At 44.8% G+C, this 115,343-nt stretch carries 97 protein-coding genes and 2 pseudogenes (2 of these 99 only partly in view); 77 read left to right on the forward strand and 22 right to left on the reverse strand.

The window, feature by feature from the left end; genetic code table 11:
* A protein-coding gene (gene galE, locus RKD52_RS02015) for a UDP-glucose 4-epimerase GalE (RefSeq protein WP_454098456.1) crosses the window boundary here: on the forward strand, positions 1 to 150 show its end. It extends 831 nt beyond the left edge of the window; the window shows 150 of its 981 coding nt (coding positions 832-981); its start codon lies beyond the left edge, outside the window; the stop codon is at positions 148 to 150.
* Between the two features lie 228 nt (positions 151 to 378).
* On the opposite strand, the gene RKD52_RS02020 is transcribed toward galE, so the two are convergent.
* The 7 genes from RKD52_RS02020 to RKD52_RS02050 form a co-directional block, all read right to left on the reverse strand.
* Entirely contained in the window at positions 379 to 1,578 is a 1,200-nt protein-coding gene (locus RKD52_RS02020) for a BCCT family transporter (protein ID WP_454098457.1), read from the reverse strand.
* 13 nt (positions 1,579 to 1,591) lie between these two features.
* Positions 1,592 to 1,933, reverse strand: a complete 342-nt coding sequence (locus tag RKD52_RS02025) for a BCCT family transporter (protein WP_454098458.1) — start codon at positions 1,931 to 1,933, stop codon at positions 1,592 to 1,594.
* Between the two features lie 114 nt (positions 1,934 to 2,047).
* Complete coding sequence (locus tag RKD52_RS02030) at positions 2,048 to 2,767, reverse strand: MurR/RpiR family transcriptional regulator (protein ID WP_454098459.1); 720 nt, start codon at positions 2,765 to 2,767, stop codon at positions 2,048 to 2,050.
* 189 nt (positions 2,768 to 2,956) lie between these two features.
* Entirely contained in the window at positions 2,957 to 4,249 is a 1,293-nt protein-coding gene (locus RKD52_RS02035; RefSeq protein WP_454098460.1) for an MFS transporter, read from the reverse strand.
* A gap of 16 nt (positions 4,250 to 4,265) precedes the next feature.
* Positions 4,266 to 5,699 carry an FGGY-family carbohydrate kinase gene (locus RKD52_RS02040; RefSeq protein WP_454098461.1) on the reverse strand — a complete coding sequence of 478 codons (1,434 nt, stop codon included), beginning with the start codon at positions 5,697 to 5,699 and terminating at the stop codon, positions 4,266 to 4,268.
* Positions 5,700 to 5,712: 13 nt separating this feature from the next.
* A complete protein-coding gene (locus RKD52_RS02045; RefSeq protein WP_454098462.1) occupies positions 5,713 to 7,188 on the reverse strand; it encodes an FAD-binding oxidoreductase in 1,476 nt (491 codons plus the stop codon).
* A 45-nt stretch (positions 7,189 to 7,233) separates the two neighbouring features.
* Positions 7,234 to 8,028 carry an SDR family oxidoreductase gene (locus RKD52_RS02050; protein WP_454098463.1) on the reverse strand — a complete coding sequence of 265 codons (795 nt, stop codon included), beginning with the start codon at positions 8,026 to 8,028 and terminating at the stop codon, positions 7,234 to 7,236.
* A 258-nt stretch (positions 8,029 to 8,286) separates the two neighbouring features.
* Between RKD52_RS02050 and RKD52_RS02055 the strand changes: the two genes are divergently transcribed.
* The gene (locus RKD52_RS02055; protein ID WP_454098464.1) at positions 8,287 to 9,804 is read left to right on the forward strand and encodes a bifunctional metallophosphatase/5'-nucleotidase; all 1,518 of its coding nucleotides are present in this window, start codon (positions 8,287 to 8,289) and stop codon (positions 9,802 to 9,804) included.
* A 177-nt stretch (positions 9,805 to 9,981) separates the two neighbouring features.
* Here the strand turns inward: RKD52_RS02055 and RKD52_RS02060 are convergent, their stop codons facing one another.
* Positions 9,982 to 10,173, reverse strand: a complete 192-nt coding sequence (locus tag RKD52_RS02060) for a DUF6933 domain-containing protein (RefSeq protein ID WP_454098465.1) — start codon at positions 10,171 to 10,173, stop codon at positions 9,982 to 9,984.
* Here RKD52_RS02060 and RKD52_RS02065 point away from each other — a divergent pair.
* Complete coding sequence (locus RKD52_RS02065) at positions 10,139 to 10,522, forward strand: DUF6933 domain-containing protein (protein WP_454098466.1); 384 nt, start codon at positions 10,139 to 10,141, stop codon at positions 10,520 to 10,522. The two genes, RKD52_RS02060 and RKD52_RS02065, sit on opposite strands and share 35 nt — an antisense overlap.
* Positions 10,523 to 10,701: 179 nt before the next feature.
* Here RKD52_RS02065 and mnmH read toward each other — a convergent pair whose 3' ends face one another.
* Complete coding sequence (gene mnmH / locus RKD52_RS02070; RefSeq protein ID WP_454101121.1) at positions 10,702 to 11,742, reverse strand: tRNA 2-selenouridine(34) synthase MnmH; 1,041 nt, start codon at positions 11,740 to 11,742, stop codon at positions 10,702 to 10,704.
* A gap of 21 nt (positions 11,743 to 11,763) precedes the next feature.
* Complete coding sequence (gene selD, locus RKD52_RS02075) at positions 11,764 to 12,816, reverse strand: selenide, water dikinase SelD (protein ID WP_454098467.1); 1,053 nt, start codon at positions 12,814 to 12,816, stop codon at positions 11,764 to 11,766.
* A gap of 130 nt (positions 12,817 to 12,946) precedes the next feature.
* Here selD and RKD52_RS02080 point away from each other — a divergent pair, with 130 nt between their 5' ends.
* Positions 12,947 to 14,017, forward strand: a complete 1,071-nt coding sequence (locus RKD52_RS02080; RefSeq protein WP_454098468.1) for a permease — start codon at positions 12,947 to 12,949, stop codon at positions 14,015 to 14,017.
* A gap of 418 nt (positions 14,018 to 14,435) precedes the next feature.
* Here the strand turns inward: RKD52_RS02080 and RKD52_RS02085 are convergent, their stop codons facing one another.
* Both RKD52_RS02085 and RKD52_RS02090 read right to left on the reverse strand, forming a co-directional pair.
* On the reverse strand, positions 14,436 to 14,945 hold the full coding sequence (locus RKD52_RS02085) for an ankyrin repeat domain-containing protein (RefSeq protein ID WP_454098469.1): 510 nt from the start codon (positions 14,943 to 14,945) through the stop codon (positions 14,436 to 14,438).
* A 23-nt stretch (positions 14,946 to 14,968) separates the two neighbouring features.
* Positions 14,969 to 16,996, reverse strand: coding sequence for a T7SS effector LXG polymorphic toxin (locus RKD52_RS02090; protein ID WP_454098470.1), 2,028 nt, complete (start codon positions 16,994 to 16,996; stop codon positions 14,969 to 14,971).
* Between the two features lie 450 nt (positions 16,997 to 17,446).
* Here RKD52_RS02090 and RKD52_RS02095 point away from each other — a divergent pair, with 450 nt between their 5' ends.
* Positions 17,447 to 18,583 carry a S1C family serine protease gene (locus RKD52_RS02095; RefSeq protein ID WP_454098471.1) on the forward strand — a complete coding sequence of 379 codons (1,137 nt, stop codon included), beginning with the start codon at positions 17,447 to 17,449 and terminating at the stop codon, positions 18,581 to 18,583.
* A gap of 87 nt (positions 18,584 to 18,670) precedes the next feature.
* Here the strand turns inward: RKD52_RS02095 and RKD52_RS02100 are convergent, their stop codons facing one another.
* Both RKD52_RS02100 and RKD52_RS02105 read right to left on the reverse strand, forming a co-directional pair.
* Positions 18,671 to 19,423 (reverse strand): HAAS domain-containing protein, encoded by a 753-nt coding sequence (locus tag RKD52_RS02100; RefSeq protein WP_454098472.1) that lies wholly within the window; start codon positions 19,421 to 19,423, stop codon positions 18,671 to 18,673.
* A 4-nt stretch (positions 19,424 to 19,427) separates the two neighbouring features.
* Positions 19,428 to 19,760, reverse strand: a complete 333-nt coding sequence (locus RKD52_RS02105; protein ID WP_454098473.1) for a PadR family transcriptional regulator — start codon at positions 19,758 to 19,760, stop codon at positions 19,428 to 19,430.
* 198 nt (positions 19,761 to 19,958) lie between these two features.
* Here RKD52_RS02105 and RKD52_RS02110 point away from each other — a divergent pair, with 198 nt between their 5' ends.
* From RKD52_RS02110 to RKD52_RS02190, 17 genes are all read left to right on the forward strand, one after another.
* A complete protein-coding gene (locus RKD52_RS02110) occupies positions 19,959 to 20,531 on the forward strand; it encodes a hypothetical protein (protein ID WP_454098474.1) in 573 nt (190 codons plus the stop codon).
* 296 nt (positions 20,532 to 20,827) lie between these two features.
* Entirely contained in the window at positions 20,828 to 21,544 is a 717-nt protein-coding gene (locus tag RKD52_RS02115) for an alpha/beta hydrolase (RefSeq protein ID WP_454098475.1), read from the forward strand.
* A gap of 4 nt (positions 21,545 to 21,548) precedes the next feature.
* Entirely contained in the window at positions 21,549 to 22,850 is a 1,302-nt protein-coding gene (locus RKD52_RS02120; RefSeq protein ID WP_454098476.1) for an ABC transporter substrate-binding protein, read from the forward strand.
* A gap of 71 nt (positions 22,851 to 22,921) precedes the next feature.
* Positions 22,922 to 23,656: an N-acetylmannosamine-6-phosphate 2-epimerase gene (locus RKD52_RS02125; RefSeq protein ID WP_454098477.1), complete on the forward strand. Its 735-nt coding sequence runs from the start codon at positions 22,922 to 22,924 to the stop codon at positions 23,654 to 23,656.
* Positions 23,610 to 24,461: a MurR/RpiR family transcriptional regulator gene (locus RKD52_RS02130; protein WP_035319428.1), complete on the forward strand. Its 852-nt coding sequence runs from the start codon at positions 23,610 to 23,612 to the stop codon at positions 24,459 to 24,461. The genes RKD52_RS02125 and RKD52_RS02130 overlap by 47 nt, the downstream gene beginning before the upstream one ends.
* A 27-nt stretch (positions 24,462 to 24,488) precedes the next feature.
* Positions 24,489 to 25,379 carry an ROK family protein gene (locus tag RKD52_RS02135; protein ID WP_454098478.1) on the forward strand — a complete coding sequence of 297 codons (891 nt, stop codon included), beginning with the start codon at positions 24,489 to 24,491 and terminating at the stop codon, positions 25,377 to 25,379.
* Entirely contained in the window at positions 25,376 to 26,251 is an 876-nt protein-coding gene (locus RKD52_RS02140) for a carbohydrate ABC transporter permease (RefSeq protein WP_454098479.1), read from the forward strand. The genes RKD52_RS02135 and RKD52_RS02140 overlap by 4 nt, the downstream gene beginning before the upstream one ends.
* Before the next feature lie 4 nt (positions 26,252 to 26,255).
* Positions 26,256 to 27,146 (forward strand): carbohydrate ABC transporter permease, encoded by an 891-nt coding sequence (locus RKD52_RS02145; protein WP_454098480.1) that lies wholly within the window; start codon positions 26,256 to 26,258, stop codon positions 27,144 to 27,146.
* Positions 27,147 to 27,196: 50 nt separating this feature from the next.
* Positions 27,197 to 28,621, forward strand: coding sequence for a DUF4127 family protein (locus RKD52_RS02150; RefSeq protein ID WP_454098481.1), 1,425 nt, complete (start codon positions 27,197 to 27,199; stop codon positions 28,619 to 28,621).
* 141 nt (positions 28,622 to 28,762) lie between these two features.
* A complete protein-coding gene (locus tag RKD52_RS02155) occupies positions 28,763 to 31,063 on the forward strand; it encodes a glycoside hydrolase family 10 protein (RefSeq protein ID WP_454098482.1) in 2,301 nt (766 codons plus the stop codon).
* Between the two features lie 55 nt (positions 31,064 to 31,118).
* Positions 31,119 to 32,678, forward strand: coding sequence for an FAD-dependent oxidoreductase (locus RKD52_RS02160; protein ID WP_454098483.1), 1,560 nt, complete (start codon positions 31,119 to 31,121; stop codon positions 32,676 to 32,678).
* A 122-nt stretch (positions 32,679 to 32,800) separates the two neighbouring features.
* Positions 32,801 to 33,067, forward strand: a complete 267-nt coding sequence (locus RKD52_RS02165; protein WP_454098484.1) for an excalibur calcium-binding domain-containing protein — start codon at positions 32,801 to 32,803, stop codon at positions 33,065 to 33,067.
* Positions 33,068 to 33,685: 618 nt separating this feature from the next.
* A complete protein-coding gene (locus tag RKD52_RS02170) occupies positions 33,686 to 34,138 on the forward strand; it encodes a hypothetical protein (RefSeq protein WP_454098485.1) in 453 nt (150 codons plus the stop codon).
* A gap of 153 nt (positions 34,139 to 34,291) precedes the next feature.
* A complete protein-coding gene (locus RKD52_RS02175) occupies positions 34,292 to 34,813 on the forward strand; it encodes a competence protein ComK (RefSeq protein ID WP_454098486.1) in 522 nt (173 codons plus the stop codon).
* A 100-nt stretch (positions 34,814 to 34,913) separates the two neighbouring features.
* Positions 34,914 to 35,705, forward strand: coding sequence for a metallophosphoesterase (locus RKD52_RS02180; protein ID WP_454098487.1), 792 nt, complete (start codon positions 34,914 to 34,916; stop codon positions 35,703 to 35,705).
* A gap of 52 nt (positions 35,706 to 35,757) precedes the next feature.
* On the forward strand, positions 35,758 to 36,021 hold the full coding sequence (locus RKD52_RS02185; RefSeq protein ID WP_029567011.1) for a hypothetical protein: 264 nt from the start codon (positions 35,758 to 35,760) through the stop codon (positions 36,019 to 36,021).
* Between the two features lie 293 nt (positions 36,022 to 36,314).
* Positions 36,315 to 38,117, forward strand: coding sequence for an SEC-C metal-binding domain-containing protein (locus RKD52_RS02190; protein WP_454098488.1), 1,803 nt, complete (start codon positions 36,315 to 36,317; stop codon positions 38,115 to 38,117).
* A 348-nt stretch (positions 38,118 to 38,465) separates the two neighbouring features.
* Here the strand turns inward: RKD52_RS02190 and RKD52_RS02195 are convergent, their stop codons facing one another.
* Together RKD52_RS02195 and tagU are read right to left on the reverse strand one after the other, a co-directional pair.
* Positions 38,466 to 41,786: a cell wall-binding repeat-containing protein gene (locus RKD52_RS02195; RefSeq protein ID WP_454098489.1), complete on the reverse strand. Its 3,321-nt coding sequence runs from the start codon at positions 41,784 to 41,786 to the stop codon at positions 38,466 to 38,468.
* 264 nt (positions 41,787 to 42,050) lie between these two features.
* Complete coding sequence (gene tagU, locus RKD52_RS02200) at positions 42,051 to 42,995, reverse strand: polyisoprenyl-teichoic acid--peptidoglycan teichoic acid transferase TagU (protein ID WP_454098490.1); 945 nt, start codon at positions 42,993 to 42,995, stop codon at positions 42,051 to 42,053.
* A 232-nt stretch (positions 42,996 to 43,227) separates the two neighbouring features.
* On the opposite strand from tagU, the gene RKD52_RS02205 reads away from it, so the two are divergent.
* The 8 genes from RKD52_RS02205 (at position 43,228) to RKD52_RS02240 (ending at position 62,038) form a co-directional block, all read left to right on the forward strand.
* A complete protein-coding gene (locus tag RKD52_RS02205) occupies positions 43,228 to 47,226 on the forward strand; it encodes a fibronectin type III domain-containing protein (protein ID WP_454098491.1) in 3,999 nt (1,332 codons plus the stop codon).
* 143 nt (positions 47,227 to 47,369) lie between these two features.
* Positions 47,370 to 48,695 carry a cell wall-binding repeat-containing protein gene (locus tag RKD52_RS02210; protein ID WP_454098492.1) on the forward strand — a complete coding sequence of 442 codons (1,326 nt, stop codon included), beginning with the start codon at positions 47,370 to 47,372 and terminating at the stop codon, positions 48,693 to 48,695.
* A 148-nt stretch (positions 48,696 to 48,843) separates the two neighbouring features.
* Entirely contained in the window at positions 48,844 to 49,632 is a 789-nt protein-coding gene (locus RKD52_RS02215) for an SGNH/GDSL hydrolase family protein (RefSeq protein ID WP_454098493.1), read from the forward strand.
* Between the two features lie 101 nt (positions 49,633 to 49,733).
* Positions 49,734 to 51,602, forward strand: coding sequence for a cell wall-binding repeat-containing protein (locus RKD52_RS02220; protein ID WP_454098494.1), 1,869 nt, complete (start codon positions 49,734 to 49,736; stop codon positions 51,600 to 51,602).
* A 396-nt stretch (positions 51,603 to 51,998) separates the two neighbouring features.
* On the forward strand, positions 51,999 to 56,633 hold the full coding sequence (locus RKD52_RS02225; protein ID WP_454098495.1) for a cell wall-binding repeat-containing protein: 4,635 nt from the start codon (positions 51,999 to 52,001) through the stop codon (positions 56,631 to 56,633).
* Between the two features lie 189 nt (positions 56,634 to 56,822).
* Entirely contained in the window at positions 56,823 to 58,931 is a 2,109-nt protein-coding gene (locus RKD52_RS02230) for a cell wall-binding repeat-containing protein (RefSeq protein WP_454098496.1), read from the forward strand.
* A gap of 62 nt (positions 58,932 to 58,993) precedes the next feature.
* Positions 58,994 to 59,755, forward strand: coding sequence for a hypothetical protein (locus RKD52_RS02235; protein ID WP_454098497.1), 762 nt, complete (start codon positions 58,994 to 58,996; stop codon positions 59,753 to 59,755).
* Positions 59,756 to 59,803: 48 nt separating this feature from the next.
* A complete protein-coding gene (locus RKD52_RS02240) occupies positions 59,804 to 62,038 on the forward strand; it encodes a SpoIID/LytB domain-containing protein (RefSeq protein ID WP_454098498.1) in 2,235 nt (744 codons plus the stop codon).
* Between the two features lie 880 nt (positions 62,039 to 62,918).
* Here RKD52_RS02240 and RKD52_RS02245 read toward each other — a convergent pair.
* Positions 62,919 to 63,098, reverse strand: coding sequence for a hypothetical protein (locus RKD52_RS02245; protein WP_454098499.1), 180 nt, complete (start codon positions 63,096 to 63,098; stop codon positions 62,919 to 62,921).
* A 204-nt stretch (positions 63,099 to 63,302) separates the two neighbouring features.
* On the opposite strand from RKD52_RS02245, the gene galU reads away from it, so the two are divergent.
* The 7 genes and pseudogenes from galU to RKD52_RS02280 all read left to right on the forward strand — a co-directional run bounded on the left by galU (position 63,303) and on the right by RKD52_RS02280 (position 74,254).
* The gene (gene galU, locus RKD52_RS02250; protein ID WP_454098500.1) at positions 63,303 to 64,178 is read left to right on the forward strand and encodes a UTP--glucose-1-phosphate uridylyltransferase GalU; all 876 of its coding nucleotides are present in this window, start codon (positions 63,303 to 63,305) and stop codon (positions 64,176 to 64,178) included.
* A gap of 15 nt (positions 64,179 to 64,193) precedes the next feature.
* Positions 64,194 to 65,502, forward strand: a pseudogene (locus RKD52_RS02255) (UDP-glucose dehydrogenase family protein).
* Between the two features lie 130 nt (positions 65,503 to 65,632).
* On the forward strand, positions 65,633 to 67,381 hold the full coding sequence (locus tag RKD52_RS02260) for an N-acetylmuramoyl-L-alanine amidase (RefSeq protein WP_454098501.1): 1,749 nt from the start codon (positions 65,633 to 65,635) through the stop codon (positions 67,379 to 67,381).
* A gap of 177 nt (positions 67,382 to 67,558) precedes the next feature.
* The gene (locus RKD52_RS02265) at positions 67,559 to 68,557 is read left to right on the forward strand and encodes a methyltransferase domain-containing protein (RefSeq protein WP_454098502.1); all 999 of its coding nucleotides are present in this window, start codon (positions 67,559 to 67,561) and stop codon (positions 68,555 to 68,557) included.
* A complete protein-coding gene (locus RKD52_RS02270; protein ID WP_454098503.1) occupies positions 68,557 to 71,235 on the forward strand; it encodes a glycosyltransferase family 2 protein in 2,679 nt (892 codons plus the stop codon). Before RKD52_RS02265 ends, RKD52_RS02270 begins: the two co-directional genes overlap by 1 nt.
* Before the next feature lie 40 nt (positions 71,236 to 71,275).
* A complete protein-coding gene (locus RKD52_RS02275; RefSeq protein WP_454098504.1) occupies positions 71,276 to 72,916 on the forward strand; it encodes a glycosyltransferase family 4 protein in 1,641 nt (546 codons plus the stop codon).
* Positions 72,917 to 72,994: 78 nt separating this feature from the next.
* Positions 72,995 to 74,254 (forward strand): nucleotide sugar dehydrogenase, encoded by a 1,260-nt coding sequence (locus RKD52_RS02280; protein ID WP_454098505.1) that lies wholly within the window; start codon positions 72,995 to 72,997, stop codon positions 74,252 to 74,254.
* A gap of 245 nt (positions 74,255 to 74,499) precedes the next feature.
* On the opposite strand, the gene RKD52_RS02285 is transcribed toward RKD52_RS02280, so the two are convergent.
* Positions 74,500 to 74,721 (reverse strand): hypothetical protein, encoded by a 222-nt coding sequence (locus RKD52_RS02285; protein WP_454098506.1) that lies wholly within the window; start codon positions 74,719 to 74,721, stop codon positions 74,500 to 74,502.
* A gap of 269 nt (positions 74,722 to 74,990) precedes the next feature.
* Here RKD52_RS02285 and RKD52_RS02290 point away from each other — a divergent pair, with 269 nt between their 5' ends.
* From RKD52_RS02290 to wecB, 4 genes are all read left to right on the forward strand, one after another.
* Positions 74,991 to 75,770, forward strand: coding sequence for an ABC transporter permease (locus RKD52_RS02290; protein ID WP_369735691.1), 780 nt, complete (start codon positions 74,991 to 74,993; stop codon positions 75,768 to 75,770).
* Positions 75,771 to 76,502, forward strand: coding sequence for an ABC transporter ATP-binding protein (locus RKD52_RS02295; protein ID WP_203289066.1), 732 nt, complete (start codon positions 75,771 to 75,773; stop codon positions 76,500 to 76,502).
* On the forward strand, positions 76,502 to 77,716 hold the full coding sequence (locus RKD52_RS02300; protein ID WP_454098507.1) for a glycosyltransferase: 1,215 nt from the start codon (positions 76,502 to 76,504) through the stop codon (positions 77,714 to 77,716). The genes RKD52_RS02295 and RKD52_RS02300 overlap by 1 nt, the downstream gene beginning before the upstream one ends.
* A 134-nt stretch (positions 77,717 to 77,850) precedes the next feature.
* Positions 77,851 to 78,996: a non-hydrolyzing UDP-N-acetylglucosamine 2-epimerase gene (gene wecB / locus RKD52_RS02305; RefSeq protein WP_369735694.1), complete on the forward strand. Its 1,146-nt coding sequence runs from the start codon at positions 77,851 to 77,853 to the stop codon at positions 78,994 to 78,996.
* Between the two features lie 185 nt (positions 78,997 to 79,181).
* On the opposite strand, the gene RKD52_RS02310 is transcribed toward wecB, so the two are convergent.
* Positions 79,182 to 80,375: a glycosyltransferase family 4 protein gene (locus RKD52_RS02310; protein WP_454098508.1), complete on the reverse strand. Its 1,194-nt coding sequence runs from the start codon at positions 80,373 to 80,375 to the stop codon at positions 79,182 to 79,184.
* A gap of 100 nt (positions 80,376 to 80,475) precedes the next feature.
* Here RKD52_RS02310 and RKD52_RS02315 point away from each other — a divergent pair, with 100 nt between their 5' ends.
* A complete protein-coding gene (locus tag RKD52_RS02315; protein ID WP_454098509.1) occupies positions 80,476 to 81,594 on the forward strand; it encodes a glycosyltransferase family 4 protein in 1,119 nt (372 codons plus the stop codon).
* A gap of 131 nt (positions 81,595 to 81,725) precedes the next feature.
* Positions 81,726 to 82,802, forward strand: coding sequence for a glycosyltransferase family 4 protein (locus RKD52_RS02320; RefSeq protein ID WP_369735699.1), 1,077 nt, complete (start codon positions 81,726 to 81,728; stop codon positions 82,800 to 82,802).
* Positions 82,803 to 82,878: 76 nt separating this feature from the next.
* Here the strand turns inward: RKD52_RS02320 and RKD52_RS02325 are convergent, their stop codons facing one another.
* On the reverse strand, positions 82,879 to 83,883 hold the full coding sequence (locus RKD52_RS02325) for an LCP family protein (protein ID WP_454098510.1): 1,005 nt from the start codon (positions 83,881 to 83,883) through the stop codon (positions 82,879 to 82,881).
* A gap of 19 nt (positions 83,884 to 83,902) precedes the next feature.
* Positions 83,903 to 84,538 (reverse strand): YigZ family protein, encoded by a 636-nt coding sequence (locus tag RKD52_RS02330; protein WP_369735701.1) that lies wholly within the window; start codon positions 84,536 to 84,538, stop codon positions 83,903 to 83,905.
* A gap of 282 nt (positions 84,539 to 84,820) precedes the next feature.
* Between RKD52_RS02330 and RKD52_RS02335 the strand changes: the two genes are divergently transcribed.
* The 17 genes and pseudogenes from RKD52_RS02335 to RKD52_RS02415 form a co-directional block, all read left to right on the forward strand.
* Positions 84,821 to 85,978, forward strand: coding sequence for a sensor histidine kinase (locus tag RKD52_RS02335; protein ID WP_029284757.1), 1,158 nt, complete (start codon positions 84,821 to 84,823; stop codon positions 85,976 to 85,978).
* A 71-nt stretch (positions 85,979 to 86,049) separates the two neighbouring features.
* Positions 86,050 to 86,733: a response regulator gene (locus RKD52_RS02340; protein ID WP_029284755.1), complete on the forward strand. Its 684-nt coding sequence runs from the start codon at positions 86,050 to 86,052 to the stop codon at positions 86,731 to 86,733.
* Positions 86,734 to 87,064: 331 nt separating this feature from the next.
* Positions 87,065 to 87,907, forward strand: a complete 843-nt coding sequence (locus RKD52_RS02345) for a DegV family protein (RefSeq protein WP_454098511.1) — start codon at positions 87,065 to 87,067, stop codon at positions 87,905 to 87,907.
* 371 nt (positions 87,908 to 88,278) lie between these two features.
* The gene (locus RKD52_RS02350) at positions 88,279 to 88,464 is read left to right on the forward strand and encodes a hypothetical protein (RefSeq protein WP_369735703.1); all 186 of its coding nucleotides are present in this window, start codon (positions 88,279 to 88,281) and stop codon (positions 88,462 to 88,464) included.
* A 338-nt stretch (positions 88,465 to 88,802) separates the two neighbouring features.
* Positions 88,803 to 89,915 (forward strand): DEAD/DEAH box helicase, encoded by a 1,113-nt coding sequence (locus RKD52_RS02355; protein WP_454098512.1) that lies wholly within the window; start codon positions 88,803 to 88,805, stop codon positions 89,913 to 89,915.
* An 80-nt stretch (positions 89,916 to 89,995) separates the two neighbouring features.
* Positions 89,996 to 90,280, forward strand: coding sequence for a late competence development ComFB family protein (locus tag RKD52_RS02360; protein ID WP_320154753.1), 285 nt, complete (start codon positions 89,996 to 89,998; stop codon positions 90,278 to 90,280).
* Positions 90,277 to 90,966 carry a phosphoribosyltransferase family protein gene (locus tag RKD52_RS02365; protein ID WP_454098513.1) on the forward strand — a complete coding sequence of 230 codons (690 nt, stop codon included), beginning with the start codon at positions 90,277 to 90,279 and terminating at the stop codon, positions 90,964 to 90,966. Before RKD52_RS02360 ends, RKD52_RS02365 begins: the two co-directional genes overlap by 4 nt.
* A gap of 56 nt (positions 90,967 to 91,022) precedes the next feature.
* Complete coding sequence (locus RKD52_RS02370; RefSeq protein ID WP_369735722.1) at positions 91,023 to 91,436, forward strand: TIGR03826 family flagellar region protein; 414 nt, start codon at positions 91,023 to 91,025, stop codon at positions 91,434 to 91,436.
* Between the two features lie 68 nt (positions 91,437 to 91,504).
* On the forward strand, positions 91,505 to 91,762 hold the full coding sequence (gene flgM, locus RKD52_RS02375; protein WP_029566978.1) for a flagellar biosynthesis anti-sigma factor FlgM: 258 nt from the start codon (positions 91,505 to 91,507) through the stop codon (positions 91,760 to 91,762).
* Positions 91,763 to 91,779: 17 nt separating this feature from the next.
* Complete coding sequence (locus tag RKD52_RS02380; RefSeq protein WP_454098514.1) at positions 91,780 to 92,262, forward strand: flagellar protein FlgN; 483 nt, start codon at positions 91,780 to 91,782, stop codon at positions 92,260 to 92,262.
* Between the two features lie 18 nt (positions 92,263 to 92,280).
* Entirely contained in the window at positions 92,281 to 93,801 is a 1,521-nt protein-coding gene (gene flgK, locus RKD52_RS02385; protein ID WP_454098515.1) for a flagellar hook-associated protein FlgK, read from the forward strand.
* Positions 93,802 to 93,811: 10 nt separating this feature from the next.
* Positions 93,812 to 94,693: a flagellar hook-associated protein FlgL gene (flgL, locus tag RKD52_RS02390; RefSeq protein ID WP_454098516.1), complete on the forward strand. Its 882-nt coding sequence runs from the start codon at positions 93,812 to 93,814 to the stop codon at positions 94,691 to 94,693.
* Between the two features lie 44 nt (positions 94,694 to 94,737).
* Positions 94,738 to 95,292 (forward strand): DUF6470 family protein, encoded by a 555-nt coding sequence (locus RKD52_RS02395; RefSeq protein WP_454098517.1) that lies wholly within the window; start codon positions 94,738 to 94,740, stop codon positions 95,290 to 95,292.
* Between the two features lie 18 nt (positions 95,293 to 95,310).
* The gene (gene fliW / locus RKD52_RS02400) at positions 95,311 to 95,739 is read left to right on the forward strand and encodes a flagellar assembly protein FliW (RefSeq protein WP_454098518.1); all 429 of its coding nucleotides are present in this window, start codon (positions 95,311 to 95,313) and stop codon (positions 95,737 to 95,739) included.
* Entirely contained in the window at positions 95,739 to 95,957 is a 219-nt protein-coding gene (gene csrA / locus RKD52_RS02405) for a carbon storage regulator CsrA (RefSeq protein WP_454098519.1), read from the forward strand. The genes fliW and csrA overlap by 1 nt, the downstream gene beginning before the upstream one ends.
* A gap of 177 nt (positions 95,958 to 96,134) precedes the next feature.
* Entirely contained in the window at positions 96,135 to 97,235 is a 1,101-nt protein-coding gene (locus RKD52_RS02410) for a flagellin N-terminal helical domain-containing protein (protein WP_454098520.1), read from the forward strand.
* A gap of 342 nt (positions 97,236 to 97,577) precedes the next feature.
* Positions 97,578 to 97,694 (forward strand): annotated as a pseudogene (locus RKD52_RS02415) (flagellin); the annotation flags it as partial.
* Between the two features lie 23 nt (positions 97,695 to 97,717).
* Here RKD52_RS02415 and RKD52_RS02420 read toward each other — a convergent pair.
* Positions 97,718 to 98,614 (reverse strand): endonuclease, encoded by an 897-nt coding sequence (locus RKD52_RS02420; RefSeq protein WP_454098521.1) that lies wholly within the window; start codon positions 98,612 to 98,614, stop codon positions 97,718 to 97,720.
* Between the two features lie 224 nt (positions 98,615 to 98,838).
* Between RKD52_RS02420 and flaG the strand changes: the two genes are divergently transcribed.
* The 17 genes from flaG to RKD52_RS02505 all read left to right on the forward strand — a co-directional run.
* The gene (gene flaG / locus RKD52_RS02425) at positions 98,839 to 99,171 is read left to right on the forward strand and encodes a flagellar protein FlaG (RefSeq protein ID WP_454098522.1); all 333 of its coding nucleotides are present in this window, start codon (positions 98,839 to 98,841) and stop codon (positions 99,169 to 99,171) included.
* Positions 99,172 to 99,185: 14 nt separating this feature from the next.
* Positions 99,186 to 100,964 carry a flagellar hook-associated protein 2 gene (locus tag RKD52_RS02430; RefSeq protein WP_454098523.1) on the forward strand — a complete coding sequence of 593 codons (1,779 nt, stop codon included), beginning with the start codon at positions 99,186 to 99,188 and terminating at the stop codon, positions 100,962 to 100,964.
* Between the two features lie 16 nt (positions 100,965 to 100,980).
* Positions 100,981 to 101,382 carry a flagellar export chaperone FliS gene (gene fliS / locus RKD52_RS02435; protein ID WP_029284715.1) on the forward strand — a complete coding sequence of 134 codons (402 nt, stop codon included), beginning with the start codon at positions 100,981 to 100,983 and terminating at the stop codon, positions 101,380 to 101,382.
* Positions 101,382 to 101,732, forward strand: coding sequence for a flagellar protein FliT (locus RKD52_RS02440; protein WP_454098524.1), 351 nt, complete (start codon positions 101,382 to 101,384; stop codon positions 101,730 to 101,732). Before fliS ends, RKD52_RS02440 begins: the two co-directional genes overlap by 1 nt.
* A complete protein-coding gene (locus RKD52_RS02445; RefSeq protein WP_454098525.1) occupies positions 101,716 to 102,105 on the forward strand; it encodes a hypothetical protein in 390 nt (129 codons plus the stop codon). The genes RKD52_RS02440 and RKD52_RS02445 overlap by 17 nt, the downstream gene beginning before the upstream one ends.
* Positions 102,106 to 102,438: 333 nt before the next feature.
* Positions 102,439 to 103,011, forward strand: coding sequence for a ribosome hibernation-promoting factor, HPF/YfiA family (gene hpf, locus RKD52_RS02450; protein WP_454098526.1), 573 nt, complete (start codon positions 102,439 to 102,441; stop codon positions 103,009 to 103,011).
* 127 nt (positions 103,012 to 103,138) lie between these two features.
* On the forward strand, positions 103,139 to 103,441 hold the full coding sequence (locus tag RKD52_RS02455; RefSeq protein WP_454098527.1) for a DUF4282 domain-containing protein: 303 nt from the start codon (positions 103,139 to 103,141) through the stop codon (positions 103,439 to 103,441).
* 255 nt (positions 103,442 to 103,696) lie between these two features.
* Entirely contained in the window at positions 103,697 to 106,213 is a 2,517-nt protein-coding gene (gene secA, locus RKD52_RS02460; protein WP_454098528.1) for a preprotein translocase subunit SecA, read from the forward strand.
* Between the two features lie 55 nt (positions 106,214 to 106,268).
* A protein-coding gene (gene prfB / locus RKD52_RS02465; protein ID WP_139015506.1) for a peptide chain release factor 2 occupies positions 106,269 to 107,370 on the forward strand; the annotation gives its coding sequence in 2 pieces (ribosomal slippage) (positions 106,269 to 106,340 and positions 106,342 to 107,370; 1,101 coding nt in all).
* A gap of 352 nt (positions 107,371 to 107,722) precedes the next feature.
* Entirely contained in the window at positions 107,723 to 108,589 is an 867-nt protein-coding gene (locus RKD52_RS02470; protein WP_454098529.1) for a YitT family protein, read from the forward strand.
* A gap of 53 nt (positions 108,590 to 108,642) precedes the next feature.
* Positions 108,643 to 108,972 (forward strand): cytochrome c551, encoded by a 330-nt coding sequence (cccB, locus tag RKD52_RS02475; protein WP_454098530.1) that lies wholly within the window; start codon positions 108,643 to 108,645, stop codon positions 108,970 to 108,972.
* Positions 108,973 to 109,381: 409 nt separating this feature from the next.
* The gene (gene ftsE, locus RKD52_RS02480) at positions 109,382 to 110,068 is read left to right on the forward strand and encodes a cell division ATP-binding protein FtsE (protein WP_029284696.1); all 687 of its coding nucleotides are present in this window, start codon (positions 109,382 to 109,384) and stop codon (positions 110,066 to 110,068) included.
* On the forward strand, positions 110,061 to 110,951 hold the full coding sequence (gene ftsX / locus RKD52_RS02485) for a permease-like cell division protein FtsX (protein WP_454098531.1): 891 nt from the start codon (positions 110,061 to 110,063) through the stop codon (positions 110,949 to 110,951). Before ftsE ends, ftsX begins: the two co-directional genes overlap by 8 nt.
* A gap of 90 nt (positions 110,952 to 111,041) precedes the next feature.
* On the forward strand, positions 111,042 to 112,397 hold the full coding sequence (locus RKD52_RS02490; protein ID WP_454098532.1) for a murein hydrolase activator EnvC family protein: 1,356 nt from the start codon (positions 111,042 to 111,044) through the stop codon (positions 112,395 to 112,397).
* Between the two features lie 154 nt (positions 112,398 to 112,551).
* Complete coding sequence (locus RKD52_RS02495; protein ID WP_454098533.1) at positions 112,552 to 114,021, forward strand: S41 family peptidase; 1,470 nt, start codon at positions 112,552 to 112,554, stop codon at positions 114,019 to 114,021.
* A 663-nt stretch (positions 114,022 to 114,684) separates the two neighbouring features.
* Positions 114,685 to 115,059 (forward strand): swarming motility protein SwrAA, encoded by a 375-nt coding sequence (locus RKD52_RS02500; protein ID WP_369734459.1) that lies wholly within the window; start codon positions 114,685 to 114,687, stop codon positions 115,057 to 115,059.
* An 88-nt stretch (positions 115,060 to 115,147) separates the two neighbouring features.
* Positions 115,148 to 115,343 carry the start of a cell division protein gene (locus RKD52_RS02505; protein ID WP_454098534.1) on the forward strand. The gene runs 983 nt beyond the window's last position, so 196 of the gene's 1,179 nt are visible here — the first part of the coding sequence; the start codon lies at positions 115,148 to 115,150; its stop codon lies off the right edge, out of view.

The raw sequence follows: 115,343 nt of genomic DNA on the forward strand, positions 1-115,343 counted from the left end.
AGTGAACGTCGTGCAGGAGATCCGGCATGGTTAGTAGCTTCTTCTGACAAAATTTATAATGAATTGGGTTGGAAGACTGAGTACTCTCTCGAGGATATTATTTCTACCGCTTGGAATTGGCATCAAAAGCGAATTATGATTAAACATTAAAAAAGCTGTCGTGCATTTTTATGCATGACAGCTTTTTCATTAATATCACTATTACACTTAATTTATGACCACGAACCGAGCAATCAGTGACGTCTTCTGAAAAGGTTAATCTATGTGCTCCATCATTAAAAACAGCTGTTCGACAGTGTTTCTTCCAAATAGATTTAAGTCAATATCCATTTTAGAGATTTTCGGGTGCGGGATGCGTGTTTTATGTTCTTAAATTTTTTACCCTGCCTTGTGCTGCTTCTTCTCTCCCCCCATTTCTCCCACCGTCCTATCATACTTCCCAGGCTCTTTAGCCACTTTTATAAGAGCGAAAACAATCCCGATAACCAAGAAAACAGCAGGCACTCCGCCCAAATTAGAAAGCATTTTAATTCCATCGATTTTAGCAAAGCTGATCATCACCCAAGCGACTGCGCTAATGGTGATACCCCATATGACTTTAATGAAGACACCTGGTTCCGGGCTTTCAGGTGTAATTCCCTTGGAGCTGATTCCTCCCATTGCGGCCAGTGTAGAATCGGCTGAGGTCACGAAGGAGATGAAGACGATAAACAGGTAAAGCGGGATGATGATTTCTGATAGTGGCAGGGTTTCCAGTGCCGCATAGACCAGGGCTTCCGGTCCGCTGTTGGTTAAAATATCACCAAACTTCCCGTCGTTCATCTGCAGATAGATGGAGGTGCCGCCAAAGATGGTCATCCAGATTCCGCCGAAAGCGGCAGGTAAGGCAAAGTTCACGATGATAAAGGCTCTTACTGTATGCCCGTATGCAATTCGTCCTAAGAACAGGGCTGTAAGGGCAGCCCATGAAAACCAGTTTGCCCAATAAAAGGTGGTCCACCATTGCGGCCATTGGTCATTTGCTGCTGCGCCGGTAAATAAACTTTTTTCAAAGAAATGTGTTAAATAATGGCCAAAAGACTCCGTTCCTAGGTTCAAGATATAAGAAGTAGGTCCGACTAAAAAGATAAAGATGATGATAAACAGAAATAATTTAAAATTGATGTCTGAGAGGATGCGGATCCCTTTCATGAGTCCTGTTGACGCTGAGATAATGAATGTTGTCATCACAAATGCTGCAATGATAGCCCATAACAGCGGGGCACTTTTGAGCCCGGATAAGTAATTGACTCCGCCTGCTAAGTTGAGAATGCTTGTCCCCATGGCTGCTGCCATACCTAAAGCTAATGTGTACAGACATACGGCATCAAGTGCTTTGCCCCATTTGCCGTGTATCTTTTTTCCAAGGAGCGGAGCGAGAGTTGAGCCTATGCTGAAAGGCTGTTTCATGTTGTAATAAGCAAACGCAAACATTAATGCAGGGATGCAGTAAATGGCGTAGGGAGTGATGGTCCAGTGAAGGTACATGGTTGACATCGAGAAGATCGCTGCCCCTGCGCTGTTAGGTTCCAGATTCATGCTTTTTGGAGGCTCAACCAGGTGGTAAATCGGTTTCTGCGATTCCCCAGAAGGTAATGCCTGCTGCAATGGTTGTGGTTAACGTAATCGCGAACCAATTGCGGAAGGATAGAAGAGGTTTCGCGTTTTCTCCTCCAATTCTAACCTTTCCTAATTTAGAGAAGTAGACACCGACACATACAACGACCATAAAAAGTCCGGCTAAACTGAAAACCCAGCCTACGTTTGCTATGACCCAGTCATTCGCGCCAGTTGTGATGTTTATAAACGTATTTTTGTTTGTGAAACTTACTATACTTGCTGCTAATACCAATAAAAAAGGTGGCCAAAACACCCAATGCTTCAATGACTTCATTTTGCTCCTCCTCCAAGATGCCTGCAAGAAAACGCTTACGTTTTATTTATCTCTAAGAAATATTCAATTCTCTTTTTTTGATTTAATAAACTCGTAACATAGAACGGAAGCACTTCATGAAGAAGTGCCCGAGTTAGTCAGCTTAGCTATAATTTCTTCTATAAAAATAAAGAACACCGTTCTGGTTTTTTCAAATGGAAGCAGGGCATCATCCTGATTAAATTTCGATAAATGAAAAATGTAGTCTGCAAGAAATTCACGTGTATCTACATATTCTTCAAGAATCAGCATGATGTTTGATCCGTTGTTCTTCACATTTTCAAACAAGGGGTGGAAGGAAGAAAATTTTCCGGTTACGGAAAGGACGATGAGCAGCGTTTTTTCGTCTGCTAATCGTTCCGCAAAATCCTCGCTTTGTGTGACCGTGACATTCTTATCCGATACGGTGGCGAGTTTATATGCGAAATATTCTGCACTGATAAAGGATGGGCCGAGTCCAAATAACACGATCTTATCGTACTTCTGAAAGATTGAAATGAAATCATGAATAATGCCGGTATCAAACGTCTCCAGAAAAAGTTTCAGCCGCTCGATTTCGTTTGATTTTTTTTGCTTTTTACTGGTCATTTCCTGACCGCTGAAGTACAGCTTGTATTGTTTGAAGTTATCAAAGCCCAGTTTCCGGACTAGTTTTGACACCTTTGAAGGAGAGACTTCCCCTATTTCTGCGGCTTCAATGATTTTAATTTTGTCGTTTGCAGAAACGGCCTTAGAGAGCTTGTCATGCAGTTCTTCTTCAAGCTTTGTTAATTTGTCGGTGGCTACTTTTATCATGTGCTGACACTCCTTTCTTTTAGAAAATCACCCATCATCTCTTTTGAATTATCTTTATTATACAGGAAGTTATGTATCTGCTTAATAGGAGAGAGCGGGTGTAACGAAAAATGAGGCTGCTATCTGCCAAAAAAATTTGGTGAGATAACAACCTGAGACAGTATACTTCTGAATCGCATTGCTGCTGTATTAAGCTGAAATGTCATCGTTCACTGTAATAGCTGCGCGTTTGCTGACTCCTATTTTGAACATGACGGTGATAAGAATACCTAATACACCGGCGACTGCACTAAACAGGAAGTATGCATTGTATCCGCCTGCATCTCCAAACGATGAGATCATCATGCTCATGACTAGAGGCAGAAGGATATCCGGCAAGTATCCGATAAATGAAATGAGTCCGATGGAAAGACCCAGTTTTTCGTCAGGAATCTGACAATCACCGAGCAGGGACCAATAAAGGCCGCGTATTGTGTAAACGGACAAACCGCTTAAGATAACAAGAGCGTAAAAGAAATTAGAAGGCAGTGCGGCAGGCAATAACGCAATCAACGTTAAGAATACAGCTGCTAAAGCTAAGGCAATGATCAGGATATTGCTTTTTCCGAACTTATCACCCAGGAATCCGCCTGCAACTCCGCCAAGCGGCCTCATCCAGAGCATGACAACTGTGACCGTGCCTACAATAGAAGCACTCATGCCGATGTTTGTTTGTAAAAATCCTCCAAAGTAGTAGATTGTCCAAGTGACAATATAGCTCATGAAAATAATTCCGCCGAGCAGCCATACAAACTTGTTTGAAAAGACATCTTTAAGAGAACTTCTTTTGCTGCCCGATCCCGTTTTAGGAGCTTCCACTTCGGTTCTTTCAGCCTTCCCGTCAACATTTACAAAAAGCATAATGAGAACGGATACAACAATCAGGACACCGGAGTACATATAGATGACATTCACTAAAGCGTCTTTTTTATCTTCAATTGCCGTACTTGATCCCAGCGCACTTGAGAAAATAAAGACGGCGATGCTTGCTAATATCGCTTCGACTACGCCTCTTCCGCCATCCAGCATGCCAAAAAAGCGTCCTTCTTCTTCTTGTTTGGAAATGAGTTTAACAATTTTCAGATGGGCAGACCAAAACGTCAGAACGGAGAAGATTCCCCAGATGATGAAGATCAGGATGACGATTGGATAACTTGGCACCTGGGCAAACCAAATTCCGGCAAGACCAACAAACAACAAGGAAATCGAAATTAATTTCTTGGCAGAAAACCGGTCGGAAATCCATCCGCTTGGAAAATATCCGACGATAAACGCAATGCCAAGGGCCGAGAAAATGGTATTTAATTGAGGGAGGGTCATGTCATACACTTCTAAGATGGTTCCCTGGTAATTGGTGCGAAGATAAATCAACGGAAATATAGCACCTGCTGCTAAAACGATAAGGAAAAACTGCAAATATCTTTTAACATTAGTTGATTGCATGGGCACCATCCACTTCTTAATTAAATATCGGATACGATAGTTTTAGTATGTTATCCGTATGCTGTCTGACGTTTTTAACAACTGTTTGATTCAATTCGCTGTAAAAAGCATGGCTGTTCGAATCCGGGTAGAATGTCGTTTCCGTTTTAACCATCTTTTCGATGGATTCAGAAAAGTCATCATAGATTGATAGGTGGACGGCAACAGATATGGCTGCACCTAAGCAGGCACTGCTGCTTCCTGTTCTCCGGTGTGCCGGCAGCCCGAATAAATCAGAAATGATCTGCATCATGACGTCACTTTTTGAACCGCCGCCGTTGACCACTACTTCATCGATTTCGAGGCTAATTTCTTCTGCCATGTCATCGATGTTGTTTTTAATGTTGAAAGCAATGGCTTCTAATATGGAGCGGTACATGTGATATCTTGTGTGTCTTTGGTCAAAACCGATCATGATCCCTTTTCGGTAAGGTGCAGCGGGAGAAGCCAGCCAGTCTAAGATGGTAATCAGGCCATCACTGCCGACAGGCACGTCTTTAGCTTTACGGTTCAGGAATTCCTCTTCTGATATTCCAAGCTTAGTAGCCTCCGTCACTAGTTCTTCTCCGATTAACTTCTTAAACCAGCTGACAGTCCATAATCCCCGTCTGATTCCATTCGATTCATACACGTATTTGAAAGGAATTGATGCAAGAGTGGGGAAGAAGTTGTTAGCGTTTTCATAATACTCATCTCGCAAAACCATGGCTGAAATGAATGTTCCAAGTGAAATCATGATGGAGTTCTTTTTGTTGATGCCAGAGCCCAGCACTTCAACCGCTTTATCATTTGATGTCGCAACGACTGGAATGCCTTCTTTTAAACCAAAATCATCCGCAAGTTCTTTGCGGATAGAACCCAGTTTTTCACCCGGCTTTACAAGGTTGAACAGCATGTCTCTTGTCAGGCCCATGGCTTTTATATCTTCGTCGTCTTTTGACCAGTCCAGCGTTTCACGGTCAAGAGGCCAGTGGACTTCATAATTGCCCGCTGTATCATTGTGTTCTCCGGTTAGTCTCAGCCCTAAATAACCTGAAGTAGTCGTCACGAATTTCACCTGATCATCTTCATGTTTATAAGGCTCTGATAATCTAGCATCCATCCAGCTTATCGCTGGATGGGCTAAATCACCATTTTCTTTTAATAAGACACGGCAGCAACGAATCGTGCACAATCCGATTCCTTCGATTGCTGTCCGGTCACCTTTAAAGTTCTCTAAACAATTTTTCACGCCATGATAAACACTGTCCCACAAGTCTTCATCCGGATGGATAACAACACCTGGTTGGGGGGTTAACGTTTCTTTTAACGAGCATGAGCCGAAAGCAGCTTCATTGCCTTCTAAATCGAAGATGGCTACTTTCGTGCTTTGTGACCCGTTATCGATCCCCATAATATATCTTTTGCCCATAATAGCTCTCCTATCAGCTTCTAATATATTTCTTCACTTCATTTGGCTGCGGGAAAATCGTGCCGTGGTTCATGATGCCCTTTGGATCGAACGCTTCTTTAAGCTTTTCAAGCATGTAGTAAGCTGAACCGTGCTCATCCTTCGTCCACTCTGAACGATATTTTCCGATTCCATGGTGATGACACATAGAGCCGCCAAGCTTCAGCGTTTCTTCAATAATGATTTCGTGAATCGGGTGGTGATAGATGCGCAGCTCGTCTTCCGGCGCACAGTTGATTTTGTAGTTGTAGACGAAATACATGTTCGTTCCGTTCAGGTAGCTGTGGGATGAGTGACCGCCGAGCATCGTCAAATCTTCCACTCTGTCAAACTCATTTTTAATTCTTGCAATAACGTTGTTGTAGATTTTCACGATGCTGTCCCAGTCAGCAGATACCTCGGTTGTAAATCCGTCATGTGAATTGTAATCAATCATGTCCTGAATCTCTTTTTGGATTCTGCTTTCATCCCAGTTCAAGTGATTGAACCATGTTTCAATGAGAGAAGAATCTACTTTTTCAATGATTCCGTCCTTGAACTTTTCAACAGCCTCATTGATTCCTTCGTTTGTCGCTTTGACGATTCCCTTAGGACCTTCAGTTGTGAAAATTAAGACGCATTTGTCTTTATAGAAGTGTTCGAAATGCTGTCTTGCATCTTCTTCCGAGTAAACACGGGCAACGGATGGTCTGAAGCCGTTTACCATGACTTCTCTAAGGATCTTGATTCCAGTTTCTACGTCTTTAATGAGGTAGCCGTGGAATTCGTTGTTTTCAGGCATATATTTAAAGATTTTCACTGTCACTTCCGTGATGTAGCAAAGGGCGCCTTCGTTTCCAATCGCAATATGTCTGATGTCTGGTCCGCCTGAGCGTCTTGGCACGTTTTTAATTTTAGAAACTTGTCCTTCAGGGAATACGCATTCCAATCCGACAACCATATCTTCGATTGCGCCGTATAGAGTAGAGAACTGTCCAATACTTCTCGTCGCGACCAATCCGCCAAGCTGTGCAACTGGCTTAGATTGAGGGGAATGACCTGTTGTATAGCCTTGTTTGCGAAGCTCATCTTCAAGTTTTTGCAGCTTTACGCCTGTTTGTACAGTAGCCTGCATGTTGTAAGTATCAATTTTAATAATCTCGTTCATTTTCGATCCGTCTACTACGATCGATGTCTCTTTCCAGTTTTCCAATCCGCCCTCAGTGCCTGTTTTTCCGCTTCTTGGAATGACGTTGATATCGTTTTCATTACAGAACATAAGAATCGATTTCACATCTTCCGTAGCGAGTGGATAGACGATGGCAATCGGAGCTGGAACATTCAGTGCGTTTTTTGTTTTTGCGTATTTTTTATAACGGTCTGCAGAAGCATCGTATAACGCCTCATCATTCGTTACGACCTGTTCAGCTGATAGCAGTGCTTTTAACTCTTCAATCAATTGTGTGTGCATGGTTCATTCTCCTTTAGTTCTAATTTTTATTGGCTTCATTCGAATCTATCGGACTAGGTAACCGCCGTCTACATTTACTAAGGAACCGTTTACATAATTGGACGCGTCACTTGCTAAAAAGACAACCGTCCCCATTAAATCAACAATGTTTCCCCATCTGTTTGCAGGTATATGATCCAAAACCCTCTGATTGCTTTCTGGATTTGCTCTTGTATCCTTCGTAACATCTGTCGCGAAATATCCAGGCGCAATGCCATTAACTTGTATATTAAATTGTGCCAATTCATCACAATATGCTTTCGTAAAACCGGCTAAACCGTGTTTTGTCGCTGCATAAGCCGGTGACCATTGTCCTCCGAGGTAGGAAAATAAAGAGCACGTATTGATGATTTTTCCGCTTTTTTGCTCGATCATATGCTTAGCCGCTTCATGCGCGAGCTCGAATGCTGCCGTCAGATTGACTGACACCATCTTGTCCCATTGAAGTCTAGTAAACTGTGTCACATCTTTTACATTAATGCCGATTCCGGCATTATTCATCAAGATATCGACCTTCCCATATGTCTGTACGCATTCATCAATGATCTGCTTACAGGCACCCTCTTTAGTAATGTCAGCAATCATTAAGTGATACTTGACTCCCTCGGCTTCAATTAGTTCCTTTGTCTGATTATCGTCTTCTGCCATGCTGACTGCAAAAATATCAGCACCGGCTTTAGCGAGTGCAAGCGCGAATCCCTGCCCCAGCCCTGAATTTCCTCCAGTGATGATGGCTGCTTTTCCTTTAAGACTAAAAAAATTCATATTAAAATCAGTCAATTTATTTTTTTCGGTGATCATATATAATCTTTCCACCTTTCAGATAATTTAGGCTAAACTCAGTCTAAATCCAAAAACACGAAAAATCAATCATTTTATTGAAAATTTCTTGTTTTTTATTAAATTTAAGCGTTTACGTGGAAAATTTTCCTCATTTTCCGGCGGGTATTTTGATGCTCCTAAGGGAATTGAACATTTTAACAAACCTGTAACATCCGCTTCACACCTTCCTTGTACACTTAAAAGGAATAAACTCAATTACATATAAGGAGAGTGTTTATGAATCGCTTATTTCTTGTTCTATTAAGTTTCGTCATGGTTATCAGCTCTTTATTAATAAACAACGTAAGTGCAGAAGCTAAAGAGCAGCCTCGAAAAGCAACAGTCCTATATTTCAACGATGCTCATGAAATAAGTCCGGTCGTTAATAAATTGGGAGACCGGGGCGGTGTCGCAAGGCTGAAAACAGCCATTGACCGTGTCAGAAGTGAGAATAAACATACGGCAGTGGCCTTTGGAGGAGATTTGGGCGGAGGCACGCTATTTGGGGCTGTGTACCAGGGGTTTCCAATGGTTGAAGCCTTTAATGCAATTGGCATTGATCTCGCAAACTTCGGTCAGCATGATTTTGATTTTGGATCTGATGTGACAAAAAAACTGGTTGAGCAATCTGACTTTGAATGGATGTCTTCTAATCTTACAGATAAAGAAGGAAAGCCGTTTGCTGATGTCCCAACCTACAAGGTTATAAATAAACAGGGAGTTAAAATTGGCGTTATTAGTCTTACGGATGATATGAACACTACATCTTCAGACGGGAAAGTCGTTCAGCAAGATCTTATTCAGTCGGCCAAACATGCAGTTGGAAAAATGAAAGAAACAAAAAAAGTGGACGCTGTTATTGCATTAACACAAGAGTCCTTAAAGAAGGATGAACAATTATTAGCAGCAGTTCCTGAAATTAATGCCGTGTTTACGGAAGAACAGGCTGAAGAACAATCTTTTATCCATGAATACAAAAATAATCGTTACATCCTTGCTCCAGAAGGAAACTTAGGCTCAATGATCCGATTGGATATCACAAAAGACGGCAAAGAGATTCAGCTGAAACCATCAGTAATAGAGGTCGATCATACAGTACCCCAAGATCCGGAATTAAAAGAGCTCGCAGATTATTATCAGAATAAGCTGGAGGAGGAGCTTGGAAAACCAATAGCCAAATTAGAGACTCCTCTTATTTATGGAGATAACCATGAAACGAGATATCAGGAAACGAATATCGGCAATTTTGTAGCGGACAGCTATCGCTCTTTTTACAACGCGGATATAGGTATGATGAATGGCGGCGGAATCCGGACAAGTATTCCTGCCGGAGAATTTACATTGCGTGATGCCTACTCCATTCTTCCTTTTCAAAACAAAGTGATCCTGGCAGACGTAAAAGGCGAAACCATTAAAGCTGCTCTCGAGAACGGAGTATCAAGAGTCGAAAATCTGGGCGGCGGATTTATGCAGGTCTCAGGCATGACCTATTCCTATAACCCTGCTAAACCAGTGGGATCAAGAGTAGAAACGATCTCAGTCAACAATGAACCGATTGACATGCAAAAAACGTACAAAGTAGCCATGTTGAACTATGTATTTAACGGCGGAGACGGATACACGATGTTTAAAGACAGTCAATTACTGGTTGATGAGCAAAGTGCACGGACGGATGCGGAAGTTTTGATAGAGTATACAAAGGATTTAGGGGTTATTGATGTGGGGACGGAGGGGAGAATTAGTGTAGTTCGGTAGGAGTAATCAGTGAATAAAGTAAAAAGTGGGAAGCTGTTTGAATAAATGACTTCCTGCTTTTATTTTTGAGCAAAGTTGAGCGCACATCTCATACTTTAGTCACCTGTCTTCGATGATAGAGGATTTAGATAGGATGAAAAGAAGTATAATAAGGAAATATCTACTGTGCAAAGTGTTTTATATAGTTTCGATACATAAAGGAGAGTTTTTGTCGTTAACAAGCACCAGGAATTTATGCCTGCCAATCTTTATTGAATTGGCATGCCACGATAGGATAGGATTTATTTCTTCAGCCTGTTCAGCAGGGGTAACTTTCAGTTCGTCGAGCAGTTTTTTGGTACATTGGATTAGCATTGGCCGATACGCCATCGTTCTTTATGGATTAAAAGCCAAGGATAAAAAGAATTTATATCAACTGCTCAGAAAAGCGATTCGCGAGGTTTTCCAATCTGAAGCCATTGATGAAGAAGTCATTGAAGAATATATGAGCGCGCTCTCACACCTGACGTTTGCTAAAACGAAAAACCGGACTCTGGTTGCGAGGTTAAATAAACAATGTGAAAATGTCCTTTTCGGCGAAAAGTTCCTGGAAATAGACTCAATTGTTCAAGTGAAGATGAGCAAGTGGATTAGTTCGCTGCTGGCTGGAGACGGCAAGGGTGGTTATTTTCATCCGAATGAGGCTATGGAAAGGGATTTATTGGAGTTGAATAGTTAATCTTTTTATCATAGCTGAGATTGTTGTCTTGGGCAGCCTAATGTGCTGTAAAAGCGTCAGGGTAAGGAAGCGCGAGAACCGTCCCGCTGCTTCCATGAAAGAGTAATCGTCTTGAAGTGTTAAACTGACGTAATTTAAAAAGCACCCCACTGTCCCCAGCAAAGTGCTTCAATCAACAATCATTTTCTAACCGGCACCGGCAAAACCTTTACCAATTCCCCAAGCGCTTCCTCCGCATTTTTCACAGAGATTGTGATTCTGTTCTCCTCCGGATACTGCTGGGCGGTATGCTCGTAGCGCGGATCGTAGTAGTATTCAAGCAGCAGCTCAACTGCTTCAGTGTAATCTCCGGTTTGAAGGGAGGTTTCAATCTGCGCTGCGGCCGGGGTGTGGATTCGAGTTTTGATCCGGCTGAAGGCTTTCATGCATTCGTCGTGGTGCTCCCATGGTTTGTAGTCTTCGACGAGGAACCGGGCGCGCTCGGCTCTTGGGATGTCGAGGAACAGCTGGGAGCCCTGTTCTTTCTTTTTTGCGATGAACTCAGGCAGTACAGCCTTCCCGATCCGCTTGCTTTCCGCTTCCAGGACAACGAAAGGGGAGGTTTGGAGCGGAAGGGTGTCCATCATCAAGAGAGAGTCGAAGGTCTTCTGGTTATGGGGCTCAAGCCCGATCTGGCCGAAAATTGAACCCCGGTGGTTTGCCATTCCTTCGAGGTCCAGAACCGGATAGCCCTGCTCCTTCAGCCTGTGAAGCAGCCATGTTTTGCCTGAGCCGGTATAGCCGTTCAGTACATAGGCGTCCGGCAGGAAGTCGATGGTTTCGATTTTGTCGACAACCCAGCGGCGGTAGGCTCTGACGCCTCCGTCGAGCCGGAACGTTTTGAGGCCCATCAGGTCGAGCACTGTCGCAGACGTCCGGCTCCGCATCCCGCCTCTCCAGCAGAAGACGGCCTTATGTCCGGGGATTGCGCTGAACGTCTTGATAAATTCCGGCAGCTTTGCCGACACGATTTCGAGGCCGCGGTCTTTAGCTGCCTGAACGCCGACCTGTTTATAGATGGTGCCGATCTCGGCACGTTCTTCATCGTTAAAAAGAGGAATGTTCAAGGCCCCCGGGATGGTCGCTTCTCTGTATTCAGACGGGGATCGGACATCCACCGCCGTGATTTTCTTTTCGTTTTGCATCTCTAATAACTGGTCAACATGTAAGTCCTGAAACACCGTCATTCCGCCCTTCTCCCGTTAAAGCTTCTCCGAAACTGTGATGTGTCCCGGATGATCTGCAGTAACGTCTCCGACTATGGCCGCTTCCACACCTGCATCGAGAAGATCCTTCAGTAAAGCATCTGCTTCGCTGCCTGCCACCGAAATGAGCAGCCCGCCGGACGTCACTGCGTCACACAAAATGTATTGATCAATCTGATCCATGCTCTCCGGGAAGGTTACGTCTCCCTGCAGATGAGCGAAGTTGTTTTTCGTTCCGCCTGGAATAACGCCTTGTTCGGCAAGCTCCCGCACTCTCGGGAGGACAGGGACTGCTTCTTTTGCAATCCGGATGCCCGCTTTGCTCCCTTTTGCCATTTCAGATGTGTGGCCGAGCAGCCCGAAGCCTGTCACATCGGTGCATGCGTGCACGTCATATTGTGCCATCGTTTCGGCTGCTGTTTTATTCAGCGTCGCCATCACTTCAGTGACACGGGCAATTTCTTCCTCTGTGAGCAGATCTCTTTTAATAGAAGAAGTCAGGATGCCGACACCGATCGGCTTCGTTAAGATCAATTTGTCACCTGGTTTTGCGCCAGCATTGGCGCGTACTTTATCAGGATGGACCGTTCCGGTTACCGCCAAACCGAATTTTGGTTCTTTATCCTCGATGGAATGGCCGCCGACTAGCGTTGCACCGGCTTCTTTCAGCTTATCGCCTGCACCGCGTAGGATGTCGGCAAGAATCTGCTTGTCCAGATCTGCGATCGGGAAAGCAACGATATTCAGTGCTGTCAGTGGTTTTCCTCCCATCGCATAAATGTCGCTGATTGCGTTCGCAGCTGCTACCTGGCCGAAGGAATACGGATCGTCAACGATCGGGGTGAAGAAATCAAGCGTCTGAACAATCGCAAGCTCGTCCGTCAGACGGTACACACCGGCATCGTCACTTGTGTCGAGGCCGACAAGCAAATCAGGGTTCGGTACGGCAGGGGGAAGAGTGCGGATAACCTCCTGAAGATCAGCCGGTCCGATTTTGCAGCCGCAGCCGCCTTTCGTTGATAGGGATGTTAATTTTATATTTTGAGTCATTATGACGCCAACCTTTCTATTATCACTCTCTTCATTATAAAATACCTTCCTCAAAAAAGCATGGAAGAGGCATGCATGGCTGCAGCCATGATATAATGTGATCTTGTTCTTATTCTATAAAAAATGGGGAATGAAATTGGCTCAAAGTGCTCTTCAGGAGACCAGTCCGTCCGGCAAAAAAACGGTCTGGCTTGTGATCTTGTTTCTTGTCATCGCTGCTGCAGGTTTATCCTATGTAAAATGGGTGCCATACGTTGAAAAATCATGGATCGCTGCTTCCACCCACTCAATCGGCGACTCGATTCTCGGCAATCCGGAGGCAGGCGCCGCTCCATCGTGGAACAGTGCATGGGAATATGCCACTGTCTATTTTAAAGCGGTCTGGAAAGCGGCCATCCTGGGTATCGTCCTCGGCTCGCTCATTCAAGTGCTGTTGCCGTCCCATTGGCTGCTGCGCGTGCTAGGGAAAACGACTTTCGGCAGCACGGCAGCCGGCGGTCTCGCTTCCCTTCCAGGTATGATGTGCACATGCTGCGCCGCCCCGATGGCGGTAGGCATGCGGAAAAAGAATGTGTCGGCGGGAGCGAGTCTTGCCTTCTGGATCGGCAATCCGGTGCTGAACCCGGCCGTTCTCGTCTTCATGACCTTTGTGCTCTCCTGGAAGTTCACCGTGCTCCGGCTAGTTTTCGGCCTCATTCTGACCTTCGGCGTCAGCTACCTGGCCAACCGGTTCATGAAAGAGGACACACCGCTTCCGGCTGAAAAGCTCATGAAAGAAGCCGAACAGGCACCAGCCGGCTCTTTCCTTTCAAGATGGGGTAAAAGCCTCGGAACGATGCTGCTCTATGTCGTACCGGCCTATGTCCTTTCGGTTCTGCTGCTTGGTGCAGCACGCGTCTGGCTGTTCCCGAATGTCGGGGAAGCTGCGGCAAACAGCATTCTCATCCTGATCTTTTTCGCTGTCGCCGGTATGCTTTTCGTCATCCCGACCGCAGCTGAAATCCCGATCATCCAAACGTTCATGGCAGCAGGCCTCGGAGCCGGCCCGGCTGGAGCACTCCTCATCACGCTCCCGGCCATCAGCCTCCCGTCCCTGCTGATCGTCGCAGGCTCTTTTCCGAAGAAAGTGCTTGCCTTTGTCGCCGGATCCACAGTTCTGCTAGGGATAGCAGCCGGATTGATAGCGATGATGATTTTGTAAAGATAAAAACCAATTCTTTTCTGCTTTTTTTGGGGGAGGGGGTTGGTTTTTGTTTGCAGGAAAATAATTTACAATTTTAACAATATCGTACCCATGCATTCTCAGGAATAGGACAAAGATTGCAGCTGCTGTCCGCTTATTTCCATTGTGAGATGAGCAAGTGGAACTGTTCTCTGCTGGCTGGAGACGGCAAGGGGAGTTATATTCATTCGAATGAGGCTATGTATGGGGATTTGTTGGAGTTATAGGGTTAACTTTTTGCTGTATCTCAGGTATGCAAGAAGAAAAAACTTGAAAGATAAGAGTATCCTTCAAGTTTTATTTATTTATATTCAACTGTACCAGTAAATGGAAGTCTGAAAGCTCTGTAGCAGAAACATGACTCCAAAATGGAAAACAAGTGTCTTAAAATAGTTAACTATTTGTTTCCCTCCATCCTTTGTTTTAAGTAATCTGCGATTTCTGTTTGGCCGAATTCTCTAGCATATTGATAGGCATTCATATCTTTAATATTTTCTCCGGTATATCTAATGCTAATGTTGATCCCGTTTTTAACTAGAAATTCTGCTATTTCTTTGTGCCCTCCGTAGATTGCCCCGAATAATGGATTTCTTTTAGCTAAGCTTACATCTAATTCCGCACCATTCTCTATTAAATATTTCACTATCTCCAAATGACCGGCTCCAGCGGCAGCTCTTAATGGAGATGCATCAAAAATATCTCCTTTAGTATTTACATCAATTCCTTTATTAATCAAGTATTCTACTATTTCTAAATGCCCTTTTTTTGCTGCTACATGTAACCACGTACCGAAGGGAGTTATAGTGTGTAAAGATTCTGGATTATTGTCAATTAAACGCTTGACTTCACTGCTGTCACCCAGCTTTATAGCATTTCTTATGCTTTTATTTAAACTTTTTTCATCCATAACCATACCACCTTAATCTTTTTTTATCTTGTACTTGCAATATCTCCTAAATCACCGAGAGCTTCTACTATATCGTCAATGTCGCCACCCATTTCTTCCACAGCTTTTAACCGGTTCACCACTTCTTCTAGAGAATCAAGACTATGCTGGCCTATAACTGCATTAGGTGCCCAAACCAGATTTTCTTTACCGATTATTGGATCTATACCATACCTTTTTAGTATTTCCTGACCTTCTTGGACAAGTTTTTGTTGAGTCTCACCAAGCCCTTTTTTAAACAAAATATGATGGGCATGTGGATTAATCATGGCCAAAGGGGGAGGTCCAATTAATTTCTTGAGATACTTTCCAAAATCAATTTTTAATAATGCTTCATTGTATTCTTTAGTAATTCCTAAATCAGACATTTTTTGGCTAATTACAGACAGCTCATCTGCACTAAACGAATTATTTTGAATAGCATTTTTTAACTTAGTCATCACATCAACGTCGATTTTCCCGTTAACGACTATTTTCTCAAGATAATCTTCCAAGGTGTAACTCGTGCTTCTAACAGCCGCACTGCTCCTAGCCCAAGCAACAATCTCACTTAAAGACCTGTACTCCAAACCAGGCAGCATATTCATTCCTAAACCAGCAGCCTGTCTGGCCGGCACCGGGATCGGCACCGGAAAACTCCCAACCTGTTTCCCGACATCGTTCAAAATCGCATGTGCATTCTCAATCTTCTGATTCACATACTGGTTGCTGACCGGCAGCATGTTCCCGTTTTTGGCAGCGAGCTTGTCCCATCCGTAGGCTGCACCGCCGACGCCGAGGATGCCGAGGGCCTGCATAAGGCTTTGCTGCCGCTGCTGTTCTGTGAGCTGGTTGCCGAACATGTCTTTGCCAAGGACAGCCTCTCCCATTCCGTTTGCAGAGACGAGGCCGTAGATGCCCATTTCGGTTTTCTGAAGAGTGCTGAAGGACTTGGATGTTTTGTATGCATCCAGAGCATGGTCTGCAGCGTTGTAGGCTTTGACGCTTTTGTAGATGGCAGTGCCGCCTTTGAAGGCACGTCCCGCCCAGCCTACGACCGGGATAACGCCTGCGGTCGCCATGGCTCCGGCAGTGATGCGCTGGGCTTCTGTAAGTTTTTCGCCGGTGATGGGGTCAATCCCTTCTGAGGCACGCTTGAAGTCATAGTAGCCTGATACTTCGCCAGTGAACGTTTTTGTTGTGTCCCATACTTTTCCGTACCAGGGGGGGGATTCGAGTTCCTGGGCAATTTTCATTTGTCTCCTTGCTTCTGCCTGCTCGGCTTTGAAGGAGAGGTATTCTTTCGAACTGTTTTCGATATCTGCTTTCATCTTATAAAGATCGCTGTTTTTGTATGCTTTTGCATCAAAGTGAACGGGGGTAATGCTGTTTCCCTGCCTTGAAGATTCAAGCAGCTGTCCGAAAAGGCCTGCAAGATACTGCTGGTCATATTCCGAGATGGCGTATTCATCCGTGAGGGACTGATCGAGCTGGTTGACGGTGTCAACGGTTTCCTTCCTCTTTTTATCTGCTTCGTCCATAAAGTAGTGAAAGGTTTCTGCTGAATACACGGGAAGGGAGATCAAGTCGTCAATGCTGCGCAGGATCGTTCCAAGCGAGCTCTGCTGATCCTCCACCATTTCCCGCGCGCGATTTTGCGCTGTTGGGATGTTTTCTTCAAGAAAAGGCATTTGGACGAACGTACTCCCTGACAGCTTGGCGTCTTCCGTATCCCCCTCAACCCCTTTGAAAAAGGCAATGTTCTTATCGATCAGCCTGATCCATGCATCTGCAACGTCTGCCTGGGCAGAATAGAAGCCTTTTATCGCTTCCGCACCTTGCCCCTGAAATTCATCACCTAAGTTGGCAATGTCTAAAAATTGGTTTTTCAGGTGAGTGACCTGTTCCTTAAGATCCTCGTATTGATGTGCCCGTTTTTCCATCGCAGACACGAGTGTTTTGGCTTCATAAACCTTAATGACTGCCGCCTCCCCTTTAGGACGATGGCTCCGCCCTGTTTCCTTTATTTGCACTTCGCAAGTGTCTCGTGTGCTGATTCTGGGAGTTTGCATCTGATTAAAATCTTTTCATATCATTTAATTTCCATATTTTATAGTATAAGGCAGAAAGTCGGATAGATGAATAGGATGATGGGTGTTAGTTTTGAATTTGCGTAATATGACAAATTCGTTAAGTGATCAATTATCAGTATTAAATGGTTAATTGTGTAAAGGTAAAAGTTGTGAAATCAACTAAGCTCTTATACAATGAAACTAGTAAAATAGTCCTTTTACGGGGGTGGCGGATTGTATTGTCAGAAATGTGGAAGTCCGGTATCGCAGAGGTCTGCGTATTGTACGGGATGCGGAAATAAGAGGAAGCAGAAGGCAGGCAAGGGATTGTGGGCTTTAACCATCATGATGTTGCTTATTTGTGCTGGAGTTATTGGATATTTAGGGCTGGAATTAACGGAACAAAAGCCATTGGAAAAAACAGCGGCAGAAAAAACAATCAGCAAGCAGCCGCCAGAACCACCGGTTAAAGAAAAGCCAGTGAAGAAGCAAGAGGCGGTACCGGCAGCAGCTGAAGTGGAAAAAGCCCCAAGAGAAGTGTCAGAGATTATCCTGGATGCTCAGCCAAAGGTGTTCACGATCTTCAGTGATTACGGCCAAGGGTCCGGCTTTTTAATTAATGAATCAGGTGACATTTTGACAAATGCGCATGTCGTCGAAGGCAGTCTCGATGTGACAGTCCGAAGCAGCCAGGGGGAAGAACTCACCGGTTTAGTCATTGGCTACAGCAATGAAGTGGATATTGCTGTGATCAGGGTGCCGGAGCTTGCCGGCCAAGAGCCGCTGGAACTGGAGCTTGCAGAACCTTCTAAATTAGGAGATGAAGTGATTGCGCTCGGAAGTCCAAAAGGCTACGAAAACACAGCAACACTGGGGAATATCAGCGGGGTTGGCCGGACATTCTATATACCTCCTCATGAATATGAGGGCATCTATCAAATTTCAGCTCCTATTGCTCCTGGAAGCAGCGGAGGGCCTCTGCTGGATAAAACGACTGAAAAGGCCATCGCGATTAATTCTGCGCGGGACAATCAGGAGGTTAACATCGGCTTCAGTATCCCGCTTTATCAAGTAATGGACCAAGTCGCAGACTGGGTAAATCAGCCGATGACAGCAGAGGAAGTGGCAGCTTTATTCTATACAGCGGACGGACTGTATTTTTATCAGGACCTTTATGATAACGAGTACTATTTTGACGGCGGCGAGTATAGTGACGAGTTTGAGAATTACGATTATGACGAGTCTGAAGATGAATACTATGAAGAGTATGATGAAGAAGAGTTTTCTGATGACGGGTACATGGAAGAGTACGAAGATGTACCGGCAGATGACTACACTGAAGAAATGTGGGATGAACCTGCTGAAGAGATGCCGGCAGCTGAAGACGAATTTTTAGAAGAAGATCCTGAATATCCGGATGGGTACTATGAAGAGCTGCCAGTAGAAGAAGAGCCAGTAGAAGAGGAACCCGCACAGGATGAACCTGCTGAGCCGGCCGATTTTGAAGAAGAGGGAGATGGGGAAATTTCTAACGGAGAAAATAATTAAGAGCCAGTCCTGCTATGTTGCGTACATTCACGTTTATTAAAATAAAAGAAAGAAGCTGAAAACATAAATTTCAGCTTCTATTTTTTATTAAGCTTCCTTCTTCAGACGCGTAAATTCAACTATTATAAAACCACCAATCAATATAGATCCAATAATCATTCCATAGATCTGTTGATCCATTTCTGGCAGTTCGGTGAACGAAAGCAAATAGGCGGGGATATAAAGAGCAGCGAGGACAACGGGCAATACAAGCGTTTTGGCCCAGATTGAAAAACCAGTTAAAAAGACTCCCAGCAGCACACCCACGATCGCACTTCCTGTATTGCCTAAGTGAATGACTGGAGTCTCAATGAACGCATCACCGAGCATGGTACCTCCGATAAACAGCATACTCAAGGTAATTGGCAGTAGAAAAATGAGCATTTCCTTCATACGGCTCACTTGACGGCTTGCAGTAAAACGGAATGTCCAGAACACACTTCCTAAAAATAAGAGGGTGCTGAGCAAACTGCCAATGATGAACCAGAGGCTGTATTGAAGTGGGCCTTCCATTAGGTCACCGGCACCCAGATATGAAAGTCCGCCCGCTGCAATGAGAGGAATTAACTTTGTCCATGCTGCCAAATCGAATGACATTTCCGCATTTAGCTGTTCCATGTATTCTTTTGGTGAACGCCCGACAATCGCTTCAATGGATTTCCCGTCTGACTCAGCCTCCACTAAGTGATCTCGAAGTTCTTCAACAATGGCTTTTATTTCTTCCTCTTTTTTACCGCTCGAAAACAAATAAATACGTAAATCATCTAAAAATCGATTACTCTTCATTGATAGCTGTGCCATGCGCCTACTTCCTTTCGATTTCATTCTGAATGACATTGCCTACGCTCTCGGCTAACACGTTCCACCTTGTTAAGAAAGATTCAAGTTCATGTTCACCCTTGGTTGTCAGCGAGTAATATTTCCGCTTAGGACCTGCTGTTGATTTTTTTTGCACCGACGTTACAAGCTCTTCCCGCTGCATACGTAGGAGCAATGGATAAATCGTTCCCTCACTGACCTCCCCAAAGCCATGTTCCGCTAACCGCTGAGCCATTTCGTAGCCATACACTTCCTTTCGACTAATGATCGCCAGCAGGCAACCATCTAAAATTCCTTTCATCATTTGCGTCTGAGACATTCTTTTCACCACATTTCACTATCTTGTTTTGCAAGGTATGTGTTAATCATACGATCGGTTACCTTGTAATGCAAGAGTTATTTGTAAAAAAATTCTAAAGGATACAAGACTGGCCTTTTTTATGATAAAAAAACGATTTTACGTTTTTGACAGACCGATTTGGAAACGTATAATGAAAGTAGAATGGAGGTGGGAAAAGTGAATCAGGAACAAGCAGATCGAATGGAAGAAATGATCTCAACTCTTATTACAATGATGGGGAGCTTTAAGAGCGAGATAAGAAGCGAGGTCACTGAAGTAAAAGCAGAAATAACCGGAGTGAAAACAGAAATAAACGAAATGAGAACGGAAATAACCGGAATTAAGACAGAAGTCAAAGAAATAAAAACAGAACTAACTGGAGTAAAGACAGAAGTCAAAGAAATGAAAGCAGAACTAACTGGAGTAAAAACAGAAGTCAAAGAAATGAAAACAGAACTAACTGGAGTAAAGACAGAAATCCAAGAAATGAAAACAGACATAACTGGAGTAAAGAAAGAAATCCAAGGAATGAAAACAGACATAACTGAGATGAAAACAGAAATAGACGGAATAAAAAACTCGCAGCTTTCCGTGCAGGAACAACTCCGACAAATACGCGAGGAAAACAACGAGCGTCACTCAGAGATCATCGCCAGATTCGAAATTTTAGAAGCCAATCAGGAGCATACCTGGGAAAAAACTGTGATGAACGAAAGAGACATTGCCGTGATGAAGAAATTGGCGAAATAATGCCCGCAATCTTATAAATCCTCAAATGAATATTTCCTCTTTAAAAACTTCAAGTCATTTCTAATTTAACTATTAATCTTGAGCCAATCAACCGATTGGCTCTTTTCCTTTACTCAAGCAGGGGTCAGTCCCGCGCTGCATTAATACGTTAATGCGGAGCGGGACTGACTCTTTTTGGAGCAATTCTCCACCAAATAAAATATTTTTGAAGAAAATATTCACACAATTCAGAATAGGTGTTATACTTCTTATCAATAGGCGGCTGTCTATGATTCAGGGGTGAGAGGAAGTTCGATATGTCTTTTAAACTTCGAGAAATTGATTTTTTCAGTCGATGTCTGCAAAGGGAGATGCAGTTTTATTTGCTTGAGGATCAGGCCTTTGAGCAAAATGAGAGCGTTTTCGTTCTGTATGTGCAGGATGGGCTGGATTACCTGGAGATTGGGGAGCTCGAGCAGAGGCTTGGCAGGCTCATGGAGAAGCCGCTGCTGATTGTGCTTGTTCCGCCGGGTGATTCCATGCAGAGGTACGCCTGTTATCATCCGAATGGGGAGACGCACGGCGAATATGTGTCGTTCTTTCTGGAAGAGCTGCTTCCGTTTGTGGAAGATCAAGTGCTTAGCGGTAAGCGCGTGGTGAAGCAGGGGATGCTAGGTGATTCGCTCGGGGGAGCGGTCAGTGTTTCCATTTTTCTTAGAAATCCTGAGATTTGGACGCATTTGCTGCTGCAGTCTGCCGCATTTTCTCCTGTTCATTTTGAGGAGGTACACTCGCTTGGCAAGCAGAGCAATCTCCATGTTCATCAGCTTGTTGGTTTGAAGGAGGATGACTTTGTTTCTCCGATCAGCCATCAGCGCTTATGGATACTGACGCGCAATCGCCTGATGCGAAAGGCATGGACTGAAAAAGAGGCTCAGTTGTCGTACATAGAAAAAGACGAAGATCACGTATGGACTTTCTGGAAGGATCACTTAGAAGAAGCGTTATTATTTTTTGCCAATCAAGGGGGATGAAAAGGTGAAGAAAAGCTTGCGTTTACTTATTCTTGGATTGACCGTATTTATGCTGATGTTTGCAGCAGCCTGCAGCGACGGCACAGAGAAAGCGAGTTCAGATGATAAGAAATCAGATGGACCGATTGAGATTGAATTCTGGACGATGCAGCTGTCTCCGACATTTGATGACTATATTAACGGCGTCATTGCTGATTTTGAAAAAGAGAATGAAAACATTAAGGTCAAGTGGGTGGATGTTCCGTGGGGAGACATGGAGAAAAAGATTCTTGCATCTGTTGCCTCTAAAACGGCTCCTGATGTAGCAAACCTGAACCCGCAGTTTGCGGCAAAGCTTGCTGAGCTTGATGCGCTCGTCGATATGGATGAGGCGGTTGCGGATGATGTGAAGAGCCAGTATTTTGAAGGCGTATGGAAGTCCAACACGTTTGACGGAAAAACATTCGGTATTCCGTGGTACCTTTCTTCTCAAGTAACGATGTACAATACGAAGATTTTTGAAGAGGCAGGGCTTGATCCGAATAAGCCGCCTGCAACGTTCGAAGAGCTTGCAGAAGTTTCTAAAACGATTAAAGAAAAGACGGATAAATATGCGTTCTTCCCTCCGTTTGACGGAAGCCACCTCCTTGAAACGATGGTGATGAAGGGCGTCGATCTGACAAATGAAGAGATGACAAAGGCTGCGTTCAATACACCTGATGGAAAAGCAGCGTTCCAATATTATGTGGATTTATACAAAGCTGATCTAATCCCGCGCGAAGTGCTGACAGAAGGCCATGGAAAAGCGATTGATATGTACCAGGCAGGCCAGCTTGCCATTCTTGCGAGCGGTCCGCAGTTCCTGAACACAGTTAAAGAAAATGCGCCGGATGTGCTTGCAGCGACAAAGACGGCTGTATCGATTACCGGTGAAACGAACAAGAAGAACGTAGCGGCTATGAACCTTGTGGTGCCAAAGCAGAGCGAGCATCAGGATGCGGCTGTTGAATTCTCTGTTTTCCTGACGAATGCTGAGAACCAAATTGAGTTTGATAAATTGACTACAATCCTGCCGTCCGTTGAGTCAGCGCTTGAGGACCCTTATTTCACAGAGCTTCCTGAAAATGCGACTCCGATTGATGAGGCACGCATCGTTTCAGCTGAGCAGCTGAAAGAAAGTGAAGTGCTTGTTCCGCCAATAAAGGGCTACGATGAACTGAAAAATGCCATGAATGAAGCGATGCAGGCTGCGATGCTTGGAGAAATGTCCGTTGATGATGCTCTCAAGCAGGCAGAAGATAAATGGAATGAAATTTTAAGTCAATAAGGCAGGGAAGGGGGGAAACTCCCTTCTTTTTTCCACAAACGGGTTCATGTCAAAGTTACGGGGAGCACAGGATGGAGAATCTATTCAGTCAGATAAAGGGAAAGTTGATCGTTTCTTGTCAGGCGCTAAAAGAAGAGCCGCTGCACGGTCCGGCTATAATGGCAAAGATGGCAAAGGCGGCAAAAGAAGGCGGAGCAGCTGCCATCAGGGCCAACAGTAAAGAGGATATTCTAGCGATTAAACAGGAAATCGATTTGCCGGTGATTGGCATTGTCAAACGGGATTATGGGGACAGCGAAATCTACATTACCGCCACAAAGCGGGAAGCGGATGAGCTGATAGCAGCAGGTGTTGAGATGATTGCTCTGGATGCAACGAAGAGAAAACGTCCATCGGGTGAGACACTAGAAGGGCTTGTCTCTTATATCCATCAGCACCATGTGCTTGTCATGGCGGATATTTCTACGCTTGAAGAGGCTCTTTACGCGGATAAAATCGGGTGTGACTGCGTTTCGACGACGCTCTCGGGTTATACCTCCTATTCAAGACAGGAAACGGGTCCTGATTTTACATTAATACAAGAAGCTGCACAAAGCGTGAACGTTCCGGTGATTGCAGAAGGTAGGATCGGAACACCGAAGGATGCGGCAAGGGCTCTTGCAGCCGGCGCCCATGCGGTCGTTGTCGGCTCTGCCATTACAAGGCCGCAGCTGATTACGAAAACTTTTACTGACGGTTTACTGGAAAGAGGAGATCGAATTGACGGAAACATTTACATCAAAAGGGAAGCTAGCTGGTCTCATTAACAGCTATTACCCCTCTTTAACAAAGTCAGAGCAGAAAGTGGCTGTCTATGTTCTTGAACACATGGATCAAATTCTGTATTTCTCGGTAACGGATCTGGCGGATGCGGCTGAGGTCGGCGACACGACGGTTCTCAGGTTCTGCCGGAAAATCGGGACCAAGGGATACCAGGAGTTCAAGCTTGCGATTGCGAAGGATTTGTCCCAGCAGGAGCAGGAAGAAGACAGCGGAGAGCAGCCGAACGGACTGATTACGTCCATTGCGGCTCACACGAAGCAAGTTATCGATGAAACGGTTCAGCTGCTGGATGAAAAAAAGCTGGAGGAAGCACTCGTTCTTTTGTCTGAAGCAAAATCGGTTCATTTTTTCGGAGTCGGCACTTCAGGGCTTACCGCTCAGGATGCTAAAAACCGTTTTTTGAGGATCGGGAGACGGACGGATGCCATTATTGATCCGCACATTCAGGCGATGACGGCAGCGACATTGACTGAAGAAGATCTTGTCATTGGCCTGAGTGTGTCAGGAAGCACGAAGGATACGCTGGAATCGCTGAAAATTGCCAGCGATAACGGAGCGAAAGTGATTGCCGTGACGTATTATGCCCGTTCACCGATTACAAGGCTTGCAGACTGTGTGCTGATCAGCGGAGGGAAGGAATCCCCGCTTGAAGGCGGGTCACTTGGGGCAAAGATTTCCCAGCTTTTTGTGATTGATTTGTTGTGTACAGGGCTTGCATTACGAAACAAATCCGCGTCTCTGCTCATGAAAGAAAAAACGGCACAGGCCGTTGTAAAGAAAATCTACTGACGCATGTTTTCCGGGGGGATGGCAGAGGTGTACGTGATAGGACTGGATATTGGCGGGACGAAAATAAAAGGATGTATAACAGATCAGCATGGAGTTATGTTAAATCGTTTTGAAACCGTAACACCTATCAATGAGGGCAGAGAAGGGATCCTGTCTGCTGCTTCGTTCGTCATTGATTCCCTTCTCACAGAAACAGACAAGGTGATTGGAATTGGGATCGGATCAGCCGGCAGAATCAATGAACGGACGGGAGAGGTTGTTTTTGCAACGTCAAACCTCCCAGGGTGGCAGGGAGTCAATCTTAAGAAGGTTTTTGAAGATATGTATAAGCTGCCGGTGTTTGCTGTTAATGATGCAAATGCTGCTCTGTGGGGAGAGGCTTTGCATTATGGGGAGGAAGACTTGGTGATGCTGACCCTTGGCACGGGTGTTGGCGGGGCAAACCGAATACGGGGAACCGTGCTATCTGGTGCTCATCACCAGAGCGGCGAGTGGGGACATGTTGTCCTTGTTCCAAATGGACGTCTGTGCAACTGCGGACGGAGAGGCTGTGCGGAGCAGTACCTTTCCGGGACGGCTCTTAACACCATAATCAATGAACGCACCAGCTGGAAGCAGGTTCGGGGATCAGCTGTCTTTGATTTGTATGCAGGCGGCGATCAGGAAGTGGTTCCGGTTGTTGAAGAATATATGGAGTATTTGGGGGTTTTTATTGAAAATATTGCTCATGGCATCGATCCAAATGCTGTGATCATTGGCGGAGGAATTATTGAATCCAAGGAGCACTGGTGGAATCGATTACTGAAACGGGTGGAAGGTGTCAGGGTGATTCCCGCTGTGCTTGGAAACCAGGCGGGAATGATCGGCGCGGCACAGCTTGTCTTCCATTCATTAAAAAGCGGGGTGAGCGGGCGATGAAGCAAGGGAAAATAACACCGTATCTGTTCCTGCTGCCGGGCTGCGTCATTCTTGGAGCATTCATTTTTTATCCGATGCTGCAGGCAATCTGGCTCAGCTTCACCAACTACAACATGGTGACAGAGGCGGAATTTATCGGAACGGAAAATTATCAGAATTTGTTTGAAGATGAGCTGTTTTGGAAGGTGCTCGGGCAGACGCTGCTTTATTTGGTCATAGTGGTTCCCGCACTTGTCATCCTTCCTATTTTTATTGCGATTCTTGTAAACCAGCAGATCAGGGGAATTGCTTTTTTTAGGTCCGCCTATTACATACCTGTTGTTACATCAATGGTCGTTGTCGGGATTACATGGAAATGGGTGTACGCAGATCAGGGTGTGCTGAATTATTTTCTTGAATCACTTGGGATTATCGGAGAACCAGTACACTGGCTTACTTCAACCTCAACCTCAATATTTGCAGTTATGGCGGTAACAGTCTGGAAGGGCCTTGGCTATTATATGGTTATTTATTTGGCGGGACTGCAGGCCATTCCTGGAGATCTCTATGAGGCGGCCGACATCGACGGTGCAAGCAAGTGGAAGCAGATTCTCCATATTACGATTCCGCTGTTAATGCCGTCCATTATGATCGTGACGATTATGTCTTCCATTTCAGCGATGAAGGTGTTTGAAGAGATTTATGTCATGACAGGCGGCGGACCTCTGAACAGTACAAAAACGCTGGTTTTCTATATTTACCAAGAAGCATTTGAGAATTTAAAGATGGGATATGCGAGTGCCGGGGGAGTCATTTTATTCCTGATTACACTTGTCTTTTCAATCTTGAATATCAAGTTCATGAATAAACGCGAAACGGCGATGAGGGGGTGAGGCAATGGAACTTCAGCGAAATCAATCACCTGCAGTCGGGGTGAAAGTAAACATGAAGAAAAAATGGAATGCGAAAAAGATCGTCCGGCTGACTTTGACGTATGCCCTGCTGATCTTCGTCACTTTCCTGACAGTCGGTCCATTTCTTTGGCTGCTTGCAACGTCCCTTAAATCGGGCAGTGAAAATATCTTCGCCTATCCGCCTCAGTTCATTCCTGAAAACCCGACGCTCAGCAACTACTCGCAAGTGATGGACACCTTCCCGTTTTGGCGGTATCTGGGGAACAGCGTCATCGTATCGGTGCTTACGGTTCTGCTAAACATTGTGCTGTGCTCACTTGCTGCGTATCCGCTTGCCCGGATGAACTTCAGAGGTAAAAACCTTGTTTTCCTGCTGATCATCAGCACGATGATGATTCCGTTTCAGCTGCTCATGATTCCGATCTATCTGCTGTCGCTTGATCTTGGACTGCAGAATACGTATGCCGGTCTCGTTCTTCCTCATGCGACAACAGCGTTCGGTATTTTCCTCATGAGGCAGGCCTTTTTGACGATTCCGTATGAGCTGGATGAGTCTGCGAGGATGGACGGAGCGAATGCGTTTCAGATTTGGTGGAAAATCCTTATGCCGCTTGTGAAGCCTTCTGTCGTGACGCTTGCGATCTTTATTTTTGTCATGGCGTGGGGAGATTTTCTGTGGCCGCTGATCATTACAAATGATCAGAACATGTACACACTGCCGCTTGGAGTGAACATGCTTGCAGGAAGCTTTTCAAGCAACTGGAGGCTGATTGCCGCAGGTTCCATCATTTCGATCTTGCCAATTATTCTTTTCTTTGTAGCGATGCAGAAGTACTTTATTGACGGCGCCATGAAAGGTGCTGTGAAAGGATAGAAAAAAGAGGGAGGTGGATGATCATCTCCCTTTTCAAATGAGGTGAGAGTGTGAACTGTAAATTGGCTTTATTGCCTGTTGATGCGCGCCCCGTGACAAGGGATTTGCCTATCCATCTTGCGCAGATTGGTGGATGGGAGATCATTGCGCCGGACAAAGGATCCCTGGGATTTTTGAAAGAGCCGGGGAAGATTGAAGATCACAGGAAGTGGCTGCTTCAGACAGCGGATGAAGTGGGCGGGTTTATTCTTTCTATTGATATGCTGCTATATGGAGGGCTTGTACCTTCGAGGGTCAGTGCTGCTTTGATAGAAGAACTGGCGAAAAAACTGCAACTTTTGAAAGAAATAAAAGTTCGGTATCCAGATAAACCGCTCTATGCGTTCAGCTCCACAATGAGGATTTCCAACAATTATGTGAATGAGGAAGAAAAAGAGTATTGGAATCAGTACGGGGAAGAGCTTTGGACTTATTCGTACCACAGTCACCGCTTCGAAAAGACAGGGGATGAAGTGTCAAAAAAGACAGTGGATCAGCTTCGTATTCCCCAGGGAATTTTGTCGGATTATACCGAAACAAGAGAGAGGAATTTCAAAATCAATCTTCAGCTCCTTGATTATGTGGAGGATGAGATTCTCGATTTTCTTGTTTTCCCCCAGGATGATACAGCTGAATATGGCTTTAATATCAGGGAACAGGAAGTGCTTGCAGGTGAAGTGCTGGAGCGCGGGCTATCATCCAGAGTGCTCATATACCCTGGAGCAGATGAGGTGGCCTCAACACTCGCCGCGAGGATGATTTATCAGCTTGAAAACGAAATCCAGCCTCGCTTCTACCCGTTTTACAGCGGTGAGAAGGGTGCACTTCTTCACGCCATGTATGAAGACAGGCCGATCGCGGAGTCTGTAAAAGGCCAGATTTTTGCAGCCGGCAGCCATACGGTTGATTCGGCAGCTGAAGCCGAGATCTTGCTCGCCGTGAATGTTCCGGGAAAAGCGCAGGGAGATCTTGCCCTGCAGAAGCATCTTGGGGGCGTTCATACAGCTGACCGGAACGTGGGTGAGTGGATTGCGCGATTGAAGTACTATCTCCGTACAAAGCCGGTTGCTGTCGCGGACCTTGCCTATGCTAATGGAGCAGATCCAGCGATGATGATGCCGCTTTTGGAAAAAGTCAATCTGCTGGAGCTTTCAGGATTTGGTGCATGGAATACGGCTGGAAACACTCTGGGAACGGTTGTATCACAGGCTTGTTTGCGGCATTTAGCTGTAAAGAAAGGGCTTCATACAGAAAGGAAGCACCAGGAGCAACTCTTAGCGAGAGCGGCTGAGGATTATCTGTATCAAACGGTTGTGAGACAGGCCGTGAGAAAGCAGATTGATGAAGAGAATGCGAATCTAGAGGAGCTTGTGAAGCTTGTCAGCGCTGAATTTTTAAAGGCGGTGGAGAGTTTTAAAGGTGAAACAGGGTTTTGATTTTAATGTAGAGGACATTCATTTGCCTTGGAACCGGACGTTTGAAATTGGGTTTACTTTGAGGAGGTGAGCGGGGGAAGCTGAACGAAAAAGAACAATGGGGATGTTCTTTATCAAAGGTGAGAAGGGGAGAAATTTTTCATGAGCAAACGGGTTAAAACGTGGATTGTTTTTGCTGTGATCGCTGCATTTGTTCTTTCATACTACCCAAGTTTACAGCCGCAGGCAGCATTTAAGGAAAATCTGATTAAGGCGCAAAACGGACAGACCTTCCAAATCAGCGGGTTCAATAAAATCCGCGAGGCCAATCAGCTGATTGTGTATACACCGGAGTTTGGGACCTCTACTAAAAACAATCAGTGGGGTATTGAGATTATTGTTAAAAATGATGTGGTGACAGAAGTTAGAGATGCTGGCTTGGGACTGGCGGATGCAAAGATTCCTGCAGACGGATATGTCCTTTCCGGACACGGTGAAGCCCGCACGTGGCTTTTAGCCAATGTGAAGCTGGGTGAACGGACTGAGATCCTCTATGACGTGATTTCAGAACCGAGAAAAGAATCGACAACCTCCTTTAACAAGCTGAATCCGGAGGCGCCGTTTGAATTCCCGGGCGGACGCGGCGCAGATGAGCTAATCGTTTATACAAAGGATTACGGCTATGACACAACCGGAACCAATCAGTACGGTGCTGAAGTCATTGTCCGCAATGGCATTGTTGTTGAAATGTCCGGAAGCAACTCGCCGATTCCGGATGATGGCTTTGTGCTGTCAGGACACGGAAAGGGGAAGGACTGGCTGCTGAAATATACGCAGGTTGGAGCTAAAGTGACATTTAATGAGGAAAATAAGACTGTAACGGCTGTCATTGATGCGAGTGCCTATATCAATGCAGCGGAACTGGTTCTGAACAAAGCAAAAGCTTCACTTGCCTCTGCAAAAGAACAATTCCTTGATATTCCGGAAGCGGATGCTGAAGCTAAAATTGCTGAGGCGGAAACGGTGATTGAGGAAGCGAGACGTGCTTTTGGAGATGAGAACTGGGAGAGCACGATGGAGCTTTCAGAACAGGCGGCCCTTCTTTCAAAAGAAGCTTATTTTTACAGTGTAGAATCTAAAAAAGTAGATGCCCGGGGAGTTTGGCACCGCCCTGTTGAAAAGAATCGTGAGGAGATTATAAAAACGCTTGATCGTCTGGAAGCTGCAAACTATAACCTTCTTTTCCTTGAAACGTACTTCCACGGCTATACGATTTACCCAAGCACAAAAGCTGAACAGAACCCGCAGTTTAAGGGCTGGGATCCGTTAGATGTATTTGTCGAAGAGGCTAAAAAACGCGGTATTGAAGTGCACGCGTGGGTTCATACCTTTTTTGTCGGACATGAATCACTGAATCCTCCCGGCCCTGTTTTAGAAAAACATCCGGAATGGGCGGCAGTTGACCGTCAGGGTGATTTGCCATCTAAGAAAGAGGTTGGCTACTACTGGCTGAATCCGGCACATCCTGAAGCGCGCGACTTTTTATCAACTGTTTTTAATGAAATGACGGATGAATATGAGGTAGAAGGCCTGCATTTAGACTATATCCGCTATCCTGTGAGCCAGCCGTACGATGTCGGCTTCAGCTATGATGACTATACACGCGGAGAATTTAAGAAAGAAGCAGGTGTTGACCCGCTTGAGATAACGCCTGCAAGTGATCCTGAAAACTGGGAAAAGTGGAACAAATGGAGAGAAAGGCAGATTTCAACGTTTGTTGAGCGGATACGCGGTGAAATGAACGGCAAACAAGTCGATCTTTCAACTGCCGTTTTCCCGGAAGTATCAGATGCCATTGATGCGAAATTCCAAAACTGGGTGGAATGGGTAAACGAAGGACAGCTGGACTTTATCACACCGATGGTCTATTCAGTGGATACAAACTATGTGGAGCGGACATCCCGTGAATTCATTGAGCGCATGACATATCCTGTTTTATCCTACATCGGACTTGCCCCGTTTGTAGGGTTTGACGATGCGCTTCTTGTCAGCCAGGCGGACGCAATAGGCAATACAGGAGCAGCAGGTCAGGTTCAGTTCGCCTACCATACGCTTCAGGACCAGCATTTCCATGCCCTTGCTCTTGGACCGCAGCGGAACAGCGCGATTGTGCCGCACAGAAATCCGGTTCAGTCAGCGACCGTCGCATTAGAGGAGCTTTCCCGCAAAATGAGTGAAATTTACGTTGCGAAAAAGGGGATTGAACCGCAGCATGCAAAAATCATTGATGTTCAGCTGAAGCAGGCACAGGCTAAATTAGAGAAATCGCAGAAAGAACAAGCGCTGAATCATATTGATCAAGCTGAAAAGCTTTTAAATACGGTCAAAATGCACGCAGATCAGAATGTGAAAACTCAGATTGAAAAGCAGCTTGATGATGCCAGAAGGTACCTGGCTCAATAATGAAAAGGTCCTCCCCAATATGCGGGAGGACATCTTTACATAGGGGGAAACAGCCATGACGGAAATGAAGGCGGATATCATCATTATTGGCGGGAGCCTCGGCGGAACACTTGCCGCATTCTCTGCAGCCAAATCTGGCAAAAAGGTCATTTTAACGGAAGAAACAGACTGGCTTGGAGGCCAGCTGACGAGTCAGGCTGTTCCGCCGGATGAGCATCCGTGGATTGAACAGTTTGGCTGCACACAAACGTACAGGGAATTCCGCAATCGGGTACGGGATTATTACCGCAAAAACTATCCATTGAAGCAGGAAGAAAAAGAAAATCCAGTTCTTAACCCTGGGAATGCATGGGTCAGCAGGCTGTCGCATGAGCCGAAAGTGGCTTTGACCATTCTGAACGAGATGCTTTCACCATATGTGAACAGCGGACGGATTTCGGTTATCTATTCAGCTATGCCTGTGGATGCAGAGGTTGAAAACGATGTGATTCAGTCAGTTACAGTTGAAAAGACCGGAACAGGTGAACGTATTTTGTTAAAGGGACCTTTTTTGATTGATGCAACAGAATGCGGAGATTTGCTTCCCCTGACAGGTGCTGAATACGTAACCGGTGCGGAGTCACGAGCGGAAACGGGTGAGGAGCATGCAGGTGAAGTGAGCCGGCCGCAGGATATGCAGTCCTTTACGTTTGTCTTTGCTCTTGAGCACATTGATGGAGAGGATTTCACCATCGAAAAGCCGGCTCAGTATGAATTCTGGAAGGAGTATCAGGCTCCCTTTTTGAAGCATAAGCAGCTGAGCTGGTTTATTCCGGATACTCATACAGGCAGCTCAAAGGAATTTGCCATGTTCTCTCATGAAGATTCATGGGGGCTGTGGGACTACCGGAGAATTGCGGATCAATCATCTTATCAGGACCTCTATGAAGGGGATATTTCTCTTATCAACTGGCCCCAAAACGATTATTGGCTCGGTTCCATTATTGATGTGGATGCAGATGAAAAAGAAAAGCATTTGTATCAGTCCAAGCAGCTCGGCTACTCGCTCTTGTATTGGCTGCAGACTGAGGCACCTAGGTCAGATGGCGGCAAAGGCTACCCGGGGCTTCGGATGAGAGGAGATGTACTTGGAACGGATGACGGGTTTGCGAAGTATCCGTATATACGGGAATCTCGCCGAATCGAAGCGGTTCACACCGTAGTGGAAGAAGATATCAATGCAAATCTGCGGGACTCCATTAAAAAAGTAAAAGACAGCGTCGGCATCGGCTGTTACCGGATCGATCTGCATCCAACCATTGAAACAAATACCTTTTTCTATGCAGAAAGCTTCCCGTTTGAAATCCCGCTCGGCTCGCTTATTCCTGTGCGGCTTCAAAACCTGCTTCCTGCCTGCAAAAACATCGGCACAACCCACCTGACAAACGGATGCTTCAGAGTCCATCCCGTTGAATGGAATATCGGTGAAAGTGCAGGTTACCTTGCAGCATTTGCAGCTGATCACAATGTGACGCCTAAGCAGGTTCTTGAGCAGGAAGATTTGTTGCGAAGCTATCAATCTATGCTTGAGAAGAATGGGATTGTGCTGCATTGGCCGGTCGTTGGGGCAATCTGATAATTAGTTTAGCTACCGCTTCTCTCCTATTTTTCCTCATTAGATAAAATTAAATTTTGTCTTGTTTAAATACAATTTATCCCTTATTATAAGGAAAAAGGCATGAGAGGAAATGACTACATATGAAGCGATTTTTAGCTGTAACTCTATCTATGGGTCTGGCGTTGGGCGTTTCCGCTGCACCGGATTCAGCAGAAGCGAAAGCGAAAGTAAAAACGTACAAGAACTGCACAGAGCTTAACAAAGACTACAAAGGCGGAGTGGCCAAGTCTTCAAGCGTAAAAAACAAAGGCGGCAAAACAAAGTATAAGCCGCATGTTTCAAAAGATTTATATGAAGCCAACAAAAAGAGTGACCGGGATAAAGATTTGATTGCTTGTGAGAAATAATAGAGTGAAAGAAAAGGTGCGCCGTTAGCGGTGCATCTTTTTTTGTGGGGATTGAAGGGGTTGGGAGCTGGAAGTAATAGAACCATCAAGCGCTGAAGATAAGGTGTTGGGGGCACTAATAAGCGGTAATAGAACCATCAAGCGCTGAAGATAAGGTGTTGGGGGCACTAATAAGCGGTAATAGAACCATCAAGCTTTGAAAGTAAGCTGTTGAGGTCACTGATAAGTGGTAATAGAACCATCAAGCTTTGAAAGTAAGCTGTTGATGGTACTGATAAGCGGTAATAGAACCATCAAGCTTTGAAAGTAAGCTGTTGATGATGGCACTGATAAGCGGTAATAGAACCATCAAGCTTTGAAAGTAAGCTGTTGATGGCACTGATAAGCGGTAATAGAACCATCAAGCTTTGAAAGTAAGCTGTTGATGGCACTGATAAGCGGTAATAGAACCATCAAGCTTTGAAAGTAAGCCGTTGAGGGCACTAAAAAGAGGGAATAAAGCCATCAATCGTTGAAAGTTTATCTGGTGAGGGAACTATAAAGCAGGACTTCACCCAGTTCTTTTTCAACTCCCCCCTTCATAAACTTGTCTTAGCATCCACAGGAGGTACGTCCCCAATGCGAAGACGAAGGCAATGGCCGGTCATTCCCCTGCTGCTTGTCTGTGCGGCTGGGTTGTTGATCTATGGTGCGTTTCACTTGTTTTCTCCTTCATCACCGAAGGAGGCTGTGCAAAAGTTTTACATGATGGAACAGAACGGGAACTTCGGAGATGCCTGGGAGCTGTTTCATCCTCTGATGAAGGACCGGTTTACGAAAAATGCTTATGTAACGGAGCGTGCTCATATTTATATGAGCCATTACGGAGTGTCTACGTTTACGTTTGAGATTGAGAAGCAGAAGAAAGTCAGGAGATGGAGGATGGAGAAGGGAGCCCCGGTGTTTAATGAGGCGCGCCTTGTCCAGGTAAGGCAGACGTTTAAAAGCAAATTCGGCACGTTTGATGTCCGCCAGAATGTTTATGCCGTTAAGGAAAAGGGAGATTGGAAGATTGTGTGGGAGTTTGAATGAGGCCTCTAGCTGAGGTCTTTTTGTTTGGATTGTAAAGGATTGTTTTAAAATAGTAAATTTTTAATAGTTAATATTACCTACTAAAGCGATATTTTGTATGATAAACAGGAGGGTGGAAAATATTTCATAAAAAACAAAAAAGAGGTGGAGAGAGTGCTTGCTGAAGAAAGCTATACAGTTTGGAGAGAAACGATGGTATTAAAGCCGATTTATTCTGAGAGAGGAGAACGCTGGACGATTGTTCACGAGCTGTACAAAAAAAGAATAATCAAAATGTCTCCGAGAGCCATTATGGAGCGCAGCTGTGTTCATGCAGGAGCGTCTTATCAGGGAATGGTGGATGCCGCAAAGCTGATCCTGCCGGGCAAGAAAATGCTCCCGATCTGTCTGTCTCCTGGTTACCGGATCTGCATGCTGCCGACGCTGTCGCCGGATCATGAGGACTGCATGTGGATTTCCTACCGGTATGCAAAAAAGCCTTTTCTGAAGGGCAGCAAAACAATGATTGAATTTCAAAACAGAGAGCAAATCGAAATTCATGGCAGTGTCGAAAGCTTTCAGCTGAAATCCGGACATGCCCAGCAGCTTGTCCTGAATTATCTCGACAGGCAGGAGGAAATGTGGGAGCTGCCTGTGTATGTGGCAGAGTCTTATGAAGGATACGACGTATATTAACATGATGCAGCCGGGTTCCTGATGGAACTTGGCTGTTTTTTAATACTAATTCCCGGCAACCTTTAGTAAACTGTAGGAAATAGAAAAAATGGGGGATCGTATGGCTGAATTCATTTGGTTCCTTGCTGGATGCACAGGGGTGTTTTACTTATTGTTCGTTGTGCCGACAAAATGGCTGAAGGTTGAAAGAGTGGACGTACCGCTAGGGATTGATAAAAAAATTCTTCATTTGTCGGACATTCATATTGAAAGAAACCGGATTCCTTCTGAAAAAATTAGAGACGTTGTAAAGCGTGAAAACCCTGATTATGTCTTTGTCACCGGTGATTTTACGGCTCGGGAAAGTTACATTCCGCGCCTTGAGGCGTACCTCACAGCCTTTAGGGAGCATGATATTCCTGTTTATGCGGTTTTTGGAAATCATGACTACCGGACATTTCATTTGAGTCTCCTGCTGCGCGAGTGGCTTGAGGAAAAGGGAGTGCAAGTGCTGGTTAATGAGTCAATTGAGCTTGAGGATTTTTCGTTAATTGGACTGGATTTTTACAGAGAAGACGAGTTTGGCGTGGAAAAAGCCTTTTCAAATGTATCATCGAATAAACCGAGAATCGTTTTGTGCCACGATCCTAACGACCTTGCAGAAGTGGATAAACCATTTGATTTTATGATGTCCGGGCACCTTCACGGAAAGCAATTTAACATTCCGCTGTTTTTTAAGTTCATCTCTAAGGGAGAGCTTGCAAAGCGCGGAATTTATAAGGGATTTCATGAAGTGGGCGGACGTTATTTGTACATCTCAAAAGGAATCGGCCAGGCGCACTGGAATCTGAGGTTCGGGGTGCGAAGTGAAATAACGCTTGTAGATTTACGGAAAGCAGGAAAACATGTATAAATTTCAAAAAGTTGTCCATAATTAGAGTAATTCTTTTTAGGGAGTGAATCCTTTGTCTAATCTGGACCATATTCTTTATGATGTACATGAATATTTCATCCTGAACAAAAACTTTCTCCGCGCCTGCTTTGAGGATTTATCTCTGACAGACTCCGAATGTGCAGAAGCGCTCAGGCTTTATTTTAATGATATTAAAGAGGAAGAGTATCACAATACGCTTATTCCGACACTTAACCGCGTCGGACATGATATTCATTTTGCCTACGGTGAAGATCAAAGCATGTATATTTATAAGAAATCAGATCAAGTTGGTTAAGCTGCTTGATTTACAAAACCGCAGACCTCCATCTGCGGTTTTTTCATTATTTATGAAATTATAAGGAATATAAAGTCGTGAATTTAATGAAGAAATTATCTGCGTCCAGCTCCAGCGCCTAGATCCTCTGTCAGAACAAATCCGCCAAAAAAGTCAAAACCGGACTTTTCCGGCGGATTCTTATCTGCCTTTCGGATCTGAACGAGGCGCTTCCGCTTTTGATATGCTCGTTGAATTATTCCCCGATAACTGGCACAATAGATGAGGGAATAAGGATTTAAAGGAGTCTACAAATGGATATTGGAAGAAATGACGCGTGCCACTGCGGCAGCGGAAAAAAATATAAGAAATGCTGTATGAATAAAGTAACGTCAATTGAAGCGATTCGTCATGCTGACCTTGAAAAGATGCAGGGAGAGCTGATGCAGTTCGCCTCCTCTGTTTATTCAAGAGAAATGGACAAGGCTGTCAGAGAGAAGATGAGCAAATTTAACATAGGCGAGGATCAGCAGATTTACGGTTCACTCCTTGTCTGGGCTGTTTTTTCAGTGAATGTTGGAAGCGGGACTGTCTTAGAAGCCTTTATAGAGAAAAAACGCCATGAAAACGTGAGACCGGTAACGATGACACAGCTTGAAAAATGGGCTGGCGCTGTTCCGACGTTCTCTGTCGTGGAACACGTAACAGACGATGAAAGATACACAGTGAAAGATCTGTTTACAGAAGAAGTGAAAGATGTGCGCGTGGACGAGGGAACCCATTCCTTTAAATCCGGCGCGATGCTTCTTGGGTACCTGCTGCCATTTGGAGACTACTATACGTATTTCATGATGCAGCTTGAATTTGAAGAAGCGCAGACGGAGTTTAACAAAAAACTGACGCTCAAGCTTTTCGAAGAGAGCACGTTCGACGACATCGGCGCATTTATGGCGGATCAGTTCCCGGAAATGCTGATTTCCATGCTGACGGAGCCTGTGGAAGAAGAGTCTGAGGTAGTGGAAGAAGAACCTCAGGTAGAAGCAGATGAGCTGGTTTGGGATGAGCCCTTGTATAAAATGGCTGCATTTAAAATGCAAAATAATCTTCTGCGAGCCCAGGTGCCACTGGAAACTGCCGAAAAGGCATTTACTTTGATGCACCAATATCTTCACAGTGTAAAGCCAACCATCAAAAAAGAGGTCATTTACGCAGCGGGTATGCATTACTTTGTTGAAAAGCATATGTACAAGCAGGGAATGACCCAGAAAAAAATTGCGGAGCTTTACGAAGTCAGCACAAGCTCTCTTTCAAAGGTATATAAAGAAATAAAAGCTGAGCTTGAGGCGGACCTCACTGAGGACAGCATCACAGTGGCTGAAAAAGGTGATGCGAAGAAGTACAGCGATGCAGACCGCGCGCGTGCTCAGGAACTGATCTATGAAGCAATGGAGAGTTCTCCTCAGCAAAGAGTGAAACTGGCCAAACAGGCGATGGAGATTTACCCGTTCCACCCTGATGCCTTCAATATGCTGGGAGAGGCAGAGAGTGATCCTGCCAAGCAGCTTGAGCTTTATAAACAGGGAATGGAAGCCGGCGAGGCGGACCTCGGCAAGGAAATCTTCAAGCAGGATAAAGGCATGTTCTGGGGATTGATCGAAACGAGACCTTATATGCGCTCCAAGTTCAACTATGCGATTCTTGAAGCGGCAATGGGCAACCTGGCAGAAGCAATCAAACAGTGCGAGGAGCTGCTCGAGCTGAACGAGATGGACAGTCAGGGCGTGCGCTATACGCTGTTTGTCATGTACATGGATGCAGGAGAGCACAAAAAAGCGAAAGCTCTTCTCAAAAAATTCGATGAAACGGACTTTGCGGCAGGCGCCTACAACATGCTGCTTGTGGAATTCGCGTTAAAAGGAATGACTCCTGCGGTTGAAAGACTTGCTCAAAAGGCGAAAAACGTGAATCCGGTCATCTACGATGTTCTGGCCGGCAAACGCAAGCTGCCGAAAGAGCCGGAGGAATTCGGGCAAGAGTATGAAGCGGTTGAGTACTTCATGGAATATGGATTTGTCTGGTCCAATCATCCGGAACTGGTTGAGTGGATGTCTGAATAATGCAAGGTTGAAGCCGGTTTTCATTTGAAAACCGGCTTTTTTTAGTGAGACATTGTGAGGCAGGGCTCAAAGCGTTCGATTTCGTCACTGCGCCGAGGGTTTTTTTAGTCTTACGGTCCAAATTTGCTGTCTAACAATCCAAATGGGGCATGTAATCATCCGAACTGGCTGTCTAACAGTCCAAATTCGGGATCTAACAATCCAAGAATGAACTTGCCTGTCTAATCTGTGATCCGGTAAACCACCCAGGACCTAGCAGAAAGCAGCCCGTGAAAAAGCCACAAAAAGAAATGCACCGCCAAATAGTAGATTTAGAATCTTACATTTGGGGTGCACGATTTAATTATTTCATTTCACTTCGTCTAATGCAGGAATAATCATCCGATCAATTGAATTTCCCCGTGCCTGTCTGCTTGCTTGAGTGAAAACATCGCTGTCAGAAACGGTATTGATTGGAACAATGGTGCTTCCGTTCATTTCAAAAACAGTCCAAAGTGTTCCAGTCTGATTGGCAGGGACGTGGAATGTCCGCACTAGATAGCTCCCGCGGTAAATTTCTACGACTGCTCCTGATTTGGAGAGTTCATCGCTGGCTGATTTGCTGCGGTTGGTGTAATCATGGATGGAGTAACGGTATACTCCGTCCTTTTGGTGATGAATGGTAACGGTCTCAGGCCCATAGGATTCTCTTTGATCTATATCCAGCTGTGCCATGAGTTCATCATTCTCATACGTCTCCTGTTCACTATAATAAAGATGGAATCGGTCTCCGTCTTCAGAAGGTCCGGTTAAGTGTGCATCAAGATCAGCTGGCTGTTCACCCCACTTAAGAACAATGCGCGTTTCCGCCTGATCTAGAATCGGGCTGAGGGTGGTATTCTGATTTTCGGTCTTTTTCATACCGACAGATAAAATCTGTACTGATGATGGTATATATCCTTCTTTTGATACTGCGGCTGTATAATTGCCCGCCGGAAGAGTGACCTTGTACTGACCGGCAGCATCAGTAACAGTTTGAGCGCTTACAGGTCCAGTGAAAGAGTTTAAGCCTGATCGGATGGTAATTGAAGCCCCTGCTACAGGCCTGCCGTCAATGGAATTCTTTATTTTGCCGCTAACTTCTCCGTCCCCGGAATGGCTGGAGTCAACCATACGAAGAGAAGGGCTGTATTCAATTTCGTTCTCATTAATTTCAACGTTGTTGTGCTCTTCCTCATTATAGTTTTCTTTGCTGTACTTTAAATTGTACGTACCGTCTGACAACTGCAATTCATAGTCTCCATTTGCGTCAGTAACCGTCTTGGTGATGAATTTGTCTTTCTGATAGGCACTGACCACTACATCTTTAAGAGCTTCTTTGCTTACAGCATCAGTAACGGAGCCTTTGACCTTGCCTGCGTGTTCACAGTATTTGTTTCCCGCTTTGAAAAGCTCTTTTTTGAAGAAACTTTTTTCGTATTCTACTTTTTCTTCAATGTTCCATTTTTCAGAGGATGCTTTAAGCCGGATTTTTAAGCTTGATTCAAATCCAGCTTTAAATGAGTCCTCAAAGCACCCAGAGAGGCTAAAGTTCCCGTCTTTAAAATTGTATAATGCCTTAGCGTTGCCTTTCATCTCATGAGCAATCGTTAAGTCATTTTGCACCACTGCCGGGAGAAGGCCTCCGATATTAACGGCCGGTTCAAATCCAGTGCCGATAAATGTCGTTGTTTCTCCCTTTGCTTCTAAGGTGGCGTCATAGCGGTCAATTTTCATATCGAAATCAGAGTCAAATGCACCGTCATTCCATTTCACATTAACGGCAGTAGAGGATTTTTCAACGATGCCAAGTTCCATTGAAAGCTTTGCTTCACCTTTCACATTTGCCGTAACAAAGACTGTGACCCCAATTGGAATGTTTACGTATCCTGTATTTCCTGCTCCGGCAAATACGTTGGCAGTCCCAATTTGATACGTCAATGTTGCAAGTGAGACTCTTCCCTCGCGGTCGACTCCTTCAAGCTTGAGCCACTTGCCGAATTCTTTATTTTTTGATTGATCAACCGTTTCCATCTTGCCGTTCATTTCTATCAGGAACTTGATTGAGGAATCCTGTTTGCTGTCGAAGCGGTAATCAAAACCCGATATAAGACCGAATTTTTTTTCAAGATCTACTTGAGCTTTTGCTGACTTTACAGCAATACTTCCGGAAAGTTTAACTTTGCTGTTAGCTGCTGATGGGTTGTCATATAGAATTTTATCGATTGCAAGAATGAATGGTTTTTTTTCAGAAGCAGAAGACATGCCTGCACTTTTCCATCTTGAAAGGGACTGATGCTCCCCAGCATCATCCGTTAAAACAACGCCTTCCTCAAGATCGACGTCAACTAAACGGTCAGGTGTGAGAATTTCTTCGCCTTCGATGCTGAATTCCTCCAGCACTTCATCAAGTGCCGGCTGATCAACCGTTATGGTTCCGTCTGGTTGAACATCTGAAACCTGTCCAAAAAAGCCTGAAGGATGTTCATCAGATGGCGGCAAGTAGAAAAGGTCTGTTTTTTTATACATTTGAGCCTGTGCCGCCGGCAGCTTGATTGAAAATGATTCATCCGCATTATAAACCATGCTTTCAGAAGCTTTTTCCAGTGAATTTATTTCAGATTCATCCATAATTTCTAAACCGTCAGAAAATGAAGCTGTTCCCAGGCTGTCTTTAAACTGTGCAAAAAGGTCATCCAGCTGGGTAACGACCTCGTCAGAAACGGCCACTTTTCCTCCGTAAACGTTAAAACTCTTCATCTGTTTTTCAGCAATCAGCTGATCTGTTCCTTTTGGCAGGTCAGCTGGTTTTGTTAATAGAACAGCAGATTTGTTTTTGGCTGCCAGAACAGAGCCGGTTAATGCATCAGCGAAAGTGCTGCCTGTGCTTATGTAAATATGAGGATTTTTATCGTATTTTGTCCTTAAGATCTGAGCAGCTGTTTCATACCTTGTGGAACCTGAAATGCGTTCAGGATTTGGCAAATCGGCTTCCACAGACTGTTTTACAGCTTCTACCCCACCTACAACAAGGGTGTTTTTAACACCTTGGAGATACCGTGAAACGTCTTTACTGAGTTTATCAGGGGAAGTTAGTAAAATAGGATATCCCTTTTCTGCAGCATAGGGAGCAATTGCGAGAGCATCCGGAAAGTTTTTGCCGGTTGCTATGATTGCCTGTTCTTTAGAAGCGCCAAGTTTCTCCGCTACTTTAATAGATGTTTCATACCGGGTTTCTCCGTAAACGCGTTCGGTCGTCATTCCCAATTTTTCAATTTCTTTTTTGACGGAATCGGATATCGCAACAGGTCCTCCCAAGATGACGGCCTTTTTGGATTTTAATCGCTTAAGCTCTGTGACTGTAGCCGCAGGGAGCTTTTTGGGAGAGGTTAATAGGATTGGTGCCTGTAATTTGAATGCGAGAGGTGCACCTGTCAAAGCATCAGGAAACTCATCTCCCCTCGCAAGAACAATTATGTCAGACCCGCTTGAAAAGCCTGCTTTTGAAATAGCGGCAGCAGTCTCATAACGGTTTTCTCCTGCTATCCGTGCATTTCCGCCCGATTCAGCAGACATGGTTCCTTCTGAAAAAGAAAAAATAAGTAGACAAATAAATAATGCAATAAAACTCTTTGAAATCAGTTTGAACAACTTTTTTCACTCCTTGAAATAAATTTTCACTACTAATATACCATTATATTGGAATATATTTCATGTAAATGACCAAATAAATCAAAAATTCCTATATTTTTATAGGTATTTTTTCATGTTTAAGATTAAAGGAACAATCTTTTCTTCAGCCAATTCAGCTCACTAATAAGCAAAACCGGCCCCTTCAGCAATCTGATTCTTCTGAGTCTCTGAAAATTAGTACAAAAAAACAAACCTCAACCCGAGGTTTGCTCTCTCATTCTATTAATTCGAAGCAGTCGTCCCAGACAGCTCCAAATGCTCTTTCAGCTGATTTGATAAAGCAGTGCGCTCTTCTTCAGGAACGATGTAATAGTAGATTCCGCCGATTTTGTCGCCGGTTCCTTTGATTTGGTGCTGTTCCATTGAATTGCGTGCATCTTTGTAGTTCTCCTGAATGCTCCACATTTCGTCCATTCCGAGGTTCGTTTTGACGTTGTTTTCAACGATTTTAAACATCTCGCCGAATTTGGAGATGGAGGAGATGTTTGCTCCTTTTGCGATAACGGCTTCAATGACCTGGCGCTGGCGCAGCTGGCGGCCGAAGTCGCCCCGATCATCCTTATAACGCATTCTTGAGTAGCTTAGTGCCTCTGCACCGTCTAATTGAATGAGGCCTTCATTAAACGTCTTGCCGTCATATTCAAAGTACAGGTCGTTGTTTACTTCCACTCCGCCTACTGCATCAACGATATCCTTAAAGCTTTCCATGTTCACTTTTACGAAGTAGTCGACAGGTACGTCCAAGAAATGCTCGACCGTATTGATCGCCATTTCCGTGCCGCCGAAGGCGTAGGCATGGTTAATTTTGTCTTCTTTGCCTTTACCGATAATTTCGGTGCGGGTGTCACGCGGAATGCTGACCATATTCATCGATTTTTTGTTCGGATTCACGGTTAAGAGAATTAGGGAATCGGAGCGTCCGCGGTCTCCTTCGCGTTCATCTACGCCCATAAGCAGGATGGAAATTGGATCTCTTTCTTTAAATGCAACTGCCTGCGGGCGCTTGTCTGACTTTTCCCTTCCTATGTCTTCCTGAATTTTAGCAACTGTGCCAGCTGCGGTTTTATACAAATAGAAGGCGTAACCCAAGGTACCCAGTACAAGCAGACCAATGATGCTTAGGGTAATTAAGAGCCCCTTGCGCTTTTTGTGTTTTTGTTCTCTCATCGTATCATCCTTTAATAGAAGTAATTACCTATTCACATTATATTTTTGCCGTATCATGGAAACAATACTTTTTTTGTAAATATAAGAGGTTCCAAGAATATGACGTAGTGTTTAAGCCTTAAGTTTCATAAATTTGTAGATTTTTGTCTTGTGAATCAAATATACTTTATTATCGGCCATATCTATAATGGATTTAATATGTTGATAAAAACCAGGGGGAAAATATTTTACGATGAAAAAAATGCTGTCGGTCCTCATGACTCTACTTTTGCTTATAACCATGGTCTTGCCTTATGCGACAGCAGCTGAAACTGGAACGCAAATCGCCTTTCATTCCTATACAAACACAGAAAACGGAATACGGCTGGTGTGGACCGTGACCTCGGCTTCAAATGATCCGCAGTCTTTTGTTCTTGTGAAAAACGGCGCGGAACAAAAGATTGAGGCCGCACTTACAGATGAACTGATAAACAGAGACGGTTCAGCTGCAAGAACGTATGAATACTTGGACACAATTACTGCAGATAAAGAGGTTTATACGTATTCCATTAAGTTTGAAAATGATGCAACGGTTCAAACAGAACCCATAACAATTGTTCATCAAAAAGAAAATGGCGGACCAGCTACTCCTGTTGATCCTGCAAATCCGGCAGATGAGGTATTTCTATTGCATGCCCGTGCAGAGGGGACAAGTATTGCCGTTTCCTGGCCTGCCTATAAAAGCAGCAGTAAAACAGTCTATCAGCTTTATCAATCCGGAACATTCATTGGAAGCTACCCGGATGCAGGCGAACACATCTTTAGAGACCTGGAGCCTGATACGAACTATTCATTTACACTTAAAATTGTTGCTGACGAGAAGCTGATTGACAGCAGGGAAGTGCGTGTGAAAACGGAAGCGGAGAGAAAGCCTGCCTACACGGTTTTCTTTTATCCCGTCAATGATACCACTTTTGAAACAAGCTGGTTTTTAGATGGTGCGGCTTTCTTTGATGTGTATCTTAACGGGAAGCTGATGCTTGAAAAAACGAAAGAAACAGAGTACCAATTTACAGACTTAAAGCCTGCGGCAGAATATGAAGTGAAGGTCACTGCGTTTGATCGAGCCGGCAAAAAGCTGAATGAGGCTTTTGTAAAAGGGAAAACAAAGGAAGCTGCAAACGGTCAAACAGTCCAATTTAAAGACAGTGCACTCAAACGTGCGGTCAAGGATCAGCTGAGGATTCAGCGCGATGTAACAGAAAGCGATCTCCAGAAGCTGACGTATTTGAATGCATCAGCTTATGATATCAAAGATCTGACAGGACTCCATCATGCTGTGAATCTTCAGCATCTGGAGCTTGCAGGCAACAGCCTGAGGAGCATTGAACCATTGAGACTGCTGACAAATCTTGAGTATTTGGATCTCTCAATGACGGGTTCAGTCGATTATTCTCCTCTTAATGACCTCGTGAATCTGAGGAGTCTTGTGCTTGCAGATTCTTCTTTTAAAGACACGAAAAACATCCAGAATCTGACGAAGCTCAAGGTGCTGGACCTAAGTTTCACCAATGTGAAAAGTGTTTCTTCCCTCAGTTCGCTCTCTCAACTGGAAGAAATCAGCCTTTCCTACACACCAGTTCAAACGATTCAGCCATTGCAGACACTGACTTCTCTTAAAAAAATCATCTTGTACGGAGAGATTTACTTAAAGGTGAAAGATGAGCTCCAGCAGTTTGGCGAAAATCTTGAGATCATTTATGACGACAGTCTGAACATCCATCTCATTCATGTAAAGCCGGGGGATAGAAGTGCTGCATTTGAGTGGGAATATGAGGGAGATGACATTCCTGCTTATTACGAAATTTCGGTTGACGGAATCACTCAAAAAACCGAAACAGAAAGACGGGTCATCAACTATGAGACGGCGGGTCTGAAGCCTGAAACCGTGTACTCCTACTCCATTAAGGCTTTTGAACAAAATGGCGTCATGACCGGATTTGACCGCGGTTTTTTCACAACTCTAAAAACGCCTGCCGGAGAAAAAGCCGTTTTTCCGGATGCGAACTTGAGAAGCGCAATGAAAAACCATTTCGGTTTGAAGCGCGACATTTATGAAAGTGATATGGAAACCCTGACAGAACTTGATCTGACGGGGGAGGGAATCAGGGACCTGACTGGACTAGAGAGTGCAAAGAATCTTAAAGTCCTTGTCTTATCCGGCAATGGTATAAAAACGGTTAAACCGATTGAGAAACTGAGCCTCACGTCGCTGCACCTTGATGACAACCGTCTTGAAGACCTGTCTTCCATCATTAAAATGCAGAGTCTGCAGGTACTGAATTTGTCCAGCACGGGCATCAAGAACTTTTCAGCACTTGCGGGATTGAAAGACTTAACGGGGCTAAGCCTCGCATACAACGGGATTACTGATCTTTCAGCCATACCTGCAAGCGAAAAACTGTCAGCTCTCTATTTAAACGGAAATAAGCTGTCTTCGCTTAAAGGAATTGAAAAGGTTCAAAACCTCACTGAGCTCAGTCTTGAGGACAATCCAATCACAGACATTGGGCCGCTCACTGTCTTAAGACATCTTCAATTTGCAGATCTGTCGATGACTTCTGTGAACAAGATTGAACCATTGCTGTCCATGGATTCACTGGTGACGGTTCTTCTTTTCAGCATGAAAACGCTCGATCTTTCAGAAGGATCGGACGCCTGGCAGGTCATCGGGCAGCTGATTGATAAAGGCGTCTATGTTGAATACGATGACTCCGGAAACCTGTTTTCCATCTATACAAGCAGAAAGACGGAGGATTCAATAGAAGTAAGCTGGGACTATTTCGGGGAAAGGGATATCGATTTCTTCAAGGTTTTAGTGAATGGAGAGACAGCTTCAAAACGCGTGGAAGGCTATGAATTCAGGTACTGGATCAGAGGACTGAAGCCTGAGACGGCCTATGACATTGAAGTTAAGGCATATGATGAAGAAGGAGAGCTTCTTCTCAGTGAATCAATGGAAGAGACAACAGAGGCAGCTCCTCAAGGCCCTGCTGTCGTTTTTAAAGACAAGAAGCTTGGTGATTTGATTAGAGAGCAGCTTGGACTTGTCCGGGAAATCCGCCAAAGTGATATGGAACGTCTGACTGAATTATTTCTATTGGATTTGGACATTTCAAGTCTGAAAGGACTGGAATCTGCGGAAAATCTGCAGTCTCTTTTCATTCATAACAATGGAAGCGAACTTAATCTGCACCCATTAAAAGGACTCAATCTAGTAGATCTATCCATTGAAAACACAGAGATCAAGAACTACAAAGTGATTCAGTCGCTTTCAGATCTGTCTTTTCTGGCCATTAAAAACAATCAGCTTCGGGACCTGTCATTTATAAGCGGTCTAGGTCAGCTCATTTATCTGGATCTGTCCCAAAATAACATCACAGACCTGACGGCTCTATCGGGACTCGGCCAATTGGAAATGCTGCAGCTTAATCAGAATCAGGTTAAGAGTATCAGCAAAACGTTGAAACTCGAGAATCTCCAGCACCTTGAACTTGCAGGGAATCCTCTGGAAGATCTGTCTGGAATAGAAGCATCCGAATCTCTTAAGACTTTGATTTTTGAGAGAACAAAGCTGACAAACATTGATCAGCTGCTTAATTTAGAGAACCTAGAATTGGTTTCGCTGTTTGGGATCGAAACGCTTGATTTGTCGCCGGGCTCACGGGCTGCCGCCGTTGTGGAGGAGCTCAGGGCACGAGGTGTGAAAGTCTGGGCGGAAGCCTCTTTTTACCCTGAAATACACATCAGCGACGTCACGCAGACGACCATTTCCTTCTCTTGGGATAACATGTTGGAAGGAGACGGAACCTATACGGTTTACGTTAACGGTGAAATGCAGGGGGATGAGCCTTTTCCTGCTGAAAAGACTTCCTATCAACTAACGGGACTGGAATCTGATACGGTGTATTTTATAGAAGTCTTTGGTGAAAGCGGAGAGTTCGTTAATACAGCCTGGAAAGAAGTCACAACCTTGTCTGAAGAGGGAGAGGAAATCACGGTACCAGAACCTGTAAAACCAGATCAGGAAAAAGGAGAACCGGTCAGCAATCATCCGAATAAACCGGGTAAAATCAAAGCTGAGAACGAGCTTCCAAAAACGGCATCTTTGATGTACCAATACGTTTTCTTCGGAACCATACTTATGATGGCAGGTGCAGCTTTTCTCGCAGCCCGTCGAAAAAGAGGATAAACAGATAGTCGAAAAGCAGCAGAAATGCTGTTTTTTTGCTGTCTATAGTCGTTTTTCCCCATTATTTGTAATACACTTGTAAACTATCAGACTATTCCTCCGGTGCTATAATGAGAAGGGTAAAAACATCATAGGAGAATGGTATGAAGAAAATAACCCTTACATTGTTGAGCTGTCTTAGTCTAGTGATGCTTTTTCTTATTTCTCAGCCGGAGCATGCTCAGGCAGGGACAACAACAAGAATATCCGGAGAAGACCGGTATAAGACGTCTGTGGAAGTTTCAAAGAAAGCCTTTCCAAATGGCACGGCGAATATTGTGATTGCCGTTGGCACTAATTTTCCGGATGCACTGGCAGGAGGACCGCTTGCATATAAATTGAAAGCGCCAATCCTTCTTACAAAGAAAGACTCTATCCCAACAGCTGTAAACAATGAAATTGTCAGGCTGAAACAGCGTGGAGCCAAAAACGTATACATACTTGGCGGTGAAAATGCCGTCACTAAAGCCGTAGCAAGCAAGCTGACTTCAATGGGCTTAACTGTTCAGCGAATATCAGGCTCAGACCGCTACAAAACATCCGTTGCCATTGCCAAACATGTTGGAACAGCAACGAAAAAAGCATTCATAGCCAATGGCTCGAACTATCCTGACAGCCTTTCAGCATCTGCCATAGCAGCGAGGCAGGGCTCACCGATTCTGCTCGTTCAAAAAAGCAGCGTGCCGTCATCTGTTCAAACCTTTCTAAAAGGATTTTCAAAATCGTACGTAATTGGCGGAACTGGCGTCATCGATGGATCTGCTTTTTCAAAGCTTCCATATGCAGAGCGCATTGCGGGGGCAGACCGTTACGGTACATCAGCCAAAGTAGCCTCTAAGTTTGCGAGTTTTTCTGCGTCGCACGCCTTAGTAGTTTCAGGGCAAAATTATGCAGACGCCCTTACAGGTTCTGTCTATGCAGCCCAAAAGAACATTCCGATGCTTTTAACAAAATCTTCGGCTCTTCCGACAGCTATTGGAAACTTAATCGACACTAAAAATATCGGAACTGTCACCGTTATCGGCGGTACAGCTGCTGTTTCAAACAGCGTTTTAGCCTCGATTTATTTTCCAGTGGACAAGCTGATTGAAACAGCCAAATCCCTGCAGGGCGTGCCTTATAAATACGGCGGCACGACAACCTCGGGCTTTGACTGCAGCGGCTACACAGAATATGTGTTCAATAAGCACGGCATTGACCTGCCAAGGACAACAAAGGATCAATGGAATACAGGCACGGTTGTGGCTGTTCCTCAAAAAGGAGATCTTGTCTTTTTTGAAACTGTTTCAGCTGGCCCGTCTCACGTGGGGATCTTCATTGGAAACAATGAATTTATCCATGCGAGCTCATCGAAAGGCGTATCGATCACAACGATGGAGAATGTCTACTTTAAACCAAGATATCTGGGCACAAAAAAAGTCATTAATTAAGCGGTGAGGCTACTCACTGCTTTTTTGATTGAGATTAATCCCCAAAATTACGTAAAATTTTCATAAATATCCTTAATAGTCTTGCAGGTATGCCGATGCATAACTATGATAGATTGTAGTACTTTTCATATTTTGGAGGAATACGGAAATGAATAAAATCGTTACAGCATGTGTCGTCATCCTGACCTTGTGCGCCCTTATACTTGGAAATCATCACTGGAATCAAAAAATCAGTTCCGTAAAGGCGCAGGAAGATCCAGCTAAGTCCGAAGAGACTCAGCAGGAAGAACAGCCAAAATGGCAAAAGTATGCGGCTAACCTTTCCGCGCCTCTTAAAGAAAAAATAAAGAAAGCTCAAGAGGGAGGCGCGCCTCTTAAACTGGTTGCGGCCGGTTCTGAGAGCACGTCGATTCAAAGCACAGGCTGGCCGGCTCTGCTTCAGTCAAAGCTTGATGCAGCTTACGGAAAAAACATTTTCAAAATCACGGTCCTATCTTACCCGGAGGGAACCACAAGAACGTTTTTGAATGAAAACCATATGGAAGATATCAGCAAGCAAAAGCCGGATATCCTGCTTTTGGAGCCTTTTTCATTGAATGACAACGGAAATGTCGGCCTGGACAATACGCTTCTGAACCTTGAAGAGATTCTCTCAGACATTAAGCACTCAAGTCCGGGGGCAGTCATTTACCTTCAGCCGTCACATCCCATTTTCAATGCAACCTTCTATCCTAAAGAAGTGGACGCTTTAAAAGAGTTTGCAGAAGAAAAAGACCTTACATACCTCGACCACTGGACAAACTGGCCGGACGGCAAAGATGAAAAAATCAAAACGATGCTGACAGAAGATCAGCAGGCCCCGAATGTTGAGGGCAATAAAGTCTGGGCAGAGTATCTCGCCTCCTACTTTATCGATAACCGAGAAATAGATCCTTAAGAAGGGTCTATTTTTCTTTTTATTGGAAATTTATACAATACTTGATTGGTTTTTATGTTAGTATTTTACTAGAATCTATTATTTGGAGGAACGTGCGTGCAATGAAAAAGATGCTGGTTTTGACGTTTATGACGGCTGTTTTTTTTCTGATGTCGCCCGCCTTATCGCAGGCTGCGTCTGATTTTGGTTCTGTGCAGGCAAAGGTTAGTGAGAAGTGCAACTATGATCCAAAAACACAAGAGGAAAAATTCATTCCTTATCAAACGGGAAATTGTCTATTGACGAATGTTGCACTGGAACTTGAAGTTCCTGCAGAAATAGTAAAAGCGGTCGCTACTAAAGAAAGTGTTGACTGGCAGCAGTTTGACGCTAATGGAGACCCGATTATTTCAGGGGACGGCGGGATTGGCATTATGCAAATAACGGTGTATCCTGCAGGTGATAAAGAACTGCTTGAGAGAAATGCGGTATTTAATATTTACTCAGGTGTTAAGAGACTGAAAGATTACATGATTGTTCCAATTGGAACTGGCAAGCCTGCTCCGGTTATCCAGGGAGATGATCCGGATGCCTATCTTGAGAGATGGTATTTTTCAGCACTGCGCTATAATGGCATAAAGCCTAAAAACAGCCCTCTATTGATTTGCGGAGGAGATGGCAGCAGAAATTCAGGGGCATATCAGGAAGAACTTTACTCCCTGCTGCAGTCAGACAGCGGAAAAGGCATACAGGATATAACAACCCGCATATCGCACATCGATATGGCGCCTTCAGACTTCTCCTATACGTGCGGATCAGCAGACAATATTATATTTAATAAAACAAGTTTTACACTGAATGGACCGATGACAGAGACAAAGCATTTATTTAATAAAAACGATACGCTCATTACATACAACGATGATACAGCCGATCCGAAAATTCGGTCTGGAGCGACTGGATCAGCGCCCCTTGTAAAAGCAGGAAAGGGGATTGCTGTAAAGACAGCGGGCGAATTTGTTTATGACACAGCTTCTGGTTCTACGAATCAGTTTGTCTGGTATCCGGTTCAGCTCAAAGATTCTCAGACAAAAGGCTATATTGCCTCAAGCTACCTGAAACGTGTCACAACAAGACTTGCAGGAGACAATAGGTACAATACAGCAATTGAAATATCAAAAGAAGGATGGAAGCAGTCAGGTACAGTTGTAATCGCAACCGGACAAAACTTCGCCGATGCTCTTTCAGGAACACCCCTGGCAGCTAAACACAACGCACCTCTACTTTTAGTTAACAGCAATCCGAATGCTGCAAACACTGCGGTCTTTAACGAAATTAAGAGACTTAAAGCAACCAAAGCCATTCTTCTTGGCGGAAGTAACGTTGTAAGCTCTACTACGGAAAACACCTTAAAAGAATTAGGATTGAGCGTTTCAAGGATTGCCGGTTCAGACCGTTATGTAACATCTGCTAAAATTGCAGAACAGCTTTCATCAGCTGCTGCTGTTCTTGCAATCGGCGACAACTTTGCAGATGCCGTTTCAATCGCGCCATTTGCTGCTAAAAACGGCCATCCAATTCTGCTTACAAGAAAGGCGAGTATTCCGACAGCCGTCAAACCGGCCCTGGCCGCAGCAAATAAAGCGTACGTGATTGGCGGGGAAAGCGTCATTTCAAAAGAAGTATTTGATTCTCTTGCAGGCAAAAACCCTGTCAGATTAAGCGGCAAGGACCGATATGCAACAAGCAAAGTCATTGCGCAGGAATTGCCTCTTGGAAACAATGAAATTTTTGCCGCAACCGGGGAGAACTTTCCTGATGCTCTGTCAGGTGCTGTTCTTGCATCCATAAACAATTCTTCTATCCTGCTGGTAAAACCGACTAAACCTGGTTTAGATGTTATCGATATCTATCAATCAGTCACGATTCTCGGAGGGCCGACCTTGATTACACCTAAGATGGAATCGGATATGATCAACCTCCTGAAATAAACCCCAGCCTGCCGGACACCTCCGGCAGGCTTTTTCAATATTCCCCGGGAAACATGTCGCCTTATGACAAAACATGCCGGGACCAATTCCTCACTGGAAATCCTATACCAAAATATAAATGGAATGTGCATAAAAACTCGGAGACTGTCATCTGGCACCTTTCTGCTTTTTGCTTTTAAACATCGATGCATCAAAGGATAACAGGGTTTTCTGAAGCTTTATCCATGTCGTAATTTGTCTTTATTTTATTAACGAATAAAAGTTTTTATAAATGTTTGACTATTCAATATTTTGCAAATAGAATAAGAGAGTAAATATATTCTATCTATGTAAAAGGAGGGATAAATTAGAAGTTTTTGAGAATTGCGAGGCTAATTTACTAGGGGGGTCAAGTAGTTGAAAGTTAAGCTGAAAAGATCGTTATTTTTAATGTTCGCTTTCTTGCTGGTTTTCTCAAATGCTGTTATGGCAGCTGGTCCAACGGTTCAAAAAGGGAACGCCAATACCGAAGTGCAGAAAAATTTCGGCAAGCAGACACTTAAAAATCCTGAAACAGGAAAACAGTATAAGAGTTCAGATAAAGTACGTGTAATTGTCGAAGTAGAAGGCGAACCTGCAATTACATATGCAACAAAACAAGGGAAGAAATTTGATGCTCTGCCGAAAGCTAAACAGGACGAGCTGAAAGCTGATGCTCTTAAAGAGCAAAAAGCTGTCAAAAATCAAATCGCTTCCAAAAATCTTGGAATGAAATTCGAACAGGAATTTACAACAGTCGTCAACGGTTTCTCCGGAGAAGTTGAATACGGCAAGATTGCTCTCATTGAGAAGCTGACTGGGGTAAATAATGTAACAATTGCTCATGAATATGAGCGTCCAAAAGCAAAGCCTGATATGAAGTACAGTAAAGAACTGGTTGAAGCGCGCGAGTCATGGGACCTTGGCTATGACGGAGAAGGCATGATCGTCGGAATCATCGACACAGGTCTTGATCCAAGCCACAAAGACATGATTTTAAGCGAAGATACAGTTCCTGCCCTTTCTGAAGGTGCTGTAAATGACGCTAAGTCTGAGCTTGGCCTTCCGGGCAAGTTCTATACAGCAAAAGTGCCATATGGCTATAACTATATGGATGAAAATGAAGAAATCCTTGACCTTGGACCTGGCGCTTCCATGCACGGCATGCATGTCAGCGGAACAGTAGGTGCAAATGGCGATGAAGATAACGGCGGATTAAAAGGTGTAGCTCCTGAGGCGCAGCTTTTAGCTCTTAAAGTTTTTGGAAATGATCCTGAAATGCCTTCTACATGGGGCGATATTTATATTAAAGCAATCGATGATGCCATTGGACTTGGAGCCGATGTACTGAACATGAGCTTAGGCTCGACAGCATCGTTTGTACTTCCTGAAGATCCTGAGCAGATGGCCATTGCAAGAGCTGTTGAAAATGGCGTCGTTATGGCTGTTTCGGCCGGTAACTCTGCTCATTTAGGGAATGGCTTTGCAAACCCGTATGCAAGCAACCCTGACGTTGGAGTAGTAGGAGCTCCTGGTCTGTCTTACGATTCACTTCAGGTCGCTTCCCTTGAAAACTCTACAATTGACCTTGATGCAATGAAGGTGGATGCAGATGGTGCTCCATTTGGTACAATCGGATACCAAAAACAGGACGGACCTAAGTTCCTTGATAAATTTAAAGGGCAAAAGCTTGAAATTGTATATGTAGGCGACGGTCAGCCTGCAGGTTATGAAGGAAAAGATGTTAAAGGTAAAGTTGTATTTGTTGTACGGACTGGAAGCTATTTCTATACAAATATCCAGAAAACCGCTGAAGCACAGGGTGCTGCAGGTGTCATCATCCGCGGATTGCCTGCACATGGCGATTACGTGAATATGGCTCTTGATAAGCCGGTTATTCCAATCATCTCCCTGAGTGTAGCTGACGGAAACGCGCTTGAAGCACAGGCGAAAGCAGGCAAAAAGCTTGAAGTAACATTTGGTGATGATAAAGTAGCGGCTCCAAATGCGGAAGCCGGAAAAATGTCAGCCTTTACTTCATGGGGTGTAACGCCTAACCTTGATTTCAAACCTGAAATTACGGCACCGGGCGGTAAAATTCTGTCTACATTCCAAGACAATCAGTACGGTATCATGAGCGGAACATCTATGGCTGCTCCACACGTTGCCGGCGGATCTGCAATTGTTCTTGAGAAAGTGGACGAGCTGTTTGATCTTGATGGGGCAAAACGAGTTCAGATGGCGAAAAACATTCTTATGAATACGTCTCAGCCAGTAATGGATAAGGGACTTGTGAATAATGCGCTAGGATGGGAAGTTCCTTACTCTCCGCGCCGCCAGGGTGCAGGCCTGATGAAGCTTTACTCAGCGCTTAACACTCCTGCTGTAGTAACGGAGTCAAAAACAGGAGAAGGCAAAGTAGCTCTTAAAGAAGTTGGCGATCAAGTGGAATTTACTCTTGATATTAAAAACTTCAGTGAGCAGGCCGTTTCTTACGATGTGAAAGCTAATGTTCAAACAGATTTCGCTAACGGCGGGTCACTTGGATACAATTACGACGAGCTTGAAGCTCAGGAACTGATTGACGCGGTAATCAAAGTAAACGGCGAAGAAACAGCGAAAGTTGATCTTGCTGCCGGTGAAACGAAAACTGTAAAAGTTACTCTTGATACTTCAAATGCTAAAGTTTTAGGTGATGATTTCGAAACACCAGTATCTGTAAAAGATGTCTTCAAAAACGGATACTTTGTAGAAGGATTCGTCACATTCTCGGCTGAAGGCTTATCACAGCTTACTGTTCCTTATGTCGGATTTAACGGCGACTGGGGCAAAGCGCCAATCCTTGATGCCATGAATTTTGACACAGAGAACGAAACGTTCTACGGAGATGCAGGGGTAGTGACACGCGACGGAAACAGCTTTAACTACCTTGGTTTTGATGCATTCAACAGCAAAATGCCGTTTGATGCACGCAAAATTGCGATTTCACCTAATGGTGATGGAAGCCAGGACGAGATCATTCCTGTTCTGTCCTTCCTGAGAAATGCGAAAGAAGTGAAATTCAACGTTCTTGACGAGAACAAAAACCAGCTGCGCGCAATCCGTACAGAGCTTGAAGTCCGCAAGCATTATTTTGACGGCGGCTCAGGTCCGACGTACTCATTAAATCCTGCTGCACAGTGGGATGGAAAAGTGAAAAATGCTCTTGTTAAAGACGGGCAGTATTACTATGAAATCGCTGCTGCGGTCGATTTCCCTGGTAAAGCTCCTCAAAAAGTACACGTGCCTGTTATCGTTGACACGGTTCAGCCGACTTTAGAAGCTGAATTCAACAAAGATACAGTCACATTTGAAGGATCAGATGACCGTTCAGGTCTTGCATACTTTGATATCCTTGTTAACGGCGAGTCTGTTATCGGCAAAGATAAAGCCGGAAACCCTCTGACTCTTGCACCAACAACAAAGGAATTCAAGATTGCAGATCTTAAGGCCGGTTCAACTGTAACGGTTCTTGCAGCAGACCATGCAGGAAACACTTCTGCTAAAGAATTTAAAGGCGTGAATGACGGAACCATTCCTTCAATCATTGCTGAGCTTCCTGAAGCACTGGGAACGTATGATACGAGCGAAGTGCCTGTAAAAGGCTATATCACAGATGAGTCTAAAGTGACGAACTTTACAGTTGCAGGAAAACCTGTAGAGTTGAAATGGAACGCTGAATTAAAACGCTATGAATTTGATACAAAATTGACGCTTGAAGACGGCTATCACAGCGTGACAATGGCGGGAGAAGACGAGGCAGGAAACAAGATTTCCTTCATCAAACGCTTCTTCGTAGATACGACAGCTCCTGAACTGACTGTTGAAGCACCTTCTTCTGTTAGTGAAGCAACTGAAAAAGTAACGCTTAAAACAACAGCATCAGACAATTTCGAAGAGCTTCGTGTGACAGTTGACGGAGATGAAGTTTTCGTTAACCTTCTGAAAGAGCCTTACGGAATGAACAAAATTACGAAAACGCTAAGCACGGATGTTGCCCTTCAGCCTGGAGAAAACACATTCATGGTTGAAGCAACTGACCTCGCGGGACACAAGACAGTAAAAGAAGTAAAAGTATACCGCGGAGATGATAAAGTCAGCCGCATCAGCGGAAAGAACCGCTATGAGACAGCTGCAGCAATCAGTGCAGAGGGCTGGGAAAGCTCAGAGCTTGTCTTCCTTGCAAAAGGACAGGACTTTGCAGATGCTTTAGCAGGTGTTCCTCTCGCAGCTCAATATGACGCTCCAATTTTACTGACAGATTCAAAAGGTTTGTCAGGTGCTACAAAAGCAGAACTTGACAGACTTGGTGCAGAAACTGTTGTCATCCTTGGAGGAACAGGTGCTGTATCACAGGCTGTAGAAGATCAGCTTGAGAAGCTTGGTTATGATGTTGACCGTATTGCAGGTAAAGACCGCTGGACAACGGCTGCTGCTATTGCAGAAGAAGTAGCTCCGGATGGATCTGAAGATGCAGTCGTAGTCAATGGCACAAGCTTTGCAGATGCTCTTGCTGTAGCTTCTTATGCAGGGCAATACGGCATGCCGGTTGTCTTGTCGCAGAAAGATAAGCTTCCTGGTGCATCAAGCAAAGTTCTTAAAGAGCTTGGTGTTAAAAACACATTGGCAGTCGGCGGACCAGTGGCCCTTGCTGACAGTGTAGTGAAAAACCTTCCTGGCGCTGAGAGAATCTACGGCAAAGACCGTTATGCAACAAGCGTGAAGCTTGCCGAATTCTTCGAGCCGGAATTAGACGTTGTTTATGCAGCTACAGGTCTTAACTTCGCTGATGCATTAGCAGGCGGAGCACTTGCAGCCAAGCATGAAAGCGGAGTAATCTTAGTCGGCAAATCACTTTCTTCAGATGTGCGCAAGTTCTTTGGAGAAAATGAAATCGGCGAAGTAAAAGTATTTGGCGGTGAAACGGCCGTTTCAAATGACGTGCTTGCTGAAATTAACCAGCTTGTACGCTAAGAAATAAGAAAGAGCTGCCGGATTTGATCATCCGGCAGCTTTTTCCTGTTTTCATGACAAAAGTAACGGTTTATGAAAAGCAGATTTCCCTATTTCTTTTTCATTCTCAAAATTTAATAAAATTGGCAGATAGCCGGTGCTATAATAGGAGAGTACTAGCGAATCATGCAGAAAAAAGGAGAGTGAACGATGAACAGCAAGTCATGGATGCTTGGCATCCTTCTATTTGTCATGCTATTTTTGGCCCCGAACACCGGTTTTGCAGAAAAAGTGCTGGTGATTGATCCGGGTCATGGAGGCAAATTCAGCGGCACGTGCGGACTGACGGGGAATACGACCGGCTTCTGTGAAAAAAACGCCAACCTGATTGTTTCTCAAAAAGTAAGAGATTTGCTTAAGACAAGCGGGATCAAAGTTTATCTTACGAGAGACAAGGATATGGAATTTGCTTCTTACCTGAAAAAAGCGGACGGAAGTACAGACGGCGGGGACTTTGATATCCGCATGAGAACCGCCAATTCATTTGCAAGCGGAAACAATGATAACAGTGTCTTTATTTCTCTCCATCATAACGCACATCCAAGCAATCCATATGTAAAAGGCTATGAAACCTATTTCTACAATGGTGTTGATCATGCAAAGGAAGAGTATCCGCACGATCCGATGCAAATCAAGTACTTGGAAGACAACCGCAGACTGGCGAATGAAATTCATCCGACAGTGCTTGCGAAGCTTGGATCCATCGACAGAGGCATTATGGATGATCAGAGCTTTTACGTCATCCGCAATGCGCAGATGCCTGCAGTCCTTGTAGAAATGGGCTTCATGACAAATCGTGAAGAAGAAGCGCGCATCAAAACAGCTGATTTCCAGAACAAAGCTGCACAGGCGCTTGCCACATCTGTGGTCAATTATTTTAAAGTTTTTGAAGTTTATGACATGAACAGCAATAAAAAGCTTTATACGTCAAAATCAAAAGATCAGGCCCTTACATACGCGAAAAAACAGTCAAAACCGGTCAGAGTTTTTGACAAAAATGCTCAAAAAGATATCTACAAAACAACGGCTCTCTATGAGGTGCATCACCGTACCATCGGCAAACTGGGAGACTTCTATACCTCACCGGATGCCATGGAATATGCACAGAGCTACCGCAATACAAGACTGGTCTATAAAAGTACAGGATTTACACTATGGTCTAATTTCCTTCCTGCTAAATACGAGCTATACGTAAGCGGCACGAAGAAAGGAAGCTACGTAGACTTTGAACATGCGCGCTATATTGCAGAGAAGAATGCTCCGAATGCAAGAGTCATTAATAAAGTTTCGGGTGAAATTGTCTTTACAAATATCGCAAACGACAAAGTGACAAGAAAGCTTCCTGTCACAAAGCTTGCCGGGGATGACCGCTACAAGACAGCCATCAGCGTGTCGCGGAAAATGTACCCTGCAGGTTTTGCAGACAGCAAGCCTGACAAAACGATTCTTATTGCAACAGGCACAGAATATGCGGACGCTCTTTCTTCCGGACCGCTCTCACGCAAGCACGGCGCAGCGCCGATTCTTTTAGTGAAAGGAACCTCGCTTGGGACGGACACCGTAAATGAAATCAGCCGCCTTAAAGCGAAAAAAGCGATTATTCTCGGAGGAGAAGTCGCGGTTTCAAAAGGCATTGAAACACAGCTGCAATCAATGAAACTCTCGACACAGAGAATCAGCGGAGCAAACCGCTTTGAAACGAATCAGAAAATCCTGAACGAGGTCGGAAATGTTGACGGCTATTTCATTGCTTCGGGCAGAAACTATCCCGATGCATTGGGGGCAGCACCAATCGCAGCCCAGAAAAATTGGGCCATCATGCTTTCAGATACAAAATCACTTCCAAGCGCGTCAAGTGCAAAGCTGAAAGGCAAACAGGCTCTTATCGTCGGAGGGACCAGTGTGCTGACATCTGCGGTCGATACGCAGGTTAAAAACGCTGGACCGTCAAGCTACACGCGTTTAGCCGGGGAAAACCGGTATGAAACGCTTGCTAAAGTATTATGGAAATTCGATTCTAGTTTAAGCTCAGATTCTATCATGGTATCAACAGGAGCGAACTTCCCGGATGCTCTGGCCGCAGCACCGCTTTCCATCATAACGAAAGCACCGCTGATTTTGACAGGCCCGGCGATCAACCGTCCTCTTGAAACGTACATTATGGAATATGGCGGCAAGCACCACATGAAGGAAATGACGCTTGTAGGCGGGGCAGTCCCTGCTGAAATGAGCAGTGAGATCTTCAACAGAATCAGATAATAGAAAAGATTCGGGCTTGAAGTCATATGCCCGGATCTTTTTTTAGATAAGGAATGATAAATATGAAAAAATGGATGTTTATTTTGGGTTTGACTCTCTTAATTGCAGCCGGCTGTTCTCAGGAGCCGGAAGAAGCTGTACAAGAACCGGAATCAGAAGCTCCGGTACAGGACGAAAAACCTGCGGCAGAACCAGAAAAAGAGAGCAAGCCATCAGAAGACACTGAGCCGTCAGATCAGGCAAAGGAAGAAAAAGAGAAAGAAGAAGGCGATGAAAGTTCTAAAGAAATGACAGGAAATTCCGATAAAAAGAAAGAGAGTAAGAATAGTTCGGACGGTCCTTACAAGGCCTACCGTCCTAAGACCGGAGCAACCAAGCAATTTGAGGAACAGGGCACCGTTTTGCTGACTGAAACAATTACCGCAGCCAACGATGACTATGTTCAGATTGCTCTGAGATTAGGAGATTCAACAACTACCCAGATCTATAAGTGGACAGGCTCTGAAATGACTCTCGTCTATGAGGACAGAGAGCTTCAGGACCACACGTCAGATCTGCTTTATACATTTGAACCGAATATGAATGAAAAGCTGCTCGGTGAAGGTGCTGACTGGAAGCTGCTTGATTCATCAGCAGCGGTTGAAACCCCATACGGTAAGATAGAGAACGCGGTTGTCATTCAGAAAACATCAAATGAGGTAGTGGGAGAAGAAACGATTTTCACCAGGTATTATGCACCCGGCCTTGGACTGGTAAAAGAAGATTTTGAGCTTACAGGCGAAAATGGGTATAAGGGTGAGTCAAGTCTGTCCTCTGTTGAATAAACTAGTAATTCTATAAGCTCTCAATCTATTATTGCGGAGGAATTACTGTTGAATAAGGTTTTTATGTCAATTGTTGCGTTAACACTCTTCTTTTTGTTTTCTGAAGAAAATGCGTTCGCTGCTTCTGGTAATCCTTCAGAAGTCTCTGTCAGTCTGAAAAACTATGTCGGAAAAGCAAAGGAAGTTACGGTCACAGTTGACGGTGAATATATGCTGTCAGGGGAATCCGGCTATCTTTTGAAAAAAGGCAGTACGTATAAAGTGAAAAATGAAAACGGAGTGCTGGTGCTTTACAGCGGAAGCGCTAAAGCGAAAACTCTCGGCAGCTCAGGCACGTTTAATCCGGTGAAGTATGGAACAGACAATGTGATCAGCATTAACGGGCGTCCATATTTGGGCACGATGAAGTTTACCGTTGAAAACAGCGTCTATGTGCGCCCTGTGAACCAGCTTCCGCTTGAGGATTACCTGAAAGGCGTCGTGCCGGGAGAAATGTTTCCAAGCTGGCCTGTTGAATCCCTGAAGGCGCAGAGTATAGCAGCCAGAACGTTTGCCCTGAAAAGAATCAATCAGACAATAGACGATACCGTCAGCTTTCAAAAATACGAGGGCTATATCTGGTCAGCTTCCGCTTATGGCAACACCAATACAGCTGTAAACCGTACGAAAGGCCAAGTTCTAGAAGCGGACGGCAAGCTTATTGACGCTACTTACAGCTCAAGCAACGGCGGCCGGACGGAAAACAATGCCAATGTATGGACGTCGGGAACGCCATTATCCTATCTTCCTGCAAAAAAAGATCCTTTTGATCCGGTGAACAGCTGGACAGTCGCTGTAAACGAAGTCCAGATCAACCCTGCGTCACTGAACCTTGCAAATCCGGGATCATGGTGGACAGCTGTAAAAGAAAAAGATGAAAAATACGCAGCAGCCATAAAAACCTGGCTGAAGACAGATAAAAATTATACAGACAAAGACCTTAAGATTGTCAATGTGAAAAACCTTGCAGTATCAAGTGAAAAAACAAGCGGCGACCGGAGAAAAACGGGCAGCTATCGTCTTGAATTCTATGTGAAAAACGCAAATGGAACCTATCAGATGAAAGATGGAAAAATTGCGACGGTCGTCAAAGAAGGCGTCAATGTCAATATCTCCATTCTCCGTTCCATGTTTGGAACAACGAATTTTAAAAGTCATCTCATTGACTCTCTTACACTTGAAAAAGGAGTCTATACGTTCAGCGGACGCGGCTATGGACACGGCGTCGGCATGAGCCAGTACGGTGCCAAAGCCATGGCAGACCAAAATCAGAAATATATGCAGATTACGGACTTCTATTATCCTGGAACGAATTATGATAACTACATTCACAGTGTTACTGAAGAAATTGAAGGGGACGACCGCTACGAAACAAGTTCGGAAATCGCCAAATTTGGCTGGTCCACTGCTAAAACCGTCTTCATCGGCAGAGGAGACAATCCAGTTGATGCTTTGACAGGAAGCGTACTTGCCAAGAAGTTTAATGCTCCGCTGCTTTTGACAAATCCGAATCAATTATCAGATTCAGTCAGACAGGCACTAAATACGTTCGATCCAGCAGCCATCATCATTCTGGGCGGAACTACTGCTGTATCTGAAGCTGTTGAATCAGAATTAAGGAACATCGCACCGGCGGTTGAGCGCATAAGCGGCTCTGAACGCTATGAAACGGCAGCCATGGTCGCAAGACAGGTCGGACACTCAGGTGAAATTTTCATCACATCCGACAGCAGCGATTCACCTGATGCATTGTCCATTGCCTCTTATGCGGCAGCCGAGCAGATTCCCATTCTTTTTGCAAAAAAAGATGCCGTTCCAAAAGCTGTCTCTGATTATATAAAAGACAGCGGAGTGCGCAAAGTGACTGTTATCGGCGGAGATGTCGCTGTGTCTGCCAAAGTGTTTGCTGACCTTGAGACACTTGTCGGTAAAGGAAATGTAGATCGTGTAGACGGCAAAAACCGCTACGAAACCAGCATCAATATCGTCAAGAAATATAACCTTGATACCCGCAAAATCTTCTTTGCACAGGGAACTGAATTCATTGATGCTCTTCCGGGCTCAGTGCTTGCAGCCAACACAAGATCACCGATCATCCTTGTTGACCAGGATTCTGTTCCGACGCCAGTATCAAGCTATATTTACGAAAATATGACCTTTATCCCGCATATTCACTACCTTGGCGGAAAAGGTGCAATCACAGCACAAAACCGAATCAATCTGCAAAACTGGTTTTTGCAGTAGGTCATTCAGCCGGCTCTCGATAGGAGAGCCGGTTTTTTATGTGCCTGCGGGATGGCGGCGATGCAGGTTCCTTTAGTCCTTGCTGCGCTGCTAAAAGCAAAATGCCCAACTGCAGTTAGAGAAAGAGGGGGAAGGCGGATTGATTTTTTTATGGCACTTTTGGTATGAGGGAGTGGCTGTGAAGTGTTGTAAACAGGTTTTAACAACACTTTGTGGTTGAGAGAGCGTTTGGAAAGTGTAGTTAACAGGTTTTAGCAACACTTTGCGGTTGAGTGAGTGGTTGGAAAGTGTAGTAAACAGGTTTTAGTAACACTTTGTGGTTGAGAGAGCGTTTGGAAAGTGAAGTAAACAGGTTTTAGTAACACTTTGCGGTTGAGAGAGCGGTTGGAAAGTGTAGTAAACATGTTTTAGTAACACTTTGTGGTTGAGAGAGTGGTTGAAAAGTGAAGTAAACAGGTTTTAGTAACACTTTGCGGTTGAGAGAGCGGTTGGAAAGTGTAGTAAACAGGTTTTAGTAACACTTTGGGGTTGAGAGAGCGGTTGGAAAGTGTAGTTAGCAGGCTTTAGCAACACTTTGGGGTTGAGAGAGCGGTTGGAAAGTGTAGTAAACATGTTTTAGTAACACTTTGTGGTTGAGAGAGTGGTTGGAAAGTGAAGTAAACAGGTTTTAGTAACACTTTGTGGTTGAGAGAGTGGTTGAAAAGTGAAGTAAACAGGTTTTAGTAACACTTTGCGGTTGAGAGAGCGGTTGGAAAGTGTAGTAAACATTTTGCAACACCGGGCTGATTCCGCATTTCGCATTGTCTAGCTCCGCCTTCCAGTCCTTCTGTCAGAACAAAATCGCCCATAAAGGCAAAAACCGGCCTTTATGGTCGATTTCTTATCTGACTGCCAGGCCTGAACGTTCGGCTCCGCTTTTCGTGTTGTCCAGCTCCATCGCCCAACTCCTCGGCCAGAACGGCTCCGCCGCAAAAAGCAAGACCGGCTTTTTCCGGCGGATCCTTTTCTGTCCTTCGGAGCTAACCGGGCGATTCCGCTTTTCGGCATTGTCCAGCTCCATCAGCCAACTCCTCTGTCAGAACAAAATCCCCCAAAAAGTCAAACCCGGACTTTTCGGGTGATTTCTTATCTGCCTATCGGAGCTAAACGGCTGATTCCGCTTTTCGGTTTACCAAACTTTCATAAAACATTAAAGGAATCAATCCTCCCTGTGTTGTACTATTATAGGAGAGACTCTATACGACATTACCGGGGGGATTTTGACATGCGAGTGAGGAAAGCGATTATTCCGGCGGCGGGGCTTGGTACGAGGTTTTTGCCGGCTACGAAGGCACAGCCGAAAGAGATGCTGCCGATTGTGGATAAGCCGACGATTCAGTACATTATTGAAGAGGCGGTTGCGTCTGGGATTGAAGATATTCTGATTGTTTCCGGCCGCGGGAAGCGTGCCATTGAGGATCATTTTGATAAATCGTATGAGCTTGAAGAGACGCTTGTGAAGAAAGAGAAATGGGATTTGCTCAGCAAGGTTCAGGGTATTTCCGAGCTTGCGAACATTCATTATATCCGCCAGAAAGAGCCGCTTGGTCTTGGGCATGCAATTTATTGTGCGAGACGTTTTATCGGCAATGAGCCGTTTGCTGTTATGCTCGGGGATGACATTGTCCAGTCTGACGTGCCTTGCCTGAAGCAGCTGATTGATGTGTACGATCAGTTCCAGAGCACTGTCATCGGCGTGCAAAAGGTCAAGCCTGAAGACGTGTCCAAATACGGAATCGTCAGTTATAATCAAAACGAAAAGAAAGCCGATAACGTGTACAAAGTGCGGGACTTGGTTGAAAAGCCAAAGCGTGAAGAAGCTCCTTCGAATACTGCGATTCTTGGCAGATACATTCTTCGCCCTGAGATTTTTGAGATACTCGGAAATTTAAAGCCGGGGTCTGGAGGGGAAATTCAGCTGACAGACGCGCTGAAAGAGCTTTCCCAAAAAGAAGAGGTAACAGCGTACCATTTTGTCGGCAAGCGCTATGATGTGGGAGATAAGCTTGGTTTTATCCAGGCGACAATTGATTTTGCGATGGATAATGAAGAGCTCAGAGATGATATTCTGACGTATATTAAAAGCAAAGTTTCAAAGTAGAAAGGTAGGATTCTTTTGAGAGTATCAGTAGCCGGAACAGGATATGTAGGACTGGTTACAGGGGTGTGCCTTGCAGAAATCGGGCACCGCGTAACATGTGTGGACATTGACGAGCAGAAAATCGCAAAGCTGACTCAGGGGATTTCACCTATCTATGAACCGGGTTTAGAAGAGCTGATGAAGAAAAATCATGAGGCTGGCCGTCTTGATTTTACGACTGATTCAGCACAGGCATACGGGGAGAGCAACGTGATCTTCATCGCGGTTGGGACACCTGAGAATGAGGATGGCTCAGCTAATCTTACATATGTAAACGCCGCAGCCGAGCAAATGGCGAAACAGCTGAAAAAGGATGTCGTGGTCGCGGTGAAAAGCACCGTTCCGGTCGGGACAAATGAACATGTGCTGAATGTGATCAATCAGCATAAGCCTCTCTCCGTTAAAGTTGAGGTTGTATCCAACCCTGAATTCTTAAGGGAAGGGTCAGCGATTCATGATACGTTCCATGGAGACCGCATTGTCGTCGGTTCAGAGACGGCATCGGCCGGTAACCTCCTTGAAGAACTTTACAAGCCACTTGGCATTCCTGTCGTCCGGACTGATATTCGGAGTGCAGAGATGATTAAGTATGCAGCAAATGCGTTTCTGGCCACAAAAATCAGCTTCATTAATGAAATTGCCAACATCTGCGAGAAGCTTGGAGCAGATATTGAGGATGTGGCAGAAGGCATCGGAAAAGATGCGCGGATCGGGCCGCAGTTTTTAAAAGCAGGCATCGGGTACGGCGGCTCCTGTTTTCCAAAGGATACGAAAGCCCTCGTTCAGCTTGCGGGAAATGTGCAGCACCAGTTTGATCTGCTCGATTCGGTTATTTCGGTTAACAACCGCCAGCCGCTGAAGCTGATTGAATCTGCCAGAAAGCATATGGGCAGCCGTCTCCGGGAAAAAAGTAGCCCTTCTTGGTCTCGCTTTTAAGCCAAATACAGATGATGTGCGCGAAGCGGCATCTCTGGTCCTTGCCAAAGAGCTTGTTAAACAGGGGGCGGATGTTTCGGGCTATGATCCAATCGCAGCAGAAGAGGCCCGTAAAGTCCTCGGAGATTCCATCACTTACTGTGACTCCGTTTCACAAGCGATTGAAGGCGCTGACGCAGCTTTTATCGTGACAGAGTGGGACTCCATCACTTCTTATCCGATGGATCTTTACCGTGAAAAAATGAAGCGGCCGCTGCTCTTTGACGGCAGAAACATTTACAGTCTCCGGGATATTCCGGCCTGGATGACTTACATTTCTGTAGGAAGAAAAGAAATTGTACGTGCATGACTGCCCTCAAATTTGAGGGCCATTTTTTTGGGGATTTTTCTAAAGTTTTCCCAGTTGGATGCGATATATAAAAGGAGTGGACTGTGCGGAAAAAAGTCCCAGTATCAATCAACCGGGAGGAACAAATAGAATGAAAAAGCTTTTCGCCAGCATGCTGGCCGTTTTACTGCTGACTGCTGGAGTCTTTCAGGCGATGCCGGCTCATCAGGCAGAAGCAGCTGCCGCCTTTACCTACTATGCCAAAAATGACTTTCAAGCACGGATAGGACCTGGCGATCATTATGCCAAAGCGTTAAATGTTCCATTTCAGACTGCCTTTGCTGTAAAACAAGGCGCAATTAAGAGTGGCTGGGCAAAAATTCAGCTGAACGGCAAAACACTTTATGCGAAATCATCTTTTATTACTAACAAAAAGCCGGCAAAAATCTATTTCAGCTACTATACAAAAGAACCGGTGAGTTTTTACGCAGGAAGAGGGACTCATACGAAACGATACGGGTCTATTGCTGAAGATGCCATCGTCAAAGTTGGAAAAGGAACGGTTTTAAACGGATGGGTGGAAATTCTGCACAATGGAAAAACCTATTATGCGGACTATTCCAAGCTGACATCCAAGGCACCGGTCTATTTTACTTATTATGCGGTGAAAGATTTCACTTTATATAATGAAAGAAACAAGATAACACCGAAAAAAAAGGTATCAATAGACTCTGCAGTCAAAGTGAAAAAAGGCAGCGTGCAAAACGGGTGGAGCCGGATTGAGTACAATGGCCTGAAAGGATACGCCCCGTACAGCAGCATTGCAAGCAAGCCTGCTGCGGCCGTTTATTTTACATATTACGCCAATAAAAATACGGGCATTTACCATTCAAACAGCACATCTTCAGGCAAGCTTGCCTCTCTTTTACTAAATAATCAATTGAAAATCAAAAAAGGCAGCATTTCTAACGGTTGGGCTGTAACATCTTTTAACGGAAAAGATGCCTATGTGCCATCGGCTGACATTGTGAACAAGCCTATACCTGTTGAAGCGGAAGATCTTACTTACTACGTAAGAGAGGGATTAAATCTCCGCTCCCAAAAAACAACTGCTTCAAGCATTATCCTGACCATTCCTCAAGGGAAGCAAGTGGAAATCCTGAATCCTGAAGAACTGAAGGAAGAATGGATTTCTGTCAGATACAGCGGAAAAACGGGGTTTGTGAAGACGAGCTACCTGACTCTTGAACCGCAGCCTAAAGAAACAGCTCTTTCAAAGACAATTGTCCTTGATCCGGGGCATGGGGGGAAAGATCCTGGCGCCATCGGCAACGGTCTTCAGGAAAAAACGGTTGTGCTTGATGTCGGAAAGCTTGCTTCAGATAAACTGAAAAAGCTTGGCTACAATGTTTACATGACAAGAGATAATGACACGTTTCTTTCATTAAATGAACGGACGGACTTTACTTATACGAAAAATGCCGGTGTCTTTGTCAGTCTTCACATGAATGCGAGTACAGCTGCATCAGCAAACGGCACAGAAACGTTTGCAACAAACGGTTCGAATGCAAGTGCAGCTGCATCTGCAAACAGTTCGAAAGCAAGTAATAGCTTCAGGACTTCTTCTCTTACCCAAGGTGAGAAGGATGACAGTGCAAAGCTTGCGGAATTTATTCAGGCAAGATTAATCAAGGCACTCGGCACAAGAGACAGAAGCACAAAAAAAGCAGAGTTTTACGTGATTGACAAAAACTACACAAGATCTGTCCTTGTTGAAATGGGCTTTATCTCAAATGCAAAAGACGCGGCCATTTTCAAAACATACGACGGCAAAAATAAAGCTGCAGAAGCCATCACACAGGGCGTAAACGATTTTTATCTGTGGAAGAACGGCAAGTGAAACAAAAAGACCTGAAACACGTGATCCGCGGTTTCAGGTTTTTTTATGGTTGTTAACGAAAGACTATATTCGATATAATAAGTAGGTCCTTGCAGAATACGTCGAAAAATTATGCAAAAACTACATATAGAACTTATACAACTTACGTTAAGCCATTAGCTAATTGGAGGAGTTTTTTTGAGTAAAAATATCATAGATCGCGTCAATGAAGCTTATTATGGAGCTTTAGGAACGGATTTCAGCAAAAAAACGAGAGAACGCATCAACTGGATTGTGACACGTGTTACTGGAAACAAGGTGCTGGATATTGGCTGTTCACAAGGTATTAATGCCATCCTCCTCGGACGGGAAGGCAAAAAAGTAGATGGAATCGATATCTCCCGGGAATCGATCGATTACGCCATTAAAGAGCTTGGCAAGGAACATCCGTCCGTTCAAGCTTCTGTCACATTCAAAGTATCGAATTTCATGACTGATGACGAAATTGAAAAGGATTATGATACGATCCTTCTGACAGAGGTGCTTGAGCATATCAGTGATCCTGAAGCTTTCCTTAAGAAAACCCTGGCTCATCTTAAGCCGGGCGGCAGACTGATTGTCACCGTCCCGTTTGGCATAAATGATTTTATCGACCATAAACGAACGTACTATTACTCATTATTGGCAGAACAAATCGGCGCTCATTTTAAAATTGAGTCCTTTGATTATTTAGGAAGATGGTCAGGCGTTGTCTGCACCGCTTCTCCTGAAGAAAATCTGCCTTTTTATACAAAAGAGAATCTGCAGAAGCTTGAACAGGGATTCTACGCCTTGGAAAGAGATTATATGCAGCGCATCGGAACACTTGCAGGGCAGAATGCAAAACAGGAAAAAGAGCTGAAAGAGCTTCAGCAGCCTAAAGAATCTGGCGACAGGCATTATGAAGAGCTGAAAGCACAGATTGCAAAGCAGGAGGAATATATCCGCCAGCTACAGATTGAGACAGTTGAGCTTTTAAACCGCGAAGAAGATGCCCTGAAAGCAGCTCTTGCAGCCGTTAATAAAATTGAAGATGCGAACCGAAAAGCATCTTATATTGAGCACCGCTATAATGTCCTTAAAAAATCCCGATTTGGCAGAGTTCAGCTGAAGTACTGGGCATTGAAGAAAAAACTAGCCGGAAGAGGTAAGAAATAATGCTTAAAGTGGAAATACTCAAACGTTTAGAGAAAGTCCGACTAACTAGAGCAAAGAAAATGGGATATGACATCGAAGAGGAGCATGTGCGGAAAAATGAAAAGCCCCTCTACGATAAAGGCATCAGCGTTATTATCCCAACCTATAAAGGTGAAAATGTCATCAGAAAATGCCTGATTTCATTGGCTGATCAGACAATTGATCATTCCTTGTTTGAAGTGATCATTGTCATTAACGGCGAAAAAGACAAGACAGAAGAGATGATCGGACAGATTGCTCTGGAAAGAAACATGTCCAATATCCGTGTTGTGACAATGGACGAGGCAGGAGCATCGATTGCGCGCAATAAGGGAATTTCGCTTGCAGCACGTGAATATGTCACGTTCCTTGACGATGACGATTATCTGTCTGCCAACTTCCTTGAGGAAATGTACAAGCAGGCAAAGCCTGATACAGTTGTTATTTCTCAAATTTACAATGTTGAGCCGAGCGGAAACATTCAATCTTCCAATCCGATCAACCGCCAGATTTTAAAGTCCGTCATCAGCAAACAAAGTCCGTATATGAAGCTGCATTCTGTTCTGACAATCAATGCATGCAAACTTATTCCGACTTTGTATGTTCAAAAATACAAATTTGATGAAAAGTTAAAGAGCGGAGAAGACGTTGTCTTTTTCACAGAGCTGCTTGTTAAAAATGACCTTCAGTTTGTTGTGGCTCCTTTAACCAAAAAGGCTGTCTATTATAGAACCCTTCGGGAAAATTCAATTTCCCGCCAGGCAATGACATTTGATTTTAACGTGATACAGCGCGCTGACTGCATTGAGAAGATGAACAGTCTTCTCGTTCCCGATCTGCCTTTTGAAAAGCGCGACTTTATCGAAAGAAAGATCAATGCACAGGTCTCGTTCATCGTGAAATACTATGAAGAGCATAAAGATGAATATGACCGCATCATGAAAGAGATTTCGTCAAGAAGACCTGTTTACTTCCCGTACCATCTGCTGAACAAGGACCGCGTTGAGCAGTTGGTTGTTTCATACTGCTTCCCTCCTTATAACGACACAGCCGGGAATGTTATGGCGAAGCGTATGAGAGAGGCAGGCAAGGTTTCAGATGTCATCTACAATACGATGGACAAAGTCCGGACAAAAAATGCATCCCTGAACCAAATGGTGGATGATTTAATTCATACAAGACTTCCAATCAATTCACCGTCGAGCTTTTCACACTGGGCCCATATTAAAACGTTCGTAGACATGGGGATGAAAGGCGCAAACGAATTAGTTGAGAAAAACGGCGTTCATAAGCAGGTATTCAGCCGTGCGATGTGGGCAGCCTCCCACTTCCTGGCGTATGAGTACAAAAAGAAATACCCTCAGACAAAATGGGTCGCTGAATTCTCCGATCCATTGATCTATGACATCGAGGCTAAGAAACGTCTTGTTGATATTACGGATCAGGGGTATTTAAAGCAGCTTGAAGCAGATGTGAAAAAAGCAGGGTTCCCGTCTCCAAACGATGCAAGTCTATTTGTATGGTGCGAATACCTTCCGTATATTTTTGCAGATGAACTGATTTTCACAAACAAAAATCAGTATCAGTACATGATGGACATGTTCCCGATTGAGGAAATTAAGCCGATCATTAAGCAGAAAGTTGTCATCGAGCCGCATCCGACATTGCCGGAAAGCTATTACCACATGGAGGAATTCGATTATCCGCTTCTATCGGAAGACCATGTGAACGTTGCTTACTTTGGAAACTTCTACAGTAAGCGGAACCTGAACGACTTGTTCTCAGGTTTAAAAGAAGCACACGCGGATACTCAGCGCAAAGTCCTGATCCATGTCTTTACGGCTAAACCGACAGAGCTTGAAGATCAGCTTAAAAACGATCCGCTTGAGGACTCCATTATTGTCAACGGGTTTGTCGATTTCTACACGTTCCTGAACCTTTGCACAAAGTTCGACTGCCTGGTTGTCAATGACTCAACAACGAAAGACAACAAGCCGATCAATCCTTATCTGCCGTCTAAACTGAGCGACTACAAAGGAAGCGGCACGGACATTTGGGGCGTTTATGAAGAAGGCAGTATTCTCGGTCAAAGTGAAGGCATCACTTATTTGTCTCCACTAAATGATGCAAGAGCTGCAGGCACTGTTTTTGACAAAATGGTAGCGAAGAAATTTTCCGGAAAGAAAGCAAGAAAGCTGGAAAAAGCACCGATCGCTCCGCCTAAACCCGCAGCTGCTGCGGGCGGAACAGCCGCTGACACAGTATTCGAAAAGAGCTGGGTTAAAAAGAAGGAAATGGAACTCCAGCATACAGCAGGCACAGATCAAGAAGAGCTTGAGAGACTAAGCCAGCTTGCCGACCGCCTGATTCAGGACAAGAAAGAAATGGAGCAGGAATTTAAAACCATCCTGACAGCTATTGCCGATGATGTGGAATCAAGGGAGAACCTTGGTGAGCTGATCAGCAAACAGGAAGCTGCAGGACTGAAAAGATCCGGCATCTCTCCAGAAATGATTTCAGCAGGACAGGAACAGCAGAAAAAGCTTCTTGAAGAAAAAGAGCGTACCATCAGCCAGCTGCAGACAAAATTGACAAAACTGCAAAATTCCAAACTTGGAAAATTACAGTTGAAATATTGGGGACTAAAACGCAGAAAATAAAGGTATGTCTCATATTTTTCAATTGACGGGAGGGGACATCATGCTGAAAGAGCCGGTTAAAAAAATCACTTTTTTTGATAAATGGCCGAAAGATACAAAGAAAAGCTTTGATGTTCAGATTGACGGAGGCGCACAGCTGGACATCAAGATTGCCCAGCTGACAAAAGACGCCGGTCCGATCATTCTTTATTATAATAAAGGCAATAGAGTTGACCGCAGTCTGAACCCGGGCTATACGTACATCGCAAGAATTGACGGTACAGTAAGCAGCGGGGTTCAGGTGCAGCAGGTCATTGTCGGCTATGACAGAAATGACGATAAGGTATATGTTCAGTACAATCCGCTTGGAAGTGAAATGAATTTAAGCTTCCCTGCGAACGTGGCGAGTTATTCCATGGGTATCAGACTTTCAGGGTCAGGAGAAGCCGCTATAACAGACTTTTCCGTTTCAGCGTACAACGTGCCGACTTCAGACAGTCAGAAAGAGCTGTTTTTAAGACATCCTGAAACTGACTACCTGATTGTCACGAATGTGTATCCCGAGAAAAACACATATTACCAGAACATGTTTGTTCATAAACGTGTGCTCGGGTACCGAGAAAATGGCATTAATTGTGCCATCTACCGATTGAACACATCTCCGGCAAGTATCGCTCACTACGTTTATGAAGGTGTGCCCGTCTATATTGGCGGAGAGGATGCGCTGACAAACCTTTTAAATGCGAAGCCATATAAGAAAGTGATGTTTCACTTTATCAATGAAAGAATGTACCGTGCTGTCCGCAAGTCAAAAGCGCGCTACACGCCAAAGCTTGTATGGGTGCACGGGTTTGAGACAACAAAATGGTACCGCCGCTGGTTCAACTTTTACCAGAGCACAAAAGAAATCCGCAGCAGCCTTGAATATGCGAAGCGCAATCAGGCGCAGCTTGATTTCATGGCAGATCTTTACACCACGGAAGATGACGACATAAAATTCATCTTCGTTTCGAAATGGTACAAAGAGAACGTTGCTGAAAAAGATACGAACACCATCATCAAAAATTACAGCATCATTCATAATTCCATTGATGACGAGCTGTTTGATTATGTAGAAAAAACAGAAGAGCAGCGCAAACGGATCTTAACAATTCGCCCGTTTGCTTCAAGAACGTATGCGAATGACCAGACCGTGAAAGCAATCCTTGCACTTAAGGACAAGCCGTTCTTCGAAGATCTGACCTTTGATATTTTCGGCCAGGGTCCTTTGTGGAACGAAACCGTCGAGCCGCTTAAAGGGATTCCGAATGTTCATCTGCACAATTACTTCTTGTCCCAGAAAGAAATTGCAGAGCAGCATAAATCCCACGGCGTCTTTTTAAGTCCATCACGGATGGATTCGCAAGGGGTATCTCTTGGAGAGGCGATGTCAAGCGGTCTTGTGCCTGTAACATCAGCTGTTTACGCCATCCCTGAATTTATTGATGATTCATGCGGCTTTCTTGCAAAAGGGGAAGACTACATGGGACTTGCAGAAGCCATTGAATATCTTTACTACAATCCAAAAGCATTTCTGCAAAAATCAGAAGAAGCTGCGCATATCGTAAGATTCCAGTGCGGCAAGCATAAAATGATTCAGGCGGAACTGAAAGAAATTAAAGAAAAAAAGGAAGAGAAAGTTCTCTTAGAGCAGGGCAGCTGAAATCATTGACACAGTGTTTCCTAAGCTGTAATGTGGTATGAGGGAAATTTTTGAACAACCAACTGGAGGAGAATTCACATGAAGATCGCAACACTAGGTCTTGGTTATATCGGACTGCCGACTTCTATTATGTTTGCAAAGCATGGCGTTGACGTGCTAGGCGTAGATGTCCAGCAGCATGTTGTTGATTCATTAAACCAAGGCAAAATTCATATTGAAGAGCCTGGATTGCAGGAAGCGCTTGAAGAAGTAATGGCTTCCGGCAAATTCAAAGCATCAACACAGCCTGAAAAAGCAGACGTATTCATTATTGCCGTTCCAACTCCAAATAAAGACGATCAATATAAATCAGTCGATTTAAAATATGTACTGAGCGCAGTTGAAATGATGATTCCTTTCCTTGAAAAAGGCAACACGGTCATCGTAGAATCAACCATCGCACCGCGTACAACAGACGACCATGTAAAGCCGCTTCTTGAAAAGCACGGCTATACAATCGGCGAAGACATTTTCCTTGTGCATTGTCCTGAGCGCGTTCTGCCTGGACAAATCATGCATGAGCTTATTCACAACAACCGCATCATCGGCGGTGTGACAGAAGCATGTAAAGAAGCAGGATCAAAAGTATACGGAACATTCGTTCAAGGCGAACTGATCCTGACAGATGCTAAAACAGCTGAAATGTCCAAGCTTATGGAAAACACATTCCGCGACGTCAACATTTCACTTGCAAATGAGCTTGTGAAAATTTGTACGGAGCTTGATATCAATGCTCTTGACGTTATTGAAATGGCCAACAAGCATCCGCGTGTAAACCTTCACCACCCTGGACCGGGCGTTGGCGGACACTGTCTTGCAGTTGACCCGTACTTCATCGTGGCAGAAGCTCCGGAGCAGGCTAAACTCATCTACCAGGCGCGCGACATTAACGTTTCTATGCCTTCCTTTGTTGTAGAAAACGTTTCTAAAATGCTTGGCGGCCTTGACGACAAGAAAATTACAGTCTTCGGATTAACATACAAAGGCAACGTCGATGACATCCGTGAAAGTCCTGCAATGGACATCTACCAGCAGCTTAAAATGGCCGGTGCAAACGAAGTCATCGCATACGACCCGCATGTTCAAAAAGACTGGGTAGAAAAAGACATCAAAAAAGCAACAGAGCAATCAGACCTTGTACTTGTTCTGACAGACCATAACGAATTTAAAGCACTTGATGCTTCTGACTTCACAGCAATGAAAACAAAACGTATCTTTGACACGAAAAACGTTGTAAAGAACTGCCCTGAAGAGATCACGTACATCAACTTCGGCAACCTTTACAAATTCGTTAAGTAAGAAAAAAGACGAAATGGGGACCATATTAGTTTATGGTCTTTTTTTATTCCGGAGGCTTCATTCCATTGATTAAATGGAGCGCTTTGCGGTTAAATCCTGCACAGGGGCTGAATAGAGGGAAAGCGGGGATACTGGAGTAAGAAGAGGCACTGTATGTTTTTAGTTCACCTGACCATTTATTTATAGAGAAATAAAACTCCAGTGAATTGGAGTGGAACAGTCGGCTCCGTTTCTGTCCTTCGGAGCTAACCGGGCGCTTCCGCTTTTCGGTGTCCAGCTGCGCCTCCTAGTCCTTCTGTCAGAACAAAATCCCCCCAAAAGTCAAAACCGGACTTTTCGGTTGATTTTTTATCTGACTGCCAGGCCTGACCAGTCGCCTCCGCTTTTCGGTGTTGTCTAGCTCCAGCGCTCAGCTCCTCTGTCAGAACGGAACTGTCGGTAAAAGCAAAGAACGCCTTTTCCGCCACTTCCTTATCTGGCTCCCGGAGCTAAACGAGCGCTTCCGCTTTTCGGTAGTGTCTAGCTCCAGCGCCCAACTCCTCGGCCAGAACAAACTGCCCCAAAAAGTCAAAACCGGACTTTTAGGGTCAGTTCTTATCTGTCTGTCGGAGCTAACCGGGCGCTTCCGCTTTTCGGTGTGTCAATACCTTTACAATTCCTTGTAAAACTTGAAAGGTCTTTGGACTAGGTATATTATTAGGAAGGTGCAACATTTTGTGAGTTAGGAGAACATCTTATGCTACTTGATACATTTAAGGCCATTAAATCCAACAAAGACCTGATCTATCACTTGACTGCTTCTGACTTTAAAGCGAACAATTCAAGAACGTATTTCGGTTTTTTATGGTGGATCCTTGATCCAATTTTTTATATGGCAATCTTTTATTTACTGGTCGTGGTCATTCTTGACCGGGGTACGCCAAACTACCCGATCATTATCTTCACAGGGCTTATTCCTTTAAAATTCGTTACAGCTGCACTTGTTGATGGAACGAACTCGATTTCATCCAAAGGGAATATTCTGCAGCAGGTGTATGTGCCCAAAATTATTTTTGTTGTTGTGCGGCTGCTTGTAAACTGCATTAAGTTTTTAATCAGCGCCGTCGTGCTTATCTTGTTTTTGGTTATTTTCGGAACAGAGTTTACACCTTATGTTCTCTTATTCCCGCTGATTTTTATTATCAATGCATTCTGCCTGCTTGGCGTTATGATTTTCCTTGCACACTTAGGTGTTTTTATTCGGGATGTTAAAAATATGATGCAGTATATTTCCCGTGTTTTACTTTACTTATCACCCGTTTTATTTGAAATGAGCACAGTGCCGGACAAGCTTGTTCCGCTGCTCTATCTGAATCCTTTTACAACGATTCTGGAATCCTATAGAGACGTGCTGATTTACGGCAGAGCGCCTGAGTGGATTCCGCTCCTTATTTTAACGGTAGTTTCTCTTGCAATCCTGTATTTCGGAATTCGTTTGCTGAACAAAAATGAAAAAGAATATGCTAAGGTGATTTAATTGACTGATACTATAATCGAAGTTGAAGATCTTTGGGTTTCTTATCCGGAATTTACGGAGAAGCCGTTAAAGAAATTATTGAATATGCATAAGCAAGATGATCGTTTCTGGGCGCTGAAGGGCCTTAATTTCGAAGTGAAAAAAGGCGAGGTTTTAGGTGTCATCGGACGGAACGGCTCTGGGAAAAGTACGCTTTTAAAGCTGCTCAGCGGCCTGATTTCGCCTGATAAAGGCACGTTTAACATCAAGGATGACGAGCATCCGGTTCTTCTTTCACTTGGAGCGGGCTTCCAGCCTGAGCTTCCCGGAATCGAGAACATCTATTTGAATGGACTGCTTCTTGGCCATAAAAAGAAGCAGATTGATGAGAAGATTGATGACATTATTGAGTTTTCCGAGCTTGGCGATTTTATTTACAAGCCTGTCCGCACCTATTCGGCAGGGATGAAATCGAGACTTGCTTTCGCTACGGCGATTTCGCTTGATCCTGAAATTCTTCTGATTGACGAAGTACTTGGAGTTGGAGACACAGCTTTCCAGCAAAAGTGCCGAAATGCCATTATGGAGAAAATCAAGCAGGACAGAACCGTTATCTTAGTCACACACTCATCAAACCTTGTTAGAGCCATCTGCGACCGCGTCGTCTGGATTCATCTCGGCGAGCAGAAAGCAGTCGGTGAAACAGGGCCGATCGTCAAAGAATACGATGAGTTCATGAAACAGGCAAAATAATGAACATCCTCATGCTGCTGTATAAGGATATTCCTTATGATGCCAGAGTAAAAAGGGAGGCCCTGGCTCTTGCGGAAGCGGGACATAACGTTTACCTTGCCTGCGTCCGCGAGTTTCAGGAGCCGGATCCTTTTCTACATACCAATATTCATCTGATGCGTCTCCCTATTTCTGTTAAAAGCATGAAGGCGGCCATTTCGGGTACAAATCCGGGACAGGCGCCGAAACGGTCGGGTCTGAAACGTGCAGTCGTACGGGCTGTCAGACTGCCCTTAGTCAAAATACTGAAAGATTACATGGCGTATTATGAGTTTTATAAAAAAGTAAAAAGTAAAGTGGGAGACCTTAAAATAGATGCTGTTCACTGTCATGACCTGAATACGCTATGGCAGGGCAGCATGCTTGCAAAGGATTTCTCCGCTAAGCTGATTTATGATGCCCATGAAATTTTCAATGAAATGGCAGGCCGCAATGAGCTTGACCGCTTTGTCGGCTATAAGATGGAAAAGCATCTCTTTAAAAAAATAGACAGGCTTGTGACGGTGAATCCGTATTTGAGAGATTATTTGTTTGAACGCAATGGAAAAAAACCTTGCGTGCTCATTCAAAATATCCCGCTTTTTTCTGAAGAGATGCTGGCCGGCAATAAGCCGATTGACTGGAATTATCCCTTCAGAGAAGAAGATACGGTACTGCTTTATCAGGGCGGTTTTTCTCCATACCGCGGCCTTGATCTGATTGTTAAAACAATGGCGGAACTGCCTGAGAGCTTTAAGCTCGTCATGATCGGTTCCGGCATACTTAAAGAGGAACTGATGAGGCTTACTGAGTCTCTCGGCTTATCAGACCGTGTGTTTTTTCATGATCAGGTGCCGTCAGAGGATCTCTTCTATTACACTCGGAAGGCCGACATTGGCCTTGTGATGTATGAGAAGGTTTCAAAAAACAACTATTACTCCACACCGAACAAAATGTTTGAATATCTGCAGGCCGGCGTTCCTGCTGTTTCTTCTAACCATCCCGGCAAATCGGTCGTAATCGATGAGTACAGGACGGGCGTGCTTGCTGAAGAAACAACAGAAGGCATCAGGGCCGGGATCATGAAAGTGAAGAACAATTACGAGTACTACCGGCAAAACTGCCTGCAGGCAAGGAGAGTTTTAACCTGGGAAGCAGAAAGCAGAAAGCTTGCTGAGATGTATAATAATCTGTGATGCGGTTTTAAAACCGCATCTTTTTTGAAAGACCTGAAATATTATTGAAGACAAATCTTAATACTATAGAAAACAACTCTCTTTCTGCTTAATGATATAATCATCCTAATTGGACATAAAAGGAGTTAGAATATATGGACCGCAAATTAAAAGTCATGACAATCTTCGGGACAAGACCGGAAGCGATCAAAATGGCACCGCTTGTACTGGAGCTTGAAAAATATCCGGATGAAATTGATTCGATTGTTACGGTAACGGCCCAGCACCGTCAAATGCTTGATCAGGTTCTGGAATTGTTTGAAGTCAAACCCGATCACGACCTGAACATTATGAAGGACCGCCAGACTCTTACCGGTGTTACGACAAAGGCGCTTGAAGGCCTTGATGAAGTCATGAAAGAAGTGAAGCCTGATCTTGTTCTTGTGCACGGCGACACAACCACTACGTTTGTCGCAAGCTTAGCAGCGTTCTACAACCAGATTGCTGTAGGACACGTTGAAGCAGGGCTCAGAACGTGGAATAAGTATTCTCCGTTCCCTGAAGAAGTGAACCGTCAGATCACAGGCGTTATTGCTGATCTTCATTTCGCGCCGACAAACAAAGCAGAGCAAAACCTGCTTCAGGAAAATAAGAAGGGCGAAACGATTTACATAACTGGAAACACAGCGATTGATGCACTGAAAACAACGGTAAAAGAAGAATACACGCATGAAGTCCTTGAAAAAGTAGGATCTGACCGCATGATCCTTTTAACAGCACACAGACGGGAAAATCTCGGCCAGCCGATGAGAAATATGTTCCGTGCGATTAAACGCCTGATTACGGAGCATGAAGATGTTCAGGTTGTATACCCTGTTCACTTAAATCCTGCAGTGCGCGAGGTGGCGGATGAGGTGCTTGGAAATGATCCTCGCATTCACTTGATTGAGCCGCTTGGCGTCTATGATTTCCATAACTTTGCAGCTAAAGCTCACATCATTTTGACAGATTCAGGTGGCGTGCAGGAGGAGGCTCCTTCACTTGGAGTTCCTGTTCTAGTATTGCGCGACACAACTGAGCGCCCTGAAGGTATTGAAGCAGGCACACTGAAGCTTGCAGGTACAGAAGAAGAAACCATTTATCAGCTTGCCTATGAGCTGCTGAACGATAAAGAACGCTATGAGGCGATGTCTAAGGCATCCAACCCATACGGCGACGGCGAAGCTTCAAGACGAATTGTGGAAGCGATTCTGCATCATTTCGAGAAGCGCAGCGATAAGCCTGTTCCGTTTGAAGTGTAAAAAACAAAAGACCTGATGCTGCGGCATCAGGTCTTTTGTCTGCTTCTTTTTGGAAGCGGATGGGAAAATTCAAGTAATGTAGCAGATTTGACAAGTAATCTTTGAAAAGCTGCAAGTAAAATGGTCTAGCCGGCAACTAAAGAGTTGATTTAGGCAACTACAACGTCCACTTAGGCAAGTAACGGTCATTTCTGCAGCTTTTGAAGAGCATCAGACAGTTCTTTTGCCTGCGTTTCCCGGTTAAACGACTGAAGCAGATGACCGCGCAGTCCTTTTTTTATGGTCTGGAGGCGTTCCGGCTGACTTTGAGCAAGCTTTAAAGCGCGGATAAAGTCATCTGCGTTTTCAGGCTCAAATGGGAAGCCGGCCTCATTTGCTTCAACGATTTCCTTTGCCTCACCTTCCACCCCAATCAGGACAGGCAGCGAGACGGCCATATAATCAAATACCTTTGATGGAATCGTGATTTCAAACAGCGGATGTTTTTTCAGGCTGACGATGCCAAGGTCCGCACTTTCGTAGTAGGAGGCAAGATCCTCTTTTCGTTTGCCCTCAAGAAAACGTACATTTGTCAGTCCCATCGAAGCGGCCTTTTCTATTAAGGGTTCTTTTTCAACGCCTTCCCCGATGAAAAGGAAACAGACGCTTGGGTCATGTTTAAGCTTGTCTGCTGCTTCAATGATGGTTTGAAGACCTTGGGCAGCACCGATATTTCCAGTGTAGAGGACAAGGAACTGATTTTCGATGCCAAGCTCTTTTTTTACATCATGTGCATGCGCGGGAGCTTCAAGTGACGGGGGATTTACGCCGTTTGGAATCACGATGATTTTATCGGCTGAAATACCCATGCCAATCAGACGGTCTTTGTAGCCGTGCGTCACGACAACAATTAAATCCGCTCTATTATAAATGAACCTTTCAAGCTTTCTTGCAAGGTCCAGCAGGCGCTTGTTTTTGAACTGGCCGAGAATCTCAGCGAAGTCGACCCATAAATCGCGGACTTCAAAGACGAACTTTGTTCTGTGGATCCTGCTCAGTATATATCCCGTCACACCCTGGAAAAGCTGAGGGGAGGTCGCATATACAATATCCGGCTTTCTGACTCTGAAACCGCTGAAAATGCTCGATACCATAAAGGATAAATAGTTGGCGAGCCGGCGTATGGAGCTCTTTTTCGTATCACGTATTTGAAAAGATCGGTAAACAGACAGTTTATTTACCTTCTCTTTGCTGAATAATGTTGAGGATGGCTTTGGAAAGGCCGTCAGCACATGCAGGTCATGGCCCAAATTTGAAAGGTTTGTGCTCATATCAAATGCACGTCCCTGAGCTGCACCTATTTCAGGCGGAAAGTGCTGTGTAATGTAAATAATTCGCATAGTAATCCCTTTCCATAAAATATTAGGATATGTCAATATATTAGTGTAAAGTATTAATGGAAAAGTTACAACTTTGATCTGAAAAGGAATGGATAAGCCCATGAAGAAAATATGTGTCATCACCTCTGTCCACCAGGCGTATGACGGACGCATTTACCATAAACAATGCAAGTCGCTGCAGAAGGCGGGTTATGATGTGACGCTTGTCGCGCCAAAACCTGATGCTGTTCTGGATGATTCCATTAAAATAGTGCCGGTCGAAAAGCCAAAATCAGAGCTTAAACGGTTTTTACATACACTGACGGTTATGAAAACGGCCAGAAAAACGGGTGCGGATCTCTATCATTTTCATGACCCTGAGCTGATCCCTGCGGGTACACTGCTGCGCATCATGACAGGCAAGCCCGTCATTTTTGATGCACATGAGCACTATCCGAATGCCATCATGAGCAAGAAATATTTAAAAAACTGGCTGAAGAAGCCGGTGCGGTTTGCGTATGAGATGATTGAAAAAATCTGCCTTCCAATTTTATCAGGCGTGATTTATACAACGGATGAGGTAGGGGAGAGGTATCAAAAATACCGGTCATGCAAAATTGAAAATTATCCGCTGACAGATATGTTCAGCGTCCGTCATGATAGCCAAAAGGACCGCAGCCTTGTTTTATATCTTGGAGGGATAACGCCAATCCGGGGGATCAGGCAGATGACGGAGGCGTTCATCATGACGGCGGACAAGCATCCTGATGCAGCCTTTCTATTTGTAGGGAGATTTGAATCAGAAGCGTTTGAAAGAGAGATCAAGGAAATGGTTGAGAAAAGCGGGCATTCTGACCGAATCACATTTGCCGGAAGCGTGCCTTACTCTGAGATCGAATCGTATTTGTCCAGAGCATCCATTGGCGTAATTCCTTATCTGCCTGAGCCCAATCATTTAGTCTGTCTGCCAAATAAACTGTTTGAATATATGGCAGCTGGAACAGCGGTAGTGGCTTCTGATTTTCCGCACTACAGAAAAGTAGTGGAGAACTCAAACAGCGGACGGCTCGTTGACCCTGAAAGTCCCTCGGCAATTGCCGGTGCGCTTTCCGCCCTGCTTGAGAATCCCGGACAGGCAGAAAGTTTTGGTTGGAACGGCCGAAAAAGTTTCGAAACCGTCTATAATTGGGAATCAGAAGAGAAGAAACTGACAGCGTTTTACCGGAAGCTCCTGAAGTAGCAGGAATTTGTTCAAAAAGCGTTCAAACTTAGAATAGCCTCAACAGATTCTTAACAAAATAATAATTGCAAGTTTAAATATTTTTGCTATGATGGAGGAAGTGAAAATATCACACATAAGTTGGTGCAGACATGTTAGATTATTCTAATTATATTATAGCTTTTATAGTTTCTTTTATAGTGGCTGTATCGATCACACCACTTATTAAAAAACTTGCAATAAAAATGGGTGCAGTTGATAAGCCCGACAGTCGAAAAATCCATCAGGGCCTGATGCCGAGGATGGGCGGTCTTGCAATCTTTATCGGAACCGCTGCAGGCTTCCTTTATCTTAAGCCCGAATCCATGTATATGAATGAAGTCATCATCGGCGCGTTCATCATTGTTCTTGTCGGTATTTTAGATGACCGTTTTACGCTTAAAGCGAAATATAAGCTTATCGGACAGCTGGCAGCTGCCGGAGTTGTCGTATCATCAGGTTTGCTGATCAACAAAATCACGCTTCCGTTTTTCGGGCTCATTTACCTTGATTACTGGAGCTATCCTGTCACGATTCTCTGGATTGTTGGGGTAACCAATGCGATCAATTTGATCGACGGACTGGACGGGCTTGCGGCAGGTGTTTCATCCATTGCGATGACAAGCATCCTGATTATGGCCTTTACAAACTTTCAATTTGCGGTTGTGTCGCTGTGCGTCATTCTAATCGGAAGCTCGCTTGGCTTTCTGGTGCACAACTTCTATCCGGCCAAAATCTTCATGGGAGATACCGGGGCGCTGTTTTTAGGCTACTCGATCGCCATACTCTCCACGATGGGATTGTTTAAAAACATCACGTTGTTCGGTTTTATTATCCCGATCATTGTTTTGGCTATACCTATTTTCGACACGCTATTCGCGATTGTCAGAAGGCTTGTGAACAAGCAGAATATTGCTGCGCCTGACAAGCTTCACCTGCATTACTGTCTGGTGGATCTTGGCTTCAGCCACAGAAAATCGGTTCTGCTTATTTACTTCTTCAGCGCATGCTTTGGTCTATCTGCCATCATCTTCTCTAATGCAACGATGTGGATGGCGCTATTCATCATGATGATTCTGCTTCTGTTCATTCAAATTGCAGCAGAGCTTGTCGGCCTGATTGGCGAAGGTCATAAGCCGCTTATCAATGCCTTCAGAAAACTGACGGCAAAGCCTCAAAAAGACAATTAATAAATCCGTACAGCACGCGCTGTACGGTTTTTTTTTTGTGCATGAAAAAAGCTCCGGCACCGGCCGGAGCTTTTTCCTATTCATTTGTACTGCTGAGTGTATCGTTATCTGTTTCAAGCTCAAGGTGTTTTTTAAGCTCAATTTGAGTATTGGCAAGACTTGTATCATCCGGTAACCAGTAGGCGGCATTTCCGATGTATTCGCCGACGCCTTCAAGTTTAACCGTCTCAATTTTATTGGTGTTGAAATTGTTGTATTTCTTGTAAAAGCCGAGAAGCTCAGACATTCTCATGTTCGTCTCAACATTTTCCCCAACTTCGTTTGTCAGCTGATCAACCTTCAGCAGGGTACCTGCAGAAACAATTTCATTGATGACTTCTTTCACGACCTGCTGCTGTCTTTCGTTTCGGCCGATATCATTGTTTGGATCCGCCATTCTCATCCGGGCATAAGCAAGAGCGTACCGTCCGTCCATCTCCATAGGGCCTTCTTTGAATTCGAGCACTTCAGCTTTAGGATCATCACTGTTCTGTTCAAAATCAAACGGAACATCAACGGTGATGCCGCCGACGATATCAATGATGTTTTTAAAACCTTCAAAGTTTACGGTTGCATAATAATCAATCGGGATATCAAGGAAATCCTCTACTGTTTCAATCGTCAGCTCTTTTCCGCCGGAGGAGTAGGCTGAGTTAATTTTACGCTTTGATTCTTTTCCCGGAATGTTTACGCGTGTGTCGCGGGGAAGACTAAGCAGCTTCATCGTCTGATCCTTTGGGTTAAAGGTTGCGACCATCAGTGTATCTGCACGGCCGCCTTTTCCGCCGCTTGAATAATCCTCAACGCCGAGAAGAAGGATCGAAACCGGATCATTTGATATGGTAACGGCTTCATCGCGGAGCTTCGATTTATCCCTGCCGAGATCATCGTAGGAATTGTTTGCTGCCTGATAGGTTTGGTAGAACACGTAGCCGGCATATCCTCCTACAGCTAAAAAGAGGATGAAGAACAAAAATAAGATGCGTTTAAAAATACTTTTCTTCTTCTTTTTCTTTATTTTCTTTACTTCTTGCCTATTCATAAGATACTCCTCATTTTTCTTAAATTTTTGGCTGTTCTAAGTAAAGCTGCCGGCCTTCTGTAATTTCTCCCTGGCCGTTTGTCAGCTCAGTCATCCATTCTGTAAATGCTTCTTTCTGGCCCTCGTCTGTGTAGGTCTCAACCTCAACGGTATCAAGGTAGTGGATCTCTTTGAGCTGAAATCTGGAGTTTCTCAGTTCGTTCTCCACTTTTCCGAGCCATGTATAATCAATCTTAGTATGCATCACACGGGTCAACTTACGCTCCACAATGCCGATTTCATTTAACGCCTCTGATACCGAGCTTCCGTATGCGCGGATCAGACCGCCTGCGCCGAGCTTGATGCCGCCGAAATAACGCGTCACGACTGCGACTGTATCTTTCAGCTGCCTTTTTTTCAGAACTTCAAGGATGGGCACTCCTGCTGTCCCGCTTGGTTCTCCGTCATCGTTTGCCTTTTGGATGTGATCCTGTTCCCCGATCAGATAGGCGGAACAGTTGTGCGCTGCGTCCCAGTGCTTCTTTTTAATTTCCTGGATGAAGGCCTGTGCCTCTTCTTCTGTTTCAGCACGGGTAAGATAACAAATAAAACGGGATTTCTGTATGGATATTTCATGCTCTCCGTATCCTTTTACGGTATAATAGTGTGAAAGCATGCTTGTACACCTCCTTAAAGGGTTGCAGAAGGCAGCATTTTTTATGAGTATATTGTGCGCTGTCCAGCTTCAGCGCCTAACTCCTCTGCCAGAACAAAATCCCCAAAAAAGTCAAAATCGGACTTTTCCGGTGATTTCTTATCTGGCTTTCGGAGCTGAACAGGCGCTTACGCATTTCTTAAGCACATTCTTCTATTATAAAGCGACAAAATTTTCACTTCAATCATTATATTGTGTGATATTGTGTGAAGTTTATTTTAACCCATTAGCGGAGGAGATATAGTGGACTCCAAGAAGCTCGACTGCAAAGTGCTCGATCAGATTCTGGATAAAATGGTAAAAACCGTGGACGGCAGCAAAGGCGAGATCTTTAAGATCGGCGAACAGTCCCGCCATCAATACGAATCGCTCGTCGAAGAGTTAAAGCAAATCAAAATACAGGTGAATGATGTCATTGAGCAGGGGGACAAGCTTGAGGTGCATGCGAGATTCGCCAGAAAGCGCCTCTCAGAGGTCAGCAAGCACTTCAAGCAGTTCAGCGAAGAGGAAATTCGGGAGGCGTATGAGAAGGCCCACAAGCTTCAGGTGGAGCTGACGATGCTGCAGCAGAAGGAAAAGCAGCTTAGAGACCGCCGTGATGACCTTGAGAGAAGGCTGCTCGGCCTTCAGGAGACGATTGAACGCGCTGAGGTGCTTGTCAGCCAGATTACCGTCGTCCTGAACTATCTGCATCAGGATCTGCGGCAGGTTGGCCTGCTCATTGAAGATGCCCAGCAGAGGCAGGATTTTGGCCTCAGAATTATTGAAGCGCAGGAAGAAGAGCGTAAGCGCGTTTCGCGTGAGATTCACGACGGGCCTGCACAGATGCTTGCAAATGTGATGATGCGCTCTGAATTAATTGAGCGGATTTTCAGAGAGCGCGGTTCTGAAGAGGGATTCAAGGAAATCCGCTCTTTGAGGCAGAATGTCCGGAATGCCCTTTATGAGGTGCGCCGCATCATCTATGACCTGAGACCAATGGCCCTGGATGACCTTGGCCTGATTCCGACGCTCAGGAAGTATCTGTATACGATTGAGGAGTATAACGGGAAAACACGAATCCTGTTCTCGAGCCTTGGAGAATTTGAGGAAAACCGGCTGCCTCCGCGGTTTGAGGTTGCGCTGTTCCGCCTTGCCCAGGAGGCTGTGACAAATGCCCTCAAGCATGCTGAGGCCCGCGAGATACAGGTGAAAGTCGAAGTGAATCAGAATAATATTGTCCTCATGATCAAAGATAATGGAAAAGGCTTTGATACGAGGGATACCATTCAAAATCAGAAAAAGTCATTCGGATTGCTCGGCATGAGGGAGCGGGTGGAGCTCCTGAACGGAAGAATGACCATTGATTCGAAAATAGGTCTTGGGACATTCATTATGATACAGGTGCCTCTTAACGTCTGAAAAAGGAGACAAAAGGCATATTGACGGCATGACCTTGTTTTAGACTAGAATAAAAAATGGGAGGCGTATGCATGAAGACAAGAATTGCAATTATAGACGATCACCAATTATTCCGGGAAGGCGTTAAGCGGATCCTGGATTTTGAACCAAGCTTTGAAGTTGTATCAGAAGGCGATGACGGAGAGGATGCTCTTTCAATCGTTGAAGACAGCAAGCCTGATGTCGTCATCATGGACATCAACATGCCGAAAGTAAACGGCGTGGAAGCGACAAAGCAGCTTGTAGAAGCAAATCCTGAAACGAAAGTCATTATTCTTTCCATTCATGATGACGAAAACTATGTCACTCATGCGCTGAAAACGGGGGCACGCGGCTACCTGCTGAAGGAAATGGATGCAGATACGCTGATTGAAGCGGTTAAAGTTGTTTCTGACGGCGGTTCTTACCTGCACCCTAAAGTCACTCACAACCTTGTGAATGAATTCAGACGCCTCGCGACAAGCGGTTCAGGCGGAGGCACAGCCACAATCGCAACGGAAATTCGGCGTCCATTACATATCCTGACGCGCCGCGAGTGTGAAGTGCTGCAGATGCTTGCTGACGGCAAAAGCAACCGCGGCATCGGCGAAGCTCTTTTCATCAGTGAAAAGACCGTTAAAAACCACGTAAGCAACATTCTTCAGAAAATGAACGTTAATGACCGTACACAAGCTGTAGTCGTTGCCATTAAAAACGGCTGGGTGGAAGTGCGATAGAACCTGCTTCGGCGGGTTTTTTTATTGGTAAGGAAATGATAAAGAAATATAACAAAGCATCTCCGTCCAGCTCCAGCGCCTAGATCCTCTGTCAGAACAAATCCAGCAAAAAAGTCAAACCCGGACTTTTCTGCCTATCGGATCTGAGCAAGGCGCTTCCGCTTTTGTTGCCAAAACGAAATTTTTCTATAGAGCAAATCCCTGTTATAGTAGATATCAGGGGTTTTTGCTGTTCACCAATTATTTACATACAAAAGTAATGAAATTTATAGCATTATCTTATAGAATGAAAGAACAAGTTGAGAAGTCGATGACAAGGAAGGTACATTTTATGAAAACGGCAATTGTTACGGACAGTACAGCTTATATACCGAAAGAAACCCGCGAGCGGCTGAACATCCATATGATTCCGCTCAGCGTTATTTTTGGCGGGGAAGTGTATCAGGAGGAAGTCGAAATAACGGCTGCCGAATTTTATGAGGAAGTCAAAAGCAAGGGCGAGCTCCCGACAACGTCACAGCCACCCGTCGGAAAATTTGTCGAGCTGTTTCAGGAGCTTTCAAAAGAATATGACGCAGTGATCAGCGTCCACTTATCAAGCGGCATCAGCGGAACCTATAATGGAGCCGTAACTGCAGGACAAATGGCGGAAAGCATCAAGGTCTATGCGTTTGATTCAGAAGTCAGCTGCATGGTGCAGGGCTTTTACGCAATTGAAGCAGCAGAAATGGCAGCTCTGGGCAAAACGCCTGAGGAAATTATCGAACGCTTAAACGAAGTGAAGCAATCAATCAGCGCCTATTTTATGGTGGATGATCTTTCCCACCTGCAGCGCGGAGGACGCTTGAGCGGTGCGCAGGCCCTGATTGGAAGCCTGCTGCAAGTCAAACCTATTCTGCACTTTGTAGACAAACTCATCGTGCCATTTGAAAAAATCCGCACACGCAAAAAAGCGCTCAACCGCATCTATGACCTTTTTGACGAAGAGGCAAGCAAAGGCAGGCCGATGCGCGCTGTCATCATTCATGCAAACCGTCCTGATGAGGCAGAGAGCATGAAAGCAGAACTCGAAGCAAAATATCCCCACGTCGAATATTCCATCAGCTATTTCGGACCCGTCATCGGAACCCATTTGGGTGAAGGGGCTATGGGCCTTGGCTGGTATACGAGATAAAGAAGCCGCTCTGCCGGCCGCCTTAGAGCGGCTGCCGAGCGGTTTTCTCTTTGGATGAAATTTAGTATAAAAAAACGGCTGGCTAAACCGATAAATAATAAGAAAGCTCCTTTAAAAATTGACTCCATTCCCACGGTGCATCATTTGTCCGCATAAGTACCCACTTCTCTTTTTGTCAACCCAGGACTCTCTTCCTGTAATTTTTCTTCGGTATCCGAAGAGAAGAACGAAAAACAACGAAAAAAAGACGAAATTCCCACCGAAAATTTTCATTATTTCAATACTTTTTTTATTACATGACTAGACAATACCTGCATTTATTCCCATACTTGGATATGTATACTTCATTATCCATATAGAGGAGAGATCATATGCAGGAAATTGACATTCAAAAACGGCCATATCGGCACTGGACAACACTTGAGGACCGCAAGCTTGTTGAACTCAGAAAACAGAACATCAAATTCCGTGATATTGCCAAACAACTGAACAGGACGCCGATCAGTGTTGAAAAGCGCTTCAGAAAAATTGAAAAAACGAAGTTCGATCAGGAGTGAGGTTTTCGGTCCAAAATGGATTGCTGAAACCCGCAGAGATTGTGAGTGAAGGACTTCAGGTCGCCAAACACAGCCTCCGTGTTAGCCGAACCGATCCATCATTTTTATACTCCAAAGACCTCCAAACATACCTTCAAGGCAGATTGCTGCTCCCTGATGAGCTTCCTTTCCCCTTTGCCCTTATCCAATCGCATGTTGAAAATGGCTATGTCAGTTATGAATACGGCGTGAAAGATGGAGCTTGCTTCCGCTGCGGAAATAAAGATCCGCGGCTCATTGATTCCTTTGAGTGCGCGAGATGCAGTGAAAGCTGCTCCTATTGCAGGGCTTGCATTCAGATGGGAAGAGTAAGCGAATGTACGCCTCTCATTAAATGGACAGGCCCGTACCGGCCAAAGAGCGAGACGGCGTTTACAGGCCTGAAGTGGGATGGAAGGCTTTCAAATGCCCAGCAAAAAGGGTCTGACCGAATGGTTTATGCTGTAAGAAATAAGCAGGATCTGCTACTCTGGGCCGTATGCGGAGCGGGTAAAACCGAGATGCTGTTTCACGGAATTGAGGCAGCGCTGTCAGAAAATAAACAAGTTTGCCTTGCTGCCCCGAGAACGGATGTCATCCTTGAGCTGACTCCGAGACTGCGTGCTGCCTTTCCAGGAGTGAAGATCGCCTCCCTATACGGCGGAAGTGAAGAACGCTTTCGGGAAGCGGATCTCGTCATCGCAACGACCCATCAGCTCATGCGCTTCACCGCTGCATTTGATGTCTTGATCATTGACGAAGTGGACGTCTTCCCGTTTTCAGCCGACCAAAAACTCCAGTTTGCTGCAGCCAGAGCGCGAAAACCGGAAAGTTCCCTGATTTACTTAACCGCCACACCTTCTGAAAAACTAAAAGAAACCATCAGTCTTCATGTGAAAATTCCGCAAAGATACCACGGCCATCCACTCCCTGTTCCATCCTTCACCTGGTGCGGGCATTACAAACGGGCGCTTCAGAAACAGAGATTCCCTGAACCGCTTCAGCAATGGGTCACTGACCGTCTTAGCTTAAACAAACAGGCGTTTTTATTTGTTCCTTCAATTTCCGTTTTAAAAGACGCTGTGGCGATCCTGAAAGAGCAGCACCCAGCGATAGAAGGGGTCCATGCAGAGGATCCTGACCGAAAAGAAAAGGTGCAGAAGTTCAGAGACGGCGCCATTCCAATCATTGTGACAACGACCATTTTAGAGAGGGGAGTCACCATTCCCAATTCGGATGCGGCAGTGCTCGGTGCAGAAGCAGGTATTTTTACTGAAAGCGCACTTGTCCAGATAGCAGGACGAGTCGGCAGGAGCGCTGCACACCCTGATGGGGATGTCCGCTTTTTTCACTACGGGAAAACAGAGGCGATGATTCGTGCCAAAAAGCATATTCAGATGATGAACTCGCAAGCTGCGAAAGTGACTTTCTGACTGTTTAGCATGTTAAATATATCCAACATTTTTACGTTGTGGCATAATCGGTTAGTAGCAGCAAGAAAGGGGACAGGACGTTGGCTGTTAATGCAATGGAACAAATTATGTCAGACCTGTTATTTGAATATAAGCAGGCTCTTCAGATGAGCTGCACGTGCGATGAATGTCTGAATGACGTGCTCGCGCTTGTCTTGAACAGAGTTCAGCCGAGATATGTGACAGACGCCGGCAAAATCGCCTACGTCAAAGCGGAATTCATAGACAAACAGCAGATGACAACGCTGATCGTCAAGCTTGCGGAATCGGCGAAAATGGTTTCTGACATGCCGCGCTGCCGGAGATTTGAAAGAGGTGAAGAGTGAGCCTTTGTCTGATTTGCGCAGCAGAACTGGAAAAGACGGTTACCTGGAGAAGCGTTTTTTTCTTGGAAAAGGAAGAAGCATGCTGCTCAGAATGCCTCCAAAAATTCACTCTGATCGAAGGGCCGGTCTGTCAAACCTGCGGCCGGCCTCAGGCAGATGAACAGATTTGTTATGACTGTGAAAGATGGCAGGCAGACCCCGAATTAGGAAACGTTCTAACAAGCAGCCGCTCGGTTTATCACTACAATGACTGGATGAAAGATGTGATTGCCAGATACAAATACAGGGGTGACGCAGTATTAGTGCGCGTCTTTCAAGACTCCTTCCGGCAAGCTTACCTTCAGCACTTTAAAGAGGCCGGCCTCATCGTTCCTGTCCCTCTCAGCAGCCAAAGACTTTATGAACGCGGATTTAATCAGGCACTCCTCCTCGCTGAACTTCTCGGCCGCCCCGTTCTTTCTCCCTTAAACCGCAAACATCTTGAAAAACAATCCAAAAAAACCCGCGAAGAACGCCTTCAAAGTGAAAATGTCTTTTTTATCGAAAACCCTTCTGACATTCTCTCAAAACACATCCTTCTAATCGATGATATCTACACAACAGGCACGACAATCAGGCATGCGGCAAACGTGCTGATCCAAAACGGGGCAAAAAAGGTCTCCTCTTTAACTCTCGTCAGGGGCTAAACGTTTTCAAAAACGAACCGATATTATTGATATATAGTACAATGATAGGAGAAATAATTGTGGAACTATCAAATTGTCCGGAATGCTACTCATTATTTGTAAAAACACCGTTTAAAACAGTATGCGATACGTGCAGCAAAGAAGAAGAGCGTCAGTTTGAAGCTGTTTACGGCTATTTAAAGCAAAGCAAAAACCGCAGCGCAACACTGGTGACTACTGCAGAGGAAACAGAAGTCTCTGAAGACACGATTCTGAAATTCATCAGACAGGGAAGAATCCAGCTCGCCAATTTCCCGAATCTTGGCTACCCGTGCCAGAAATGCGGAACGCTGATCAGGGAGAACAAGCTGTGCCTCACATGTTCAAAAGACTTGAAAACTCAGCTGTTCGACTTAGAGCGGGAGGAAGAACGCCGTCAGAAAGTCACAGAAGAGAAAGCGACTTTCTATACCTTTCAGCCCAAAAACTAGTAAGACTATTAATGGCCGGCAAATAGGGCCGATAAAGATATCATCACAGGAATGGAGGAGGATAAGAGATGAAAATCAATCATCTGAATTCAGCTTCAATCAATCCCTACCAAAGAAGTGCGGAAAAGCAGCAGCTCCCGCAGGCTGCACAGAAACAGGATAAGGTAGAGATCTCATCCAAAGCGAAAGAACTTCAGCAGCAGAACAGCATCGATGCCGCAAGACAGGAAAAAGTGGCAGCTCTGAAAAAGCAGGTTGAAAGCGGCACTTACCAGCCGGACCCGAAAGCTGTTGCCGAAAGCCTTTTTAATCACTATAAGAAATAGAACCAGGGGGATTTGCCGTGTCAGCACAGCCATTAATTTTTAAACTCGAGAAGCTTCTCAGGCTCAATCAGCAGCTTCTGAAGCTAGCCGAAGCCAAAACAGAAGCTCTGAAAAAAGAAGATCTGGCTGTGCTTCAGCAAACCCTGAAGCAGGAGCACATCTGCGTAAGCGCTATTAAGCTTGCAGAGAAGGAGCGGATTCCGCTCACCTCAGCCTATCTGGGCAGAGATTATGATCTTACATTGTCGGCATGCATTGAAAAAGCAGAGGGAGAAGACAAGGTCCAGTTTGCGCAGCTTTTATCCTCCCTGACAGATGTCATGGACAAGCTGAAACATGCAAACAAGCTCAATCAGCAGCTGACCGTTCAGGCCCTTCAGTTTGTCTCCCTGTCTCTTGATATGCTCATGCCTAAGGAAGAGTCCCCGGCCTACAAGCCTCCGGGCTTAACTGCAGCAGCTCAGCCGAAACGAAAATCATTATTTGATTCAAAAGCATAAAGCTCGGAGGAATGAACCATGCGCTCGACTTTTTCAGGTCTTGAAATTGCCAAAAGAGGAATGTTTACACAGCAAAGCGCCTTGAACACAACAGGCCACAATATTGCCAATGCCAACACACCGGGCTACACAAGGCAGCGTGTTAATTTTGAACAGACGGAGCCCTATCCGAACGCGTCCATCAACCGTCCGCATATCCCGGGGCAAACCGGAACCGGCGTTCAGGCAGGGACAATTGAACGTGTGCGGGACAGCTTTCTGGACACGCAGTTCCGCTATGAAAATAACAAAAGCGGGTATTGGGATTCCCGCGCCGATGCTCTTCTGAAGATGGAAGAAATCATGAATGAGCCGTCTGAGACCGGTCTCTCCAAAAGCTTTGACCGTTTCTGGCAGTCAATGCAGGACCTGGCCCTGAACCCGACGAACGCAGGCGCCCGTTCAGTTGTCCGCGAGAGGGGAAAAGCGGTAGCCGAAACGTTCCACTATCTTTCTACATCTCTGAAAGCTGTGCAGGGTGAGCTGAAGAGCGAACTTGAAGTTTCAGTCAAAGAGATCAACTCCCTTGCAAACCAGATTAACAGCATCAACAAACAAATCTCGGAAATAGAGCCGCACGGCTATCTGGCGAATGATTTGTACGACGAGCGGGACCGTCTGCTAGATCAGCTGTCGGGCCTCTCCAACGTGAAAATCTCCTATGAAAAAAGCGGGGGAAATGCGCTTCCGATTGCGGAAGGATCCGTTTCTATTGAAATCGTGGACGCTGGAGGCAAATCTCTCGGAACACTTGTTGACGGCAAAACGAAAACCGTGAACGAAATAAGCGTCGGATATTCTTCTGATAACGGTCTTGCTGATACCGTCTCGATTGGCGGAACAGCTTTAGATGTAAAGGATTTCGGCAGCGCGGGCAAGATCCGCAGTTTAATTGATTCCTATGGATACAATGAGAGCGGCACTGCAAAGGGCGTTTACCCTGAAATGCTTCAGCAGCTTGACCAGCTTGCCTACAGTTTTGCTGAAAAAGTCAACGAAGTTCAGGAAGCGGGCTACAGCATCAAGAGAATAGAAGAGGGCGGAGCAGTCAGCTCACCATTCTTTGATCTCGGCAGCCTGACAAATCCTCCTGAAGGTGCCGCTGCCCTTATTCAGCTGCACCAGGATATTCTCGATTCAACCGACAACATCGCAGCGTCTTCCAATGGAAACATCGGAGACGGAAAAAATGCTTTGGCGCTTGCAGAAGTGAAAAATCAGACGTTTTCCATTGGCGGAAAAACGACGACCATCCAGGACTTCTACGAAAGCTTAATTGGCGGAATGGCCGTTGATGCCCAGGAAGCAAACCGCCTCTCAAGCAACACAGATGTCCTCCGTTCGGCAGTTGACCAGCGCCGCCAGTCGGTAAGTGCTGTGTCACTCGATGAAGAGATGACGAATATGATTCAATTTCAGCACGCCTATAATGCCTCGGCGAAAATGATTTCGCTGCAGGACGAGATGCTTGACACCATTATCAATGGATTAAGAAGGTAGGTGAAAAAACATGCGCGTCACACAAAGTATGCTAGCAGCCAATTCTCTCCGGAATTTAAGCAAAAGCTATGAAAAAATGGGAACGTACCAGGACCAGCTCGCAACCGGCAAAAAAATCAGCCGGCCGTCTGAAGATCCGGTCGTTGCCATGAAAGGTATGCACTACCGTACAAACCTGACAGAAGTTGAACAATACCAGCGTAACATTTCCGAAGCTTATCAGTGGATGGAAAACTCAGAAGCGGGCATCGAGCAGGGCACGCAGGTTCTTCAGCGTGTCCGCGAGCTTGTCGTGCAGGCAAGCAACGGCACCAACAGCCCCGAGGACTTGAAAGCGATCGGCGCTGAAATCAAGCAGCTGAAAGAGGATCTGGTCGGGTCTGCTAACTCCCAAGTAGCGGGAAATTACATTTTCAACGGAACAGAGACAAAAAAGGCACCGGTGACACTGAATGCTGACGGTACGGTAACCGTCCTCGTCGATAAATCTCCGTTTGAAGTAGAAGTATCAAAAGGTGTTTCACTTAAAGCGAATATCAACTCAGATAACGTATTCAGCGAAGACTTATTCGCTGTTGTGGGATCAATAGAAAAAGCCCTCACTTCAGGTGATGGGTCCGGCTTGGACGGACTTCTTTCAGACCTTGACGGAAAAATGGACGCCATGACCGCTGAACGCGCGGAGCTTGGCGCTAGGTATAACCGTCTTGAGCTGATTGAAGACCGGGTGATGAAGCAGGAAGTTGTGTCTACACGTATTCTTTCAGAAAACGAAGACGCAGACCTTGAGAAAGTCATCATGAGTCTCACGGCACAGGAAAGTCTCCATAGAGCCGCACTTTCAGTAGGTGCGAGGATCATGCAGCCGACGCTGATGGACTTTTTAAGATAAAGCTATCTTTTGCGAGATAGCTTTTTTACTAGGGAGGAGAATGAATGCAAATTCCCCAAATCAGACTTGAGAGCCGGTTTGCCAGAATAGGAATCGAGACCGTGAACGCGAAGCTCTCCATTGAACAAAAGCCTGCCGACCTCTCCATTCAGCAGCCGAAGGCAGAGCTGACGATCAGGACCACACCCGGGAAGCTCACAATTGATCAGTCAAAAGCTAGAGAAGATGTCGACTTAAAGCATATTTCAATGCGCATTCAAGAAGCTGCGGATATGGGCAGGCAGGATCTCTTGTCCGGCATTGCAAGGCGCATCAGGCAGGGGGATGAGCAGATGCGGATTGAAAACGGCGGCCGGCCTCTGACTGCCCAGGCAAAAACGAACAGCGAGCGCCCGGAAAAGCAATTCAACATCGGCTTTATTCCGTCGCATTTCAGTGTGAAGCTTGCCTATCAGCCTGCAGAGGTAAAAATTGATGTGAAGACGAATGATCCTATCATTGAAAGCACAACTAATAAGCCGATCATGGATTATGAAGCCGGAGACGTAAATTTCCATCTGGCTGAGCGCAATCAGCTGAAAATTGATTTTGTCATTTAACAGAAAGGAACGTGCAGCATGGTTATCGAAACGAAGTACCACGGAACGGTTGATATAGATGAAGGCGAAAAACTGGCTTTTGAGCATGGCATACCCGGCTTTTTGGATGAAAGGTCGTTTATCCTTCTGCCGCTTGAAGAGGACTCATCCTTTTACATTCTTCAGTCTGTTAAGAGCCCCTCCACTGCCTTCGTCGTCACAAGTCCGTTTTTCTTTTTCAAAGACTATGAATTTGAGATTGACGAATCCTCCAAAGAAACCCTGTCCATTGATAGCGAAAAGGACGTGGAAGTTTACGTCATCCTGACCGTAACAGACCCATTTAATGCTTCAACCGCCAATCTCCAGGGTCCGGTCATCATCAACCGTAAACAAAAAACAGGCAAGCAGCTCATCCTGAGCGGAACAGACTACACAACCAAACACCGCCTGTGGGAGGAAGCCTGATGCTCGTACTCACAAGAAAAACAGGGGAAGCCATTAAAATCGGCGACGATATCGAGATCTCCGTCATCTCCATCTCAGGCGATCAGGTCAAAATCGGCATCAGCGCCCCAAAACACATTGACATCCATCGGAAAGAAATCTACCTTTCCATTCAGGAAGAAAACAGCAAAGCGGCGGACGTATCGCTAAACCTCTTGTCCCAGCTAAGAAACAGATAACCTTAAGCACATCGGCTTAAGGTTTTTTTATGAAATTTTTTCTAAATCTATTAAACAATTTTCAGCCATGTCGATATAAAAAGTGTCAGGCAGGGCTGCAGACGGCCGGCTCGGCCCAGTCTGACATCTTCCACAAGGATGTGGATGAAAACTTACAATTCAAGGAGGAAATTTGTAATGAGAATTAATCATAATATTGCGGCTCTTAATACTTATAACAAGTTAAACAGTGCTTCTGGTGCTCAATCTAAATCAATGGAGAAATTAGCTTCTGGTCAGCGTATCAACCGTGCTGGTGACGATGCGGCTGGACTTGCAATTTCTGAGAAAATGCGTGGACAGATTCGCGGATTGGAACAAGCTTCTAGAAATGCTCAAGATGGAATTTCAATGATTCAAACTGCTGAAGGTGCGCTTAATGAAACACACAGCATTCTTCAACGTCAGCGTGAATTAGCTGTTCAGGCTTCTAATGGTACGGCTACTGATGATGATCGTAAAGAAATTCAAAAAGAATTGAACCAACTAGTTGACGAAATAGATCGTATTGCTGATGATACTACTTTCAACACTAAAAACCTTCTTGGTGGAGGATTAAGTGAAAAAATCCATATCGGTGCTGATCAAGGGCAGTCCATGGATATCCAATTTAATGATATGAATGCTAATGCTATTGGAACTGTTTCTGGTAGTGGACTTCTTTCAACTGCTTCAATAAACACTGATTTTAGTGGTGCACTTGATTCAGGATTTACTCTTGATGCAACTGTAAATGCAGTAGCTCTTACACAAGCTACAATCACACTAGATCAGGATTACGGCAGTGTTGACGAAGTGGTAAATGCTATTAATAATCAAATTCAAGGAAACGCTGAGTTCAAAGATTTAATTAAAGCAACTGTAAAAGCTGACGGCAAAATCGGTTTTGAAAACTTAACTTCTGATGCAGTAACATTGGGTGGAGGAGTTGGAACTGTAGAGGCGGCAGACTCTTTGAAAATTACACCAGGAGCAGTTGCAGGAACAACTACTTCAGTTCAGTCACTTAAGCAAGACACAGATACTGCAACATCAGGCGGAGTGCTTACTCAAACAGATGCTGATGCAGCCATCACTGTAATTGATGATGCAATTAAAATGGTTTCTGCAGAGCGTTCAAAAATGGGGGCATACCAAAACCGTTTGGAACATTCTATTAATAACTTAGGAACTTCTGCAGAAAACCTAACTGCTGCAGAATCACGTGTTCGTGACGTGGATTATGCTTTAGCTGCGTAAGCAGTGACAAGCACAGTCGTCCTGGCTGGTAACGGCCAGAGATCATAATTGGGTGAATTGCTGGAAACCCCTTAGAGCTTTTCTTGCCACAACGCAGTCGGAAACGACAAGCGTGAAGGTCCGAAAAAAGAAAAGATTGGGCAATCAGCAGCCAAGCTCCTGTGAGGAAACTCTGGAGAAGGTTCAACGACTAGGATAGACCATCTAAGGCGTAAGCTATGGTGATGAAATCCGTAGGTGAATCAATGTGGTTCAGCATTGAGAATCCGAAGTGCCCAACCCCTACTGGAAAATTCAGAGGGTGAAGATATAGTCTGGTCATTTATGAAAGTAAATGTTCGCGCGATGGCGAAAGAAATGATGAACCAAACGAAGAATTCTATTCTTTCTCAAGCTGCTCAAGCTATGCTTGCTCAAGCCAACCAACAGCCTCAAGGTGTTCTTCAATTACTTCGTTAATTGGATCAAAGACTCTAGCTCAGCTAGAGTCTTTTTCTATTAGAATGTGCCTTCAGAGTAAGCATTGTACTTACCGCCTCACTCATATTCATACCTGTTTCTCTTTTAATCAAATCAAGGAATTCATGATGCTTCCTCGTTAAAACAATTTGATAGGATTTTCGTATCCTCATTTCATTAGTATTAGAAAGTGAAAAATATGATTCATACAGAGAGAGTGGTATATGATTCATTGATTTGTCAATAACGTCTCTAATTTCTTGCGTTGGCTTTTTAATTAGAATTCGAGTAGGAATATGAATTGATGTTCTCTTATATTCAGGAAAGGTTATTTCTGTTTCTGAAGGCGACAGCAGTTTTCGTTTCATAGAATGATGAATGTACGGGTGCACAATTCTCAGGAACAGCAGAATTTGTTTTTGATCGTAGATGACCAGACGATTTTGCCCATCTAGTTTAAAGTGAAGCTTAAATTGAGTGTAAAGTAACTCTGTTAAAAACCTGTTTTCCTTTTGAGTAAACGAATCTGTGGATAGGATAATTTTTTTAGGGGTGTTGTTTTGTATTTTTAAATGTCCGTCATCTTGATACCACCAAGCTAAAGCTAGAGGATTAATAAACTGTTCAAGAAGAGGGAATGGGATACTCTTTGTTCTTTCTTTATACCAAAGTGGAAGTAAGCTATCAAAGAGTGGCGATAATTTGGATTGAACATAGAATTGGTCGGTATACCCAGCCTCTATTCTATTGTCAGAGATCTTCCTGTATTTAGGCTTACTGAGAGGGATGTGTGCTTTAAGTGTTTCGTAGCAGTGAAAACACCAGCCAGAATCTGCAGAAGAATGTGAAAAACGAAATCTTGGTCTTTTTCCTTTTTCAATAGATAAGTTTCCGTCTCCTAACAGTTTACCTGTCAGCATTTGCATGACTTCTATTGGCATAGTCTCAAAAGTATTAATCTAATATACCTCCCTTAAGATAAGAACGTTTGTTCCGATTAGATTCTACTAAATTTAATTTATTTCTGCAAATAATAATAAACTTCCTTTACACATTTAAGCCCAATTTAAACTCCCCAAACCTTCAAATCTCCCCAATCCCTCCGATATAACCAATAGAACATATACCCAAGGAGCGACCCATCATGATGATTGAGAAAATGTCATCCCAGCCTGGTCCGCGCATCACAGAAATTGACACGAAGACCGTAACCATACGAGAAGTAAGTAAAGAAGAATACATTCCTGCTTTTCCGAAAGAAGAGATTGAAAAAGCGGTGAAGAGCATCAATGAGTTTCTGCAGCCGGCGAACACGTCGATTCAGTTTCAGCTGCATGAGAAGCTGAATGAGTATTATGTGACGGTGGTAGACAGTCAGACGAAGGAGATTGTCCGGGAGATTCCGTCGAAGAAGATGCTGGATTTGTACGCAGCATTAACGGAGTTCCTGGGATTTGTAGTAGATAAGAAAATCTAGAGAGGTGAAAGTACATGGTCAGAATCGGCGGTTTGGCGAGCGGAATGGACATTGATTCGCTCGTGGCAGATTTAATGAAGGCGGAGAGAATGCCGCTTGATAAGCTGAAGCAGAACAAGCAGGTGCTTGAGTGGCAGCGCGACGGCTACCGCGAGATGAACAGCCTGCTGTTTTCATTCCGTAATGCTGCGTTTGATATGAAGCTGACGAGCAATTACCGGGCACGAACGACGAACAGCTCCAATGATGATAAGGTGACGGCCACTGCAACAAGCGCGGCGAGCCAGGCGTCCTACAGCATCTCGAAAGTGGATCAGCTTGCAACGGCAGCGACAAAGGTGAATGCCGGTGCTATCTCTGCATCCGGCCAAAAGGTCGACCCGTCCAAAGCACTCCAGGACATAAAAGATTCGTTTGCCAATACAAATTTCAACTGGCAGACAGGAACCGTTAAAAATCAGACAGTTACTGCCGCCGCTGACGGGACGTCATTTAAGCTGACACTCGAAACCGGGCAAGTGCTGAAAAATGTTGATAAAGACGCGATTATCAAAGTGGACGGCAAATCCTTTAAGCTTGTGACGGGTACTCCTCAAGCAGGAGAAGCTGCACTTGATACAGACGGCAATCTGACGTTCGGCGAAACGATCAAAAAAGGAAGCGTCATCAAAACGGATTATGTAATTGAGAGTACGGACCAATATTTCTCTTTTGACATGCAGACACATACTTCAACAGGTATCCAAAAAGAGAATTTCCTGATTCAGGGCACAGAATCATTGAACAGTGTTTTTACAAAAATCAATTCATCATCACTTGGCGTGACGGCGTTGTATGATTCATTTTCAGACAAGATTACGCTGACGCGAAAAGAAACCGGCGATTTTAACAAGGGCGGCAATGAAATCATTACATCCGCAGGCTTCCTGAATAACGTGCTGAGATTCGGCTCAGGTACAGAAACAGGCGGGCAAAACGCGAAGTTCACGATCAACGGACTTGAAACAGAGCGGACGTCCAACACGTTTGAAATGAGCGGGGTTACCTTTACCCTGAAAAACACGTTCACGGCTGCAGAACCGCCGGTCTCTATTAACGTGACAAACGATACGAATGCCGTTTTCGACAATATCAAAAAATTCGTCACCCTTTACAACGAAACCATTGCGAAAATCCAGACGAAAACAGATGAAACCCGCTACCGTGACTACCAGCCGCTATCTGACGAAGAACGTGAAGCTCTGTCTGACAAACAACAGGAGCAGTGGGATGAAAAGGCCAAAAGCGGGATGCTCAGAAAAGACTCGATTCTGACCGGCGCACTTAGCCAGATGCGCTCTGATTTCTACTCAACGCTGTCATCAGCATCAGGGACATCCTTTACCCATCTTTCCAATATCGGCATCACGACCTCAACTAACTACCGGGAGGGCGGAAAACTGATTATTGATGAAGCCAAGCTGAAAAAGGCGATTGAAGAAAATCCTGACGGCGTAGAAAAGCTGTTCACAAGCAATGGCCCGACGAGCGGGGAAAAAGGAATCATTACCAACCTGTACGACAATTTAAAAACAACGATGGACAAGCTGAATGCCAAAGCAGGCACCTCGAGCTCCACAAGTCAGCAATTTACGATTGGAAGAAACCTCTCATCCATAGATAACCAGATCACACGTTTTGAAGACAGACTGACGCAAGTAGAGGACCGCTACTGGTCACAGTTTACGGCGATGGAAAAAGCGATTCAGCGATCAAATGAACAAATGAGTTATTTAATGCAGCAATTCGGCTAAAAAAGGAGTTAACACGATGGCTTTGACAAATCCCTATCAGGCGTACCAGCAGAATTCCGTCAGCACGGCGTCTCCAGGCGAGCTGACACTGATGCTTTATAACGGCTGCCTTAAATTTATTAAGCAGGCACGGACAGCGATGGAACAGAAACAGGTTCAGGAAAAAAACATCAATCTTCAAAAGGCGCAGCGCATTATTCAGGAGCTTATGATCACATTAAACCCTGAAGCTGAGGTTTCCGGATCGATGATGCAGATGTATGAATATATCAACCGCCGGCTCGTAGAAGCGAATATCTCAAATGATCCGGAGATTCTTTCTGAAGCAGAGGGATATGTAACTGAATTCCGCGATGCGTGGAAACAGGTCATTCAATCTGCCCGCAGGCAGCAGTTCGGACAGGGCGGCCCGATCTGATGAGCGCTGTTGAAAAACTGCATCAGCTTACTCATCAGCTGCTGAGTGAAGTGAACGGCTCGCAGCATAAGGATATGAGGGACAGCTATATCCTGAACATTCAGCAGTGGATCGAACAGCGGGAAGTGCTGATCTCAAACCTAAAGCCGCCATACACTCAGCAGGAAAAACAGCTGGGAAAAGAAATCACGGAATGGAACGCGGTTATCCATCAAAAGCTGAAAGCCGTGCAGCATGAGATTAAAGAAGATATGACAAAATTAAAGCTGCAAAAAGCCTCCGGCCAGAAATATGCAAACCCCTACCAGAGCACAGCCATCGACGGAATGTATTATGATAAGCGCAAGTGACGCCATAACTCAAAGCGATTACGAGCTTTTCCTTTCCTATAACGAGCTGCTGAATACTATCGAAGAATGTTTTTATTATCTGATCAAAAGCTTTGAAGGCATGGAATATACAAATCGCGAGCAGATCATGGACGATCTAATCGATGCTTTTATCCAGGTGGATGCCGTTCACAGCTCAATGATGCATGCGGCCCGCGACAATTCAGTTCTCCAGAAAAGCATTCTTCTCTTTGATGATATGCTGGAAGAATTAAGGCCGGCGCCAGAAGGCGGATCCCATCTTTTCCATGCCTATTTAAAAAGATTATCCCATCTCTATACAGCCTGGAAGAGAGACATTCAGATGTGCCTGCTTCCCTACCTGCTTCACTAATCCCGCCAGAATAAGGACGGGATTTTTGTTTTATTAGGATTCGATGTAATGGCACATGTATAAGTGACTGGAGCGAAAGGAAACGGGTACGATGTGAAATTTATATACAGCATAAAACAGTTCAGTAAGCTCCCGGCCGGTCTATAACAACAGACCTATTTTTCTAAGAATAAATCAAACCACCCCCGCATACTCTATTCACATCCTTTCCTTCTGAACCGCAAACTTCAACAAATTTCACAATGATTTAACATTATTTTTACGTTTCAGCAGGAATTCTAAAGGGAAAGGAAGAAATAAGTTTACATATCCTTAACAAAGGAGGAGTTCATTTTGAATTATAACGTCAGAGGCGAAAACATTGAGGTAACTCCAGCATTAAGAGAGTATGTCGAGAAGAAAATCGGCAAACTGGAACGCTATTTTGAGGATTCAGTTGAAGCAAACGTAAATGTAAATTTGAAATTCTACAGCGATCAGGAATCAAAAATTGAAGTAACCATTCCCATGACCAATCTAGTGTTGCGTGCTGAGGAATATAACGAGGATATGTACGCTGCCATCGACCTTGTGACAAACAAGCTTGAGCGTCAGATCCGTAAACATAAAACGAAAGTAAACCGCAAGCTGCGCGAGCAGGGATCACCTAAATTCATGTTTGCTGCAGGCGCAGAAGAAGCTGAAGGGGCACAGACCCAGACAGCCGTTCAGGAAGAAGAAGACCAGATCCAGGTTGTCCGCACAAAGCGCTTTAACTTAAAGCCGATGGACAGCGAGGAAGCCATTCTCCAAATGAACATGCTCGGCCATAATTTCTTCGTCTTTACAAATGCTGAAACAAACACAACAAACGTTGTGTACCAGCGTAAAGACGGTAAGTACGCGATTATCGAACCGACTGAATAATAACAACATCAAGCAGTCTCTCTATGCAGAGGCTGCTTTTCATTTGCTATAATTTACATATTTTTACTTTCACAAGACATATTCAATGATTCTAAAGTCATATGCTCTAGAGAAGGAGGAGATGAGCATGCAGGACTTTTTAAAATTCAATAAAATGATTACCCCCACTATTATTACCGTTATCTTTTATGTGGGATCGGCCCTCAGCATCATCGCAGGATTTATCTCGATTGCAACAGGAGCGAGCGCTGATTTCGGGGGTGGAGCTCAAGTGTTTGCCGGGCTTCTGACACTGCTGTTTGGTCCCTTTGTCATCAGGATCTACTGTGAGCTGTTAATTGTCATGTTCAAAATGCATGAAAATCTACAAGTGATAACCAGGAATGTTACTGCAGAACAGAAAAGCAGTTCCTCCGCTGATCTTCTATAAAGGTATACATAGAAGGGAATTCCGGCCATGCCGGATTTTTTTGTTTTTTTTTAAAATATACATAAGCTTCTTCAGCAAACCTGAAGAGAACGTTTTAAAAAAGTTGATGGAGAACGGTTTTTCGCTTTGAAACAGGATAAACTGTTGATATTATTTAATATATGGTAAAATAGAAGGTAGTTTTGCAGGACGGATGATTATCCTGCCTATGAATAGCTTCACGTATGGCACTTCACTAACAGAGGAGCGTTTAGAATGCTTGGAATCTTAAATAAGGTGTTTGATTTTAATAAACGTGCATTGAATAGATACGAAAAAATGGCGAATCAAATAGAATCTTTGGCAGGCGACATGGAGAGGCTTTCTGATGAAGAGCTGAAGGCTAAGACGCAGGAATTTAAAGAGCGCGTTGCCAAAGGCGAGAGTGCGGATGATCTTTTGACAGAGGCTTTTGCCGTTGTGCGCGAGGCTTCAAAGAGAGTGCTCGGACTTTATCCGTACCCGGTTCAGCTGATGGGGGGTATCGCTCTTCACGAAGGGAATATCTCCGAGATGAAAACAGGGGAAGGTAAAACACTGACTTCCACGATGCCTGTTTATTTGAATGCTCTTTCCGGAAAAGGCGTTCACGTTGTGACGGTCAATGAATACCTTGCGAGCCGTGATGCTGTTGAGATGGGCAAGCTGTATGAGTTTCTCGGCCTGACTGTCGGACTCAATTCAAACGGTCTTTCCAAAGAGGAAAAGCGTGCTGCCTATGCGTGCGATATTACGTATTCGACTAACAATGAGCTTGGCTTTGACTACCTGCGCGACAACATGGTTCTTTACAAAGAGCAGATGGTTCAGCGCCCGCTTCATTATGCGGTTATTGATGAAGTTGACTCCATCCTGATTGACGAGGCGCGTACGCCGTTGATCATTTCGGGGTCTGCTGCGAAATCCACGATGCTTTATGTACAGGCCAACGGCTTTGTCCGTTCATTGAAGCGCGATGAGGACTATACCTTCGATGAAAAAACAAAAGGGGTTCAGCTGACTGAAGACGGAATGTCTAAAGCAGAGAAAGCCTTTAATATTGAAAACCTGTTCGATTTAACACATGTGTCTCTCAACCATCATATTAATATGGCATTAAGAGCCCACGTTGTGATGCACAATGACGTTGATTACGTTGTTGAAGACGGCAATGTTGTCATCGTCGACCAATTTACAGGCCGCTTAATGAAAGGCCGCCGCTACAGTGATGGTCTTCACCAGGCAATCGAGGCGAAAGAGGGCCTTGAGATTCAGAACGAGAGCATGACGCTTGCAACGATTACATTCCAGAACTACTTCCGCATGTACGAAAAGCTTTCCGGTATGACAGGTACAGCGAAGACGGAGGAAGAGGAGTTCCGCAACATTTACAACATGCAGGTTGTGGCGATTCCGACAAACCGTGATGTTGTGCGTGATGACCGCGCAGATCTTGTGTACCGTTCTATGGAAGGCAAGTTCAAAGCCGTTGTTGACGATGTAACGACGCGTTACTTTGCCGGCCAGCCGGTTCTTGTCGGTACGGTTGCGGTAGAAACGTCTGAGCTTATTTCAAGACTCCTAAAGAAAAAAGGCGTTCCGCATAACGTGCTGAATGCGAAAAACCATGAAAGAGAAGCGGAAATCATTGAGAATGCCGGCCATCAGGGTTCGGTAACGATCGCGACAAACATGGCGGGCCGCGGTACAGACATCAAGCTTGGACCTGGTGTAAGAGAGCTTGGCGGTTTGGCTGTTATCGGAACAGAACGCCATGAATCACGACGCATCGATAACCAGCTTCGCGGACGTTCCGGCCGTCAGGGAGACCCTGGTGTGACTCAGTTTTACCTTTCTATGGAAGATGAACTGATGAGACGCTTCGGATCTGAGAACATGATGGCGATGATGGACCGTCTCGGCATGGATGATTCACAGCCGATTCAGAGTAAAATTGTTACGAAAGCTGTTGAATCTGCGCAAAAACGCGTAGAGGGCAACAACTTTGATGCCCGTAAACAGCTTCTGCAATACGATGACGTTCTTCGCCAGCAGCGTGAAGTTATTTACAAGCAGCGCTTTGACGTGATTGACTCTGAAAATCTGCGCGGGATTGTTGAAAGCATGGTCACTTCAACAGTTGAACGTGTGGTTGCGATGTACACGCCTAGGGAAGAGCTTCCGGAGGACTGGAACCTTGAAGGGCTGATTGACTACCTGAATGCCAACCTTCTTGAAGAAGGCACATTCACAGTGAACGACTTTAAAGGAAAAGAATCCGAAGAGATCTCAGAGCTTGTGCTTGAGAAAACGAAAGCCCGCTACAATGAAAAAGAAGAGGCATTCGGAGAAGAGCAGATGCGCGAGTTTGAAAAGGTCATCCTTCTTCGTGCGGTTGATACGAAATGGATGGATCACATTGATGCCATGGATCAGCTGCGCCAGGGTATTCACCTTCGTGCCTACGGCCAGACAGATCCTCTCCGCGAGTATCAGATGGAAGGCTTCGCGATGTTTGAAAGCATGATTGCATCGATTGAAGAGGATGCTGCAAAATACATCATGAAAGCAGAAATCAGAAACAACCTTCAGCGCGAGGAAGTCGCAAAAGGCCAGCAGGCGGTTCACCCGAAAGAGGGAGACGAGGCGCCAAAGAAAAAGCCTGTTAAAAAGCAGATGGAAATCGGCCGCAACGACGCATGTGTATGCGGAAGCGGAAAGAAATACAAAAACTGCTGCGGCAGCGGAAAATAATTTTTCAAAGAGGGGCACTTTGCCTCTCTTTACCCCATTTTAGAGGAGAATGAATATGGAACTTGCAGAAATTCGAAACGAACTTGAAAAAATGGCTAAGAAATTAGCGGCTTTCAGGGGGTCTCTTTGACCTCGACCGCAAACAGGCTCGCATTCAGGAGCTAGATGAAATGATGTCCCACCCGAACTTCTGGGACAGTCAAAACGAAGCACAAACCGTTATTAACGAAAGCAATATGCTGAAAGAGGCAGTTGTTCAGTTCACAGAAATGAGCGAAACGCATGAAAACCTTGAAATCACGCATGAACTTTTAAAAGAAGAGCCTGACGCCGATCTTCATGCAGAGCTTGAAAGTGAAATTGCCGAGCTGACTGAAGCGATGAGCAATTATGAACTTCAGCTTCTATTAAGTGAACCTCATGACAAAAACAACGCCATCCTGGAGCTTCACCCGGGAGCAGGCGGAACAGAATCCCAGGACTGGGGTTCAATGCTTCTCCGCATGTACACGCGCTGGGGCGAAAAGAAAGGCTTTAAAGTGGAAACTCTCGATTACCTTCCAGGTGATGAAGCGGGAATTAAAAGTGTCACGCTTCTTTTCAAAGGCCACAACGCCTACGGCTACTTGAAAGCGGAAAAAGGCGTCCACCGTCTTGTCCGGATTTCGCCGTTTGATTCATCTGGCCGCCGTCATACGTCATTCGTATCATGCGAAGTGATGCCGGAATTCAATGATGAAATCGAAATCGACATCCGAACAGAGGACCTGAAAATTGACACGTACCGTGCAAGCGGCGCCGGCGGTCAGCACATCAACACGACGGATTCCGCCGTCCGTATCACGCACTTGCCGACCAATACGGTTGTATCGTGCCAAACAGAGCGCTCCCAGATCAAAAACCGCGAGCGCGCAATGAAAATGCTTCAAGCGAAGCTCTACCAGCTCAAGCTTGACGAGCAGCAGGCCGAGCTTGACGAGATCCGCGGCGAACAAAAGGAAATCGGCTGGGGTTCCCAGATTCGCTCCTACGTGTTCCACCCTTACTCTCTTGTCAAAGACCACCGCACAAGCACAGAAAGCGGAAACGTGCAGGGAGTCATGGACGGAGACCTTGATCCGTTTATTGATGCATATCTTCGTTCGAAACTTTCATAAGAAAAGTGAGGCAGCTGTCCCTGTGGGGGGCGGCTGTTTTTTTGTGGACATTGTTGCGTTATAAATTGGGTGGAGCGGAATATGGGATAGCAAAAGGACGAAATGGTGTCCTGTAAATCTGAGTGGGCGGAATATAGGGTAGCAAAAAGAAGAAATGCTGCCCTATAAATCTTGGCATCCTCCACACAATTCCGCGCAACGCAGACTAAATTCCACCCGCAATGCTAAAACTAACATAACCGCTTTACCTCTTTAGCACGTTATCCCGCTGTTATTTACAGCTGAATCAGACGGGTGCTATACTCTGTAAGGTTATGTAAAAAATATGTGTGATTCAGATGGAGGATGCAGGATGTTTCAGCGTAAACGCACTCGTACATATAATCCTATGCTTGAAAAAGTGACGTCGTATTTATTTATTCTGCTCGGTTCTGGAATCGTTGCCATTGCTTTTAATCTGTTCCTTCTGCCCAACCGCATTGCATCAGGCGGAGTGAGCGGGATCAGTACGATTACAGATGCTTTATTTGGTTTAGAGCCTGCTTATGTGCAGTGGGCATTTAATATTCCTCTGTTTGTGGCAGGCGTGCTTCTGCTCGGGAAACAGTTCGGCTTAAAAACGCTGGTTGGAACGATCTTTTTGCCATTTGTTGTTTTTTTGACAAAGGATGTTGCGCCAGCGACGACAGATCCGCTGCTCGGTGCAATCTTCGGTGGAATTGGAGTAGGTCTCGGTCTTGGCCTTGTTTTTAGAGGGAAAGCTTCTACAGGGGGAACGGATCTGGCTGCTCAGATTATCCACAAGTTTACGGGACTTTCTCTTGGGACGTGTGTTGCTTTAATTGACGGGCTGATTGTTCTGACCGCTGCGGTGGTCTTCGATATTGAACTTGGGCTTTACGCTCTTGTTGCTCTTTATGTCACAAGTAAAACGATTGATGTCGTTCAGGTGGGACTGGGGCGTTCGAAGATGACGATGATCATTACAAATCAGGAGGAAGAGGTCAGAAAGGCGATTCTGAGCGAAATCGACAGGGGAGTGACAAAGCTGTCGGCATTCGGAGGCTACACAGACAGCGAGCGGCCGATCCTGATGTGCGTGGTGGATCAGACAGAATTCACGAAATTGAAACAACTCGTAAAAAGCATTGATACGTCTGCGTTTGTGGTCGTTATGGATGCTTCTGATGTGCTCGGGGAAGGTTTCAAGCGGGCCTAGTTAGGATATAATAATTGTGTGTTTTACATCCTTATTTGGGGAGGATTTCGGCGATGAAATCAAAAGTACTTGCCCTTCTTTTCGGAACATCTTTAGTCCTTGCTGCATGCGGCGGAGGAGATAACGCAGGAGAAGAGCCAAAAGATTCGGGCTCAAAAGATACAGCGAATGCTGAAGAGATTGTTCAGCAGAACTGCATCAGCTGCCACGGTCAAAATCTTGAAGGTGGCGGGGCCGCACCAAGTCTTGCAAATGTCGGCTCAAAATATGACAAAGAAAAAATTGAAAGCATCATTAATAACGGCCAGGGCGGCATGCCTGGAGGTCTTATTAACGAAACAGATGCAGCTGTCGTAGCTGAATGGCTTGCGCAAAAGAAATAACTTCAAAAGAAGCCAGCCGGCAGCATCGGCTGGTTTTGCTGTTTAAAAGGCATGACATAACCGGCCGCATCCTATTCTCCGGTTCTTCCTCCGAAAGTCAGAAATGATTTCCACTTATTTATTCCCAAAAAAAGATTGTCTTTTTAGTCAGAAAGTTCTAAAATTTACATTAAAGCGCTATCAATCGACATTTCTTTAGACCTGGTTTTCATTTCCTTTGACAATTTACGACACTGAAATGAAACTGTAATATTTTTAAGTCTATTTTTGCCGAACTTTGATGGTATAATGACTTTTGTGGGTAAATCTTATTAATATATGAAAATTATGGTTACATACTTAAATTTAGCTTAAATCAGGCCATTCCACCATGTTATCTACAAAATAAACAGCTTTGGGTGATAAAAATATGATCGAAATGACAGACGTTTATAAAACGTATTCTAACGGCGTTCTCGCCATTAATGGAATAAATGTAAAAATAGATCAGGGCGAATTTGTTTATGTTGTTGGTCCGAGCGGTGCAGGCAAATCGACATTTATAAAAATGATGTACCGTGAGGAAAAGCCGACAGACGGCAAAATCCTGATCAACGGAGTCAATCTTGCAAAACTAAGAGAAAAAAAAGTTCCTCAATTAAGAAGAAGCATCGGCGTTGTTTTCCAGGACTTCAAGCTTTTGCCGAAGCTTACAGTCTATGAAAATATTGCATTTGCTCTTGAGGTAATCGGCGAGCAGCCGAGAGTCATCAAAAAGAAAGTGCTTGATGTACTTGATCTTGTTCAGCTTAAGCATAAAGCCAGGTCTTTTCCAAACGAACTTTCAGGCGGAGAACAGCAGCGCGTATCGATTGCAAGATCGATTATCAACAATCCAGGTGTAGTCATTGCTGATGAGCCGACAGGAAACCTTGATCCTGATACATCGTGGGAGATTATGAACATTTTTGAGGAAATCAACAACAGAGGAACTACTGTTGTGATGGCCACTCACAACCGGGAAATTGTTAACACCATGAAAAAACGAGTCATCGCGATCGAAGGCGGAAAGATTGTGCGTGACGAGGCTAGAGGGGAGTATGGGATTTATGATTAGAACCCTTGGGCGTCACTTCAGAGAAACTATGAAAAGCTTAACCCGCAACGCCTGGATGACCTTTGCGTCGGTCAGTGCCGTTACGGTCACTTTAATCCTTGTAGGAACGTTCTTGGTCATTATGATGAACTTAAACAACTTTGCTACAAAGGTTGAAGAGGATGTAGAGATCAGGGTGCTGGTTGATGTGACAAGCACACCTGAACAGCAGAAAGAGCTCAGAAACAGGGTGGATAATCTGAGCGGGATTGCATCCGTAGAACTTTCACCGAAAGAAAAAGAACTGGATAACCTGATCAGCAGCATGGGCGAACAAGGTAAATCGTATCAGCTGTTTGAACAGAACAATCCGCTGAATGACGTCATTGTCGTTAAAACAGAGAATCCGCGAGACACTCCTCAAATCGCAAAGGAAATTGAGAGCTTTGACGGAGCATACAGGGTTCTTTACGGAAAAGAAGAAGTTAAAAGACTTTTTGATTTCGTTGAAATTTCAAGAAACATCGGTATTGCGCTGATTATCGGACTTGTCTTTACGGCGATGTTCCTTATCTCGAATACTATTAAAATCACAATCTTTGCCAGAAGGCATGAGATTGAAATTATGAAACTCGTAGGCGCAACCAACTGGTTTATCCGCTGGCCGTTCTTCTTAGAAGGCCTGATGCTTGGAGTAATGGGAGCCATCATCCCTGTTATCCTTGTACTGTCCACTTACAACTATTTATATACATGGGTCGAACCAAAGGTCGCAGGTTCATTTGTTCAATTCCTGCCGTTCAGTCCGTTTGCCTTCCAGGTGTCAGCTATTCTGATCCTGATCGGTGCACTGATCGGTGTATGGGGAAGCTTAATGTCTGTCCGCAAGTTCTTGAGAGTATAAACAAGCAGTCTTTAAGGATTGCTTGTTTTCTCTGGATGACGTGAAATTCAGAGAATGATAGAGAGATAAGATAAAGGGAGGAACTAGAGAGTGAGAAAGAAATTACTGGCACTTGGGCTGGCGGCTTTGGTTGGGACAAGCTCCGTTATTATACCTGTTACCCAAGAAAAAGCTTACGCAAACGCAGAATTAGAAAAGAAGAAATCAGAACTCCAAACTGAGCGTTCTGGAGTAGATTCAAATATAAAAGAAAAACAGGGCGAGCTTTCTGAGCTTAAAAGCAAAGAAGAAAAGCTGAACGCAGACATTGAAAAGCTTGATAAGCAAACAGCGGAGACGAACGAAAAAATCCGTGAGCGCCAGGCTGAAATTGAAGAAGCAAAGAAAAAGATTCAGGAACTGAAGGTTCAAATTCAGGAAGTGAAAAAACGCATTGCAGAACGCAATGAGCTATTGGAAAACCGTGTCCGTTCCCTGCAGGAAACAGGCGGAGTAGTGAGCTATTTGGATGTGCTGCTCGGTGCTCAGGATTTCGGTGATCTTGTTACACGCGTAAGTGCAGTAACACAAATCGTCGATGCTGATAAAGAAATCATTAAAGCACATGAAGAGGATAAAAAACTCCTTGAGCAAAGTGAAGCAGAACTAAGCAGCGAACTGCAGAATCTGGAAACGGCTTTAATTGAGCTTGAATCATTAAAACAGCAGCTTAAGAAACAAGCGGCTGAAAAGAATAAATTAATGGAACAAGTGAAAGAACAACACAAATCAACTGAAGCAGCTATCTACGAGCTTGAAGACGAAGCAGCGTTCCTGAAAGAGCAGGAAGCAGCAATCGCTAAAGAAATTGAACGCCAAAAACAAGAAGCTGAGCGTAAACGCCGTGAAGCAGCAGCAGCGGCAGCAGCAGAAAGAGCGAAGCAGGAAGCAGCTGCTCAAGCAGCAGCGGCAAAAGCATCTTCACCTAAGAAGTCATCATCATCAGGCAGCTCTGCCGGAGGTTCGTCGCAAGCTCCAGCTCCAGCACCTGCTGAGCCGGCACCGGCACCAGCTGTCACAGGCGGTAAGTTCATGTGGCCTGCACAAGGTACATTTACATCCGGATACGGCCAAAGATGGGGCAAACTGCATGCAGGTATCGACATTGCCAACCGATCTGCAAACGTCCCTGTAGTTGCATCGGCAGCCGGAACGGTTATCCGTTCATACTACTCGGAAAGCTATGGAAACGCAGTATTTATTACGCATAACATCGATGGCAAAGTATACACAACTGTTTATGCTCACTTAGAATCACGCCACGTGAGTGCAGGACAGTCTGTAAGCAAAGGGCAGCAGCTAGGGTATTTGGGCAACACTGGACGTTCAACAGGTCCGCATCTTCACTTTGAAATTCATGAAGGCGCATGGAAAAACCCAGTTAACCCAATGAAGTACCTTCAATAAGAATGAAAACTCCTAAAACACAGCGTTTTAGGAGTTTTTTTGACTTTTTTTCTTAGAGATTGCCTTGTCCTACATGATTGATCCATAATTTACATATACTAGCTGTACTGGTATCTACATAACCAACCGTCAAGCCTATCGAAGGAGGAACAAGATGAAGCAGAAAATGACAGCCATACTGATGGCTCTTTCCATGGTCCTGGGTGCAGGGGGCATGTACACCGGCATCCAGTTTTACGAGCATGACAAGCAGCAGGATGCAGCAGCAAAAGAGCTTTCCGTTCCTGCCGTTACAGATGTTTTAAAGGAAGAGCGCGCACAGGAAACAGAAGGACTTGAGAAGGTAAAACAGGCATATGAGCTGATTTCGAGCAAGTATGTTGAGGAAGTAGATGAGGAACAGCTGCTCGAAGGTGCCATTCAGGGAATGCTTTCTACGCTGAATGACCCTTATTCGGTTTATATGGATAAACAAACGGCCAAGCAATTTTCGGACAGCCTTGATTCTTCATTTGAAGGAATCGGCGCTGAAGTTGGAATGGATGGCGGGAAAATCATCATTGTTTCCCCGTTTAAGAATTCACCGGCTGAAAAGGCGGGTCTCCAGCCGAATGATGAGATTGTTTCAATTGACGGTGAATCAACAGTCGGCAGTGATTTAAACGATACGGTGTTAAAGATCCGCGGGAAAAAAGGGACTACGGTTAAAATTGAGGTCATGCGAGCAGGCTCAAAGGAAAAACTGAGCTTTGATGTCACGCGTGATGAAATTCCGATTGAGACAGTGTTCAGCTCTATCAAACAGCAGGGCAAGAAGAAAATCGGTTATCTTGAAATCACCTCTTTTTCAGAAGAGACAGCAGAGGACTTTACGGAAGAACTGGCCAAGCTTGAAGATCAGAACATAAAGGGCCTTGTTCTCGACGTGCGCGGCAATCCGGGAGGGTACCTCCAAAGTGTTGAAGAGATATTAAAGCAATTTGTCACGAAGGACCAGCCGTACATTCAAATTGAAGAGCGGAACGGAGAAAAGAAACGTTATTTCTCTAATCTGCGCGAGAAAAAAGATTATCCTGTTGCCGTGCTGATTGATAAAGGAAGTGCTTCTGCATCGGAAATTCTGGCTGGAGCCCTTAAAGAAGCGGGCAACTATGACATTATCGGCGAAACCTCGTTCGGGAAGGGAACCGTCCAGCAGGCAGTACCGATGGGAGACGGCAGCAACATTAAATTGACCCTTTACAAATGGCTTACTCCGGAAGGAAACTGGATTCATAAAAAAGGAGTTGCGCCGACAGTCAAAGTTGCTCAGCCGAAGCATCTGACATCTCCGCCAATTCAGCTTGAAAAGCCGCTTGCCCTTGATATGAATGACGAACAAATCAAGGTAGCACAAGTACTGCTGAAAGGGCTAGGGTATGACACTGGAAGAGAAGACGGCTATTACGGCAAGAAAATGGCCGATGCTGTAAAGTCGTTCCAGAAAAAACACAACCTTAAACAGTCAGGAACCATTGATATCGCAACAGCAAATGAGATCAATGAGCAAATCTCCAAACAGCGTACAGACGGGAAACACGATAACCAGCTCAACAAAGCACTTGAAGTTATGTCGGAAAAATAGGTTGTTTCTATAGCAATGCAGTTTGTATGGATACTTAAGACTAAGTGTATTGCAGCGGAAGGCGGTTGACTCCTTGTCCAGCTGCAGCGCCCAACTCCTCTGTCAGAACAAAATCCCCCAAAAAGTCAAACCCGGACTTTTTGGGGGATTTCTTATCTGACTGCCGGAGCAAAACGGGCGCTTCCGCTTTTCTGGGGGATAAAGAGGGCACTGGAGACCCCGCAAGCGCAGCGAGGAGGCTCCAGGCGCTCCCCGCGGAAAGCAAGTGCCTGGAGCGGAAAGAAACGTATACTACAACTGAATAAGATTAAGTGAAGAAGAGCCAGCTGCAAAATTGCAGCTGGCTTCTTTATGGATAAAAATAACATAATATCTACATTTAGGACGATTTACTAACTTTCTAATGAAAAAACGACGGAAAAAAGCGGGAATTTCCGTATTTTTATAATTAGTACAGACTTTTCGGGCACATAAAAATGAATCTTTAGCTAGTTGAATAGTTCGATATTTCGTTTTACGATGGAAGTACTGTTCTACAACACACTAAATACGAACGGCTCTTTTCGTGCCCCTTTGTTGCATGATAATCAAAAACGTTTTGGTTATAAAGGAAAAGAGCACTTATGCTTCCTAAATCACGTAAACAAAGAGCGAAAACAGCCTATGGAAAGATGGGGAGATCAATTGAAAAAAAGGGCAAGTGTGATGAGAGAACAAACGTATAGGCAGTTAACAGAGGAATTTAAGATGAGACTGCAAACGGCGAACTCCTCTCATGCAAAGGTCAGCAAATGGGTACAGCTGTTCTGCATGTACCTTGCTAATTACACCGACGTCAAGCATCTTCAGGAAGTGAACAAGTCTTGCGTCGAAGACTACTTTAACTATTTGACGGAAAACTACAGGCGTCTTTCGTTAAACCTCACGGATATAAAACGTTCAATGCAGCTGATTGAAGAAGTGCTGGAAATAAAAGTGGACGACTCCCTCCTTGATTTTTCCCTTTCGAATCTGCATTTGTGGAGCAAATTAAAGTAAACTTTGCTCTCGCAGGATACTCAATGCCATTTTTATCTGATAAAATAGCAGTAGAGTCAGACGAAAGGATATAAGGTGGTGACAGGATTTGCTTGAGAACTGGCTGCTTGAGTTTCTATTTGCAATGGGAAGGTTTTTTATTCATCCTCTCGTTTATTTTTTCCTTATTTACAGTCTTGTGCTTGGATACATCCGCGTAAAGCGTGAGCGAAGATCCTTTCACACAAGAATTCAAGATCTTTACGAAGAAGTTCGGTTTACATATTCAAAAGGGCTGCTTACAG

Source organism: Metabacillus sp. SLBN-84 (assembly GCF_053629595.1).

What these genes read in the sequence shown, in the direction of transcription:
- RKD52_RS02280 (WP_454098505.1), top strand. Translation starts at nt 72,995, where the DNA reads ATGAAGATCGCAACACTAGGTCTTGGTTATATCGGACTGCCGACTTCT.
- RKD52_RS02395 (WP_454098517.1), top strand. Translation starts at nt 94,738, where the DNA reads ATGCAAATTCCCCAAATCAGACTTGAGAGCCGGTTTGCCAGAATAGGA.
- RKD52_RS02215 (WP_454098493.1), top strand. Translation starts at nt 48,844, where the DNA reads ATGAATAAAATCGTTACAGCATGTGTCGTCATCCTGACCTTGTGCGCC.
- RKD52_RS02080 (WP_454098468.1), top strand. Translation starts at nt 12,947, where the DNA reads ATGAAATTGGCTCAAAGTGCTCTTCAGGAGACCAGTCCGTCCGGCAAA.
- RKD52_RS02310 (WP_454098508.1), bottom strand. Translation starts at nt 80,375, where the DNA reads ATGCGAATTATTTACATTACACAGCACTTTCCGCCTGAAATAGGTGCA.
- RKD52_RS02350 (WP_369735703.1), top strand. Translation starts at nt 88,279, where the DNA reads ATGCAGGAAATTGACATTCAAAAACGGCCATATCGGCACTGGACAACA.
- RKD52_RS02045 (WP_454098462.1), bottom strand. Translation starts at nt 7,188, where the DNA reads ATGCACACACAATTGATTGAAGAGTTAAAAGCACTGCTATCAGCTGAA.
- RKD52_RS02025 (WP_454098458.1), bottom strand. Translation starts at nt 1,933, where the DNA reads ATGAAGTCATTGAAGCATTGGGTGTTTTGGCCACCTTTTTTATTGGTA.
- RKD52_RS02470 (WP_454098529.1), top strand. Translation starts at nt 107,723, where the DNA reads ATGTTTCAGCGTAAACGCACTCGTACATATAATCCTATGCTTGAAAAA.
- galU (WP_454098500.1), top strand. Translation starts at nt 63,303, where the DNA reads ATGCGAGTGAGGAAAGCGATTATTCCGGCGGCGGGGCTTGGTACGAGG.
- RKD52_RS02230 (WP_454098496.1), top strand. Translation starts at nt 56,823, where the DNA reads ATGAACAGCAAGTCATGGATGCTTGGCATCCTTCTATTTGTCATGCTA.
- RKD52_RS02245 (WP_454098499.1), bottom strand. Translation starts at nt 63,098, where the DNA reads ATGGAGCTGGACAATGCCGAAAAGCGGAATCGCCCGGTTAGCTCCGAA.
- fliS (WP_029284715.1), top strand. Translation starts at nt 100,981, where the DNA reads ATGGCTTTGACAAATCCCTATCAGGCGTACCAGCAGAATTCCGTCAGC.
- RKD52_RS02125 (WP_454098477.1), top strand. Translation starts at nt 22,922, where the DNA reads ATGGAGAATCTATTCAGTCAGATAAAGGGAAAGTTGATCGTTTCTTGT.
- RKD52_RS02145 (WP_454098480.1), top strand. Translation starts at nt 26,256, where the DNA reads ATGGAACTTCAGCGAAATCAATCACCTGCAGTCGGGGTGAAAGTAAAC.
- RKD52_RS02160 (WP_454098483.1), top strand. Translation starts at nt 31,119, where the DNA reads ATGACGGAAATGAAGGCGGATATCATCATTATTGGCGGGAGCCTCGGC.
- RKD52_RS02115 (WP_454098475.1), top strand. Translation starts at nt 20,828, where the DNA reads ATGTCTTTTAAACTTCGAGAAATTGATTTTTTCAGTCGATGTCTGCAA.
- csrA (WP_454098519.1), top strand. Translation starts at nt 95,739, where the DNA reads ATGCTCGTACTCACAAGAAAAACAGGGGAAGCCATTAAAATCGGCGAC.
- RKD52_RS02320 (WP_369735699.1), top strand. Translation starts at nt 81,726, where the DNA reads ATGTTAGATTATTCTAATTATATTATAGCTTTTATAGTTTCTTTTATA.
- RKD52_RS02440 (WP_454098524.1), top strand. Translation starts at nt 101,382, where the DNA reads ATGAGCGCTGTTGAAAAACTGCATCAGCTTACTCATCAGCTGCTGAGT.
- RKD52_RS02270 (WP_454098503.1), top strand. Translation starts at nt 68,557, where the DNA reads ATGCTTAAAGTGGAAATACTCAAACGTTTAGAGAAAGTCCGACTAACT.
- RKD52_RS02330 (WP_369735701.1), bottom strand. Translation starts at nt 84,538, where the DNA reads ATGCTTTCACACTATTATACCGTAAAAGGATACGGAGAGCATGAAATA.
- RKD52_RS02430 (WP_454098523.1), top strand. Translation starts at nt 99,186, where the DNA reads ATGGTCAGAATCGGCGGTTTGGCGAGCGGAATGGACATTGATTCGCTC.
- RKD52_RS02190 (WP_454098488.1), top strand. Translation starts at nt 36,315, where the DNA reads ATGGATATTGGAAGAAATGACGCGTGCCACTGCGGCAGCGGAAAAAAA.
- RKD52_RS02325 (WP_454098510.1), bottom strand. Translation starts at nt 83,883, where the DNA reads ATGAATAGGCAAGAAGTAAAGAAAATAAAGAAAAAGAAGAAGAAAAGT.
- wecB (WP_369735694.1), top strand. Translation starts at nt 77,851, where the DNA reads ATGGACCGCAAATTAAAAGTCATGACAATCTTCGGGACAAGACCGGAA.
- RKD52_RS02260 (WP_454098501.1), top strand. Translation starts at nt 65,633, where the DNA reads ATGAAAAAGCTTTTCGCCAGCATGCTGGCCGTTTTACTGCTGACTGCT.
- cccB (WP_454098530.1), top strand. Translation starts at nt 108,643, where the DNA reads ATGAAATCAAAAGTACTTGCCCTTCTTTTCGGAACATCTTTAGTCCTT.
- ftsE (WP_029284696.1), top strand. Translation starts at nt 109,382, where the DNA reads ATGATCGAAATGACAGACGTTTATAAAACGTATTCTAACGGCGTTCTC.
- RKD52_RS02140 (WP_454098479.1), top strand. Translation starts at nt 25,376, where the DNA reads ATGAAGCAAGGGAAAATAACACCGTATCTGTTCCTGCTGCCGGGCTGC.
- flgK (WP_454098515.1), top strand. Translation starts at nt 92,281, where the DNA reads ATGCGCTCGACTTTTTCAGGTCTTGAAATTGCCAAAAGAGGAATGTTT.
- RKD52_RS02050 (WP_454098463.1), bottom strand. Translation starts at nt 8,028, where the DNA reads ATGATCACCGAAAAAAATAAATTGACTGATTTTAATATGAATTTTTTT.
- RKD52_RS02355 (WP_454098512.1), top strand. Translation starts at nt 88,803, where the DNA reads ATGGGAAGAGTAAGCGAATGTACGCCTCTCATTAAATGGACAGGCCCG.
- RKD52_RS02030 (WP_454098459.1), bottom strand. Translation starts at nt 2,767, where the DNA reads ATGATAAAAGTAGCCACCGACAAATTAACAAAGCTTGAAGAAGAACTG.
- RKD52_RS02035 (WP_454098460.1), bottom strand. Translation starts at nt 4,249, where the DNA reads ATGCAATCAACTAATGTTAAAAGATATTTGCAGTTTTTCCTTATCGTT.
- RKD52_RS02445 (WP_454098525.1), top strand. Translation starts at nt 101,716, where the DNA reads ATGATAAGCGCAAGTGACGCCATAACTCAAAGCGATTACGAGCTTTTC.
- flgL (WP_454098516.1), top strand. Translation starts at nt 93,812, where the DNA reads ATGCGCGTCACACAAAGTATGCTAGCAGCCAATTCTCTCCGGAATTTA.
- RKD52_RS02340 (WP_029284755.1), top strand. Translation starts at nt 86,050, where the DNA reads ATGAAGACAAGAATTGCAATTATAGACGATCACCAATTATTCCGGGAA.
- RKD52_RS02235 (WP_454098497.1), top strand. Translation starts at nt 58,994, where the DNA reads ATGAAAAAATGGATGTTTATTTTGGGTTTGACTCTCTTAATTGCAGCC.
- RKD52_RS02345 (WP_454098511.1), top strand. Translation starts at nt 87,065, where the DNA reads ATGAAAACGGCAATTGTTACGGACAGTACAGCTTATATACCGAAAGAA.
- RKD52_RS02165 (WP_454098484.1), top strand. Translation starts at nt 32,801, where the DNA reads ATGAAGCGATTTTTAGCTGTAACTCTATCTATGGGTCTGGCGTTGGGC.
- flgM (WP_029566978.1), top strand. Translation starts at nt 91,505, where the DNA reads ATGAAAATCAATCATCTGAATTCAGCTTCAATCAATCCCTACCAAAGA.
- RKD52_RS02315 (WP_454098509.1), top strand. Translation starts at nt 80,476, where the DNA reads ATGAAGAAAATATGTGTCATCACCTCTGTCCACCAGGCGTATGACGGA.
- fliW (WP_454098518.1), top strand. Translation starts at nt 95,311, where the DNA reads ATGGTTATCGAAACGAAGTACCACGGAACGGTTGATATAGATGAAGGC.
- RKD52_RS02420 (WP_454098521.1), bottom strand. Translation starts at nt 98,614, where the DNA reads ATGCTGACAGGTAAACTGTTAGGAGACGGAAACTTATCTATTGAAAAA.
- selD (WP_454098467.1), bottom strand. Translation starts at nt 12,816, where the DNA reads ATGACTCAAAATATAAAATTAACATCCCTATCAACGAAAGGCGGCTGC.
- RKD52_RS02085 (WP_454098469.1), bottom strand. Translation starts at nt 14,945, where the DNA reads ATGGATGAAAAAAGTTTAAATAAAAGCATAAGAAATGCTATAAAGCTG.
- RKD52_RS02410 (WP_454098520.1), top strand. Translation starts at nt 96,135, where the DNA reads ATGAGAATTAATCATAATATTGCGGCTCTTAATACTTATAACAAGTTA.
- RKD52_RS02170 (WP_454098485.1), top strand. Translation starts at nt 33,686, where the DNA reads ATGCGAAGACGAAGGCAATGGCCGGTCATTCCCCTGCTGCTTGTCTGT.
- RKD52_RS02300 (WP_454098507.1), top strand. Translation starts at nt 76,502, where the DNA reads ATGAACATCCTCATGCTGCTGTATAAGGATATTCCTTATGATGCCAGA.
- flaG (WP_454098522.1), top strand. Translation starts at nt 98,839, where the DNA reads ATGATGATTGAGAAAATGTCATCCCAGCCTGGTCCGCGCATCACAGAA.
- RKD52_RS02500 (WP_369734459.1), top strand. Translation starts at nt 114,685, where the DNA reads ATGGAAAGATGGGGAGATCAATTGAAAAAAAGGGCAAGTGTGATGAGA.
- RKD52_RS02290 (WP_369735691.1), top strand. Translation starts at nt 74,991, where the DNA reads ATGCTACTTGATACATTTAAGGCCATTAAATCCAACAAAGACCTGATC.
- ftsX (WP_454098531.1), top strand. Translation starts at nt 110,061, where the DNA reads ATGATTAGAACCCTTGGGCGTCACTTCAGAGAAACTATGAAAAGCTTA.
- RKD52_RS02100 (WP_454098472.1), bottom strand. Translation starts at nt 19,423, where the DNA reads ATGGCACAGCTATCAATGAAGAGTAATCGATTTTTAGATGATTTACGT.
- RKD52_RS02180 (WP_454098487.1), top strand. Translation starts at nt 34,914, where the DNA reads ATGGCTGAATTCATTTGGTTCCTTGCTGGATGCACAGGGGTGTTTTAC.
- RKD52_RS02275 (WP_454098504.1), top strand. Translation starts at nt 71,276, where the DNA reads ATGCTGAAAGAGCCGGTTAAAAAAATCACTTTTTTTGATAAATGGCCG.
- RKD52_RS02055 (WP_454098464.1), top strand. Translation starts at nt 8,287, where the DNA reads ATGAATCGCTTATTTCTTGTTCTATTAAGTTTCGTCATGGTTATCAGC.
- RKD52_RS02495 (WP_454098533.1), top strand. Translation starts at nt 112,552, where the DNA reads ATGAAGCAGAAAATGACAGCCATACTGATGGCTCTTTCCATGGTCCTG.
- tagU (WP_454098490.1), bottom strand. Translation starts at nt 42,995, where the DNA reads ATGAGAGAACAAAAACACAAAAAGCGCAAGGGGCTCTTAATTACCCTA.
- secA (WP_454098528.1), top strand. Translation starts at nt 103,697, where the DNA reads ATGCTTGGAATCTTAAATAAGGTGTTTGATTTTAATAAACGTGCATTG.
- RKD52_RS02105 (WP_454098473.1), bottom strand. Translation starts at nt 19,760, where the DNA reads ATGTCTCAGACGCAAATGATGAAAGGAATTTTAGATGGTTGCCTGCTG.
- RKD52_RS02060 (WP_454098465.1), bottom strand. Translation starts at nt 10,173, where the DNA reads ATGGCGTATCGGCCAATGCTAATCCAATGTACCAAAAAACTGCTCGAC.
- RKD52_RS02205 (WP_454098491.1), top strand. Translation starts at nt 43,228, where the DNA reads ATGAAAAAAATGCTGTCGGTCCTCATGACTCTACTTTTGCTTATAACC.
- RKD52_RS02220 (WP_454098494.1), top strand. Translation starts at nt 49,734, where the DNA reads ATGAAAAAGATGCTGGTTTTGACGTTTATGACGGCTGTTTTTTTTCTG.
- RKD52_RS02020 (WP_454098457.1), bottom strand. Translation starts at nt 1,578, where the DNA reads ATGAATCTGGAACCTAACAGCGCAGGGGCAGCGATCTTCTCGATGTCA.
- RKD52_RS02040 (WP_454098461.1), bottom strand. Translation starts at nt 5,699, where the DNA reads ATGGGCAAAAGATATATTATGGGGATCGATAACGGGTCACAAAGCACG.
- RKD52_RS02155 (WP_454098482.1), top strand. Translation starts at nt 28,763, where the DNA reads ATGAGCAAACGGGTTAAAACGTGGATTGTTTTTGCTGTGATCGCTGCA.
- RKD52_RS02210 (WP_454098492.1), top strand. Translation starts at nt 47,370, where the DNA reads ATGAAGAAAATAACCCTTACATTGTTGAGCTGTCTTAGTCTAGTGATG.
- RKD52_RS02455 (WP_454098527.1), top strand. Translation starts at nt 103,139, where the DNA reads ATGCAGGACTTTTTAAAATTCAATAAAATGATTACCCCCACTATTATT.